Annotated in this window: 113 protein-coding genes (1 of these 113 only partly in view); 63 read left to right on the forward strand and 50 right to left on the reverse strand. The window is 61.6% G+C overall.

The window, feature by feature from the left end; all coding sequences use genetic code 11:
- The first annotated feature begins 76 nt into the window (after positions 1-76).
- Genes FEZ60_RS27635 through FEZ60_RS27650 form a run of 4 tightly spaced genes read left to right on the forward strand, consistent with a single transcriptional unit; the run spans position 77 to position 3,579 of the window.
- Positions 77-1,288, forward strand: coding sequence for an amidohydrolase family protein (locus FEZ60_RS27635; RefSeq protein ID WP_033236973.1), 1,212 nt, complete (start codon positions 77-79; stop codon positions 1,286-1,288).
- Complete coding sequence (locus tag FEZ60_RS27640; protein WP_045064773.1) at positions 1,275-1,694, forward strand: nuclear transport factor 2 family protein; 420 nt, start codon at positions 1,275-1,277, stop codon at positions 1,692-1,694. The genes FEZ60_RS27635 and FEZ60_RS27640 overlap by 14 nt, the downstream gene beginning before the upstream one ends.
- Positions 1,691-2,785, forward strand: a complete 1,095-nt coding sequence (locus FEZ60_RS27645) for an acyl-CoA dehydrogenase family protein (RefSeq protein WP_172937600.1) — start codon at positions 1,691-1,693, stop codon at positions 2,783-2,785. The genes FEZ60_RS27640 and FEZ60_RS27645 overlap by 4 nt, the downstream gene beginning before the upstream one ends.
- Positions 2,782-3,579, forward strand: coding sequence for an acyl-CoA dehydrogenase family protein (locus FEZ60_RS27650; RefSeq protein WP_202026603.1), 798 nt, complete (start codon positions 2,782-2,784; stop codon positions 3,577-3,579). Before FEZ60_RS27645 ends, FEZ60_RS27650 begins: the two co-directional genes overlap by 4 nt.
- 11 nt (positions 3,580-3,590) lie before the next feature.
- On the opposite strand, the gene FEZ60_RS27655 is transcribed toward FEZ60_RS27650, so the two are convergent.
- The 3 genes from FEZ60_RS27655 to FEZ60_RS27665 are packed head-to-tail and all read right to left on the reverse strand — an operon-like array spanning position 3,591 to position 5,705.
- Positions 3,591-4,154 (reverse strand): PaaI family thioesterase, encoded by a 564-nt coding sequence (locus FEZ60_RS27655; RefSeq protein ID WP_141485099.1) that lies wholly within the window; start codon positions 4,152-4,154, stop codon positions 3,591-3,593.
- Positions 4,132-4,761 (reverse strand): PaaI family thioesterase, encoded by a 630-nt coding sequence (locus tag FEZ60_RS27660; protein ID WP_051730780.1) that lies wholly within the window; start codon positions 4,759-4,761, stop codon positions 4,132-4,134. Before FEZ60_RS27660 ends, FEZ60_RS27655 begins: the two co-directional genes overlap by 23 nt.
- Before the next feature lie 17 nt (positions 4,762-4,778).
- On the reverse strand, positions 4,779-5,705 hold the full coding sequence (locus FEZ60_RS27665; RefSeq protein WP_033236977.1) for a TIGR03564 family F420-dependent LLM class oxidoreductase: 927 nt from the start codon (positions 5,703-5,705) through the stop codon (positions 4,779-4,781).
- A 198-nt stretch (positions 5,706-5,903) separates the two neighbouring features.
- On the opposite strand from FEZ60_RS27665, the gene FEZ60_RS27670 reads away from it, so the two are divergent.
- Complete coding sequence (locus FEZ60_RS27670) at positions 5,904-6,485, forward strand: nuclear transport factor 2 family protein (RefSeq protein ID WP_045064780.1); 582 nt, start codon at positions 5,904-5,906, stop codon at positions 6,483-6,485.
- A gap of 57 nt (positions 6,486-6,542) precedes the next feature.
- On the opposite strand, the gene FEZ60_RS27675 is transcribed toward FEZ60_RS27670, so the two are convergent.
- From FEZ60_RS27675 to FEZ60_RS27685, 3 genes are read right to left on the reverse strand one after another with little or no spacing between them, the layout of a single operon-like run.
- Positions 6,543-7,325, reverse strand: coding sequence for an enoyl-CoA hydratase (locus FEZ60_RS27675; RefSeq protein WP_033236979.1), 783 nt, complete (start codon positions 7,323-7,325; stop codon positions 6,543-6,545).
- Between the two features lie 10 nt (positions 7,326-7,335).
- Positions 7,336-8,511, reverse strand: coding sequence for an acyl-CoA dehydrogenase family protein (locus tag FEZ60_RS27680; RefSeq protein ID WP_033236980.1), 1,176 nt, complete (start codon positions 8,509-8,511; stop codon positions 7,336-7,338).
- Positions 8,495-9,493, reverse strand: coding sequence for an acyl-CoA dehydrogenase family protein (locus tag FEZ60_RS27685; protein ID WP_172937602.1), 999 nt, complete (start codon positions 9,491-9,493; stop codon positions 8,495-8,497). The genes FEZ60_RS27680 and FEZ60_RS27685 overlap by 17 nt, the downstream gene beginning before the upstream one ends.
- A gap of 176 nt (positions 9,494-9,669) precedes the next feature.
- On the opposite strand from FEZ60_RS27685, the gene FEZ60_RS27690 reads away from it, so the two are divergent.
- From FEZ60_RS27690 to FEZ60_RS27700, 3 genes are read left to right on the forward strand one after another with little or no spacing between them, the layout of a single operon-like run.
- Positions 9,670-10,326 (forward strand): TetR/AcrR family transcriptional regulator, encoded by a 657-nt coding sequence (locus FEZ60_RS27690; RefSeq protein ID WP_230590427.1) that lies wholly within the window; start codon positions 9,670-9,672, stop codon positions 10,324-10,326.
- A gap of 56 nt (positions 10,327-10,382) precedes the next feature.
- A complete protein-coding gene (locus tag FEZ60_RS27695) occupies positions 10,383-11,207 on the forward strand; it encodes an acyl-CoA thioesterase domain-containing protein (RefSeq protein WP_172937603.1) in 825 nt (274 codons plus the stop codon).
- A 42-nt stretch (positions 11,208-11,249) separates the two neighbouring features.
- Entirely contained in the window at positions 11,250-12,329 is a 1,080-nt protein-coding gene (locus FEZ60_RS27700) for a dihydrodipicolinate reductase (RefSeq protein WP_172937604.1), read from the forward strand.
- Positions 12,330-12,338: 9 nt separating this feature from the next.
- Here FEZ60_RS27700 and FEZ60_RS27705 read toward each other — a convergent pair whose 3' ends face one another.
- From FEZ60_RS27705 to FEZ60_RS27715, 3 genes are read right to left on the reverse strand one after another with little or no spacing between them, the layout of a single operon-like run.
- A complete protein-coding gene (locus FEZ60_RS27705) occupies positions 12,339-13,217 on the reverse strand; it encodes an AAA family ATPase (RefSeq protein WP_045064784.1) in 879 nt (292 codons plus the stop codon).
- Between the two features lie 58 nt (positions 13,218-13,275).
- Positions 13,276-14,415 (reverse strand): thiolase family protein, encoded by a 1,140-nt coding sequence (locus tag FEZ60_RS27710; protein ID WP_033236985.1) that lies wholly within the window; start codon positions 14,413-14,415, stop codon positions 13,276-13,278.
- A complete protein-coding gene (locus FEZ60_RS27715) occupies positions 14,408-15,871 on the reverse strand; it encodes a fatty acid--CoA ligase family protein (protein ID WP_045064786.1) in 1,464 nt (487 codons plus the stop codon). Before FEZ60_RS27715 ends, FEZ60_RS27710 begins: the two co-directional genes overlap by 8 nt.
- A gap of 52 nt (positions 15,872-15,923) precedes the next feature.
- Between FEZ60_RS27715 and FEZ60_RS27720 the strand changes: the two genes are divergently transcribed.
- Together FEZ60_RS27720 and FEZ60_RS27725 are read left to right on the forward strand one after the other, a co-directional pair.
- The gene (locus FEZ60_RS27720; RefSeq protein WP_033236987.1) at positions 15,924-16,685 is read left to right on the forward strand and encodes an SDR family NAD(P)-dependent oxidoreductase; all 762 of its coding nucleotides are present in this window, start codon (positions 15,924-15,926) and stop codon (positions 16,683-16,685) included.
- A 194-nt stretch (positions 16,686-16,879) separates the two neighbouring features.
- Positions 16,880-17,773 (forward strand): TIGR03619 family F420-dependent LLM class oxidoreductase, encoded by an 894-nt coding sequence (locus FEZ60_RS27725; protein WP_045064789.1) that lies wholly within the window; start codon positions 16,880-16,882, stop codon positions 17,771-17,773.
- Between the two features lie 61 nt (positions 17,774-17,834).
- On the opposite strand, the gene FEZ60_RS27730 is transcribed toward FEZ60_RS27725, so the two are convergent.
- Genes FEZ60_RS27730 through FEZ60_RS27745 form a run of 4 tightly spaced genes read right to left on the reverse strand, consistent with a single transcriptional unit; the run spans position 17,835 to position 21,971 of the window.
- Positions 17,835-18,602, reverse strand: a complete 768-nt coding sequence (locus tag FEZ60_RS27730; protein WP_033236989.1) for an enoyl-CoA hydratase/isomerase family protein — start codon at positions 18,600-18,602, stop codon at positions 17,835-17,837.
- Between the two features lies 1 nt (position 18,603).
- Entirely contained in the window at positions 18,604-19,692 is a 1,089-nt protein-coding gene (locus FEZ60_RS27735; protein ID WP_045064792.1) for an acyl-CoA dehydrogenase family protein, read from the reverse strand.
- A complete protein-coding gene (locus tag FEZ60_RS27740) occupies positions 19,679-20,584 on the reverse strand; it encodes an acyl-CoA dehydrogenase family protein (RefSeq protein WP_033236991.1) in 906 nt (301 codons plus the stop codon). The genes FEZ60_RS27735 and FEZ60_RS27740 overlap by 14 nt, the downstream gene beginning before the upstream one ends.
- Complete coding sequence (locus FEZ60_RS27745; protein ID WP_045064796.1) at positions 20,565-21,971, reverse strand: AMP-binding protein; 1,407 nt, start codon at positions 21,969-21,971, stop codon at positions 20,565-20,567. The genes FEZ60_RS27740 and FEZ60_RS27745 overlap by 20 nt, the downstream gene beginning before the upstream one ends.
- Before the next feature lie 139 nt (positions 21,972-22,110).
- Between FEZ60_RS27745 and FEZ60_RS27750 the strand changes: the two genes are divergently transcribed.
- From FEZ60_RS27750 to FEZ60_RS27795, 10 genes are all read left to right on the forward strand, one after another.
- The gene (locus FEZ60_RS27750; protein WP_045064797.1) at positions 22,111-23,157 is read left to right on the forward strand and encodes a ferredoxin--NADP reductase; all 1,047 of its coding nucleotides are present in this window, start codon (positions 22,111-22,113) and stop codon (positions 23,155-23,157) included.
- A gap of 366 nt (positions 23,158-23,523) precedes the next feature.
- Complete coding sequence (locus FEZ60_RS27755) at positions 23,524-24,477, forward strand: ABC transporter permease (RefSeq protein ID WP_033236994.1); 954 nt, start codon at positions 23,524-23,526, stop codon at positions 24,475-24,477.
- Positions 24,474-25,376, forward strand: coding sequence for an ABC transporter permease (locus FEZ60_RS27760; RefSeq protein WP_033236995.1), 903 nt, complete (start codon positions 24,474-24,476; stop codon positions 25,374-25,376). The genes FEZ60_RS27755 and FEZ60_RS27760 overlap by 4 nt, the downstream gene beginning before the upstream one ends.
- Positions 25,377-25,466: 90 nt before the next feature.
- Positions 25,467-27,035, forward strand: coding sequence for an ABC transporter substrate-binding protein (locus FEZ60_RS27765; protein WP_033236996.1), 1,569 nt, complete (start codon positions 25,467-25,469; stop codon positions 27,033-27,035).
- Between the two features lie 52 nt (positions 27,036-27,087).
- Positions 27,088-28,086: an ABC transporter ATP-binding protein gene (locus tag FEZ60_RS27770; protein ID WP_033236997.1), complete on the forward strand. Its 999-nt coding sequence runs from the start codon at positions 27,088-27,090 to the stop codon at positions 28,084-28,086.
- An 8-nt stretch (positions 28,087-28,094) separates the two neighbouring features.
- Positions 28,095-29,114, forward strand: a complete 1,020-nt coding sequence (locus FEZ60_RS27775; RefSeq protein ID WP_033236998.1) for an ABC transporter ATP-binding protein — start codon at positions 28,095-28,097, stop codon at positions 29,112-29,114.
- Positions 29,115-29,153: 39 nt separating this feature from the next.
- Positions 29,154-30,728, forward strand: coding sequence for an ABC transporter substrate-binding protein (locus FEZ60_RS27780; RefSeq protein WP_172937605.1), 1,575 nt, complete (start codon positions 29,154-29,156; stop codon positions 30,726-30,728).
- Positions 30,729-31,113: 385 nt separating this feature from the next.
- Entirely contained in the window at positions 31,114-32,562 is a 1,449-nt protein-coding gene (locus tag FEZ60_RS27785; RefSeq protein ID WP_346343422.1) for an ABC transporter substrate-binding protein, read from the forward strand.
- A gap of 32 nt (positions 32,563-32,594) precedes the next feature.
- Positions 32,595-34,832 carry an arylsulfatase gene (locus FEZ60_RS27790; RefSeq protein WP_072782747.1) on the forward strand — a complete coding sequence of 746 codons (2,238 nt, stop codon included), beginning with the start codon at positions 32,595-32,597 and terminating at the stop codon, positions 34,830-34,832.
- Between the two features lie 55 nt (positions 34,833-34,887).
- The gene (locus tag FEZ60_RS27795; RefSeq protein WP_033237001.1) at positions 34,888-35,805 is read left to right on the forward strand and encodes a LysR family transcriptional regulator; all 918 of its coding nucleotides are present in this window, start codon (positions 34,888-34,890) and stop codon (positions 35,803-35,805) included.
- A gap of 2 nt (positions 35,806-35,807) precedes the next feature.
- Here the strand turns inward: FEZ60_RS27795 and FEZ60_RS27800 are convergent, their stop codons facing one another.
- Genes FEZ60_RS27800 through FEZ60_RS27815 form a run of 4 tightly spaced genes read right to left on the reverse strand, consistent with a single transcriptional unit; the run spans position 35,808 to position 39,803 of the window.
- Complete coding sequence (locus tag FEZ60_RS27800; protein ID WP_033237002.1) at positions 35,808-36,860, reverse strand: CoA transferase; 1,053 nt, start codon at positions 36,858-36,860, stop codon at positions 35,808-35,810.
- The gene (locus FEZ60_RS27805) at positions 36,857-37,813 is read right to left on the reverse strand and encodes an LLM class F420-dependent oxidoreductase (RefSeq protein ID WP_033237003.1); all 957 of its coding nucleotides are present in this window, start codon (positions 37,811-37,813) and stop codon (positions 36,857-36,859) included. The genes FEZ60_RS27800 and FEZ60_RS27805 overlap by 4 nt, the downstream gene beginning before the upstream one ends.
- Positions 37,798-38,226: a cobalamin B12-binding domain-containing protein gene (locus tag FEZ60_RS27810; RefSeq protein ID WP_033237028.1), complete on the reverse strand. Its 429-nt coding sequence runs from the start codon at positions 38,224-38,226 to the stop codon at positions 37,798-37,800. The genes FEZ60_RS27805 and FEZ60_RS27810 overlap by 16 nt, the downstream gene beginning before the upstream one ends.
- Positions 38,226-39,803 carry a methylmalonyl-CoA mutase family protein gene (locus tag FEZ60_RS27815; protein WP_033237029.1) on the reverse strand — a complete coding sequence of 526 codons (1,578 nt, stop codon included), beginning with the start codon at positions 39,801-39,803 and terminating at the stop codon, positions 38,226-38,228. Before FEZ60_RS27815 ends, FEZ60_RS27810 begins: the two co-directional genes overlap by 1 nt.
- Before the next feature lie 70 nt (positions 39,804-39,873).
- Here FEZ60_RS27815 and FEZ60_RS27820 point away from each other — a divergent pair, with 70 nt between their 5' ends.
- Both FEZ60_RS27820 and FEZ60_RS27825 read left to right on the forward strand, forming a co-directional pair.
- The gene (locus FEZ60_RS27820) at positions 39,874-40,701 is read left to right on the forward strand and encodes an NAD(P)-dependent oxidoreductase (RefSeq protein WP_045064808.1); all 828 of its coding nucleotides are present in this window, start codon (positions 39,874-39,876) and stop codon (positions 40,699-40,701) included.
- Between the two features lie 89 nt (positions 40,702-40,790).
- Positions 40,791-41,849, forward strand: coding sequence for an alpha/beta fold hydrolase (locus tag FEZ60_RS27825; protein ID WP_172937607.1), 1,059 nt, complete (start codon positions 40,791-40,793; stop codon positions 41,847-41,849).
- Between the two features lie 8 nt (positions 41,850-41,857).
- Here FEZ60_RS27825 and FEZ60_RS27830 read toward each other — a convergent pair whose 3' ends face one another.
- Complete coding sequence (locus tag FEZ60_RS27830; protein WP_172937608.1) at positions 41,858-42,970, reverse strand: hypothetical protein; 1,113 nt, start codon at positions 42,968-42,970, stop codon at positions 41,858-41,860.
- On the reverse strand, positions 42,955-44,079 hold the full coding sequence (locus tag FEZ60_RS27835; protein ID WP_346343423.1) for a phosphotransferase family protein: 1,125 nt from the start codon (positions 44,077-44,079) through the stop codon (positions 42,955-42,957). Before FEZ60_RS27835 ends, FEZ60_RS27830 begins: the two co-directional genes overlap by 16 nt.
- 161 nt (positions 44,080-44,240) lie before the next feature.
- Here FEZ60_RS27835 and FEZ60_RS27840 point away from each other — a divergent pair, with 161 nt between their 5' ends.
- The gene (locus tag FEZ60_RS27840) at positions 44,241-44,864 is read left to right on the forward strand and encodes a TetR/AcrR family transcriptional regulator (protein ID WP_172937610.1); all 624 of its coding nucleotides are present in this window, start codon (positions 44,241-44,243) and stop codon (positions 44,862-44,864) included.
- Here FEZ60_RS27840 and FEZ60_RS27845 read toward each other — a convergent pair.
- On the reverse strand, positions 44,854-46,116 hold the full coding sequence (locus FEZ60_RS27845) for a VWA domain-containing protein (protein WP_172937611.1): 1,263 nt from the start codon (positions 46,114-46,116) through the stop codon (positions 44,854-44,856). The two genes, FEZ60_RS27840 and FEZ60_RS27845, sit on opposite strands and share 11 nt — an antisense overlap.
- 118 nt (positions 46,117-46,234) lie before the next feature.
- On the opposite strand from FEZ60_RS27845, the gene FEZ60_RS27850 reads away from it, so the two are divergent.
- The 4 genes from FEZ60_RS27850 to FEZ60_RS27865 all read left to right on the forward strand — a co-directional run bounded on the left by FEZ60_RS27850 (position 46,235) and on the right by FEZ60_RS27865 (position 48,827).
- A complete protein-coding gene (locus tag FEZ60_RS27850; RefSeq protein ID WP_172937613.1) occupies positions 46,235-46,738 on the forward strand; it encodes a MarR family transcriptional regulator in 504 nt (167 codons plus the stop codon).
- A gap of 11 nt (positions 46,739-46,749) precedes the next feature.
- Positions 46,750-47,820, forward strand: coding sequence for an LLM class flavin-dependent oxidoreductase (locus tag FEZ60_RS27855; protein ID WP_172937616.1), 1,071 nt, complete (start codon positions 46,750-46,752; stop codon positions 47,818-47,820).
- Complete coding sequence (msuE, locus tag FEZ60_RS27860; protein ID WP_172937617.1) at positions 47,817-48,380, forward strand: FMN reductase; 564 nt, start codon at positions 47,817-47,819, stop codon at positions 48,378-48,380. Before FEZ60_RS27855 ends, msuE begins: the two co-directional genes overlap by 4 nt.
- 72 nt (positions 48,381-48,452) lie before the next feature.
- Entirely contained in the window at positions 48,453-48,827 is a 375-nt protein-coding gene (locus FEZ60_RS27865) for a CD225/dispanin family protein (protein WP_095887071.1), read from the forward strand.
- On the opposite strand, the gene FEZ60_RS27870 is transcribed toward FEZ60_RS27865, so the two are convergent.
- A complete protein-coding gene (locus FEZ60_RS27870) occupies positions 48,824-49,957 on the reverse strand; it encodes a lipase family protein (protein ID WP_141485113.1) in 1,134 nt (377 codons plus the stop codon). The genes FEZ60_RS27865 and FEZ60_RS27870 overlap by 4 nt on opposite strands.
- A gap of 184 nt (positions 49,958-50,141) precedes the next feature.
- Between FEZ60_RS27870 and FEZ60_RS27875 the strand changes: the two genes are divergently transcribed.
- Complete coding sequence (locus tag FEZ60_RS27875; protein ID WP_045064827.1) at positions 50,142-51,605, forward strand: NAD(P)/FAD-dependent oxidoreductase; 1,464 nt, start codon at positions 50,142-50,144, stop codon at positions 51,603-51,605.
- On the opposite strand, the gene FEZ60_RS27880 is transcribed toward FEZ60_RS27875, so the two are convergent.
- On the reverse strand, positions 51,518-51,766 hold the full coding sequence (locus FEZ60_RS27880) for a hypothetical protein (RefSeq protein ID WP_133637934.1): 249 nt from the start codon (positions 51,764-51,766) through the stop codon (positions 51,518-51,520). The two genes, FEZ60_RS27875 and FEZ60_RS27880, sit on opposite strands and share 88 nt — an antisense overlap.
- A gap of 184 nt (positions 51,767-51,950) precedes the next feature.
- Between FEZ60_RS27880 and FEZ60_RS27885 the strand changes: the two genes are divergently transcribed.
- The gene (locus FEZ60_RS27885) at positions 51,951-52,622 is read left to right on the forward strand and encodes an NAD(P)H-binding protein (protein WP_172937624.1); all 672 of its coding nucleotides are present in this window, start codon (positions 51,951-51,953) and stop codon (positions 52,620-52,622) included.
- On the opposite strand, the gene FEZ60_RS27890 is transcribed toward FEZ60_RS27885, so the two are convergent.
- Positions 52,600-53,370 (reverse strand): ABC transporter permease, encoded by a 771-nt coding sequence (locus tag FEZ60_RS27890; RefSeq protein WP_033237016.1) that lies wholly within the window; start codon positions 53,368-53,370, stop codon positions 52,600-52,602. The genes FEZ60_RS27885 and FEZ60_RS27890 overlap by 23 nt on opposite strands.
- Before the next feature lie 35 nt (positions 53,371-53,405).
- The gene (locus tag FEZ60_RS27895) at positions 53,406-53,843 is read right to left on the reverse strand and encodes a GtrA family protein (protein ID WP_045066699.1); all 438 of its coding nucleotides are present in this window, start codon (positions 53,841-53,843) and stop codon (positions 53,406-53,408) included.
- A 142-nt stretch (positions 53,844-53,985) separates the two neighbouring features.
- On the opposite strand from FEZ60_RS27895, the gene FEZ60_RS27900 reads away from it, so the two are divergent.
- Complete coding sequence (locus FEZ60_RS27900) at positions 53,986-54,690, forward strand: TetR/AcrR family transcriptional regulator (RefSeq protein WP_045064834.1); 705 nt, start codon at positions 53,986-53,988, stop codon at positions 54,688-54,690.
- 61 nt (positions 54,691-54,751) lie between these two features.
- Here FEZ60_RS27900 and FEZ60_RS27905 read toward each other — a convergent pair whose 3' ends face one another.
- Positions 54,752-56,251, reverse strand: coding sequence for an MFS transporter (locus FEZ60_RS27905; protein WP_033237018.1), 1,500 nt, complete (start codon positions 56,249-56,251; stop codon positions 54,752-54,754).
- Positions 56,252-56,351: 100 nt separating this feature from the next.
- On the opposite strand from FEZ60_RS27905, the gene FEZ60_RS27910 reads away from it, so the two are divergent.
- A complete protein-coding gene (locus tag FEZ60_RS27910; RefSeq protein WP_230590437.1) occupies positions 56,352-57,011 on the forward strand; it encodes a TetR/AcrR family transcriptional regulator in 660 nt (219 codons plus the stop codon).
- Positions 57,012-57,020: 9 nt separating this feature from the next.
- Here FEZ60_RS27910 and FEZ60_RS27915 read toward each other — a convergent pair whose 3' ends face one another.
- Positions 57,021-57,224, reverse strand: a complete 204-nt coding sequence (locus FEZ60_RS27915) for a PspC domain-containing protein (protein ID WP_172937625.1) — start codon at positions 57,222-57,224, stop codon at positions 57,021-57,023.
- A gap of 201 nt (positions 57,225-57,425) precedes the next feature.
- Between FEZ60_RS27915 and FEZ60_RS27920 the strand changes: the two genes are divergently transcribed.
- Positions 57,426-58,277, forward strand: a complete 852-nt coding sequence (locus FEZ60_RS27920; protein WP_172937626.1) for an alpha/beta fold hydrolase — start codon at positions 57,426-57,428, stop codon at positions 58,275-58,277.
- A gap of 14 nt (positions 58,278-58,291) precedes the next feature.
- Here the strand turns inward: FEZ60_RS27920 and FEZ60_RS27925 are convergent, their stop codons facing one another.
- Entirely contained in the window at positions 58,292-59,071 is a 780-nt protein-coding gene (locus FEZ60_RS27925; protein ID WP_172937627.1) for an IclR family transcriptional regulator, read from the reverse strand.
- A gap of 169 nt (positions 59,072-59,240) precedes the next feature.
- On the opposite strand from FEZ60_RS27925, the gene FEZ60_RS27930 reads away from it, so the two are divergent.
- From FEZ60_RS27930 to FEZ60_RS27940, 3 genes are read left to right on the forward strand one after another with little or no spacing between them, the layout of a single operon-like run.
- Positions 59,241-60,008 (forward strand): CoA transferase subunit A, encoded by a 768-nt coding sequence (locus tag FEZ60_RS27930; RefSeq protein WP_172937628.1) that lies wholly within the window; start codon positions 59,241-59,243, stop codon positions 60,006-60,008.
- Positions 60,005-60,664 carry a CoA transferase subunit B gene (locus tag FEZ60_RS27935; RefSeq protein WP_172937629.1) on the forward strand — a complete coding sequence of 220 codons (660 nt, stop codon included), beginning with the start codon at positions 60,005-60,007 and terminating at the stop codon, positions 60,662-60,664. Before FEZ60_RS27930 ends, FEZ60_RS27935 begins: the two co-directional genes overlap by 4 nt.
- On the forward strand, positions 60,664-61,857 hold the full coding sequence (locus FEZ60_RS27940) for an acetyl-CoA C-acetyltransferase (RefSeq protein WP_172937630.1): 1,194 nt from the start codon (positions 60,664-60,666) through the stop codon (positions 61,855-61,857). Before FEZ60_RS27935 ends, FEZ60_RS27940 begins: the two co-directional genes overlap by 1 nt.
- 15 nt (positions 61,858-61,872) lie before the next feature.
- Here FEZ60_RS27940 and FEZ60_RS27945 read toward each other — a convergent pair whose 3' ends face one another.
- Entirely contained in the window at positions 61,873-62,697 is an 825-nt protein-coding gene (locus tag FEZ60_RS27945; RefSeq protein WP_033237355.1) for a hypothetical protein, read from the reverse strand.
- A gap of 237 nt (positions 62,698-62,934) precedes the next feature.
- Between FEZ60_RS27945 and FEZ60_RS27950 the strand changes: the two genes are divergently transcribed.
- Positions 62,935-63,351: a PPOX class F420-dependent oxidoreductase gene (locus FEZ60_RS27950; protein WP_033237354.1), complete on the forward strand. Its 417-nt coding sequence runs from the start codon at positions 62,935-62,937 to the stop codon at positions 63,349-63,351.
- 1 nt (position 63,352) lies between these two features.
- On the opposite strand, the gene FEZ60_RS27955 is transcribed toward FEZ60_RS27950, so the two are convergent.
- The gene (locus FEZ60_RS27955; protein ID WP_033237353.1) at positions 63,353-63,706 is read right to left on the reverse strand and encodes a helix-turn-helix domain-containing protein; all 354 of its coding nucleotides are present in this window, start codon (positions 63,704-63,706) and stop codon (positions 63,353-63,355) included.
- Positions 63,707-63,812: 106 nt separating this feature from the next.
- Here FEZ60_RS27955 and FEZ60_RS27960 point away from each other — a divergent pair, with 106 nt between their 5' ends.
- Positions 63,813-64,433, forward strand: coding sequence for a malonic semialdehyde reductase (locus FEZ60_RS27960; protein WP_033237352.1), 621 nt, complete (start codon positions 63,813-63,815; stop codon positions 64,431-64,433).
- On the opposite strand, the gene FEZ60_RS27965 is transcribed toward FEZ60_RS27960, so the two are convergent.
- Positions 64,420-66,066 carry an MFS transporter gene (locus FEZ60_RS27965; protein WP_172937631.1) on the reverse strand — a complete coding sequence of 549 codons (1,647 nt, stop codon included), beginning with the start codon at positions 66,064-66,066 and terminating at the stop codon, positions 64,420-64,422. The two genes, FEZ60_RS27960 and FEZ60_RS27965, sit on opposite strands and share 14 nt — an antisense overlap.
- Positions 66,067-66,259: 193 nt before the next feature.
- On the opposite strand from FEZ60_RS27965, the gene FEZ60_RS27970 reads away from it, so the two are divergent.
- From FEZ60_RS27970 to FEZ60_RS27990, 5 genes are all read left to right on the forward strand, one after another.
- Positions 66,260-66,715, forward strand: a complete 456-nt coding sequence (locus FEZ60_RS27970) for a DoxX family protein (RefSeq protein ID WP_116104777.1) — start codon at positions 66,260-66,262, stop codon at positions 66,713-66,715.
- Positions 66,716-66,983: 268 nt separating this feature from the next.
- Positions 66,984-67,631, forward strand: a complete 648-nt coding sequence (locus FEZ60_RS27975) for an ABC transporter permease (RefSeq protein ID WP_033237349.1) — start codon at positions 66,984-66,986, stop codon at positions 67,629-67,631.
- Complete coding sequence (locus tag FEZ60_RS27980; protein WP_033237348.1) at positions 67,628-68,824, forward strand: ATP-binding cassette domain-containing protein; 1,197 nt, start codon at positions 67,628-67,630, stop codon at positions 68,822-68,824. The genes FEZ60_RS27975 and FEZ60_RS27980 overlap by 4 nt, the downstream gene beginning before the upstream one ends.
- Positions 68,821-69,651 (forward strand): ABC transporter permease, encoded by an 831-nt coding sequence (locus tag FEZ60_RS27985; RefSeq protein ID WP_095887083.1) that lies wholly within the window; start codon positions 68,821-68,823, stop codon positions 69,649-69,651. Before FEZ60_RS27980 ends, FEZ60_RS27985 begins: the two co-directional genes overlap by 4 nt.
- Complete coding sequence (locus FEZ60_RS27990) at positions 69,648-70,634, forward strand: glycine betaine ABC transporter substrate-binding protein (protein ID WP_095887084.1); 987 nt, start codon at positions 69,648-69,650, stop codon at positions 70,632-70,634. The genes FEZ60_RS27985 and FEZ60_RS27990 overlap by 4 nt, the downstream gene beginning before the upstream one ends.
- On the opposite strand, the gene FEZ60_RS27995 is transcribed toward FEZ60_RS27990, so the two are convergent.
- Positions 70,631-71,413 carry a trans-aconitate 2-methyltransferase gene (locus FEZ60_RS27995; RefSeq protein WP_172937632.1) on the reverse strand — a complete coding sequence of 261 codons (783 nt, stop codon included), beginning with the start codon at positions 71,411-71,413 and terminating at the stop codon, positions 70,631-70,633. The two genes, FEZ60_RS27990 and FEZ60_RS27995, sit on opposite strands and share 4 nt — an antisense overlap.
- 46 nt (positions 71,414-71,459) lie before the next feature.
- On the reverse strand, positions 71,460-72,986 hold the full coding sequence (locus FEZ60_RS28000) for an HNH endonuclease signature motif containing protein (RefSeq protein WP_172937634.1): 1,527 nt from the start codon (positions 72,984-72,986) through the stop codon (positions 71,460-71,462).
- A 135-nt stretch (positions 72,987-73,121) separates the two neighbouring features.
- Between FEZ60_RS28000 and FEZ60_RS28005 the strand changes: the two genes are divergently transcribed.
- A complete protein-coding gene (locus FEZ60_RS28005; protein WP_045064851.1) occupies positions 73,122-74,660 on the forward strand; it encodes an AMP-binding protein in 1,539 nt (512 codons plus the stop codon).
- Here FEZ60_RS28005 and FEZ60_RS28010 read toward each other — a convergent pair.
- Complete coding sequence (locus FEZ60_RS28010) at positions 74,647-75,201, reverse strand: TetR/AcrR family transcriptional regulator (RefSeq protein ID WP_172937636.1); 555 nt, start codon at positions 75,199-75,201, stop codon at positions 74,647-74,649. The two genes, FEZ60_RS28005 and FEZ60_RS28010, sit on opposite strands and share 14 nt — an antisense overlap.
- Before the next feature lie 163 nt (positions 75,202-75,364).
- Between FEZ60_RS28010 and FEZ60_RS28015 the strand changes: the two genes are divergently transcribed.
- Positions 75,365-76,585 carry a cytochrome P450 gene (locus FEZ60_RS28015; RefSeq protein ID WP_172937637.1) on the forward strand — a complete coding sequence of 407 codons (1,221 nt, stop codon included), beginning with the start codon at positions 75,365-75,367 and terminating at the stop codon, positions 76,583-76,585.
- Here FEZ60_RS28015 and FEZ60_RS28020 read toward each other — a convergent pair.
- Positions 76,575-78,170: an amidohydrolase gene (locus tag FEZ60_RS28020; protein WP_172937638.1), complete on the reverse strand. Its 1,596-nt coding sequence runs from the start codon at positions 78,168-78,170 to the stop codon at positions 76,575-76,577. The genes FEZ60_RS28015 and FEZ60_RS28020 overlap by 11 nt on opposite strands.
- A complete protein-coding gene (locus tag FEZ60_RS28025; RefSeq protein ID WP_095887089.1) occupies positions 78,167-79,135 on the reverse strand; it encodes a DMT family transporter in 969 nt (322 codons plus the stop codon). The genes FEZ60_RS28020 and FEZ60_RS28025 overlap by 4 nt, the downstream gene beginning before the upstream one ends.
- A 53-nt stretch (positions 79,136-79,188) precedes the next feature.
- Between FEZ60_RS28025 and FEZ60_RS28030 the strand changes: the two genes are divergently transcribed.
- Positions 79,189-79,746 (forward strand): TetR/AcrR family transcriptional regulator, encoded by a 558-nt coding sequence (locus tag FEZ60_RS28030; RefSeq protein WP_172937639.1) that lies wholly within the window; start codon positions 79,189-79,191, stop codon positions 79,744-79,746.
- 22 nt (positions 79,747-79,768) lie between these two features.
- Here FEZ60_RS28030 and FEZ60_RS28035 read toward each other — a convergent pair whose 3' ends face one another.
- On the reverse strand, positions 79,769-80,656 hold the full coding sequence (locus FEZ60_RS28035; protein ID WP_141485123.1) for a carboxymuconolactone decarboxylase family protein: 888 nt from the start codon (positions 80,654-80,656) through the stop codon (positions 79,769-79,771).
- The gene (locus tag FEZ60_RS28040; RefSeq protein WP_230590377.1) at positions 80,643-81,269 is read right to left on the reverse strand and encodes a TetR/AcrR family transcriptional regulator; all 627 of its coding nucleotides are present in this window, start codon (positions 81,267-81,269) and stop codon (positions 80,643-80,645) included. Before FEZ60_RS28040 ends, FEZ60_RS28035 begins: the two co-directional genes overlap by 14 nt.
- A 268-nt stretch (positions 81,270-81,537) precedes the next feature.
- Between FEZ60_RS28040 and FEZ60_RS28045 the strand changes: the two genes are divergently transcribed.
- Genes FEZ60_RS28045 through FEZ60_RS28055 form a run of 3 tightly spaced genes read left to right on the forward strand, consistent with a single transcriptional unit; the run spans position 81,538 to position 84,995 of the window.
- Positions 81,538-82,770, forward strand: coding sequence for a cytochrome P450 (locus FEZ60_RS28045; RefSeq protein ID WP_045064860.1), 1,233 nt, complete (start codon positions 81,538-81,540; stop codon positions 82,768-82,770).
- A gap of 27 nt (positions 82,771-82,797) precedes the next feature.
- Positions 82,798-83,613 (forward strand): SDR family oxidoreductase, encoded by an 816-nt coding sequence (locus FEZ60_RS28050; protein WP_172937640.1) that lies wholly within the window; start codon positions 82,798-82,800, stop codon positions 83,611-83,613.
- A 14-nt stretch (positions 83,614-83,627) separates the two neighbouring features.
- On the forward strand, positions 83,628-84,995 hold the full coding sequence (locus FEZ60_RS28055) for an aldehyde dehydrogenase family protein (protein WP_172937642.1): 1,368 nt from the start codon (positions 83,628-83,630) through the stop codon (positions 84,993-84,995).
- Positions 84,996-85,049: 54 nt separating this feature from the next.
- Here FEZ60_RS28055 and FEZ60_RS28060 read toward each other — a convergent pair whose 3' ends face one another.
- The 5 genes from FEZ60_RS28060 to FEZ60_RS28080 form a co-directional block, all read right to left on the reverse strand.
- Positions 85,050-86,366: an MFS transporter gene (locus FEZ60_RS28060; RefSeq protein ID WP_092805062.1), complete on the reverse strand. Its 1,317-nt coding sequence runs from the start codon at positions 86,364-86,366 to the stop codon at positions 85,050-85,052.
- A gap of 62 nt (positions 86,367-86,428) precedes the next feature.
- On the reverse strand, positions 86,429-87,886 hold the full coding sequence (locus FEZ60_RS28065; protein WP_172937644.1) for an FAD-dependent oxidoreductase: 1,458 nt from the start codon (positions 87,884-87,886) through the stop codon (positions 86,429-86,431).
- Entirely contained in the window at positions 87,883-88,665 is a 783-nt protein-coding gene (locus FEZ60_RS28070; protein ID WP_033236670.1) for an SDR family oxidoreductase, read from the reverse strand. Before FEZ60_RS28070 ends, FEZ60_RS28065 begins: the two co-directional genes overlap by 4 nt.
- Positions 88,658-89,494 (reverse strand): SDR family oxidoreductase, encoded by an 837-nt coding sequence (locus FEZ60_RS28075; protein WP_092803739.1) that lies wholly within the window; start codon positions 89,492-89,494, stop codon positions 88,658-88,660. Before FEZ60_RS28075 ends, FEZ60_RS28070 begins: the two co-directional genes overlap by 8 nt.
- A 49-nt stretch (positions 89,495-89,543) precedes the next feature.
- Positions 89,544-89,984: a nuclear transport factor 2 family protein gene (locus tag FEZ60_RS28080; RefSeq protein WP_045064870.1), complete on the reverse strand. Its 441-nt coding sequence runs from the start codon at positions 89,982-89,984 to the stop codon at positions 89,544-89,546.
- 142 nt (positions 89,985-90,126) lie between these two features.
- Here FEZ60_RS28080 and FEZ60_RS28085 point away from each other — a divergent pair, with 142 nt between their 5' ends.
- The 7 genes from FEZ60_RS28085 to FEZ60_RS28115 all read left to right on the forward strand — a co-directional run bounded on the left by FEZ60_RS28085 (position 90,127) and on the right by FEZ60_RS28115 (position 97,591).
- Positions 90,127-90,849, forward strand: a complete 723-nt coding sequence (locus FEZ60_RS28085) for a helix-turn-helix domain-containing protein (RefSeq protein ID WP_172937645.1) — start codon at positions 90,127-90,129, stop codon at positions 90,847-90,849.
- Between the two features lie 100 nt (positions 90,850-90,949).
- The gene (locus FEZ60_RS28090) at positions 90,950-91,915 is read left to right on the forward strand and encodes a pirin family protein (RefSeq protein WP_033236667.1); all 966 of its coding nucleotides are present in this window, start codon (positions 90,950-90,952) and stop codon (positions 91,913-91,915) included.
- A 1-nt stretch (position 91,916) separates the two neighbouring features.
- Entirely contained in the window at positions 91,917-92,678 is a 762-nt protein-coding gene (locus FEZ60_RS28095; RefSeq protein ID WP_045064874.1) for a pirin-like bicupin family protein, read from the forward strand.
- 28 nt (positions 92,679-92,706) lie between these two features.
- A complete protein-coding gene (locus tag FEZ60_RS28100; protein WP_033236665.1) occupies positions 92,707-93,471 on the forward strand; it encodes a pirin-like bicupin family protein in 765 nt (254 codons plus the stop codon).
- A 45-nt stretch (positions 93,472-93,516) separates the two neighbouring features.
- Positions 93,517-94,437, forward strand: a complete 921-nt coding sequence (locus FEZ60_RS28105) for a PaaI family thioesterase (RefSeq protein ID WP_172937646.1) — start codon at positions 93,517-93,519, stop codon at positions 94,435-94,437.
- Between the two features lie 68 nt (positions 94,438-94,505).
- Positions 94,506-95,492 (forward strand): protocatechuate dioxygenase, encoded by a 987-nt coding sequence (locus FEZ60_RS28110; protein WP_172937647.1) that lies wholly within the window; start codon positions 94,506-94,508, stop codon positions 95,490-95,492.
- 140 nt (positions 95,493-95,632) lie between these two features.
- The gene (locus tag FEZ60_RS28115; RefSeq protein ID WP_045064883.1) at positions 95,633-97,591 is read left to right on the forward strand and encodes a M13 family metallopeptidase; all 1,959 of its coding nucleotides are present in this window, start codon (positions 95,633-95,635) and stop codon (positions 97,589-97,591) included.
- Positions 97,592-97,657: 66 nt separating this feature from the next.
- Here FEZ60_RS28115 and FEZ60_RS28120 read toward each other — a convergent pair whose 3' ends face one another.
- Complete coding sequence (locus FEZ60_RS28120; RefSeq protein WP_033236661.1) at positions 97,658-98,572, reverse strand: SDR family oxidoreductase; 915 nt, start codon at positions 98,570-98,572, stop codon at positions 97,658-97,660.
- 102 nt (positions 98,573-98,674) lie between these two features.
- Between FEZ60_RS28120 and echA20 the strand changes: the two genes are divergently transcribed.
- Genes echA20 through FEZ60_RS28140 form a run of 4 tightly spaced genes read left to right on the forward strand, consistent with a single transcriptional unit; the run spans position 98,675 to position 102,161 of the window.
- On the forward strand, positions 98,675-99,451 hold the full coding sequence (gene echA20, locus FEZ60_RS28125) for a (7aS)-7a-methyl-1,5-dioxo-2,3,5,6,7,7a-hexahydro-1H-indene-carboxyl-CoA hydrolase (RefSeq protein WP_033236660.1): 777 nt from the start codon (positions 98,675-98,677) through the stop codon (positions 99,449-99,451).
- A gap of 6 nt (positions 99,452-99,457) precedes the next feature.
- Positions 99,458-100,351, forward strand: a complete 894-nt coding sequence (gene ipdA, locus FEZ60_RS28130) for a cholesterol ring-cleaving hydrolase subunit IpdA (protein WP_033236659.1) — start codon at positions 99,458-99,460, stop codon at positions 100,349-100,351.
- The gene (locus tag FEZ60_RS28135; RefSeq protein ID WP_033236658.1) at positions 100,348-101,103 is read left to right on the forward strand and encodes a CoA-transferase; all 756 of its coding nucleotides are present in this window, start codon (positions 100,348-100,350) and stop codon (positions 101,101-101,103) included. The genes ipdA and FEZ60_RS28135 overlap by 4 nt, the downstream gene beginning before the upstream one ends.
- Entirely contained in the window at positions 101,100-102,161 is a 1,062-nt protein-coding gene (locus FEZ60_RS28140) for a nitronate monooxygenase (RefSeq protein WP_033236657.1), read from the forward strand. The genes FEZ60_RS28135 and FEZ60_RS28140 overlap by 4 nt, the downstream gene beginning before the upstream one ends.
- A gap of 50 nt (positions 102,162-102,211) precedes the next feature.
- On the opposite strand, the gene FEZ60_RS28145 is transcribed toward FEZ60_RS28140, so the two are convergent.
- A complete protein-coding gene (locus FEZ60_RS28145) occupies positions 102,212-103,444 on the reverse strand; it encodes a crosslink repair DNA glycosylase YcaQ family protein (RefSeq protein WP_045064885.1) in 1,233 nt (410 codons plus the stop codon).
- 80 nt (positions 103,445-103,524) lie between these two features.
- Here FEZ60_RS28145 and FEZ60_RS28150 point away from each other — a divergent pair, with 80 nt between their 5' ends.
- On the forward strand, positions 103,525-104,082 hold the full coding sequence (locus tag FEZ60_RS28150; protein ID WP_045064887.1) for a TIGR03086 family metal-binding protein: 558 nt from the start codon (positions 103,525-103,527) through the stop codon (positions 104,080-104,082).
- Positions 104,083-104,092: 10 nt separating this feature from the next.
- On the opposite strand, the gene FEZ60_RS28155 is transcribed toward FEZ60_RS28150, so the two are convergent.
- From FEZ60_RS28155 to FEZ60_RS28165, 3 genes are read right to left on the reverse strand one after another with little or no spacing between them, the layout of a single operon-like run.
- Positions 104,093-104,458 carry an HNH endonuclease gene (locus FEZ60_RS28155; RefSeq protein ID WP_261984487.1) on the reverse strand — a complete coding sequence of 122 codons (366 nt, stop codon included), beginning with the start codon at positions 104,456-104,458 and terminating at the stop codon, positions 104,093-104,095.
- A 22-nt stretch (positions 104,459-104,480) separates the two neighbouring features.
- A complete protein-coding gene (locus tag FEZ60_RS28160) occupies positions 104,481-105,755 on the reverse strand; it encodes an alkaline phosphatase family protein (RefSeq protein ID WP_172937650.1) in 1,275 nt (424 codons plus the stop codon).
- Positions 105,752-107,431 (reverse strand): alkaline phosphatase D family protein, encoded by a 1,680-nt coding sequence (locus FEZ60_RS28165; RefSeq protein WP_172937651.1) that lies wholly within the window; start codon positions 107,429-107,431, stop codon positions 105,752-105,754. The genes FEZ60_RS28160 and FEZ60_RS28165 overlap by 4 nt, the downstream gene beginning before the upstream one ends.
- 130 nt (positions 107,432-107,561) lie before the next feature.
- Between FEZ60_RS28165 and ilvD the strand changes: the two genes are divergently transcribed.
- Positions 107,562-109,256 carry a dihydroxy-acid dehydratase gene (gene ilvD / locus FEZ60_RS28170; RefSeq protein WP_033236651.1) on the forward strand — a complete coding sequence of 565 codons (1,695 nt, stop codon included), beginning with the start codon at positions 107,562-107,564 and terminating at the stop codon, positions 109,254-109,256.
- 41 nt (positions 109,257-109,297) lie between these two features.
- Here ilvD and FEZ60_RS28175 read toward each other — a convergent pair whose 3' ends face one another.
- Positions 109,298-109,954 (reverse strand): serine protease, encoded by a 657-nt coding sequence (locus FEZ60_RS28175; protein ID WP_045064893.1) that lies wholly within the window; start codon positions 109,952-109,954, stop codon positions 109,298-109,300.
- Between the two features lie 74 nt (positions 109,955-110,028).
- Positions 110,029-110,742, reverse strand: a complete 714-nt coding sequence (locus tag FEZ60_RS28180; RefSeq protein ID WP_033236649.1) for a DUF6319 family protein — start codon at positions 110,740-110,742, stop codon at positions 110,029-110,031.
- A gap of 226 nt (positions 110,743-110,968) precedes the next feature.
- On the opposite strand from FEZ60_RS28180, the gene FEZ60_RS28185 reads away from it, so the two are divergent.
- Complete coding sequence (locus FEZ60_RS28185) at positions 110,969-111,988, forward strand: adenylate/guanylate cyclase domain-containing protein (protein ID WP_045066705.1); 1,020 nt, start codon at positions 110,969-110,971, stop codon at positions 111,986-111,988.
- A 21-nt stretch (positions 111,989-112,009) separates the two neighbouring features.
- Here FEZ60_RS28185 and FEZ60_RS28190 read toward each other — a convergent pair whose 3' ends face one another.
- On the reverse strand, positions 112,010-112,642 hold the full coding sequence (locus FEZ60_RS28190; protein WP_172937652.1) for a TetR family transcriptional regulator: 633 nt from the start codon (positions 112,640-112,642) through the stop codon (positions 112,010-112,012).
- Positions 112,643-112,712: 70 nt separating this feature from the next.
- On the opposite strand from FEZ60_RS28190, the gene FEZ60_RS28195 reads away from it, so the two are divergent.
- Positions 112,713-114,144: the 5' portion of an MFS transporter gene (locus FEZ60_RS28195; RefSeq protein WP_172937653.1), read on the forward strand. The gene runs 140 nt beyond the window's last position; the window shows 1,432 of its 1,572 coding nt (coding positions 1-1,432); its start codon is at positions 112,713-112,715; the stop codon falls past the right edge of the window.

The raw sequence follows: 114,144 nt of genomic DNA on the forward strand, positions 1-114,144 counted from the left end.
CACCGTCGAACCCGTCGTCTGACCCGATCTACCGATCGTCTGATCTTCTGATCTTCTGATCTCAAAGGGACTGAACATGATCACACTCAAAGCAGCGGGAATGCTCGACGTCGACAGCGGCGAGATAGTCCGGCCGGCCGTCATCAAGGTCGACGAAGGCAAGATCGTCGGAATCGGCGGAACACCCGAAGGCGAAATCGTCGACCTCGGCGACCAGATTCTTCTTCCCGGACTCATGGACATGGAGGTAAACCTGCTGATGGGTGGACGCGGCGAAAAGCCGGTCTACTCAACGGTTCAGGATGATCCGCCGCTCCGGATGCTGCGTGCCGTCGGCAACTCACGTCGCACTCTGCGCGCGGGTTTCACCACTGTTCGCAACCTGGGACTGTTCGTGAAAACCGGTGGCTACCTGCTCGACGTGGCTCTCGGCAAGGCAATCGATGCGGGTTGGGTCGACGGACCGCGAATCATCCCGGCCGGCCACGCGATCACTCCCACCGGTGGCCACCTCGATCCGACGATGTTCGCGGCGTTTGCTCCCGGCGTGTTGGACCTGACTATCGAAGAGGGCATCGCCAACGGTGTCGACGAGTGCCGTAAGGCTGTTCGCTACCAGATCAAGCACGGCGCTCAGTTGATCAAGGTCTGCGTTTCGGGTGGAGTCATGTCGCATACCGGACTACCTGGTGCGCAACACTATTCAAACGAAGAACTGCGTGCGATCGTGGACGAGGCGCACCGACGCGGTCTGCGTGTCGCGTCGCACACGCATGGTGCAGAAGCAGTGAAGGCGGCAATCGAAGCCGGCATCGACTGCATCGAGCACGGCTTCCTGGTCGACGACGAGGCCATCGCAATGATGGTCGAGCACGGCACCTTCCTGGTGCCGACCACGCGCTTGGCCGACGCCATGGATACCTCCAAGGCCGCGCCGGAGCTACAGGCCAAGGCAGCCGAAATGTTCCCGCGTGCAAGACTTTCGGTCAAGGCGGCATACGACGCCGGTGTGAAGATCGCCGTAGGCACCGATGCGCCGGCAATCCCGCACGGAAAGAATGCAGACGAACTGGTTGCCCTCGTCTCTCGCGGCATGAGCAACATCGCAGTGTTGCGGGCGGCCACCACCGTCGCGGCAGATCTGATCAACGTCACCGACCGTGGCCGTCTGGCCGAAGGTCTACTCGCCGACATCATTGCGGTACCCGGAGATCCGTTGGAGGACATCACGGTTACCCAGCGAGTCGGCTTCGTCATGAAGGGCGGAAAGATTTATGTCAACAACTGACGAGATCATGGAGATCTCGCAACTTCTCGCTCGCTATGCGGTCAACATGACCAAGGGCGATGTCGACGGTGTTGTCGCTGTGTTCACTCCGGACGGCACGTACAGCGCTTTCGGCGACAAGTACCCACTCGACGAGTTTCCCGCTCTGGTTGCGGCCGCTCCCCAGGGGCTGTTCATGACGGGGACACCCGTCGTCGAATTCACCGGTGCCGACACGGCAACCGGAAGCCAGACACTGTGCTTCGTCGATCATGCAACGCACGACATGCGGATCGGCTACTACAGCGATACGTACCTGCGCACCGAAGACGGTTGGCGGCTGCAGACGCGCGCGATGACGTTCCTGCGCCGCAACGGCGATCATGATTCGGGTATTCCTCACGCTTTCGATCGTCCGGGGGCATGAACGTCCCCGAATTTCGGTCGGCCGTTCAGACCTGGCTGGCCGAAAACGATCTCTCCCCCGGATCCGATCATTCGCTCGACGGTCAGGTAGAACAGCTCGGCCGCGTTCGAGGTGCACTGTTCGACGCGGGTTGGATGCGGTACGGCTGGCCCGGGGAGGTCGGCGGGCTCGGTGGGCCCGCTGTCCTGCGTGCGGTTCTCGGCGAGGAAGTTGCCACTCGCGACCTCGCCGAGCCCGGCATCTACTCGATGATCGAAGTCCTTGCTCCCACGATGATTTCGTACGCCCGGCCGGAGTTGGCAGCGGAAATGGTTCCGCGACTTCTCAGTGGACGTGAGCAATGGTGCCAGGGCTTCTCCGAACCCGGTTCGGGTAGCGATCTCGCGTCGCTGAGCACCCGGGCAGTCCGAGACGGGGAAAACTGGGTTGTCAACGGTCAGAAAGTCTGGACGTCGCTGGCTCAGTATTCGGCGCGATGTGTCCTGCTCACCCGTACCGGGCCGGGCCACGACGGAATTACCGCCTTCTTCGTCGACATGGACACTCCAGGCATCACCGTCCGGCCGCTGCGCACCATGCACGGAGTCGACGAGTTTGCCGAGGTCTACTTCGACGACGTCGTCGTTCCGGCGGACCGCATGCTCGGCAAGCCGGGCGACGGTTGGCGAGTGGCGATGGATCTACTGCCCCATGAGCGTTCCACGTGCTTCTGGCATCGGATCGCGTACCTGTTCTCCCGTCTGGATCAGCTGCTCGCCGAATCCGACACAGACGCAACAGATGACGCCGAACTCGGCGCCGCCTACCTGGCACTGCACACCGTGCGAGCCCGGTCCCTCGCGACACAAACCCGATTGGCGGAGGGCGCAAAGATCGGCCCGGAGACATCGATCGACAAGGTTCTGCTGGCGACCTCCGAGCAGCAGTTGTTCGATACCGTGCGCGACTTGTTGCCTGGCACCATCGAACTCGACGAGACGCCATGGCGGTCGGAGTTCCTGTACTCGCGTGCAGCCACCATCTACGGCGGTACAGCTGAAATTCAGCGCAACATCATCGCGCGGCGGCTGCTGGATCTGGGGAAGGAATGAGCATGCACGACGACGAGCTGAATCTGCTCACCGAAACGCTCCGCAAGACAATGCTCAGTGTGTCCGGCAGCAAACTCGATGCCGCCATGACCGAACTCGGTTGGACCGAGATGCTCACCGAAATGCCCGATGTAGCAGTGCCTCTGGTATTTCGCCTGCTCGGCGAGACCGGCGCCCATGCACCATTGGTCAACGACGTGGTGTTAGCCGATACCGCGCTGAGTCTGCCCGTGGGCGGTACCGTCGCGCTGCCGTACTCCGGTGAGCGCTGGGTCCTGTGGGAACGGAGTGAGGGACCCGGAACAACATTGGACACCGATGTTCCGCTGCGCGTCGTGGAGGCCGGTGATGCCGTCCCGCTCGCGGCAGGTCGCCGGGCACTCGGGTGGTGGTTGGTGGGTACCAGTCGCGCAATGCTCGATCTCGCCCGCACCCATGCCTTGAACCGCATGCAGTTCGGTAAGCCGGTGGCATCGTTCCAGGCTGTTCGTCATCGGCTTGCCGAGACGCTGGTCGCCATCGAGGGCGCGGAAGCAACGTTGAATACCGCCACCGACGACCTCGGCTCGCTGCTGGCGAAGGCCGCGGCCGGCAAAGCCGCTCTGACAACGGCCCGCCACTGCCAGCAAGTACTCGGCGGGATCGGTTTCACTGCCGAACACGACCTTCACCGTCACGTCCGTCGGGCCATGCTTCTCGACGGATTGCTCGGCAGTGCACGGGAACTCACCCGTGAGGCGGGGGCAACCATCCGAACTCAGGGATTTGCTCCACGTCTGACGCAACTGAGCTGAGCTCACACAAGTCAGGTCGTCGGCGGAGGCGCGTCACGGAAGAGCGCCTCCGCCGACACCGCCAGGTACCCGTCCACGGTGATCTCACCGTGAGCGCGGACCTTCTCGTCTTCATCGCTCATCCGACGACCGGTGATCACAACGCCTTCGAAGAGTGGGAGCGGCTGGTGGTAGCGCACCACCAGTTCCTCCAGAAGGGTCGATCCCTCCGGGTGTGTCAGGCCGAGTATGTGATCGAGCATCAGCGCCGACATCCCACCATGCACAAGTCCCTGCGGTCCTTGGTAGGGCAGGCCGAGCGAGCCGGTCGCCCGGACAGTGCCGTCAGGCAATCTCTCCATATCCAGGGGCGGTGCGAGGGCATTGCCTCTCCCACTGACAGGGTCACGGAACTCCACGGGTCCAGCGTTCTGCTCGAGCGCCGCTTCGATGCGGTCGAGTTCGTCGGCTACCGCGACCAGGGCGGGATCGTTCTCGTCCACCCTCAGGAGAAGGTCAGTCAATCGCCGCAGTCCGTCCGCCGCGTCGTCGATCGGTGACGGGTTAATCACGTCAGCCCTGTCGATCCTGGCCACGAGCCCCTCCTTCGCGCGGAACGATGAACAGTCCTTCTGCACTCACGCACAGGTCGTGTTCCCACCAGATTTCTCCACGGCACCACGACTTTCGGCCGTCTACGTACACATGCCAGGCCCGTACCGTCAGGTCGCAGCACACCGGCATCGGGTGGTGGTAGCGAAGCGTCAAACCTGCTGTCATGGCGGGGACTCCTGCTGCCATGTTCGCTTCCGCGAGAGCAACGTCGAGGACCATCGCCGCAAAACCCTCATGCACTACTCCGAGGGAACCCTGATGCGCGACCGAAAAAGTGACTGTCCCCTCGTTACCGTCGCCGATGTGACGCAAGTGGAGCGGAGCTGCAAGCACATTGGCGGATCCGACTACCGGACTGTATCGGACGATCCTGCCGATAGTGTTCATCTGATTCACCCGCTCCGCGGCAGAGCAGGAGCGAGCCTCGAGATCGTCAGCGAGAGCATGTATCCGCGAGGCCACGGCAGAGAGCCCCGGCATGTCGGAGCGGGCGGCCGCTACAGCCGCTGTCAGCCGCCGCACGGACGCAACAGCTCGGGCAACCTCATCCGAATCCTGCTGTGTCACCGTGTCCACGTCGTACCTCATTCGGTTCCTCCCGGAAGTTACCCTGTTACCGGAGTTGCCATTTCGGCGAGAAGATCAGTGGTCCGGCGGACGGATTCCTTCCGGTCCGCACCGACGGGGAAGACGGCAGCCCAGATATCGGTGGCGCCGGCGTCCACCAGGGACTGCAATTGTGCGCGCACCGATCGAGCGTTGCCGACAATCGCCACATCCGCTGGGCTGCTTGCTCCGCCAGCGTCGAGAACGCGTTGATAGTTGGGCATTCCGGCATACGCGGTGGCATTTGCAGCAACAGCGGCGCGAGCTTCGTCGGCATCGTCGTGAACCGCCACCGGCAACCCGGCGACAATTCGAGGCGCTGGGCGACCCGCAGATTCCGCAGCAGTATGGAGCGCGGGAGCGATGTGGGACTCGATCACCTTGCCCGACGCCATCCATAACACCGTGCCATCGGCGTATTGTCCTGCCACCCGCAACATGCGGGGCGACATGGCGGAGAGCAGCACCGGGACGTCGTGGACGACCTTGGCCATCCGGCCGGCACTGCGCGTCGACCAATCCGCGCCGCGGAAGTCGACGTCTTCCCCGCGAAGCAGTGCGGTGACGATCTGTACATATTCTTCGGTATTGCGACCCGGGCGGTCGTAGGACAAGCCGTACACGTCCCGGACCAGCGATTCGTGCGAAGGTCCGAGCCCCAATGTGAATCCCTTGCGTCCCATGGCCTCTGCTACGGCAGCAACGCGATTCGCCTGCAGCAGTGGATGGCACGGATAGGTCTGCAGAACAGCAGTTCCGAGTTCGATCGACGTCGTGGCCCGCCCGGCTACCGCAAGTGCAGTCAGCGGATCACCGGCGACCGTGCTGGCGTACCAGAGTGAGGTAAAACCGTCTGCCTCTGCTCGTTGTGCTTGCTGGACAATTTTGTCGGTGGACGAAGCGCCGCCGGTCAATCCGATTCGCATGATTCCTCCAAAGTTGGAGTGGCTGATCCCGGCCACCGTCTGGCGCGAATAATGCTGCCAGAGAATTGGGTTGGCCTCGACGGAGACATATGACCGCCGGTCGAATCACGCCACGATTGGACTATACAACTGTATAGTCCAATGCGTCTATCGCGGCAGACTTCCCACCGACATCACATCAGCTGAAATGAGCAGAGGATGACCCTCGACAACTCCACCGAGACCCAGCAGCTCGAGACACTACAGAAAGATGTTCGCTATCTCATGGATCGCACCGCGATCCTGGACTGCATCAGCCGGCACGCCCGCGGATGCGATCGACACGACATCGATCTCATCACCGCCGCGTACCACGACAACGGCGTCGACGAACATGGGTTCGCAACCAATACGGGTCCCGAATACGGTGAATGGGCGAACACTGCCCACGCCGAAACCTCGCAGGTACACACGCACAACATCACCACGCACTCGTGCGACATCGACGGCGAGGTCGCACATGCCGAAAGCTACGTCATCGTTGTCCTCGTCGGCAATGACGGCAAGAGCGCGCAATTCATCAGTGGACGCTATCTCGATCGCCTGGAACGGCGAGAGGGGCAGTGGCGCATTGCAGTTCGGAGATCAACCGTCGAGGCAATGTTCATCGCCGACGCACGGGTGCTGCAATCGCCCTTCTTCACAGAAAAGGGCTACCTCGTCGGCACCCGCGACCGCGAGGATTTGTCATACGAACGTCCGCTGACGTTGGAGAAGCCTGCACCCGCAAGGTGGGAATAACCCTGTGCGCCTTTCCGGTAGCGCGAACTACCAGAAAGGCGCACAGGGCCGAAGGCCCTACTTGATCTTTTCCTTCATCTCGTCCAACTTCACCAGGATCGGGTAGCCCGAAACGCTGAGGGCATTGCCGTGACCGGTCTGGTGGATGTCGAACACGGACTGCACGGCAGCATAGAAGCCCTGCACGTCGAGTGTCTGGTTGACTGCGCGCTTGGCCTGACGGAGGCCGAATGACGGCATCTCGGCAATCTGCAAGGCCATGGCGCGCGCCTCGGCATCGAGCTGATCGCGCGGCACAACCTTGTTGACCATGCCGGTCTTCTCAGCCTCTTCGGCCGTCACCGGACGACCGGTGAAGAGGATTTCCTTTGCCTTACGGGCGCCGAGTTCCCACGTGTGACCGTGGTATTCGACGCCGCCGATGCCCATCAACGCAACCGGATCGGAGAACAATGCGTCCTCGGAAGCAATGATGAGGTCGCACGGCCAGCACAGCATCAAGCCACCCGCGATGATGCGCCCCTGAACCGCTGCGATCGACGGCTTGGGAGTGTTGCGCCAGCGCAACGTGTATTCCAGGTATCGACGGCTTTCGGCGCGGTAGATCCATTCCAAGGTGATTTCCTTGGGCGAGGGCCAACGATCATTGAGGTCGTGACCGGCCGAGAAGTGCTTGCCTTCGGCGCGAACTACGATCACCGCGACGTCGTCGTCCTCGGCCGCACGGGTCCAGGCTGCGTCGAGTTCGTCGAGCAACTGCATGTTCTGGACGTTCGCAACTTCGGGACGGTTGAGGGTGATGGTCGCGATCTTGTCGGCCACCTCGTAGAGAATGTACATGTCAGGCTCCTCAGCTTCGGGGAAGGCCGAGCACGCGCTCGGCGACGATAGTGCGCTGGATTTCGGAGGTTCCACCGGCGATCGTGCCGGCGAAGCTTCGTGCATAACGTTCGAACCAACTCGAACTGAAGGCCTCGTTGTCCATCGGGTTGTACGCCGACGTCAAAGCCGGATGAACCAAACCTTCGGGTCCGGCGGCGATCAAGGCTTCTTCCGAAGAGCGTTGTACAGCTTCGGAACCGAGCAGTTTGAGTATCGACAGGGCGGCCACGTCCTGTTCACCGCGAGCAGCGCGCGCCAACGCTGCCGAACCAAGCAGACGCAGCGCCTGATGGTCCATCACGAGCGTCGCGTAGTGATCCCGGTCGATGTCCGTCGCCGGATGGAAGTCCGCCATCAGATCTTGCAGGCGATCGGCAAAGCTGAGCCACAACAGGTTTCGCTCGTGTCCGAGCGAACCGGTTGCCACTGACCACCCCTTGTTCAGTTCACCGATCAGGTTCTCTGCCGGAACTTTCACATCGGTGAAAAACACTTCGTTGAAGTCGAGATCATCGTCTGCGCAGATGGATGCAAAGGGCCGGCGAACCAAGCCTGGTGAGTCGGTGGGGATCATCAGCACACTGATGCCCTGATGCTTGGGGGCGTCGGGATCGGTGCGGACGAAGGTCAGGATCACGTCGGCGTCATGCGCGCCGGATGTCCAGACCTTCTGACCGTTGACCACAAAATGGTCTCCGTCACGATCGGCACGGGTGCGCAGCGACGCAAGATCCGAACCTGCGCCTGGCTCGCTCATGCCGAGTGCAGCGGTGATCTCAGCACGCAAAATCGGTGCGGCCCACTGCTTTTTCTGCTCCTCGGTTCCGAACGAGAGCAACGACGCGGCGATGATGCCCAGTCCTTGCGGATTGAAGCTGTGATAGATCCGCCGCTTCGACAGTTCCTCCAGATGCACGTACTGCTCGAGGATCCCAGCATTGCGCCCACCGAATTCCGGCGGGTTGCCCGGTAACAGCCAACCGTTGTCGAACTGCAGACGCTGCCATTCGCGCGCCCACTGCGGAATATCCGCGCTGGATCCGGCGCGCTCCGCGGCCTGCGCCTCGCTGGGAAGATTCTCGTCCAGGAAAGCGCGGAACTCTGCCCGGAATTCCTCGACGTCGGCGTCAAAGTTGAGTTGCACGGTACTCCTCGGCGATCAGCGCCCGATGCTGTGCCGCACCGCCGAGCAGTAGCTCACCGGCTTTGGCACGCTTGAGCGCAAACTGTAGGTCGTTTTCCCAGGTGAAGCTCATCGCTCCGAACAGCTGCATTCCGTTGCGGAACACCAACGATTGGCACTCCCCGGCTGCAGCCTTGGCCATGGACGCGGCCAGCCGCCGTCTCGGGTCGTTCTCGGCAATCGTCAGCGCTGCGTAGTACGCGAGGGCACGGGCACGCTCGATTGCGAGGTGCATGTCGGCAGCTTTGTGCTGGACAGCCTGGAACGATCCGATGAGGGAACCGAACTGCTTGCGGTTCCGCACATGGTCGAGTGCAAGATCAAGGACGCGCTGACACGCTCCGACTGTCGCGAGCGCCATTCCGGTGAGCGCGAGGTCCATGGCCCGTGCCGGATCTGCGCTACTGCGCTGGTCGACGCCGACCCGCACGCCGTCGAACGACACTTCCGCAACATGAAGTACCGGATCGAAAATCGGACTGCGCGTCGCTGTGACGTCCGCGGCCGGAACAACAAAGACTCCCGCCGACGTGACGACGGCCAACTTCTCGGCGCGATCACCGTCGAGTACGCGGTGCGCCGTGCCGTCCAGACGCCACCCGTTTCCGTCACGGCTGGCACTGACGCCCTCGAATACTGCCGTTCCCGGCTGCTCAGGATCGATCGGCTCACTCGAAAGTGGAGCAAATTGTGTCATTGTCGCCAGGTAGGGAGTGGGATCCGTCGCTCGGCCCAACTCTTCCAAGACGATTGCCAATTCAACTGCGGTATCAGGATCGGTCAACTCGGTCCAACCGAGCGAAACGTAAGTTTTCCAAATTTGTATCGGGTTGGCGTCGTTGTCGACGACCTCCCGGATCAGCGACGACGGGCATTCCTTTGCCGTCACTTCGCGCACGGTGTTTTGCCATAGTCGCTGATCGGAGTCGAACTCGAAGAGCATCCCGAACTGCCTCCCTGTCGGAGCTGCGGTGCATTATTGTTTGAGAATAGCATTCTCGCTTAGCGATAGTAATAGTCTCGAAAATGTAAATAACACTTGGTCGTTCCACTGTGACACAGACATCTCCGGTACAGTGCAAACATGTTTTTGACAATCGGAAGGGGGCTGGTGCAGTGGTGACCACGCCCAGCGAAGAGCCGGCATGGAAGCAACGGTCGGTCGAGCGTTCCATCAAGACCGCAAAGCTTCGCGCAGAGCAACGCGTGCAGCGATTTCTCGATGCGGCACAGTCGATCATCACCGAAAAAGGCACCACCGACTTCACCGTGCAAGAGGTGGTCGACCGGTCCAAACTGTCCTTGCGTAGCTTCTACCTCCAATTCGACGGTAAGCACGAACTACTGTTGGCATTGTTCGAAGACGCCCTGAGCCGTAGCGCCGAACAGATCCGTGCAGCGACCGCCGGTACATCCGAACCGATGGACCAACTCAAGATCGCAGTCGAGCTCCTTTTCGAGTTCTGTCGTCCCGACCCGGCTGCTCAGCGTCCGCTGTTCACCGATTTCGCCCCCCAGTTGCTGCTGTCGCATCCGGCCGAGGTCAAGGTTGCCCACTCCTCGCTTCTCGCGTTCTTTGTCGAACTGATGGAGAAGGTGAGCGAAGCAGGACAGTTGCGCGAGGGCGTCAACCCCCGCCGAATTGCCGCCATGACCATGCAGACGGTGATGTTCATTGCGCAGTCCAGCGGCGCCCCGGACGACGCGACCGTCCATCCCATTTCCTCCGACGAGGTCTGGGCCTTCTGTTCACAGGGGTTCGCACACAAGGGCTGAAAAACAGGATTGAGAACTTCATTCTCAATTGAGAAAATTTTATATACACTCGGCCGATGTCCGAGTTATGGAACGACCTCCTAGCCTGCCTCGACCTGCAACCGCAGACCGGACGAACTGATACCGACGAGAATGCGGCCACCCTCGTTTTCGAGGGTCCCAACCTGCATTTGACGTACCACCGACTTTTCGGCGGGCAAATTCTCGGTCAGTTCGTCCGCGCGGCCGAATTGACCTGTCCGAACAAGAGCATCAAGTCGCTTCATTCCCTGTTTGCCAGGGAAGGCAGCGCCGACGAAACCGTCCGCTACGAAGTGACGCGTCAACACGAAGGCCGTTCCTTCGCAACATTGACCATCGTTGCGCGCCAATCCAAAGGCGTCATCGCCACGTCCCTGATCTCCATGCATGCTCCCGAGGACGGCCCGGATCGTCAGTCAGAGAACACAATTGCGTCGCCACTCGGCGAAGAGTTCCGGACCGACGTCGACCTGATCCCGTGGGAAATACGCACCGACGTCGACCTCAACTCCACCGACACCGGCGCGCCCGAGTTCGAAATGTGGATGCGCACCCCACCGGTCAGCCAGAACCTCGCACCCGCCATCGCCACCTACGCCACCGACCTCACGCTGATCGGCACCGCACTACGCCCGGTCGACGGATTGAGCCAACTCGGCAACGGAACCACCTTCACGTCCGCAGTCACCTCACACAATCTGTGGTTTCACCGACCCTTCACGACCGACTCGTGGCTATTGCTGCGTCAGGACAGCCCCGTGACTGCTCACGGGCGCTGCTTCGGCCGCGGCGACGTGTACTCCGAGGACGGCAACCTCGTTGCCTCGTATGCACAGGAAGCCCTGCTCCGCCTACCGTGACAACCGATTCTCGGTAGCACCGACCGATCAGTTAGGTGTGACATGAGTTCAAATACGCTGTCCGACAGCGCTGTTCAGAGAACCTCTGCCGTGAGACCCTACCGGGTGGTTCAGTGGGCGACCGGCAACATCGGCACCCGCTCGTTGCGCGGCGTCATCGAACATTCAAATCTGGAATTGGCCGGGGTATACGTGCATTCGGCTGACAAGGCCGGTCGTGACGCCGGTGAACTGTGCGGTATCGACGACGCCGGGGTGGTCGCCACCACCAGCATCGACGACGTCATCGGGCTGGCCGCGGATTGTGTGCTGTACATGCCACGCCAGTTCGACGCCGACGAAGTATGCCGCATTCTCGCGGCCGGCTCGAACATCGTCACCACTCGTGGAGAATTTCACTACCCTGCCGGCATGGACCCAGCACTGCGCGAGCGGATCGAAGCCGCGTGCCGAACCGGAGGAACGTCGATCCACAGCACCGGCAGCAGTCCCGGATTTGTGACCGAGGCACTCCCCCTGGTGTTGAGCTCGATTCAACGTCGCCTGAACCACCTCGCGATCAGTGAATTCGCCGATCTCTCCCAACGTAATTCACCCGGGATACTCTTCGATGTCATGGGATTCGGGCTCACCCCGACCGATTTCGACGAGAACCGAATCGCACACGTGAAGTCGAACTTCGGTCCGTCTCTCCAGCTGGTCGCCGAGTCGATCCTCATGCCGCTGGACTCCGTGGACGCCCACGGCGAGCTGGCCACCACCCGAACTACAGTCCAGATCGCAGCGGGAACCCTGGAGGCGGGCACCGTTGCCGCTCAACGGATCACCGTGAGCGGCAAACATGCCGGCCGAGAACTGCTGAGCTTCTGCGCAACGTGGTACTGCTCGAGCGAACTCGACGTGGATTGGAAGATTCGTGACACCGGCTGGCACATCGACGTCGACGGCGATGCGCCACTCGACATCGATCTTCGTTTCCCCATCCCCTTGGAGAGGATGAGCGAGACCGCGCCGGCCTACACGGCAAACCGGGCAGTCAACGCCATTCCTTCTGTCTGTGATGCAGCTCCGGGAATTCTTACGACACACGACCTTCCGCAGATTGTCGCAGATCTGAGCTAGCTGGCTTTCCTACGTTCCGAGCAGTCGCGCCGCAGCGGTGTACGCATCGCTGCGGCCCGCTGCGACGGCGGCGGCAAGTTCGTCGAGGTCTGCGTGGGCACGCAGCCTCGATTGCGCCAACGACAGAATCTGCACCCTTGCCCGAGCCGTTCGCCGGGCAAGGGTGTCTGCACGCTGGTGAGCGTCGATGGCATCAGCCAGTTCTTCCGCACCAACACCTTTGGACGCAATCAGCTTGAGAATGGGGACGCCGGCCTCGGCGCGCAAGTCGCGGACGGTCTGATCCGCACCCTCTCGATCCGCTTTGTTCACGACCAGGATGTCGGCAACCTCGAGCAGTCCGGCCTTGGCCGCTTGAACTGCATCCCCCGCACCGGGATTGAGAACGACCACTGCGGGATCGGCGATGGCCGAGATCTCGATTTCGGACTGCCCGACGCCCACCGATTCGAGCAGAATCAGATCGTAGTCGAGCGCCGCGAGGAGGCGGATCGCTGCGGGTACGGCAACGGCCAGACCGCCCAGGTGACCGCGAGTGGCCACCGAGCGGATGAGGACGTCGGCGTCGTCGATGTGCTCTGCCATCCTGATTCGATCGCCCAACAATGCCCCGCCGCTGTACGGCGAGGAAGGATCGACCGCAAGAACGGCAACCCGCAGTCCGCGATGACGATAGGCCCGCACGAGGACTGCGATGGTGGTCGACTTGCCTGCGCCCGGCGGACCGGTCACTCCGACCACCCGCACCGGTCGTGAGCCGACGATGTCGAGAACTTCTTCGCGCCGACTACTCTCGACCAGACTCAACAACCTGCCCGCGGCGCGCAGTGAACCTGAGCGCGCCGCGGTGACAAGATCCTCGATCGTTGCAACGGTAATTACAGTCATCGAGTACTCGAATACCTCTCGGCCCCAGTCGAAATACCAGTCGATCTCGCAGTCGACGTCACGGAGCCGGAACCTCGATGACAACCGCCGAACCCATACCGCCACCGGCGCACATGGCTGCCACACCGATTCCGCCGCCGCGGCGTCGCAGCTCGTGCACCAGGGTCACCAGCATGCGCGCACCGGTGGCTGCCACGGGATGCCCGAGAGAACATCCACTGCCGCTGACATTTACACGATCGGCATCGATTCCGAGCATCTTGATCGTCGCCACGCACATAGCTGCGAACGCCTCGTTGATCTCGAACAGATCCACGTCGGCCAGCGACATTCCCGCGCGTGCCAACGCCTTCGGAATTGCCTCGACAGGAGCCAGACCCGTGAATGCGGGATCGACCGCGACGGATGCCCACGACTTTACCGTTCCCAGTCCCGGCATCCCCAGATCGCTGCTGGCGATGGTGAGAACCGCAGCAGCATCGTTGGCGCCGCTCGCATTTCCGGCGGTGATGCTGAAGCCTTCGATCTCGGGGTGCAGCACCTTGAGCGAGCCGAGCTTCTCCAGGCTCGTCTCACGGCGCGGATGCTCGTCGACGGAGAAGAGTCCGTGCGGTGTGCTGATGGGCACGATCTCTTCTTTGAACCGCCCCTCGTCAATGGCGCTCACTGCCTTCTGGTGCGAGAGCAGAGCCCACGCGTCCATGTCCTCGCGCGAGACTCCGGCCTTCACCGCGGCATTCCAGCCCACCGTGATCGACATGTCCTTGTTCGGCGCATCGGGGCGATCCGGGTGCGTCGGGGACATCCACGGCACAAATTCGCCGTCGACGCGGAACAACGACCGCGGGCTGGTCGACGAGGAGTTGACGCCACCGGCGATGATCAGCTTGTCCATCCCGGAACGGATGGACCCTGCAGCGGCCTGCACGGCGCCCAGGCTAGCCGCACAGTGCCGGTTCAGTGCCAGGCCTGGCACCGTAGTCAGGCCCGCGGTAATTGCCGCGTGGCGGGCGATCACGCCGCCGCCGTACAGTCCCTCGGCGAGCATGACGTCGTCGATCTGACTCGCGTCGAGAGTTTCTGCTGCCGCCGCGACGACATGGTGCGCGAGGTCGTGAGCGGTGGTGTCTCGCAACGTTCCCTTACCCGCGGTACCGATGGGGGTTCGCAGAGCGGAGACGATAATTGCTTCAGGCATGGGTGTTCTCCAATTCGGCCAGCAGAACGCGGCGCAGTAGTTTTCCGGTTTCGGTCTTCGGGAGTTCGTGTCGGAACACGACGATGTCGGGAGTCTTGGACGATCGCAGTCGTTCCTTGACCCACGCCTTGATCTCTGCCTGATCGACCTCACCGACGAGAACAGCAACTATCCGCTGTCCCCATTCAGGATCCGGAACGCCGATCACAGCAGCCTCGATGATGGCGGGATGCGCAAGAAGCACGTCCTCGATTTCTGCGGGGGCGATGTTCTCACCCCCTCGGATGATGGTGTCGTCCGCGCGCCCCTCGATGAACAGGAAACCGTCGGAGTCGAGTCGGCCGAGATCACGCGTGGCGAACCAGCCGTTCTCGTCGAGGACGCTCCGATTTCCGTACTCACCGGAAATCTGCTCGCCTCGAACGAACACCAGGCCGGTAACCCCGGCACCGACCGGATCACCGTCCTCGCTGCGCACCTCGATTTCGATGCCCGGCAGCGTTTTTCCGACCGATCCGAGACGATCACGCACTGCCGGATCGGTAGAGGCAAACGCAATCCGGTGATCGTCGGGGCCGAGAACTGCCACCGACGACGCTGTCTCCGTGAGTCCGTAGGCATTGACGAATCCGGTATCCGGGAAGCTTCGCAGCGCGTGCTCGAGTACCGGCCGGGGTGTTCTCGATCCGCCGTACGCCAAACTTGCCAGCGAGGGAGTATTTGCATCGTTCTCCCCCAATTCGGCGACAACACGCGCCAGCATCGTGGGAACGAGCATTGCGTGAGTGACGCTTTGGCTCCGGACGGTGTCGAGCCACACGTTGGCGTCGAAAGCGGCCAGATAGACGATCCGACGCCCGGTGTAGAGGTTCGAGAGCAGGTTCGTCAGACCGGCGATGTGGTAGGGCGGAACAGAGACCAACGACGCGTCGCTCTCGTCGGCCGACGAGAACTCCATGGTGTTGAGCACGTAAGCAAGTAGATGCCGATGCCGGAGTATCGCGGGCTTGGGATCAGCGGTGGTTCCGCTGGTGTAGATGATTGCGGCGACGCTGTCACCGTCCCACTGTGGAGCCGGAGCATCGGATGGAGCCGGAGCTTCGGATTCGGCCGAATCCTGCTGTATCGCTTCGATGTCGATCAGTTCGTCGAGATCGTCGAGACGCAGCACCAGTGCACCGGGGTGGCGGTCGATCAGGGCAGTCAACTGCTGATCGCCCAATCGGTAGTTGAGTGGCACGAACGGAACCCCGGCCATCGCGGCGCCGAACAGCGCGACGGGGTACGCGAGGTGGTTGGTGCCGAGGTAGAGCACGGCAGGGTATTGCCGGAATCGGTCGGCGGCGCGGCGGGCAAGGGCAAGGAGTTGCGCGGCGGTCAATGACCGATTTTCGACGGTCACTACGGCCCGATCGCAACTCGATGCGGCCATTTCTGCAATCATGGTGATGTTCATGAGAACATTATTCTCTCAACAGAGATCAATACTTGCAAGAAGGGAAATCAAAATGCAGATCAACGGTTGTTCCGCCATCGTCGTCGGTGGCACCGGAGGGCTCGGCGAGGCTACGGTTCGCCGTCTCCACTCGGAGGGAGCCAAGGTCGTCGTGGCCGACGTTGCCGACGACAAGGGCAAGGAACTCGAACGCGAACTCGGCGTTCGATACGTCCGCACCGATGCCGGCGACGAAGACAGCGTTCTTGCCGCAATCGCCGAAGCCGAATCACTGGGTCCGCTGCGCATCTCGGTCGACTGCCACGGCGGCCCCGCCGGTGGCGGCCGCCTGGTCGGCAAGGACGGCAGCGCCATGAGCCTCGAGGCGTTCACGACCACGATCAATTCGTACTTGATCTCGGTGTTCAACGTGATGCGCCTGTCGGCAGCAGCGATGGGTCGTCAGGAGGCTCTCGAGAGTGGGCGCGGCGTCATCATCAATACGGCGTCCATCGCCGCGTACGAAGGCCAGATCGGCCAGCTGCCATACTCCGCAGCCAAGGGCGGAGTTGTCGGCATGACTCTTGTTGCCGCACGCGACCTCTCGCCGCTCGGCATCCGCGTCGTGACGATCGCTCCCGGCACTTTCCTGACGCCCGCCTACGGAAAGGCCGGCGATCAGCTCGAGGCGTACTGGGGACCGCAGGTTCCGCATCCCCAGCGCATGGGCCGCTCGCCGGAGTACGCCACGCTGGTCTCCTCGATCGTGGAGAACGACTACCTCAACGGCGAGGTCATCCGCCTCGACGGCGCACTGCGGTTCCCCCCGAAGTAAATTGCCGGACCGCGACGCCAGGGGGCGTCGACGCCAGTGCGACGCCCCCGACCGTTCGCGAAACACTATGAAAACCTTTGTTCTGCAATAACAATCAAAGATTCTGGTTATCCGACAACTTGAATGCCAGTCCCATACTGTGTCCGCATGACTTCCATACATTCGACAACCAGCGGCCAGCGTAGGGCAGAAGCATGAAATTCTGGACCGGCACAGCCTTCATGAACACCGCCGAGATGCCCTCCGTCGCAAAGATGCTCGACGAAAACGGCTACCACGGCGTCCTCGTATCGGACCACCTCATCTTCCCGCGTGAACTCAAAACACGTTATCCGGCAACGGAAAGCGGCGTGCCGTACTGGCAACCCGACACCGAGTGGCCCGATGCCTGGGTTCTCATCGGCGCAATGGCCGCGGTGACGGAGAACCTGCATTTCGGCAACAACGTCTACATCGCTCCCGCGCGCCCCATCCTCGAGGTCGCCAAACAGGTGGGCACCGCGGGTGCACTGTCCAACGGACGCGTGTCCATCGGACTCTCAGCCGGCTGGATGCGTGAGGAATTCGAACTACTCGGCCAGGACTTCGACAACCGTGGACCACGACTCAACGAAATGATCCAGGCACTGCGGGCCCTCTGGAAGGGCGGCTGGGTGTCGTGGAAAGGCGAGTACTACGACATCCCGGAAATGATGATCGAACCGCACCCGCCTGCCCATGTCCCGATCCTCTGCGGCGGCGAATCCGCTGCCGCGCTCAAACGCGCAGCGCGTTACTGCGACGGCTGGGTCGGGACTGCATACACGCTGGAAGAAGCCACTGTGTGGATCGACCGGATCAAGGGCTACCGCCGCGAATACGGACGCGAAAACGAGCCTTTCGAGATCATTCTCGGATTGTTCGACGAGCGGACACCTGACCTCTACAAGCGGGCAGAAGACATCGGCATCACCGGCGTGATGTGCTCACCGTGGGCCGACTGGGACCTCCAGCACAGCGGAGACCACTCGCACTTGAAGGGAAGCGCGGAGCAGTACCGAGCCCCCATCGAGAAGTTCGCCGAAGAGATCGTCTCCAAGTGCCTGTGATGTGAAAAGAAAAGGCTGGGCACAGATCCCCTGGTGCCCAGCCTCTTCCACTTTCTCCGATTCAACTCTTGACGGCGGTGAGCTTCGCGATGTTGTCCCGGAAATCCTCGCTCTGGAAAGTCAGCTCTTCTGCCGTCGTCGCAAAGTCGAGTGTCGCGAGAATCGCCCGCTCGAGGTGCATGTTCAGCAGTCGCTTGGTGCTCTCGACGGCCTGACGCGGCTGCGAGGCAATCTTTTTCGCGCATTCGATGGCGTCGGCAAGTGGATCGAGCGACACATGGTTGGCCAGGCCGAGCGTGCAGGCCTTCTCCGCTCCGATGCGCGTCCCGGTCAATGCGTATTCCTTTGCCAGCAGCAGACTGATCTGCAGCGGCCACGTCAGCGGTCCACCGTCGGCGGCAACCAGTCCGACCTGTACGTGCGGGTCGGCCAGGTAGGCGGATTCTGCGATGTAGACGATGTCGCTCAGTGCAACGAGGCTGCATCCCAGGCCGACGGCCGGGCCGTTGACAGCCGCGATCACGGGGACACGGCACCGAGCCATTCCGAGCACCAGATCACGACCGTGCGCGATTGTGCGAGCCCGCATTTCGGAGTCTTCGGCCAACTCTGCGAGGTAGGCAAAATCGCCACCCGCCGAGAAAGCCTTACCGTTGCCGGTGAGTACTGCGGCACGGGCGTCACGATCCGCGCTGAGCCGTGGCCACAACTCCGCCAAGCCGGTATGCAGACTGTCGTTGACGGCGTTGAGCGCGTCCGGTCGATTAAGAGTGATGATCCGCAGCGAGCCTTCTGCGCGGACGTCGATCTCTTCGGGCATGTCGTACATGTCAAACTCCCAATCCGAGAATGCGCGAGGCAATGATGTTCTTCTGAATTTGTGATGTCCCACCCATGACGCTCTGGGCGCGGCTGTACAGGTACGAACCGAGCATCTCGGTGTCGCGGCTACCCGCCTCCGTCAACGCTGCGTGCCCGACGGCCTGATCCACCCAGGTCATCAGGAGCTTGTCGAGCGAGCCCTCAGAACCGTGGGAGAGTCCGTCCAACTGCTCGGACAAGCGGCGACGCACGTGTAGCCGCAACATCTCCGTTTCCACTGCAGCCCAAGCTAATTCCGTCGACGGCGGTCCGTCGCTCCTGGCTGCGAGCTGGCGGACCAGTTTGCCGTAGCGCGCCGCATAGCCCAGCGTGGAGGGTTCACGTTCGTGCCCGACAACCGTCATGGCCAACGCCCAGCCTTCACCGGGAGCACCGACCATCTGATCGACCGGCACACGAGCACCGTCGAAGAGCACCTGGCCGAACTCCTTGGTGACACCGTTCATCATCTTGAGCGGACGCTGCTCGATACCGGGCTGGTCCATCGAGACGATGAATGCGGTCAGTCCGCGGTGACGCTTTGCATCGGGTTCCGTCCGCGCCAAGAGCAGGCACCAGTCGGCGACATCGCTGTAGCTTGTCCAGATCTTGTGGCCGTGTATGACGTACTCGTCGCCCTCACGGACGGCGGTGGTCGTGAGCGAGGCAAGGTCCGAACCGGCACCTGGCTCACTGAATCCCTGGCACCAGCGTTCGGTGCCGTTGATCATTCCGGGAAGGAAACGACTCCGAAGATCCTCACTGCCGTGCCTGCCGAGTCCGTGTACCAGGTATCCGAGGCTGGGCCGAGGCGGAGCACCCGCTATGGCCAGTTCCTCGTCGACGATGACGTCGTAGACGGGCGGCAGTTCCTGTCCGCCATATTCTTTGGGCCACGATGCGCCGAAGAATCCGCCGCTGTAGAGCGCCTGATGCCACTCGCCCTGCCGTGCCCAGTACTCGTCTCCCGAGCTCGGGAATGTCTTTGCCCGCTCAGCTGCCCATGACCGCAGTCGGTCTCGGAAAGTGGCTTCTTCCGGCGAATCACGAAAGTCCAAGGTCGATCTCCTCCAGCCTTACGGGAAACAGTTCGGTGGACGTCAATGCCCGCCGCAGGTACACATGCACGAGGCACTCCCACGTGTTGCCGATTCCGCCGTGCACCTGCACTGCGGTTTCACACACGGTTCGAGTTGCCCGCGCGCAGTAGATCTTTGCGATCCGCGCCGCTGCGATCGCCTCGGTCGGCGGCAGCTCGTCCACGGCCCACGCCGCGTACCGGAGCACACTCACCGATCCTTCGATCAGCGCGAGGCCTTCGGCCAGCAGATGTGCAACAGCCTGGTACGACCCGATCGCCGTGCCGTACTGCTCACGGACCTTGGCGTACTCGGTCGCAACATGGTGAGCACCCCGCGCCGTGCCGACCAGATCGGCACAGGTAGCGACGAGCGCAAGTGCCTCCCACCGCGTCACGTCGTCCGTCGATATCTCCCCGAGGGAATCCGTCGGATCGAGCAACTCGGCAAAACCTCTGGTCAGATCGGCGCCTGCAGCTACCGGTCCGACGCGGCCGGCAAATGCCTTGTTCTCACGCAAGACGAGAGCGTGGTCGAGACCGGTCGCGTCGACCGCCTCGTCACCGACAGCTATTGCCCACGTGAGCTGATCATCGGCGACATGACGACGTAGATCGTCGGCAAGCACCGGTCCGAGAAATGGAACGTCGACCAGTCCGCGGCCGAATTCCTCTGCGACGATAGCAACTTCGACGCCAGACGCTCCGTCCGAGCGGAGTGAACGCCAGCCGGTTGTGGCCACCGCCTTCTCCAGACGAGCGATGCGAGAGCCGTCCTCCAAATCGAGGACCGAACCCGGTCCCAAATCGTCGGCCAGTTTTGCGGCAGCGTCACGCAGCTGCCGCTGTTCATTAGTCAGACGTACGTCCATAGCGCTCCTTGAGTTCTCGGCGCAACACCTTGCCGGAGGGCAGGCGAGGAATTTCGGGCACGAACACCACTCGCCGCAGGCGTTTGTAGCCGGCCATCCGGCCGGCTACGAGTTCCATGAGTTCCACTTCCCCGATCGAGCCGCTTGTCGCGACAGCCGCGACGATCGCTTCGCCGTCTTTCGGGTCGGGGATTCCGAACACCGCGCAATCCGCGACGCCGGGGTGTCCGTGGAGGACTGCTTCGATCTCGGCCGGGGCTACCTGGAAGCCGCGTACCTTGATCATTTCTTTGAGGCGGTCGGTGATTCGCAGCCAACCGCCGTCGTCGAGATGTCCGACGTCACCGGTGCGGTACCAACCGCCTGCGAACGCACCGGCGGTTTCCTCGTCGGGAAGATACCCAGCCATGACCGAAGCCGACAGTGCCTGGATTTCTCCGGTCTCGCCGGTGCCGAGCACCTCGCCGGTTTCGGTGGACACGATTCGAAGGCTCACGCCCGGTGCCGCACGCCCCACGCTGTCGAGTTGTGCACCCTCGACGGGGTTGCACGCGATGACGGGCAGCTCGCTGGCACCGTACGCCGGCATCCACCCGACACCTGTTCGCCGCGTGACTTCCTCGGCAACGCTAGGTGTCACCGGCGTTGCGCCCCACATGATGTAGCGCAGCGACGAGAGATCGTACGATTCGAGTTTCGGATGCGAGGCGATTGCCAGAGCGATGGGCGCCACGGCCATTTCGACGGTAATCCGGTCTACCTCGATGTGGTGCAGCATCGTATCGAGATCGAATCGGCGGTGAAGCCGCAGCCATGCACCGGACTCGAGTGCCGTCACGATGTTGAGCAGCCCGAGTATGTGTGAAGGCGGAGTCACGATCTGCATGCGATCGCGTTCCGTCAGCTCCAGCACGTCTCGCCACTGCTCGACGGCAACGGCAAACGACGCATGAGTGTGCCGGACCGCCTTGGGTAAGCCGGTTGTTCCCGAACTGAAGACGAGAACGGCATCCGACGCGGGATCGGGCTCGCCGAACGTTTCGGTATCGGCGCTGCACGTGACCGACTCGTCAAGGCTCAGCATCGGCATCAGTTCCGCGAGCACAGGATTGTCTCCGATTGCATACACGGGGCTCGTTGTCGCCAGTGCGTGCGCAACCTCGACGCTCTTCCACGCCGGACTGATCAGCACGACAGCGGCACCCACGCGCCAGACCGCAAGTACCGCGACCACAAACTCCGGCCGATTCGACGACATGAGAGCAACGCGTTGACCAGCAGTGACACCATCCCGAACCAGCCGCGATGCAAGCGCGTCGGCTAGCGCCTCCAGCTCGTCTCGGCTGTATTTCTGTTCGTCGAACACAAGGACGCTCTGCCCGCTCATCCTTGGCTCCTCACTGGGGGATGGGGGCTAGCGCATCCCCCGTCTCGCGTGTACAAATGCTTCATTGAGAAGATCCTATCTCGTTTGAGAGAATAGTATTCTCAAACTTATAGAATCTCAATATCAGCAGGAGGTAGCCATGGCGAGACCACCGTTGTTCCAACGAGCGACCGTCACCCGGATCGTCAAAGAGAGCTCCGACGCGCGTACATTTGTTCTCGCTCCGGCAGACGGTCCGTTCACCTACAGCGCCGGGCAGTTCTGCACATTCCGCGTCGAGGTCGACGGCACCGAACTGTTCCGGTCGTACTCGATGTCGAGCTCACCGGACACCGACAACGAATTGATGACCACCGTCAAACGTGTTGCCGGAGGCAAGGTCTCGAACTGGCTACACGACAATGTCTCCGAAGGTGACGAGGTGGTCGTCACCAGGCCGGCCGGCACGTTTCGCCTTCGCGAATCCGAGGCGCCGTTGCTCGGGTTCAGCGGCGGCAGCGGCATCACCCCGATCCTGTCGCTCGCCAAGACCACTCTCGCCACCACCGATCGCGAGGTTCACCTTCTGTGCGCCGATCGTGATCACGACTCGATGATCTTCGAGCGCGTTCTCTCGGAACTCGTCGACCGCTACCCCGGTCGACTCACCGTCACACGCCACCTCGACGACAAGAACGGATTCCTCGACAAGGCCGCAGTACTCGACTTTGTCGGCAAGCACGTGGGAGCCGACAGTTACCTATGCGGCCCCGAACCCTTCATGGACCTGATCGAATCGGCCCTACCCGGACCGGGCCGCGTCTTCAGCGAACGATTCGGCAGTGCAGCCGAACCGATTGTGGCCGAACCGATTGCGGCCGAACCGGTGAGCACCGGTGAATCTGCCGCTACCGAACCAACTTCCACCGAAGTCACCGGAACAGTGACCATCGTTCTCGGGCGAAAGAAGACCTCGGTACCACGACACCCCAACGAGACTCTGCTGGAAAGTGCTCGGCGCGCTGGACTTACGCCGCCGTTCTCCTGCGAAGCCGGAAACTGCGCAACCTGCATGGCACACGTCACCTCGGGAAGCGCCGTGATGAGAATCAATGACGCACTGACCGACGAGGAGGTGTCGGACGGCTACGTTCTGACCTGCCAGGCAATACCCGACTCCGAGTCGATCACAGTGAAATACGAGTGAGACAGGAGATTCCAGGCCAAAAGTCGTTGTAAAACAACAGAATTGACGCATTCGCTCGGGGCCATCAGCTCGCCGACATGAGCAACATCGCCGCGCCCAATTTCGGCAGACACGCTGAGGGCGCTACTTTGACGACCCTCAATCCTGTTGAATTACAAGATCATTAACTGGAAATCGGCGAACGTCGAAATGCACCAACGGGAGTTCGATCCAGGTTTCTCTTGCTATTCGCAGCGATCATTGAATATATTACAACAAATCCAGGTGCGCCAAGAGTGCGCATAATCACACGCAAGCTTCGTAACAGTCCAAAATCTCTGCATACAAGGAACTTTGGCCGCGCTTGCATGATGAAAGTCGAGTTGGATGATTCTCACAATTACGAGGCGTGTAGGCCGCAGCTTGGTGGTCGTCTTGTTGGTAGCGGCAGCAGCTGTTCTGCTGTTGAGCCTGGCGCCCGGGTCTGCCGCCGAGGTGATCCTGGGTGAAAACGCTACCCCCGAGGCCGTTGCGGCGATGGAAGCAAAGATGGGACTCGACGTTCCCGTCTGGACTCAGTACTTCAATTGGCTCGGTGACGCATTCCGCGGAGACTTCGGAACCTCACCGCTCACCGGTCAGTCAGTCAGCGAGGCCATCGTCGAGCGCCTCCCTGTCACCCTGCAATTGGCCGCTATGGGCCTGATCATTGCTCTGGTTGTTGCCGTCCTGATGGCCGTCGCCTCCGCGTCGCGCCCAGGAAGCAAGCTCGACCGCGGCATCAATGTCGTTTCGGCTGTGTGCCTCTCGGTTCCCGCGTTCATCGCCGGCCCGGTCCTGATCTACTACTTCGCGATCAAATTCCAGCTCTTCCCGGTGACAGGCTGGTCGCGTATGAGCGAAGGCCTCGGTGCAAACCTCCAGAGCGCACTGCTGCCCGCGATCGCAATCGCGTTGACCGAGATCGCCGCATTCCACCGTCTGCTGCGCACCGACCTGATCGGAACCCTGCGCGAGGACTACGTGGCAGCGGCTCGGGCGAAGGGAATGCCCGGGTGGTACGTGATGTTCCGGCACGCGCTCCGACCGTCGTCGTTCTCCCTGATCACCGTTGCCGGCATCAGTCTCGGTCGACTCATCGGTGGCACCGTCATCGTCGAAACACTCTTCGGTCTACCCGGTTTGGGACAGCTCATCTCCTCGTCCATCACGTCGCGCGACGTGATCATGGTCCAGGGAATCGTGGTCTTCATCGCGATTGTGTACGTGGGTATCAACACCCTGGTCGACCTCAGCTACGGATTGATCGACCCACGGGTCAGGAAGGTTGTCGGAGCATGACGCGATCAGTAGTCGAAGACCGGACCGGCTCGCAGGACGAGCAACCGTCGGACCCGCCGGCACCCCTGGTGCCACCGGCGAAGAAGTCACGATCCATTCTGGTGTACCTCTCCTTCGGTTGGCTCGTCACTGTGCTTCTCGCAGCGGCGCTGGCAAATGTCCTGCCCATTGCCTCCTACTCCGTTCCGGTTGGCGCACCGCGTCTTTCACCGTCGTTCGAATCCCTCGATCTGCTGCTGGGGACGGACACCCTCGGGCGGTCGATGCTCTCCCGCATCATCTACGGCGCCCGTGTCTCGCTCCTTGTCGGCACTGTAGCCGGATTGATCGGATTTGTGGTGGGCTCCTTCATCGGCCTGATCGGCGGCTACTTCGGTAGGCGTCTCGATTCCGGCGTGACCCTCCTTGCCGACGCGATGCTCGCATTCCCGCCGTTGATCCTGCTGCTGGCGCTGGCGTCCGTCCTGACCCCCTCCATTCCGACCATGCTGCTCGGACTGACCTTGGTCGTCATCCCCGGATTCATCCGTCTGGCCAGAGCCAACACAATGGCGTGGAGCTCGAGGGAATTCGTCCGGGCCGCACGGAACATGGGCGCCGGCCACTGGCGAATCCTGTTCAAGGAAATCCTGCCGAACGTCCTCGCTCCCCTGGCTGCGTTCCTGCCGATCATCATGGCCGCCCTGATCGTCGCCGAAGGCTCACTGAGCTTCCTCGGCCTGGGAATCCCACCGCCACAGCCCAGTTGGGGCGGAATGATCGGCGACGGCAAGAACTACATTGCCGACTACCCATACTTGGTCTTCGTTCCTTCGTTGGCGATCTTCTTCACGGTGTTCGCCCTCAATCAGGCAGGTGACTTCCTCCGCAACAAGTTCGACCGCACTCTGCACGACTGAACCTCGAGGACTGCACGACTGAACGACCAAGACCGTTTTCCCGCTCGACACGACGTACTCATTTCCACGTTCCACCTGAGAGGGCTTTCCATGATCCGAAAAAGACGCTTACTGACAGCGGTCGCGATGGTGTGTACCGCAGCATTCGTGCTGACCGCCTGCGGCTCCGATTCCGGCAGCAGCAACGAGGGCACCACGGCTGCAGGCGATCCCGTATCCGGCGGTGCCGGCCGCGCGATCATGGCGGGCGAGCCGCGGTCCCTCGACCCGGCCACGCTGTCCAACACCTGGGCACACCAGGGCATCCTCGGCAACTCGCTGTACGGCACGTTGATGATCAACGACACCAAGACCCTTGACGTCACATACACCATGGCCGAGGACTTCTCGACCGCCGACGGTGGTGCCACGTTCAACCTGAAACTTCGCCCGAACCTGAAGTTCTCGGACGGAACACCCCTCGACGCCGAGGCGGTCAAGTTCAACTGGGAGCGTCTCAAGGACCCGGCTCTCGGTTCGACGTCCGCTCGCTACGTCGCACAGATCGCCAACTTGAGCGTCGTCGATCCGGCCAACCTCGCGGTCACGATGGTTACGCCTACCCCGCACTACTCGCAGACCCTCATCGCCAGCTCGATGAACTGGATCGCCTCACCGGCCGCACTGCAGAAGGGTCAGGCCGGATTCGACGAGAACCCCATCGGTGCCGGACCGTTCACGCTCACCAAGTGGGCGCGACAGGACTCCATCGAATTGGCAAAGAACCCCACGTATTACGACGCACCGCGCCCGTACCTGGATACCCTCACCATCCGTGTGGCCGCTGACACCAATCAGCGTTACAACACACTCTCGACCGGTGGCGCTGATCTGATCAACGAATCGAACTGGCAGACGTTGGATACCGCCGAGACCGCGGGCTTCCCGACCGAAATCGTTCCGATGGGCGGCGGCCAGTACTTGTCCATGAACTTCCGACGCGCCCCCTTCAACGACGAGCGTGCCCGTCGTGCAGTGTCACTCGCAGTTGACCTCGACGCCATGAACACCGTCGTCTACAGCGGCAAGGGCGAGGTCCCGGAGACCCTGTTCCAGGAATCCTCCCCGTTCTACGCGGACATCAAGTTGGGCGAGTACAACAAGGCCGAAGCACAGAAGCTCTTCGACGAGCTCGCCGCTGAAGGCAAGCCTGTCTCGTTCACCTTCACGTCGTACCCGACGGCCGAGAGCAAGACCGCCGGTGAGGCACTGCAGGCACAGTTGAGCGCCTACAAGAACGTCGAGGCCAAGGTCGACGTGGTCGACTACGCCGCCGCTACCGCCAAGATGGGCACCAAGGACTTCGACATGGTGATCTCCTCCGCGATCATCCAGGATCCGGATTCCATGTGGTCGACCTTCCACAACAAGTCCCCTGGCAACATCATCGGTGTCGACGATCAGGAACTGAGCGACGCACTCGATGTCGGCCGTACCTCGCAGTCGCAGGACGAGCGCAAGGCCGCGTACACGACCGTGCAGGAGCGCCTCGCCGACCTCACCGTCGGACTCTGGTACATCCGCGCAGCACCGTCGACCGTGACGGGCAAGGACGTACAGGGCGTCACCATGTACGGCTCGGGCTCGCCGCTCACCGACGCTATGTGGATCGCGAAGTAGCCGAAAGCAATTCGACGCAGTAGCCGACTACAGATCAAAGGGCCGGATCACCATGAACTCTCAGCCACTCCTCGAAGTAAGGAACCTACGTGCCCACATCGGCACACCACGCGGAATCGTGCGTGCCGTGGACGGGGTCTCCTTGACCTTGGACCGAAGTCAAGCACTGGGAATCGTCGGTGAATCCGGCTCCGGCAAGTCCGTCATGGCACGGGCCATCATGGGCCTGATGCCACCGCGTTCGGGCCGATCAGGGGAAGTCACCTTCCAAGGACGCGATCTACTGTCGCTGACGAAGAAGGAAAAGCTCGAGATCTGGGGCAACCAGATCGCCATGGTCTTCCAAGATCCGGGCAGATCACTCAACCCTGTAGTCAAAGTGGAACGACAGATGACCGAAGGGATGCGCCGCCATCTCGGAGTCAGCCGTTCCGAAGCTCACAGTCGGGCCCTCGACCTCCTCAAGGAGGTCGGGGTGCCCGACCCCGAACGACGTCTGAGCAACTACCCCCACGAAATGTCCGGCGGCATGCGCCAACGCGTCATGATCGCGATCGCACTCGCGTGCGAGCCGGATCTGTTGATCGCCGACGAGCCCACCACGGCATTGGACGTGACGATTCAGCGCCAGATCCTGGACCTGCTGCGACGCATCCAACGCGAACGTGGCACCTCGATGCTGCTGATCAGCCACGACCTGGCTGTCGTCGCCGGCCGAACCGACCGCGTCTCCGTCATGTATGCGGGAAAGATCGCCGAAATCGGCTCCACCCGAGAAGTATTCGACGAGCCACGCCACCGCTACACCCACGCCCTCCTGGGAGCAACGCCCACCATCGACCACGAACGCCACTCACCGTTGCGTTTGATCGACGGATCGCTCCCCGACCCCACATCCCCACCCGAGGGTTGCCGCTTCGAGCCACGCTGCGGTCAGGCCGTCGCAGAGTGTTCCACTCCCGGCCTGCAGTTGGAATCAGTTGGCGCAGACCATGACGTGGCGTGCCTCAACCCGGTCGCCGTTCCGGCGTCGGCAATGTCCGGAAGGTAAAGAATCTCATGGCTGGTAGTGGTAGCGCCCATCTACGGGGCGACGACGCTCTCCTGAGTGTTCAAGATCTTGTCGTGGAATACCACACAAGTTCCGGAACCGTTCAGGCCGTATCCAAGATCAGTTTCGACGTCCTGCCCGGCGAAACCCTCGGCATCGTCGGCGAATCCGGTTGCGGAAAGTCCACCACCGGACGCGCAGTTCTGCGTCTGGACCGAGTCACCGCAGGCCGAATCCGCTTCGGCGAGGACTGGATCGAAAACGCCGACGAATCGCAGATGCGTAAACTGCGCCGCGACATGCAGATGATCTTCCAAGATCCGGTAGCGTCGCTGAACCCGCGGCGTTCCGTCAAGGACATCGTCGTCGAGGGCATGGCAGTCGCCGGCGCCCCCACCGCAGAAAAAGTCACCACCTCGGCATCGGTACTCGAACAGGTCGGCCTGTCCGGTACGCGGTTCGCAGAGATGTTGCCGCGCCAACTTTCCGGCGGCCAGGCACAGCGTGTAGCGATCGCGCGCGCACTCGCACTGAGCCCACGACTGTTGATCTGCGACGAACCCGTCTCCGCACTCGACGTCTCCGTGCAGGCACAGATCCTGAACCTCATCGAGGTACTCAAGAGCGAGTTCGACCTCACCGTTGTCTTCATCGCCCACGACCTCGGTGTGGTGCGAACGGTCAGCGACAACGTCATGGTCATGTACTTGGGCAAAGTCTGCGAATTCGGCGACTCCGTCGAGGTCTATGACGACCCCGCACACCCTTACACCCGCGCACTACTCGATTCCGTACCGCTGACCGATCCGGAGAAGGGCTTTGCCGGGCCAGCGCTGGAAGGGGATGTGCCGTCGCCGCTTTCACCGCCGAGCGGATGCCGATTCCGCACCCGGTGCCCCCAAGTCGAAGAACGTTGCGTTACGGAGGAACCTGAGATGAGAGAGGTTCGTCCCGGCCAGTTCGCAGCGTGTCACTTCCCCCTGGCTCCGGCGAGCAAGAACCTTCTGGTGGACAGCGTCGCCGGGTGAACTCGACTTGCCAGCTGCATTACTTCTGAAAGGTCGACCATGATCCGAACGAGGCGCGCACTCGCCGCGACTCTGGCCGCGGTGTGTTCCGTGGCAGTTTTTGTCAGTGCGTGCGGCACCAGCCCCGCAGAAACCACCGGAACCAGCGCCGATGCCGGTGACCCGGTAGCGGGTGGGGTGGCGCGCGCCATTGTCATCGGCGAACCTCGCACTCTCGACCCGGCTGGACTGGGTAATTCGTGGACGCGGCAAAGCCTTCTCGGAAACGCGCTGTACGGGACGTTGATGATCGAGGATCCCTCGACGCTCGACATGAAGTTCACCATGGCGACAGACTTCTCCACAGTCGACGGTGGATCGACGTTCACACTGAAACTTCGCCCCGGGCTGACATTTTCCGACGAAACACCGTTGGATGCGGCTGCCGTGAAGTTCAACTGGGATCGTCTGCGTGATCCTGCGAATCCATCCGATTCGATCAGGCAGGCGTCGCAAGTGGCGTCCACCGAGGTGGTGGACGCCACGACTCTGAACGTCGTGATGGCAGCGCCCAGTCCGGTCTTCCCACAGGCGCTGGTGACCGGTGCCATGAACTGGATCGCCTCACCAACTGCATTGCAGAAGGGGCAAGCCGCCTTCGACGAAAACCCCGTCGGTGCCGGACCGTTCACGCTGACGAGGTGGACACGCCAGGACGTCATGGAGTTGAAGAAGAACCCGCGGTACTGGGATGCACCGAAGCCGTACCTGGACGGGCTGACCCTCCGAACGGTCGCTGACGCCACGCAACGCCTCAACACGATGATCGCGGGCGGCGCAGACTTTGCCATGGAAACGAACTGGGCGAGCCTGGCTCAGGCGCAGGACGCCGGTTTGTCCACCGACACAGTATCGTTCGGCGGCGGACTCTACATGGGCATGAACGTGCGGCGCGCACCGTTCGACGACGAACGCGCCCGTCGGGCAGTCTCCATGGCTGTGGATCTCGAAGCAGTCAACACCGTGATCAACGACGGCAAAGGCGTTGTCCCGCAAACACTCTTCCCGGAAACGTCACCGTTCTTCTCCGACATTCCACTGACAACTCCGAACAAGGAAACGGCTCAGAAACTCTTCGACGAGTTGGCAGCCGAGGGCAAACCCCTGTCCTTCACCTTCACCACCTATGCACTGCCGGAAAACAAGGCAACCGCCGAAACTGTGCAGGCGCAACTGAGCGCCTTCAAGAACGTTTCGATGGATATCGAGGTTGTCGACGCCGCCACCGGAAATTCCCGCAATGCCACTCACGATTTCGACATGATCATTGCATCGGCATTGTTCCAGGATCCCGATGCCGCGCTGTGGACCGCATTTCATTCCTCCTCGCAGGGAAACATCACCGGAATCAGCGACCAGCAACTCACCGGCGCCCTGGACGCCGGCCGTGTCGGGAAGACGATCGAGGAACGTCGCGCGGCGTACGAAACCGTGCAGAATCGTCTGGTAGCACTCAATCCGGGTATTTGGTACGCAAAGTCTGCACCGTCGGTCATCACTGCAAAGAATGCACATGGCGTTGTGATGTACGGCTTCGGATCACCACTGCCCGAGGAGTTCTGGATGACCAACTGATCTTCCACACAACTGAAGACACAACTATGGTCCCGCGAGTTGCGAACTCGCGGGACCATCTTCGTCGTCCGGCAAGGCCGAAGTCACAGGACACGCGGCGTCGATACATTCCAATGATTGTCTCGATACGGAATGTCTATTGGACGTACCGCCTGGCGCTGACTTGTAATAACAAGCATCCCTTGCCGATCAGGCAACTTCCCCGGCACGCGATTCCTCCGAAAGGCTGACGATGACTCGAGCGCAGCGAGTGTCTTTGAGAAAGGTTCGACCCACACGGCAAGCAAGAACGACACTAGTCTTGGCGTGTGCGGCGGTGCTCTTCCTGAGTGCTTGCGGCGGCGGAACTGCTGTCGATCAAACATCGACCACTGCAGGAGATCCGGTGGCCGGCGGCAGCGCAGCGCTCACGTACAACAGCGAGCCTCGCACCCTCGACCCTGCAGCACTGTCCAACACGTGGGCACACCAGGCGGTTCTGGGTAACGCACTGTACGGAACGTTGATCGTCAACAACGTCGATACCCTCGCGATCGAGTACAAGATGGCCACGGACTTCTCTACCACCGACGGTGGCCGGACCTTCATGTTGAAACTTCGCCCGGGGCTTCAGTTCACCGACGGCACTGCGCTCGATGCCGCTGCCGTGAAGTTCAACTGGGACCGATTACGCGACCCTGCGTTGGCATCGACGTCGCTCCGACAGGCCGCGCAGGTCGCGAGCAACGATGTGGTGGACGCAACCACACTTCGCGTCACCATGACCTCCCCTAGTCCGCACTTCCCGCAGAACCTGCTCGCCGGCGCCATGAACTGGATAGCCTCACCCACGGCACTACAGAAAGGACAGGCGGCATTCGACGCGGAACCCGTCGGAGCCGGTCCATTCACCCTGACCAAGTGGATGCGCCAAGATGTCATCGAGCTGTCGAAGAACACGGGTTACTGGGACGCGCCACGTCCATACCTCGACAGCATTTCCCTCCGCGCCGCGAGCGATAACGCTCAGCGACTCAACGCGGTCACGACGGGCGCTGTCGACGTCGCAGCAGAAACGAGTTGGGCGAACCTCGCAAAGGCAGAAGAGGCCGGATTCCCCACTCAGACGGTGCCACTCGGCGGCGGCCAGTTCATCGGAATGAATTTCCGCCGAGCACCTTTCGACGATCCCAGGGCTCGCCGGGCAGTCATTCTCGCGATCGATCCGGAATCGGTCAATGTCGCCGTGTACAACGGCAAGGGGCAAGTTCCCGCCACCCTGTTCCAGAAGAACTCCCCCTACTTCACCGATATTGCGCTGCCGAGTCCGGACAAGGCCGAAGCTCAGAAACTGTTCGACGAACTGGCAGCCGAAGGCAAGCCTGTCTCCTTTGCCTTCACCACCTACCCGACGCCGGAAGCCAAAGCAACGTCCGAGAGCGTTCAGGCCCAGTTGAGTGCATTCGAGAACGTCGAAGCCAAGATCGATGTCGTCGACTTTGCTGCCGCCACGGCGCGCACCGCGGCGCACGATTTCGATATGACCATCACGTCTGCGCTCATCCAGGATCCGGATTCCGGTCTGTGGAACGCCTTTCACTCGACCTCACGCGGAAACACGATCGGCGTCGACGATCGAGAGCTCACCGCTGCGCTGGACGCCGGCCGCGTTGCCGAAGACCCGGCTGCGCGCAAGGAAGCGTACGAAACAGTGCAGAATCGTCTGGTCGCATTGAATCCCGGGATCTGGTACGTGCGGTCGTCACCGTCCGTCATCACCGGCAAAAATGTACATGGCGCACTGATGTACGGCCTTGGATCTCCACTACCCGAGGAACTCTGGTTCCAGAACTGACCCGTCAACACACCGTTCACCGAAGGAGTGGGATGTCCGCGAATGCGCACAGCCGCAAGGCACCAGAAGGTTCACCCAACGTCGTCGTCATCGTTCTCGATGATCTGGGCTTCGGCCAATTCGGCTGCTACGGTTCGGATATCGAGACTCCGAACATCGACAAACTGGCCCAGGGTGGACTGCGCTACAACCGATTTCATGTCACCGCTCTGTGCTCGCCGACGCGTGCCGCCCTCTTGACCGGGCGCAATCACCATGCCGTTGGAATGGGGTTTCTCGCCGATATCCCGACGTCGGATCCCGGCTACACCGCCAAGATTCCGCCGGAAGCGGCAACCGTCCCCCGCATCCTGCGTGACGCTGGGTGGAACACAATGGCCGTCGGCAAGTGGCACCTACTCCCGTCCGGTGAACGCAGCAGCGCCGGACCGTACGATCGGTGGCCGTCGGGACTTGGCTTCGAGAAGTACTACGGTTTCCTGCGCGGCGACGCCAACCACTGGGCTCCCGAGTTGGTCCGCGACAACTCGTACGTAGATCCTCCGAGCGGACCCGAGGACGGCTATCACCTCACCGAAGATCTTGCAGACGAGGCTATTCGGATGGTGGTCAACCAGCAGGAGTCGGCGCCGGGCAAACCCTTCTTCCTCTATTTCGCCACCGGCGCCATGCATGCGCCGCACCATGTCGAGAGGAAATGGGCGGACGACTACGCCGGTCAATTCGACCTCGGCTGGGATCGATGGCGCCAGAACGTCTTCGAGCGGCAGGTGGCCGAAGGAATCGTCCCCGCCGATACGATACTGACGGAGCGACCGTCGTGGGTTCCGGACTGGGAGCAGCTCACCTCTGACGAGCGGCGCCTGTACTCACGTATGCACGAGGTGTACGCCGGGTTCCTGACACACACCGACGCTCAGATCGGCCGCGTCGTGGACAGTCTCGAGGAATTGGGGATCCTCGACAACACACTGATCTTCGTGATGTCAGACAACGGTGCCAGTGCTGAGGGTGGGGTCGCCGGCACATCCAACGAACACCGGTTCACGCACCGCATTCACGACAACATCGAGGAGAGTCTCGATCAACTCGAGGATTGGGGTGGAATTCACGGATACCCGCACTACGCCTGGGGTTGGGCCTGGGCCGGTAACACTCCGTTCCAACTGTGGAAGCGATACACCTGGCTCGGCGGTACTCGTGTCCCGATGATTGCGCACTGGCCCAAGGGCATCAGCTCTGGCGGCGCGGTGCGTGGGCAGTTCGCGCACGTTATCGACGTCTTCCCCACAATCTTGGAAGCCTGCGGCGTCACCGCTCCCGATACAGTCGGAGGCGTCGCACAGCAGTCGGTCGACGGGGCAAGCCTGCTGTCGACGTTCAGCGACGCATCTGCTCCCGACCCGCGGACTGTTCAGTATTTCGAGATGCTCGGTTCACGATCGATCGTGGCGGACGGGTGGAAGGCAACAACCAATCACGTGTCGATGGGTGTGATGGACGAGGAACTGCTGATGGAGGGCAGTCGCGATTTCGACAACGACCGTTGGTCGTTGTTCAACCTGGAATCCGACTTCTCCGAAGCCAACGACGTGGCCGACGAATTCCCCGACGTCGTAGCGAAACTCGAGCAGCTGTGGTTCGCCGAGGCGGAACGGAACAACGTCACACCGATCGCCGACAACCTGCGGGGCCGCACTGCAAGCATTGTGCCGCGGGACTATCCCGTCGGCTCGGACATCACGCTCTATCCGAAGGGCGGTCCGGTCTCGGACGAGGCGATTCCCCGACTTTTTGCAGGCGGGCGTATCACCGCTGACGTCGATGTGGCAGCCGAGAATCCCGAGGGCGTTCTGTTTGCTCTCGGAGATTGGACCGGTGGCTTCGCGGCGTACGTCTGCGACGGGGTCCTTACCGTCACGGTGGCGACACCGGGCGGGGAGATCCTGCTCTCGGCCGATCGGAAACTCACCAGTGGACGTCATCAGCTCGGGTGTGTTCTCAGTCCTGTACCCGAAGGCGGTGCGCGCGTGCAGATTTTCGTCGACGGCAACATTGTCGGGACCGGGCACAGCGATCATTCTCTGCCCCATGCCTGGCAACACGGCGGCACATCGATGACGCTCGGGTACGACCGCGGCCTCCCGGTCAGTAACAGCTACCGTCCGCCTTTCGCGTGGAACGGAGTGCTGCACCAGGTTCGGATCGAGGCCGGTACGCAGATCATTCCGGAGAAGGATGTCATCAGAATCGCGCTCCAGGTCGAGTAGCGGGGCACCGTTCTACCTGCCGGGACACGACATCCCGGCAGGTAGACTCGCGCGCATGGAAGTACAGCAACTCCGCTGCATCGTCGCCGTTGCCGACTACGCCCATTTCACCCGCGCCGCACAGTCTTTGCACCTCACTCAACCGGCACTGTCCAATGCCATCGCGAAGCTCGAGAAGGAACTAGAGCTCAAGATTTTCGTTCGGACCCCGCGCGGGGCGGAAGTGAGCGTGGACGGCGCCAGAGTTGTCGATTCAGCCCGGCGAGTGTTGCACAGTCTCGGCGAATTGAATTCCGTCGTCGACAGCATCAAAGGCGTCACGACGGGTGCATTGCGGATCGCCACACGCCGGACGTTCATGCGTACGACCACCGAGTTGGTGCGCCGCTTTCACGAGAAGTACCCATTGGTCTCCATCGACGTCACGGATCCGATGACCGACGAGGAGGTCTTCGACGCTGTCGATCAAGGCAAGTGCGACGTGGGGTTCTGCCGGATCGGCGGACGTTTACCCGGGCTCGACTTCCAGGTCTTGTACGAGAGCGAACTGGTGGTGCTGAGCGCCGCTACTGCCGACGACTGCCCGCCGAGAGTTCTCAGTTGGCCAGACGTCGCGGAGTTGGAGTTGATCGCACCGTCTGCGGGCAGCCCTGTGCGGGTGGGGTTGGAGCGTATCTTCATCGAACAGTCATTGCAGATGAAGGTCTGCATCGAGAGCGAGAATTTCGAGTCACGCGTGGACATGGCACGAATGGGTTTGGGTTCCACGATTGCAGACCGAGTATCGGTACTCGGCTTGCCGGGGTTTCGAATCGACTCCATCAATCCCCCGATTCCCACGAAGATCGGAGTCATCAACCGAAGTCACTCGGTTCCCCCGACCGTGCACGCATTCAAATCCCTTGCGCGAGAATATTTCACGGACAACTTTCCGCAAGTAGCGCAATTCGAGCTCGGTGCACGGCCGGCGTGACGTCAAATGCGAGCAGGAATGTCCCCGTGCTCACCGAGCAGGGGCGGCGGGCCGTACTCGGGTTCGTAACCAGCGACGCGGATCGGACTTCCGACCAGACGGTAGTCCCCGGCGGTCACTATCGCCTCCGGAAGCGCGTCGAGCGCGTCAGGTAGTGAACGCACTGCAGATGCGGGCACTCCTAATGGGCGCAGGCGAGATTCCCAGTTGGCGGCGGTGTCCGTGGCCAGCACTTCGGTAACGGCGCCCAGTACCTCGTCTCTGCGCTCAGCTCGCTCAGCCATCGTCTCGAATCCCACGATGCCGGCTTCGCCGGCAAACGAGCGCCAGAAACCGTCGTGTGTGATGAACAGTGCGAGGTGTCCGTCTGCCGTCGGAAATAGTTGAGCGGGAACATAGTACGAATGCGCGCCTGAAGGGAGTCGACGCGGCTCCACACCGTCGTTGAGGTAGGACGACGCTCGATAGTTGAGCTGCGAGAGCATGACGTCTTGCAACGACACCTCGACCTGTCCGCCGCTACCCGATACGATCTGCGCCAGAAGTCCAAGAGCCGCAGTAAGCCCGGAGGAATTGTCTGCCGAGGAGTATCCGGGAAGTGTCGGCGGACCGGACGGGTCACCGGTCAGCGAAGCTACGCCGGTTGCTGCCTGAATGACGTAGTCGAAGGCAGGATCGTCACCGGCGGCCAGCCCGAATCCGGTGAGTGCAACGCAGACGATTTGTTCGTTCCATTTACGCAGAGCCTCGTAGGTCAGGCCGTACCGGTGGATGGCCGACGGTTTCAGGTTTGCCAGCAGCGCATCGGATTCCTCCACCAATTCGCCGAGACGCGCCTGCCCGGCCTCTGTCGTGAGGTCGATGCAGATACTCCGCTTGCCGCGATTGAGACTCGCGAAGTAAGAATCGCTGACCTGGCGCGATATGTCTCCGCTCGGCGGTTCGATCTTGATGACGTCGGCTCCGAGATCAGCCAGCATCATGGTCGCGTACGGTCCGGCGAGCATGTGCCCGATCTCGAGGATCCGAATGCCCGCCAGCGGCCCGGAGGTCACCGGAACTCCGCTGCGATCTGTGCGATCACTTCGCGCGTCCGGTATTTGGAGGCGATCAACTCGTCCCGGTTGTCACCGATGGGGAGTAGTCGCATCGAAAGATCGGTAACCCCGGCGGCCTCGTAGCTGCGGAATCCCTCGAGTATCGCATTCTCGTCACCCACAACGCACAGATCACCAATGTCCTTGGCGCCACCCTTTTCCAAGAGTTTCTGATAGTTCGGCGACACCTCGGCTTCACCGAGGATCCGGTTGGCTCGCTCGCGCGCTTTGTCGACTTCGGACGGACTGCACAGACAGACCGGGATGCCCGCGATGATGCGCGGATCGGGACGGCCGGCGTCGGCTGCTGCCTTGCTGATCCGAGGAACGACGTGATCTTCGATCGCACGCTGGTCTGCCATCCACAGTATGGTTCCGTCTGCGCGCTCGCCGGCGATCTTCAGCATGACTGGTCCGAGAGCGGCAACCAGAACTGGCATCGGAGATACGGGACCGATCTCGAGCGGATTGTGCACCGTGAACGTCGAGTTCTCCACGTCTACCGGACCGGGGCCGTTGAGGGCAGCGGCAAGGACCTCGAGGTAGTCGCGGGTGAGCCCGGCCGGCTTGTCGTAGGGCAAGCCGAGCATGTCCTCGATGATCCAGTGATGCGACGGACCGACACCGAGCGCCAACCGCCCGTCGGTTGCCGCGTGAGCCGAGAGTGCTTGCCGCGCCAGTGCAATCGGATGTTGTGCCTGCAGCGGAACCACGGCTGTGCCGATTTCGATTCTCGACGTCCGCGTGCCCATCAGGGACACAGCCGTCAACGCGTCGAAGTCGCTGGGAACCTGCGGCACCCAGACACTGTCGAGACCGGCGGCCTCTGCCCACTCCACGTCCGCCATCATGCGGGCGACCTTCTTCGCGGAGTCGCCCCGCTCGGGGCCGATCATCACTCCGATGCGCACGGTTCCTCCAGATTTGCTGTTGCCGATGTTTCAGTCAATGCGCGTACTCCGCTGACCAGCTCTTCCAGTGAAGCGCCGGTGGGAAACACTGCCGAGGCACCGGCCTCGAGCAGGCGCGGCACATCCGACTGCGGGATTGTGCCTCCTACAACAACTTTGATATCTCCTGCGTCCGCAGCCCGAAGAGCCTCGACGGTTCGAGATGTGAGCGCGACGTGAGCACCGGAGAGAATACTGAGTCCGACAACAGCCACATCTTCTTGCAGCGCAATGGTGACGATGTCTTCGACCGTCCGCCTGATACCGGTATAGATAACTTCGAATCCGGCGTCGCGCAACGCTCGTGCGACGATCTTGGCACCACGGTCATGGCCGTCGAGGCCTGGCTTTGCAACAAGTACGCGGGCGCTCATCAGAACACCACCGGCTGCTGGAATTCGCCCCATACTGCCTTGAGGGACGAAACCATCTCGCCGACTGTGCAGTACGCGTTGGCGCAGTCGATCAACTTGTGCATCAGATTGTCCGTTCCTTCCGCTGCTCGGGACAGTGCCGTCAGTGACCTCGCCACCTCGTCAGGATCACGGTCCGCTTTGACCCTCGCGAGCCGTTTCAGTTGCAGCTCACGCCCTTCGGCGTTGAGCTCGTAAGTCGAAATCTCCGGCGCGGGTTCCTCGGAGACAAACCGGTTGACACCGACAACCGGCTTTACGCCCGATTCGACGTCCTTGTGGAGTTGGTAGGCCTCATCGGCGATCAGCCCCTGCAGGTAGCCGTCCTCGATCGCTCGAACCATGCCGCCGTGCGCTTCGAGATCCGCCATGATCTCGATGAGTCGCTCTTCCGTTGCATCCGTGAGAGCTTCGACGAAGTAGGACCCGCCGAGCGGGTCGGCCACCCGAGTCACTCCGGTCTCGTAGGCGAGTATCTGCTGGGTACGCAGGGCCAGCGTTGCGGACTCTTCACTGGGAAGAGCAAACGGTTCGTCCCAGGCCGCTGTGAACATGGACTGGACGCCGCCGAGTACCGACGCCATGGACTCGTACGCCACACGCACCAGGTTGTTCTGCGCCTGCGGCGCGTACAGCGACGCGCCACCGGCGACACAACCGAAGCGGAACATCGACGCCTTGTCGGTGGTGGCGCCGTAACGCTCCCGGACGATAGTGGCCCAACGACGGCGTCCGGCACGATATTTGGCGATCTCCTCGAAGAAGTCGCCGTGTGTGTAGAAGAAGAACGAAATCTGCGGCGCAAACTCGTCGATGGTCATGCGTCCACGCTCGACCACTGTGTCGCAGTAGGTGACACCGTCCGCGAGTGTGAAGGCCATCTCCTGGACAGCGGTGGCGCCGGCATCACGGAAGTGCGCTCCGGCCACCGAGATTGCATTGAACCTGGGCACCTCGGCGGCGCAGAACTCGATGGTGTCGGCAATCAACCGCAGCGACGGCTCCGGGGGCCAGATCCACGTACCTCGGGAGGCATATTCCTTCAGGATGTCGTTCTGGATTGTCCCGGTGAGCTTCTCCCGCGGAACACCCTTGCGTTCAGCAGCAGCCACATAGAACGCCAGCAGAATCGCGGCCGTTCCGTTGATGGTGAAACTGGTGCTGATCTTGTCGAGCGGGATGTCCTCGAACAGCACCTCCGCGTCGGCAAGGGTATCGACGGCTACACCGACGCGCCCGACTTCTTCGGTGACCTCTGGGTCATCGGAGTCGTAGCCGCATTGGGTGGGCAGGTCAAGGGCAACCGAGAGTCCGGTGCCGCCTTGCGCGAGGAGATAGCGATAGCGAGCGTTGGACTCTTCCGCGGTGCCGAACCCGGAGTACTGCCGAAAAGTCCACAAGCGCCCTCGATATCCCGAGGAGAAGTTGCCGCGGGTGAAGGGGTACGCGCCCGGTGCGGGCGGATCGACAGTCCTGTCCTCCGGTCCGTAGACCGGAGCGAGAGGGATGCCGGACGAGGTTTCCGTGAAGTCGTTCATCGTTGAATACGGTACTTGCAAAAAATGAGAATGCCAATACCATTCCAGAGAACGAGAACTTAGGAGAACGATGCCCAGCCAGAACGCACTCACCGATCGCACCTTGGTCATTTCCGGCGGAAGCCGTGGAATCGGCCTTGCCATCGCCACCGCAGCAGCCAAGTACGGAGCGAACGTCGTTCTGCTCGCCAAGACAGGCGAACCACACCCGAGACTTCAGGGAACCGTGCACACAGCCGTCGAAGGCATCCAAGCTGCCGGCGGAAAGGCCGTTGCCGTCGTCGGCGACGTCCGGAAAGAAGAAGACGCCAGGCGCGCTGTCGCCGTCGCGGTCGAGAATTTCGGTGGCGTCGACATCTGCGTCAACAATGCGAGTGCAATAGCCCTCGAAAGCACGGAAAACCTGCCGGCAAAGAAGTACGACCTCATGCAGGAAATCAATTCGCGAGGCACGTTCCTACTCACACAGGCCGCCCTGCCACACCTGCGCGAGTCGGAAAACGCACACATCCTCACCATCGCACCACCGGTGAACATGAACCCGTACTGGCTCGGCGCACACCCCGCATACACGCTCTCGAAGTACGGAATGAGCCTGCTCACCTTGGGCTTTGCGGCGGAATTTGCCGACGCCGGCATCGCCGCGAATTGCTTGTGGCCACAGACGTACATCGCCACTGCAGCGGTCGCCAACATGGCCGACGGAGACAGCCTGCTGTCCTCGTCACGTAGTCCGGAAATCATGGCCGACGCGGCCGTCGAGATCTTCTCCCAGCCGTCCACGAAGACCACCGGCAACTGCTTCATCGACGCCGATGTACTCATCGAGTCGGGAATCACGGACCTGTCGGTCTACGGCGGCGGCGACAATCCGCAGCTTGATCTGTTCCTGGACTGATTCGAACACACTGCAGCGGGTGTATGTGATCGTAGGTAACATACACTCGTTGTGGCCGAAGCACGGCTGCCGACTGCGAGGGGACAGCTGTGTTGGATACGAGGCGTTTGATCACGAGTGCTCGTAACGCGTGGGGTCTGTCCTTCGGCGACGGAGTCGAAGAGCGCCGGCGCACCCCGTCCACCCTGATCTCCGAAGGTCCGCACCGCGATCTGTACCGCTTCGGAGAAATCCAGGGACGACCCGTACTCCTGGTGCCCCCGTTGGCTGTCCCCGCATATTGTTACGATCTCCGGCCCGGCCAGAGTCTCGCTTCCCATCTCGTTCGAGGTGGACATACGCCGTACGCGCTCGACTACGGAACGATGCAATACACAGATCGGCACATGGGATTTGAATCCTGGATCGACGGCATCATCCCCGATGCCATACGTGCGGTCTCCGAATTGCACGACGGCACAGATGTTTCCGTCATCGGCTGGAGCCTCGGTGGAACCATGACGCTGTTGACCGCGTCGGCTCACTCCGACCTGCCGATAGCGTCGATCACAGCGATCGGCACCCCGGTCGACTACACCAAAATTCCCACAATCAGCCCACTTCGGCTGATCGGTGGATACACCGGCGATCGCCCACTCACGACGGCCACCGATCTGATCGGCGGGCTTCCTGCTCCCCTGGTGCAAGCTAGTTATCGCGTGACCGCGCCGCAACGGGAACTACTCAAGCCGTGGTTCATCGCCAAGAACCTGCACAACACCGAGACCCTTGCCCGCATGGAATCGATCGACACCTTCATGGCGGACATGCCCGGCTACCCTGGGCGGGCATTCAGGCAGATCTGTAGGCAGCTCATCCTGGGAAACGGGTTGTACAAGAACACAATCGTTCTGGGAGGCCGAAGCATCGACCTGTCCGAACTGAATGTGCCGGTACTCGCCATCGGCGGAACATCCGATGTCATCGCACCCGCCGCCTCGGTTGCGGCAATCCGGTCGGTCCTGACCGGATCACCGTCCGTTCGATTCGAGGAGGTGCCGGGAAGCCACCTCGGCATTGTGGCCGGCCCGACGTCAGAGAACTCCACCTGGGCGCACATCGACAGCTTCTTGAAAGACGTTACCCAGCAGATGGTTACGGCTCTCTAGATACACGTTCACTTCGCCATGTCGAGCCAACCCACAAAGCCGGACGGGTCGTGGCGCCCCATGACGGCGTGTTCGAACATGCCCCACCCCTCGGACCCGTTGCAGGTTGCCCGCGCGATGTGGTCGATTGTTCCGTAGGGAAGCTTGGCAACGATCGCCGGGTCGGTGAGGTCGTACACCGACGCCGAGCTCCAGTTACGGCCGCGCCATTCTCCATGCGTCCAGTCGCTGTCGCCGCCGTAACCGGCACCGACGTTGAGAGCAACAAATCCGATGGTGTCGATATCGACAACCAGAGCCTCGCCGGCCGGCGTAGTCAGGTGAATACGTGCGCTCTCGGGATGCCTGGTTCCGGGTCGGTACGCGATTTCGGTACGCGGCCAACCTAATTGCTCAACTCGCCCGTCCGGGAAGGTGCGCGTCGCGTGGCTCAGAGTGCGGTAGCCGTCGGGGCTTTCCTGCACGATGATCATCAGCGCAAAATCGTCGAATCGAAGCGGCACATACGTCCACCAGTGACCGCCGGGGGGCTCGTCGCCCATGCGGCCCGCTGGATCCGGCTCGCCGACGGGTCTGATCCCCCACGAGCGGTCACGACTTCCCGTCCAGACTGCCGGATCGACGGCAATATCGGTGCCGCGCACGCTCATCATGCCGGACCAACTGCCGACCTGCGCAAAGCGGGTGGCGTCGAGGATCGCTCGCGGACCCGACATCAAAGTGTGGTGTTCCTCGAGAACCGAATCGAAGGCACCCTCCCATGTCATGTCGAAGGAAAGGTCTTCATGTTCGCAGACAACCCGCAAGGTCTGCAGCGGCTTGATCACCTCGACCCGGTACCCACCCACTTCGGTTTTGGTCGATGCACCGTCATGCGCATCCGAAAACCGCACTGCCACTTGCGTATCACCGGTGCGGACGGTGGCAAATGCGTCGACGACGCCGAGGTTGGGGTACACCCCGAGTCCGGTCACGAGGAAGACGTCCCCGGTGCGGTCGTGGGCGTTGAAGTAGCATCGGTCGTAGAAATTGCGGTCCGTGCTGGCAACGCGCGCCATGGACAGCGGCGCCTGGTGCACTGGGTATTCGTCCAGATCGATCGGCTTCACTTCTTGTCCCATTCGTAGGTTCCATCGATGAGGTCTGCAAGCATGCGGTGATGCAGTACGTATTCGTCGGGATTCTCCGGAGCCTCTATCTCCCCGAAGTGGATTCGACGTCGAGCGATCTGTGACATGACGATTCCGTGCCGCAACGCCGCGTACACCAGATAAAAGTCGAGGTCACGAACCGTCACACCCGTCGCCTGCTCGTATTGTGCGACTACGTCTTCGCGTCGGAACATCTTCGGCAGTCCGGGCATGGAGAACTGTTCCGCCAGGTCCTGGAACTGACGGTGGAAGAATATGAACCAACCGAGATCAACTTCGCGCGGCGCCGCGGCTGCCGATTCCCAGTCGAGGACCGCGACCGGAGTGGTCCCTTGGAACATGATATTGCCAACCCGAGAGTCACCCCAGCACAACACATCTGCACTCGGCTCTTTCGGCCAGTGGGCTTCGAGCCATTCGAAAGCAGCTTCCAACAGCGGGATTCGTAGTCCGTCGTCGCGGCGGGTCCAGTCGTAGTATGCACGCTCGCCCTCGAAGTGTCGGCGCAGGCCTGACATGCCACTCAGAAAGGGCAGTTCTGCGTCGATGCCGTGAATCCGCGCCAGAATATCGATACTGCTCGACTGAACACGCGCCTGGTCTTCACTGCTCGATTCCAGAAGCCATCCACCAAATACGTAGGGCGGGTTGTCCACCGGGACTGCACCGATCACTCGGTCCATGACCAGGAACGGGGTCCCGAGGGCTTCCGACGAGGTCTCGACCCAGCGAACGTGCGGGACGGGCACATCACTTCGCTCGCGTACCGCGGTCAGGACGTCGAACTGATATTGGAGGTCGTACGTGGGGAAAACAGGAAATGCCGAGACCTCAGGTGCCAGTCGCGCCACCAACTGTGCCGACTGTGGGGCTCCTTCCTCGGTCCAGTCCAGATCGAACAGCACTGAGACACTGGACATTCCCGAATGGGCCGGCCTGCTCACGTTGTACACACGCACATCGGTGGCGGCGCCGAGCGTTCCGACAAGCCACTTTTCGAGTTGCGCAGAGACAACCTCGAGGTCGGTCTCCGTTGTGGTGATCGACGCTTCCACGTCGTCCGGCATGCTCGTTGTCACTTCAGGGAGCCTTCCTTCACTTGATTCACGTTCGCGCCGCATCTTCGACTCCGAGAAAATCGCCGGCAGCGTCAAAAGTTCCGTGATTGGGCTAAACTTTCTGTACTGCAGGCCAAATATAGACTTGAGTTTAGTTTTGTGGAAGGTTTTCGGGAGAATTGATGACCGACGAACAGATGCCGCTCTCACGCCGCGAGCGCAACAAGTACGAGACACGCCAGCGACTCCTGAGCGCAGCCCGCACATTGTTTGCCGCAAGGGGTGTAACAGGCACGACGATCGACGACCTCGCCGAGGCAGCCGATGTCTCGCGCGCGACGTTCTTCAATTACTTCCCCAGCAAGGATGCGGTGGTCTCGGCACTACACGACGGCCACATGCAGAAGCTGGGCGTTCTGATCGACGGACTGCTCGAGCGTGAAATGACGACAAATGAACGGATTCGCCTCGTCCTCGAAGACGTCACCGACGCAACGCACAGATTCAGGGAGTACCTCCGCGCCGGCGAACTCGAGCGAGACCCGGCGCGCGAACAGATCAGTCCCGAACGCACCGAACAGTTCCACGATCAAATCCGTCGACTACTCGATCGCGGAATCGTCGACGGCGAAGTGCGCACGGACTTCTCGGCCCATTTTCTCGCTCAGACCGTTGCTGCCGTGTATATCTCATCGGTTCAGTACTCGCGGCCACCGGCAGCCGACAACACGGATAACACAGGCAGCTTCGACGACGCTCTACGTTTCATCGCCGAAGCACTCGAACCGCGAGACGCTATCTCGTGATTCCGGCTGCGACGGCACTTTTGTGCCAGTCGGGGAATTCGCTCAACAACCGTGAATAGAGCTCGGAGTCGGAAACGGAATCGATGTCGTCGAGTGCAAAGAACCCGGCGTTGTCGACCACTCGCCCGTCCATGTCGTCGAGCTTCTCGAGCACTCCGTACTTGGCCTTGCCGATCCCGACGAACTGCCAGAACGCCGGTAGCGCCGACGCGTCGCGCATCAGAGCCGTAATTTCCCGACGCTCGGTGAATCCTCCGTCTGTGAAGAAGAGGACAAGCGTTGGCGCCGTACCGGAGCGCAAGCCGGAGACGATTTCCGTCATGATCGGAATTTCGCGGTTGGACGCACCGATCGCGTCGTAGTCGAATCCGCCGTGCGATCCGCGCAGGTGCAGGTATTCCTCCGACCAGGATTCGGCGTCGTGCACCGATATCTCCGGAAGTTTGTGGAAGCCAACCGCATACAGGTACGGCTCGAGCTTGCCGTCGTCGTCGAGCTGAATCGCGACGGGAACCATTCGCTCGACGACCCGGTGAACCACCTTCGACCTGTACTGCTTGCTCATGCTGCCGGTTTTGTCGATCACCAGGATCACGCGGGCGCGGATTCCGTTGCCGCCCTTGGTCAACAGCACCTTCGCGACTTCGCGTTTACGAAGGTCGAGCTTCTCGCGCTTGACCATCGACAGCTTGGCTTCGTCGGGAACGCTGCGAATACCGTCCGTCGACGCTTCTGCAGGCTCCTCGTCGACCGAGACCCCGAAAGTGGTCACCAGATCCGCCAATCCCCCGTCCCATCCGGCTGAGACGTTGCGGATCTTCCACGCCTCACCGCGGCGGTAGATCTCGACCAGCACAGCCGCCCGCTCGGTGGTCAACCCCAGCGCAGGGGCAGCGATACGTTCACCGCCTGCCTGATCGCCCCCTGCCTGATCAACCATGGCCCCCAACTGCGGCACGTCGGCAAGAGCACCGGACACATTGCCGTCGAGCGCGACCGCAACGCTGAGCATCATGATGTCGGCCGGCACGCCGGCGCTGTCGATCTCGACAACTCCTCCGTCGCTCAGGCGTACCGCACCTTCCGGCGAATTCGGCTGATTGAAAAAGATGAAATCCGCGTCGCTGCGGACCTTGTTGTTGCCGTCGAGCTGGAAAACCTTCAGGTCGACGCTGCCAGGGGCGGCACCCGTCACCGCCACTCTCAGCGTGTGTCCGTCGACCGTTGTGTTCGCTCCGCGTACCAACTCCATGCGGGAACACTATCGAGATCCGGACCTCTCAGAGCGTTCAGGAATAGATTCCGCCCTCCCAGCGTAATAGTTGAGTAAGCAATACTTGCGTAAGCAAATAAATCGAGGAGCGAGGGCGATGGACCAGGACAAACGGACGCGCGGCCGGGTGTGGCGCAATCTTGTCGTCGCGCACAGCGTCATCCTCGGAAAAATGGAGGCTGACCTGCGCGCAAGCACCGGGCTGACGCTCGGTCAGTACGACGTACTGCTGCGACTGCACGAAGCCCCCGGCAATTCACTGCGTATGGGCGACCTCGCCCAGCAAGTCCTGGTTACCACCAGTGGCGTCACCCGAGTCGCGGATCGACTAGTCAACGCCGGACTGGTAGAGCGGGTGCGCCCCGACGCCGACCGACGGGTCGTCACGGTCTCGATGACACCCGCAGGCAAGGAAACTCTGCGAGCCGCATCTGCCATTCATTCGCGCGGAATAGCGGAGTACTTCGCCGACCTGGTCGAAGCGGAAGAACTTCCGGTCCTCGATCGCTTCTTCAGCCGCCTCGCGGCTCACCACACCACAACAACTGACACCTGTGATGTCGGCGGCACGCGCCTCCCCATCACCCCCGCGACACGATAGAGAGAATCACCATGGCATTCGAACTCGGCATCTACCATTTCGGCGAACTCACGCCCGACCCCGAAACCGGCAAGACGATGAACCCCGGTGTCCACCTTCGACATTTGGTGGAGCAGGCAACCGTTGCCGACCAGGTCGGGTTGGACGTCTTCGGAGTCGGCGAGCATCATCGGACGGACTTCGCGGTCTCGTCGCCCGCTGTGGTGCTCGCCGCGATGGCGCAGGCCACCGACTCCATCAAACTCTCCAGCGCTGTCACCGTACTCAGCTCCGACGATCCGGTCCGCGTCTTCCAGCAGTTCTCGACGCTCGACCTCCTGTCCGAGGGACGAGCGGAGATCATCGCCGGACGCGGGTCCTACACCGAATCGTTCCCACTGTTCGGATACGACCTGTCCCAGTACAACGAGCTTTTTGCCGAAAAGCTCGATCTGCTCCTGAAACTGCGGGACGAGAATCCGATCACGTGGGAGGGACACCTGCGTCCCAGCCTCGTCGACGGTGACGTAACACCTCGGCCTGACCGTCAGATCCCGGTGTGGATCGCTGTCGGCGGCACCCCGGCGTCGGTAGTTCGGGCAGCCAAGCTGGGACTTCCGTTGTCGCTGGCCATCATCGGCGGTAGTTACCAGCAGTTCGAGCCCTTTGTCGACCTGTACCGCCGGGCCGCCGTGGAGTTCGGCCACGACCCGAAGAACCTGAAGGTTTCGATTGCGTCGCCAGGCTTCGTCGACACGTCGAAGCAGGCCGCTCTCGATACGTCGTACCCGTACTTCCAAGCCGGTTGGATGCAGAACCACCACCAGCGTGGCAACGGAGTTCCCATGCCGCGCAGGGCATACGAAGCGCAGGCGACAACAGCCGGAGCCTTCTTCCTCGGTGGTCCGCAAGAGATCATCGACAAGACAATGGCGCAGTACGAACTGTTTCACCACGACCGGATCATGATCCAGATGGGTTTCGGCAACGTTCCCCAGAAGGACATGCTCCGAGCCATCGAGATCCTGGGCACCGAAGTCGCTCCCGTCGTCCGCAAGGAAATCGAATCCCTGACACCAACCGAGAAGCAGGACAACTCATGACAACACCCCTGAAAGTTGTTGCCGTTGTCGGCAGCATGTCCAGGCCGTCGAAAACCCGGGCACTGGTCGACCTCGTCATCGAGACGATGGGAGACGTCGAGCAAGTCGACGCTCGGGTGATCGAGATCGTGGATCTGGTTCCCGGCTTGGCCGGCGCACTCGATCGTGACCACGTCGACGCAGCCACCGCCGACGCGCTGAACGCGGTCGAAAACGCAGACATCGTGATTGCGGCGTCGCCTGTGTTCCGCGGTTCGTACACCGGAATGTTCAAGCATTTCTTCGATCTCGTCGATCAATATGCTCTCGCGAACACGCCTGTCATTCTCGCGGCAACCGGCGGAAGTGATCGGCATGCACTGGTTCTCGACCAGGCACTGCGGCCACTCTTTGCGTTCTTCCAAGCATGGACTGCTCCTGTCGGCATCTATCTCAGCGCCGGTGATTTCGACGGGACGACCATCCTCAACCCTGAGGTATTCGAACGTATCGACATGGCCGTCAAGGACGTTCTTCCGGTAGCCAGGTTGCTCGCGGATCACACACCGGTTTCCGCCTAGTTGGGTTACTCCGATGATTCTCGAGCTGAATCGCAGTAGCGTCGAGGAGAACCCTCATGTCAGGAGCCCATCATGACAAGTTCGGAACAACCCCCTCGGTCGCAACCCACCGCTGCGCAACCCACCGCTGCGCAACCCACGTCTGCAGCCTTCCCGCGGAACCCCGACCGCCCACCGGTCAATGCCGGGTGGGCGGTGGTGTCCTTGCTCTTCTTCTGGCCGCTGGCCTTCTCGGCTTTCAACCACGCGTTCAACGTGTATCCGTTGTGGGCGGACGGCGACGCGGACGGTTCACGCTACGCATCGGACCGGGTCAAGAGGCTTGGACAGATATCACTCGTGATAGCGGGCGGGCTGCTGTTGATCTTCGTCATCCTGTACGCGATCGCGGCAATAGTGTGGTTCGCGCAGACCGGCGACAGCGATTTTCATCGCCGCATGCGCTAGCGCATTACTCGCTGCGTGAACTCGACAGTCTGATCCATCGATGCAATCACGGACTGACTGTGGGGGACTCCCTGGATTTCTTGATACTCGAATTGCGTACCTCTGGAACGTAGATCGACGAGTTGCGCCCAGGTGAACGGAATGGGAAGTGTTGTGTCGGCGGTGGACTGAACGATGCGCAACGGCCGGTCGTAACCGTCGACCGGAACCTGAAGCATCTCTCGCATCAATTCGTAAATGTGTGGCGTCCACAGCGATTGAGAAAAGAGAGCGCCCAAGGGAACCCTCTCGCTTGCAACAGTCTTACCGATATCGACCGCACACTGCGTCGCAGCCTTCTCCATCCACGAAATTCCGAGGGGCGAAAGATACTGTCGGACATTCTCTTCCGGACGCTGATCATCGATCCCACCGAGAAGGTAGAGGACATAAACCACGAGTCCGGGAATACCCAACTCCGGGAACAACGGGCCACCGAGCGGGAACAACCCCTCCAGGTGAGTAGGTCCGGCAACAACCACTGTGCCCCGGAAATCCAATTCCGGTGCGCGGGAACTTGCTTCATGGCCGGCGAAGTAGGCAGCATGCCCACCTTCCGACAGACCCGCCACCATCCAGCGTTCGTCCAGCACGTCGCCGTACACCTCGTGCGCGGCGCGAACGATGTCGATTGCGTTGGCACCCGCGGCTGGGCCGTCGAGGTAGGCCAGAGCGCCCTCGGTCCCGAGTCCCGAGTAGTCCGTCGCCACAACTGCGTAGCCCTCCGCCAACCATCGCTCGATGGGGCGTCGTTCGGTCTCGTAGAACCCGGCCACCGAAGGCGCGCAGCGATCAGCGCTGCCCACAGTTCCGTGGGCGTACGAGATCACCGGCCACCCACCCGTCGGCGGTGCCCCCTCCGGCAGGAATATCGAACCCGACGAGATTCCTTGCCGATCGGCCGTCCGAAGAGTTCGGTAGACAATCTGTTCGGAAACGGCGGCTCCAATCGGTAGCGTCGCCGCGGCGAGTGGCATATGAGAGACAACCGATCCCGCGATCGGTTCTTCCGCGCGCGCAACTGTCGCATTCAGTGACAGCGCTGTACACACAACCACCAGTGCCGCGCCGACCCTACTCGAACAGCCCATGTTTTCTTTTCTCCACAACAATGCCCATGACGTGTACTCGGACATCCCATCATCTGCCATAACAGCCGTGAATTGTGGAGCTTCGCGGCGCGAGGTTCCGATTTCGATCGCCGGCGCATCGGTCAGTAGGCTGGGTTTCGACCACCTTTTCACCGGGACGGCGCACTCGATACGGAGTACACAGATGAGCACCGAACACCTCGATGTACTGATCGTCGGTGCAGGCCTGTCGGGTATCGGTGCTGCGTATCGCCTTCAAACCGAGCTTCCCGGAAAGTCGTACGCCATTCTCGAGGCTCGCTCGAACAGTGGCGGAACCTGGGATCTGTTCAAGTATCCCGGCATTCGCTCCGACTCCGACATGTTCACGCTGGGGTATCCGTTCCGCCCGTGGACCGATGCCAAGGCAATCGCCGACGGCCCGTCGATCCTGCAATACGTCCGGGACACCGCCAGTGAGAACGGTATCGATCAGAAGATTCGGTACAACCAGAAAGTGACTGCGGCGTCCTGGTCGTCGGAAACGTCGGTCTGGACGCTCACTGTCGTGTCCGAGGATCGGGAACACACACTCACCTGCAATTTTCTCTATCTCTGCAGCGGCTACTACAGCTACGACGCCGGATACACACCCGATTTCCCAGGCTTGGAAACGTTTGGCGGAACCGTCGTGCATCCACAGTTCTGGCCGGACGATCTCGATTACACCGGCAAGAAGGTGGTTGTGATCGGAAGTGGCGCTACCGCAGTCACTTTGGTTCCTACGATGTCCAAGAGCGCCGAGCACGTCACGATGCTGCAACGGTCACCGTCGTACATTCTGACGTTGGCGTCGAAAGACAAGATCGCGGATTCCTTCCGCAAGTACCTGCCGAGCAAGGTGGCACACAGTGTGGCCCGGTGGAAAAGCGTCCTGGTCAATCTCGGCTTCTACCAACTGTGCCGTCGCAGCCCGGCACGCGCGAAGAAGCTACTGAGCATAGCCGCCAAGCGGCAACTCCCCCATGATGTTCCGATCGATCCGCACTTCACGCCCGCCTATGACCCGTGGGATCAGCGACTATGCGTCGTACCCGACGGCGATCTGTTCAAGGCGCTGAAATCCGGCAAGGCCTCCATCGAAACCGATCGCATCGAGACGTTCACCGAGTCCGGGATTCGCTTGATGTCCGGCACTGAACTCGACGCGGACATCGTGGTCACAGCAACAGGATTGAAGATGGAAGCCTGTGGCGGAATGTCCCTCGACGTAGACGGTGAGCCGGTATCCCTTGGCGATCGATACGTCTACAAAGGCATGATGATCAGCGAAGTTCCGAATCTCGCGATGTGCGTCGGGTATACCAACGCGTCGTGGACGCTGCGGGCAGACCTGACGTCGATGTACGTGTGCCGCCTGCTCGCCGAGATGGACAAGCGCGGATACTCCACCTGCGTTCCGCAGGTAACCGAGGACATGGATCAACGCCCCATTCTCGATCTCGAGTCGGGATATGTGTTGCGTGCCGTCGAACAATTCCCGAAGCAGGGATCGAAGTCGCCCTGGAACATGCGTCAGAATTACATCCTGGATCGCTTCCACTCGACGTTCGGGAGCATCAACGACCACATGTCGTTCTCGAAGAACAACTCGCGCGCAAACAGGTAGACCAGTCGAACGAGTCCCACCACCACACCGATGAGAAGGCACATCGCGGAACCTGCGACAACAGCACACAGCGCGCCGAAAACGATGATGGTCAACGCCTCCACACATCGACCGGCGGTTTCCGACCCGAGCACATGTAGCTCGTCCCCCGCTTCGTCCATGCACCCATCCTCTCCCTACCGTCCGGACGGTTTGTAGGGACTTTGGTCGCAAGTTGGATGAAAGAGACCAATCGTTGCAGGTCAAACGTTCAGTTGGCGCTCCGGCATACTCCGCCCCGACACCGCTGCGTAGTGTGTTCGCAGAATTCGACAACGCAGAATTCGACAACGGGGGGCAACACAGATGAAGGTCGTAATTTTCGGGGCAACGGGAATGGTGGGCAACAGTGTTCTGCGCGAGTGCCTGACGGATTCGCGAATCGACACGGTAGTGACCGTCGGCCGTAATCCGATCACGATCGGCGACGCAAAAATAGTCGACATCGTTCATCGCGATCTGCTCGATCTCACGAGCATCGAGGGAGACCTCATCGGCGCCGATGCCTGCTTCTTCTGCCTCGGTGCCTCGTCTGCCGGAATGAACGAAACCGACTACACCCGGATCACCCGCGACCTCACGCTCGCTGCCGCGACGACACTCGCACGGCTGAATCCGCACATGGTGTTCGTCTACGTTTCCGGCGAGAGTGCCGACTCCACCGAGACCAGCACGACCATGTGGAAGCGAGTACGTGGCGCAACCGAGAACGCACTGCTGGCACTGCCTCTGACCGTCTACATCTTCCGGCCGGGGTTTATCCGCCCGCGCCCCGGATCGCCGTCGAAGACGTGGTGGTACAAGGCGTTCTATCAACTGTCAGCGGGACTGTACCCACTGCTGCGCATTGTGCTGCCGGCAAGCGTCACAACAAGTGAGAACATCGGTACGGCAATGATCACCCTCGCGTCGAACGCCCCTGATCTGCCCGATCGGGTCCTGCGCAGCAACAAGATCAACGAACTCGCGCAGCTCTGACTCGCCTACCTCGGTAGACGCGGCCTCGCGCAACCAACTCCACGGCAACGGCTACCGCGCAGGTTTGCGCCAACAACAACCCTGCCAATACAAGGATCTGCACAGCCCCGGCCTGCACCGCGGATCCCGTCGCAAGCAGAACGCCGACAAACGCTCCGGGCAAAGTCACCAGGCCGACGGTTCGCGTCTGGTCGACTCCTGGCAGCAAAGCGTCGGCGGCGGCAGTTCTCGCCACCTCCCACCGGGCGTCGCGCTGCGAAAAACCAAGGCTGAGGGCAGCTTCGACCTCACCGTATCGGGAGTCGATGGCGTCGAGTCCACGTTTAGCGGCCATCGATGTCGCGGTCATAGCGCCGCCCATCACGATCCCGCCGATCGGCACGATCGCAACCCCCTCCAAGGGAACCACCCCTGATATGAGCATGAGTGGGAGCACAACGGCGATGCCCGCGAGCACAGCGGCACTCAGCCAAACGCCGGAGCGACCGGAGTTCGATCTACGCGCAGCCGTGAATGACGCGGCCGCAAACATCCCGATCAGCACGAGTACCGCCGACCAGAGGTGAGCGAGAGCAGCAGCCAGGATCAAGGAAATCGCTGCCAATTGGATGGCGCCACGCACCAGCGCACCGGGGACGACACGAACACTGCCGATGCGAGTGAAGCGATAAACGAGCGCCGCCAACACCGCCATCGCCAGACAGAGCAGCCCGAGACGGATACCGGAGTCGGCTATCGACATGCTCATGACTCACAGTGTTCCGCACGCTGCGTCTGGTTCGGTCAGAACACCCATCCGCGGAGGGCGACAAAGCGCAGGCCTCCGACGAGTGCGCTGACTCCGATCACGAGGCCGGCTTGTACAACGCCAGTTGCGCCGGGGAACAGGAAACCGAGTGCGCTGATGGCAGCCGAGCTGGCGAGCAGTCCGACAAGTGCCAGTCCGCCGCCTTCCCACTGCGCGGTGAACCAGTGGACGCGGTCAGCGGCGTGGAACGTGAGCCGCCGATGAAGTTCGTTGGCAAGAATAGTGCTGAGCACCGCGCCCACGGCGTTGGCGACAAGGACTCCGTCGCCATGCAGAGCAAGGAACGCGGCGAAGTAGAGGATGTTACTGATGCCGCCGACAAGAGCGAATCGGATGAGCTGGATGAACGCACCGTCACCGGAGAGAGCCCGCAGTGCGCGGCCCGAGAAGCCGATATTCCGCGTACCCATCATCGAGGTCGTTTTACTCCCGACCCAGATGTCAGACGTGCTCATAAATGGCTTCTCTCGTGAAGTTAATCGGAACCATTCGTTCCGCTTAGCAATATAACACTAGCGGAACCGTATGTTCCGCTTAGTGTCGTAGACTGTGAGGATGCCGACAAGTCACCCCGATGCACTAGTGGGATCGTCGGACATTTGCGGACAGCCACGTCTGCGTGCCGACGCCCAGGCGAACCTCGAACGCATCCTCTGTTCCGCGCGTGAAGTCTTCGGAGCCCAGGGCCTCGATGCCACGCTGGCGGATGTCGCACGTCACGCGGGCGTCGGAGTCGGCACCGTCTACCGACGATTCGCCAGCAAGGACGAATTGATCCAGGCCTTGTTCGACTCCCGCTGCGCGGAGATCGAATCCCTTGCGACAACGTCACTCGAGATTCCCGGCGCCTGGGACGGGCTTGTCCACTACCTCGAAGCGATCTCGCGTCGTATGGCAGACAGTCGCGGATTCGGCGACATTCTGATGGACGCCCGTTTCACGTCCGACGCGTTCACCCGTGCCCGTGCCAGCATCACTCGCAGTACCGCCGCCCTCGTCAACCGCGCGAAGGATGAGGGCACCTTGCGCGACGACTTCGAAATCAGCGACGTTCCACTTCTCATCCAGACCATCAAGCTGTCGCAGAATTTCACGGGCGACGATGCTCCGGAGGCATACCGCCGCGTTCTCGGCTTCATCATCGACGGCTTGCGGGCATCGCGGACCACACACCGTGAACTTCCCGTGCCGGCCCTCACGACCGAGCAACTCGACCACGTCATGCACCGTTACGGAAGTGGACCGGACGGCCCCTGCTGAGTCGAGAAGGTCGGGGCCGCCTGCTGACCAGTTCATTCAGACAGCGGCCCCGACCTTTATCTCAGTGCACCAGAACCGGTTCACCCTCAGGTGCCGTCGGGAGTAGTCCACTCCGAACAACCAATGCCGTCAGCACAGCGCCGACCGCAAAAATGGCTGCAGCCCAGTAGAACGTCGTGGTGTAACTTTCGACGGCGGCCTGCGCCTGCGTGATGGGGTTGACCTCACGACCGACGAGGTAATTCGTAGACGCGGATGCCGCGATGGTGCTCAGTAGCGCTGTCCCGATGGAACCGCCCACCTGTTGCATCGTGTTGACCGTTGCCGACGCAACTCCGGCATCTTCGTAGCGCACACCCGAGGTTGCGCCCTGCATCGACGGCGCGAAGATGCTGCCCATACCGAGGCCGGTGACGACCAGTCCGGGCAGAATGTGGACGGCGTACGTGCTGTCCACCGAAATCTGCGCCAGAATTGTCATTCCGATTGCGGCGATGACCATTCCGCTGGTGATCAGGATACGAGGACCGAATCTCGGCAGAAGTACTGCAGTGGACAGCGTTGCCGCCGTGACGATTCCGAACACCATGGGCATGAAGGCCAGACCGGTCACGATCGGCGTGTATCCGAGGATCAACTGCATGTAGTACGTCAAGAACAAGAAGACCGCGAACATGCCTGCGCCGGAAAGGAAGATAGCCAGGTACGAGCCGGCGCGGATTCGATCGGTGACCACTCGCAGCGGGAGCAGCGGATGGTCGGACTTGGTTTGCCAGTAGATGAATGCGGCCATGAATACGACGCCCGCGGTCAGCCACGCAATGGTGGTACCGGCACCCCAACCGTTCGATTCAGCCTTCGAGAATCCGAAGACGATGCTGAAGAGGCTGATCGACACCAGAACGGTTCCGGGGATGTCGAGTTTCGGCCTGGCTCCGGTAGTGACGTGGGGCGCAAACAGCAGCACGGCTCCGACCAGCGCGATTGCCGCGAAGAACAGGTTCACGTACAGGCACCAGCGCCAGTCCACCCATTCGGTAAGCGCACCGCCGAGGAGCAATCCGATAGCGCCGCCGCCGCCGGCCACTGCGCCGAAGATGCCGAAGGCCTTTGCCCGTTCTGCCGGATCCGTGAAGGTCACCGACAGTAGTGACAGTGCCGCCGGAGCAAGTAGTGCACCGAAGACGCCCTGACCTGCACGCGCGGCGACCAGCATTTCGAAATTGACCGCCGCGCCGCCGATTGCCGAGGTAACCGCAAATCCGATCAGCCCGACGATAAAGGTGCGCCTGCGGCCGAACAGGTCGCTCAACCGGCCACCGAGCAGCAGCAAGCTGCCGAAGGCCAAGGCGTACGCGGTGATGATCCACTGACGATCGGAATCACCGAATTCCAATGAACGCTGCGCTGCCGGCAGCGCGATGTTGACGATAGTGGCGTCCAAGACCACCATGAGCTGCGCAATTCCCAGAACCGCGAGAATCAGCCACCGTTTTGCGTGGTTGTCCCCTGAAGGCGCCGGGGACTTGTCGATTTCAGTCCACTCAGCAGTTTCTGACATGTTCCCTCGCCCGAGCTATGCGGAGATGGCTTCTCCGGTTAGCGAAAACGCTACACCCAAATGGAGATCATGTCTCCACTTGGCGAGTAAACTGGACATCATGAGCACCGCAATGGAGCGCCCTCTTCGCGCCGACGCCGCCCGCAACAGGCGATTGATCATCGACGCCGCGCGTGAGTTGTACGCGGAAGAAGGCATCGACGTCACACTCGACGACGTGGCTCGCCGCGCGGGTGTCGGCGTCGGCACGGTGTACCGACGGTTCGCAAACAAAGAAGAATTGATCGACGGCGTCTTCCAGCAGAACTTCGCCGACATGGCCGCTGCCACCGAGGCGTCGCTCGCCAACCCGGACCCCTGGGACGCCTTGGTGACATTTGCCGAATTCGCTTGTGGCCGAATGTCTGTCAACCGCGGACTCAAGGACGTACTCAACGGAACAGACGAGGGATGCGAGCAGGTCGCGAGTCAGCGATCCATCATCGAACCTGCCGTCGAAGAGATCTTTCGGCGAGCACGAGACGCCGGAATGCTGCGCCCCGATGCGGTGTCCACCGACCTCTTCGGACTCATCTTCATGGTGGGAGCGGTCACCGAGTTCGCCCAACCCGTCAACCCGACGGTGTGGCGCCGGTTCCTGTCGGTGATGCTCGACGGACTCCGCGCCGAGGGCAAACACCGAGACCCCTTACCTTTGCCACCCCTGACGCCGGACGAGCTGCATGAGGCAAAGCTGATACTCAAATCTCGCAAACGCTGAACAGCGCGCTCAGATCGTTTCGCGTGGAATGAAAATCCACATCACGAGGTAGATCAGAAACTGCGGTCCGGGCAGCAAGCACGACAGTACGAACAGCAACCGAACAGTCGACGCCTTCCACCCGAAGTAGCGTGCAATGCCGGCGCACACACCGCCGAACATTGCACCCGACCGTGCGCGAGTGAGCTTGCGGGTCTTCATCGATGACGTCATGGATTGACCTTTCGGTACGTGTCGCGGCGACTGCCGCGTTGACATCAACTATCCGCCGAACTGCCGCGCCGCACATCGGGCGCAGGACCCATCTTTCCGGCCACGGTTCATCCTCAGGTATCAGTGCTACCCCGAGCGACAATCAGGGTTGACCCCGACGGAAACACGCCTCAAAACTGACACCTGTTCTAGTATTGCCGAATGGATGTGAGTTACGAGGGGACCAAGAGAGAAATCGCTACCGGCAAAGGGGTATTGCGTTACCACGAGGCGGGCGACGGTCCACCGCTGATTCTGTTGCACGGATCCGGAATCGGAGTCAGTGGATGGCGAAACTACCGCGGCAACCTTGCCACCTTCGCGCAGCACTTCCATTGTTACGTACTGGAATTCCCCGGCTTCGGTATCAGCGATCCCGTCGACGGCCATCCCGTCGTCACCGCAGGTTCCTCAGTCACTCGCTTCATGAATGCTTTGGACATCGAATCCGCTGCGATGATCGGCAACTCGATGGGCGGTGTCGTCGGGTCGAACGTGGCGATGCGGCACCCCGAGCGAGTGAAGAAACTGGTCACGATCGGCGGTGTCGGCCCCAACATTTTCAGCCAGAACCCGAGCGAGGGCACTCGACTGCTTCAGGAATTTGCCGACGGTCCCACTCGGGAGAAGTTGATTCGATGGCTTCGATGCATGGTGCATGACCCCAGCATCATTACCGAAGAACGCATCGAGGAACGCTGGGAGAGCGCCAAGGATCCGGAATCCCACAAGAGTCTTGCAGCGATGTACGGGTCCAAAGCCTTTGCCGCGCAGCAGAAAATGACGTCCGAGTCGAATCGGCCACCGTACTGGTCCATGATGCACGGCGTGCAATGCCCGACATTGCTGACCTGGGGCCTCGACGACCGTCAGTGCCCGCCCGACATGCCGATGATCCCGATGCGACTCATACCGAACGCCGAGTTGCACATCTTCCCGAACTGCGGGCACTGGGTCATGGTCGAAGCGAAAGAAGCATTCGAACGAGTCACGCTCGAGTTCCTCCTCCGGTAGTGACGCGGCAAGTTCTACGGTACGGAGTGGGTTTTGAGCCGAGTCGTCAGGACATGTGCCTGCTCGAGCAGGAGTCTTCCCAGTTCGGGGATCCGGTCCGGCCGGAATCGAGTCTCGACACCGGTCAAGCTCAGGGCCCACGCCGGCCGTCCCCGTCGGTCGAAGACGGCGGCGCCCATTCCCCAACTCCCCTCGACGAGGAGAGCCGGATTGACCGCGTAGCCGGCGGCGCGGGTCAGGCTGATTCGACGGCGAACGGCTTCCTCACTGTGGTCGTCTCCCCACTCCGCGGTGAGGTCTCTACGCGCGAAATAACTGTCGACCTCACTGGCAGGCGAGTGACTCAGGATCACCAGACCAGCCGACGCGACGCCTAGTGGAAATCGTTTTCCTTCATAGAGCACATGGGATCTCAGGGGAAAGCTCCCCTCCTGCCTCACGACACACACTGTTTCGTCGCCACGCCGTGCGGACAAGAAGGCACTCTCCCCCGTCAATCGGGCCAGATCCTCGAGAACATCGCGCGCCGAGTCGGTGATGTCATATCGACTGCCCGCAGCGGTACCGAGGAGATACAACTCCGGCCCCAGAGACCAACGCCCACTCTTCGCGTCGCGGTCCACCAGACCCTCTTCCGCCAGCGACGTAAGCAGCCTGTGAGCCGTCGGACGAGCGAGATCGGCCGCCTTGCTCAGCTCAGTGGTCGTTGCGCCGTCTGGTTCCGACGCGGCGACCGCACGCAAGACCGCTGCCACCCGAGCCACCATGTGCGGCGCTTGCTCCCTCGATGCCATGTGTCCATCCTAGCGTTCACTGAATGAACGTATCAACGATAATTGGTCGCCCAGCGACCATTTTCTATCATCTTTCCCATCGTCATTGATTGCTGGATCTGCGCATAGTTGAATTCATCCAGAGAAAAACAATGCGTTCGTCAGATGAACGCAAGATGGGGAGATGACGATGGCAACGAAGGTGTACCAGTCCGCGACCGATGCGGTCGCCGACATCACCGACGCCGCGACCCTGGCCGTCGGCGGATTCGGACTGTGCGGAATCCCTGACGCCTTGATCGAAGCGATCGCGGCAACCAGCGCACGGGAACTCGAAGTGTTCTCCAACAACTGCGGCGTTGACGATCACGGACTCGGAATCCTGCTGTCTGCCGGTCGAATTCGGCGCGTGACGGCGTCGTACGTCGGAGAGAACAAGGAATTCGCGCGTCAGTACCTAGCTGGCGAACTCGAAGTGGAACTGACACCGCAAGGAACACTGGCAGAACGCCTGCGCGCCGGCGGAACCGGAATCCCGGCGTTCTTCACTCCGGCAGGTGTCGGTAGCCCTATCTCCGACGGCGGCATGCCCTGGCGCTACAACAGCGACGGTTCCATCGCAATTGCGTCCCCACCCAAGGAAACTCGCACCTTCGGAACCAAGCGATACGTGATGGAAGAAGCAATCACGGCCGATTACGCCCTGGTTCACGCCGTCATGGGTGACACCGAGGGCAACCTCGTCTTCGACAAGACGGCGATGAACTTCAACCCACTCGCTGCTATGGCGGGGCGAATCACCATCGCCCAGGTGGAACGGCTTGTCGAGCCTGGCGAGATCGACCCGGCTTCAGTTCATCTTCCCGGGGTTTTTGTCCAGCGTGTTGTCCACACCGGGCCCCAGAACAAACGAATCGAAAAGCGAACCGTCAGCGCGTCCGAAGGAGCAACACGATGACCGCATCAGCCACAGTGACCGGTTGGACCCGCAACGACATGGCGGCCCGTGCCGCGGCCGAGATGATCGACGGCGAATACGTGAACCTCGGAATCGGTCTGCCCACCTTGATCCCCGGATACCTCAGCTCGGACGTTCGGGTAGTTCTTCACTCGGAGAACGGCATCCTGGGCACCGGCCCGTACCCCACCGAGGACAACGTCGACCCGGATCTCATCAACGCGGGCAAGGAAACCGTCACCGTCAATCCCGGTGCGGCATACTTCGATTCCGCTCTTTCCTTCGGCATGATCCGCGGCGGCCACATCGACACCGCAGTTCTCGGCGGCATGCAGGTCTCGAAGACCGGCGACCTCGCCAACTGGATGGTCCCCGGCAAAATGGTCAAGGGCATGGGCGGCGCGATGGATCTTGTCCATGGTGCCCGTCGTGTCATCGTCGTCATGGAACACACCGATCGCGACGGCAACCCCAAGATTGTCGACGCATGCACCCTGCCGCTGACCGGCCAAGGCGTCGTAGATCGCATCATCACCAACCTTGCAGTCATCGACGTCACCGACGGCGGCACACTTACCTTGCGTGAATTGGCCCCCGGCGTCACTGTCGATGACGTTGTCCGTGCCACCGGCACCGAATTGAAAGTAGACCTGTGATGACCAGTTCTGTGATTGTTGCCGGAGCCCGTACCCCGATGGGTCGACTCATGGGTTCGTTGAAGGACCTGTCCGGGTCCGATCTCGGTGGCATCGCCATCAAGGGCGCCCTGGACAAGGCCGGTGTCGACCCCGAGCAGGTCGAGTACGTCATCATGGGTCAGGTTCTCACCGCAGGCGCCGGCCAGATGCCGGCCCGCCAGGCCGCCGTCGCCGCGGGCATCCCGATGAGCGTTCCCGCCCTGAGCATCAACAAGGTCTGCCTCTCCGGTGTCGACGCCATCGCCCTCGCCGATCAGCTGATCCGCGCCGGCGAATTCGACGTCGTCGTCGCCGGCGGGCAGGAATCGATGTCCCGCGCACCGCACATGCTCGAAAAAAGCCGCGAAGGGTTCAAGTACGGCGACGTCACGATGCGCGACCACATGGCGTACGACGGCCTGCACGACATCTTCACCGACCAGGCGATGGGCCTGCTCACCGAACAGGTCAATCAGCAGGACGGAACCCACATCACCCGCGCGGAGCAGGACGCGTTTGCCGCGGCCTCACACCAGAACGCCGCCCGCGCCTGGAAGGACGGCCTCTTCGACAACGAGGTCGTCCCCGTCTCGATCCCGCAGCGCAAGGGCGATCCGATCGTCTTCGCGCAGGACGAGGGCATCCGCGCCGACACCACCGTCGAATCCCTCGGCAAACTGCGTCCCGCGTTCAGCAAGGACGGCACCATCACCGCCGGCTCCGCCTCCCCGATCTCCGACGGCGCCGCCGCCGTGGTCGTGATGAGCAAGGCCAAGGCCGAAGAACTCGGTGTGGCGTGGATCGCGGAGATCGGTGCCCACGGTGTGGTCGCGGGCCCCGATTCGACCCTGCAGTCCCAGCCGGCGCGGGCCATCGCGAAGGCCTGCGCGAAGGAAGGCATCAACCCCACCGATCTCGATCTCGTCGAGATCAACGAGGCGTTCGCGGCCGTCGGTATCGCCTCCACGCGTGAGCTCGGCCTCGACCCGGCGAAGGTGAACGTCAACGGCGGCGCCATCGCCGTCGGGCACCCCCTGGGCATGTCCGGTGCCCGGATCGCGCTGCACCTCGCACTCGAGTTGGCGCGCCGCGGCGGCGGCATCGGCGCGGCCGCACTGTGCGGCGGCGGCGGGCAGGGCGACGCACTGATCGTCCGCGTACCCAAGGCCTAGAGGCCAGACGACGGTTCAGCGCGGATACAGTCGCCGCAGATGCCTGGGAACGACAAACGGATTCCAGGTATCTGCGGCCTGCGCGAGCCTGTCGGCCACTGCCCACAACGCCGAAGGATTGTGCGTCAACCCCATGTGACTGCCATGTACCGCAACACTTTCCGAACGATCCGACGGGAAGTCGCGGCACACCTGCCACGGAACCACACCGTCCCGCTTGGAGTAGAGCGCCGTTGCCGGAACGGGTAACGGGTGACCGAGTTCCCACTCGATACCGTTGACGGGTGGAAGAATCGCATGGTTGCCGGACATACGTGAGTACAGCGCACCGACACGCGTCTGCTGCAGGTTGCTCAACCCGAATGGACTTCCCAGGGTGATCACCTGTCGCACGGAGTGCGGGAGATCCCGCGCAAGTTGGCGGGCATAGATACCGCCCAAGCTCCACCCGATCACCGACACCGGTTTGTCGTAGCGATCCGCCAGACCTGCGAGGACCCCAGGCAGACCGTCGACAACCTGAGGCGTCGGCCCGGTATTGATGCCGAGGTTCCAGCCGTGGACTCGATATCCGAGAAACCGCAAGTACGCGCGCATTGCCATCGTCGACGTGTCGGACGCCAACAATCCCGGCAGGACCAGAATCGGGTGTCCGTCACCTCGCGGCGAACGGAGCAACCACGGTGCCGCGAGCACCAGCGAGGCAATGTCGGCGAGCCCTCGTGGCGGTTCCGTCAGGCACATCGCCAACGACGGCGGTCCTGGAAGAAGCTCGGGGAAAGTTTCGGGAAGCTCGGAGCACCCGAGGTCCACTACAGACGTATCCGCCGCGACAGACACCTGGACTCCTTGTCGGCCGGTGTCCGGGCGGTTCGCCCCACCTGGCCGGAGGGGACGGTTCCGTGGGCTGTGTTGTCAACCCACGGAGCCTTGTCCGTGATCGCCACCGGTAGCGAACCTGGACCGATACTGCGCACCAGTTTCCGACGCGGAAACTCGGTGTGATCCAGAACACTATTGGCGCATACGTTGCAACTACGTTGCGGACTTGTCGCGAACCTGCGGAAGGATCAATTGATGTCGTTCACAGACCAGGAAATCGAGTACATGGCGTCGCAACCTCTTGCGAGAGTTGCCACTGTGGGCCCAGACGGTCAACCGGACGTCGTGCCGTTGGCCTTCGAATACGACGGCACTCACCTATGGATAGGTGGGGTCGGCGAGGCCGTCGTCAATACCCGCAAATTCCGCAACATCCGCTCAGGGCACTACGAGGTTGCACTGGTCATCGATGACATGCCGTCGTTCGAGCCATTCGTCGCGCGCGGAATCAGGATCTACGGCATTGCCGAACCGCCGATCGACAGGGTGGGCATGGTCGGCCCCGGGGTCTACTCACGCATCACGCCGACAATCTCGTGGAGTTGGAACTTGGGCGGAGAGCCTGCTGGTGACACCTGGTACGAATCACACCGAACCGTACACACGCGGTAGTTCAGCTCGTACAACCCTCGGCCGGCAGATTCTCGGCAGCCCAGGTCGTCAATTCACTCAACGCAGGGAGCAAGGCCTGGCCAGACACCGTGAGTTGGTACTCCACGGCAATGGGCGGTCCGGCGTCGACGGTCCGTGTCACCAGCCCTGCGCTCGCCAGTTCGGTCAACCGGTCAGATAGTACGGAATCACTGATTCCCCCGACCGCACGCTTCAGTTCCGCGAATCCCGCAGGCCCACCGAGCAGCGTTGCGAGGATGACACCGTTCCAGCGTTTGCCGAGAAAGCGGAAAGCCCGTGCCAACGCCGCATCACAGACGCGGGGTTGATGATCAGTTCCACTCTTACTCTCCACTTCACCATCCTAGCGTCAGTGCTAACGTACTCATAGTCACTTTGTTTTTACTAGCAACTCGTCTTGCCGGAGATGCCTGGCAAGCCATCACGGAACGGAACCACCGATGTCAATCGACGCAGCCACCCCATTTACCGCAAAGCAGCTCGACACCGCCAGCCGCGAACTTCTCTTCACCGAAGCTCGCACGGCCAACTCTTTCTCCAACGAACCAGTGACCGACGACGAACTCACCGCGATCTGGGAACTCGCGAAGTGGGCGCCGACCGCAGCCAACACCAACCCGCTTCGCGTGCTGTTCGTACGGACAGAGGAGGGTAAAGCGCGCCTTGTAGAGCACATGGCCGACGGCAACAAAGCCAAGACTGCTTCCGCGCCGGCAGTCGCGGTCCTCGCTGTCGACACCAAGTTCTACGAGCACATTCCTGCCCTGTTCCCGATCCGCCCGGAAATGAAGGACCACTTCGCGTCCGACGAGGCTGCTGCCACGTCGACCAGTCGGTTCAACGCCGCCCTGCAGGCCGGCTACGTGATTCTCGCGATCCGCGCACAGGGCCTGGTCGCCGGCCCGATGGCCGGATTCGACGCTGCGGGCATCGACGGCGAGTTCTTCGCCGACGGCCGCTTCAAGACCACCCTCGTGGTCAACATCGGCCATCCCGGCGAGAACCCGTGGTTCGACCGCCTGCCGCGCCTGTCCAACGAAGACGCACTCAGCTGGGCCTGAGTCTGGCGCTCGCCTGCACTCGAAACGCTCCGATCAGACCCAGGACGAGGAACGCCGCCGACACGTAAAGCGAGTAGCGCGTCGCTTCCGCAAATCCGTCGGAGAGCAGACGCACGACATCTGGGCCGGCTTCGCCCAGTTGTCCGTGCGTCCCCTGCTCCCGCAGGACTCCGATAGAACTGCCTGCGGATTCTCGTGTCGCGTCGGACAGTTGGATTGCTTCGGACGACGGCACTCCCCCCGATTCGAGTGTGCCTGGCAGGTTTCTCGACAACCCGAACGCCAATACTGCGCCGACGACGGCACTTCCGATGGCCGAGCCCAGCTGTCGAACCGTGCTCTGCGTCGCTGATCCCTGACCGGATTCTTCGGTCGGTATGTCTGCCAGGGTAATTCCGGTGAGCTGCGCGGAGGCCAATCCGAGGCCGGTTCCGTAGACCACCAGAAGCAGCGCCAGAAGCCACGGCGCGACAGTCGAACTGACAAAAACAGCAACTACGACAACACCGACAACTTCCAGGAGCAATCCCAGAATCACTGTTCGGGGTGCGCCGATCAGCGCAGTGAGATGCCTTGCGAGCGAACCGGATATGAAAGCGCCACCGGCCATCGCGGCAAGCACGAAGCCTGCGCCCATCGTACTCAGGCCCAATGCGTTGACGAGATAGAGCGGCAGTACGAACAACAAGCCGAATTCGGCGATCGCGACCGTCATGGCAGTCACGTTGCCCCAGCTGAAGGTGGGCGTGAAGAACAAATTCATGTCCAGAATCGCAGATCGGTGAATTCGTCCACGATGCCTCTCCCACAACACAAATCCCAGCAGCAGGAGGATACCGATCGTGCCGATCGTCGGAACCACGGATAGTGGTGCGTCGGCGGACCACGTGATACCGAAGAGATGCAGATCCGCCTTCTGAGTCCACCAACCGAGTGTGCCGCCCTCGATAAGTGCAAAGATCAACGCACCGAAACCGAAGGCGCTCAAGAACAGTCCCAGAACATCGAGCCCCGGTTCGACGACCCCGGCTCGGGTTTCGGGAACCACCATGTATGTCGCGATCATCAGGGCGATGCCGATCGGCACGTTGATGACAAAAATCCACGGCCAGGTGAAGTACGTGGTGATCCAGCCACCGAGTAGCGGACCTATCGCAGCAACGCCGGCGATGACGGCACCCCACACGCCGAACGCCACCGCCCTGTCCTTGCCTCTGAAGATCGAGTTCATCGAGGACAGCGTGGCGGGCAGTACGCACGCACCACCGACGCCTTGAATCGCTCTGGCCACAATCAGGCTGGTTGCGCCGTCCGCGGTAGAGGCCAACAAGCTACCGACCACGAATATCGCGATACCGACGACGTACAGACGTCGGCGGCCCAATCTGTCGCCTAACCGACCTGCAGTGAGCAGAAGCGCAGCAAAGATCACCGAATAGAGACTGTTGACCCATTGCGCGTCGTCGAAATTCAACTTCAGATCGTCGACCAGAACCGGGAGCGCTACTCCGACGATGGTGCCGTCGATGACGATCATCGCCAGACCGCCGACCAGTACGATCAGGGCGGCCCACTTGTTCTTGACTGCAGACTTGTCGGGCTCGGGTGTGGTCTCCGTATTCGGCTTGTCCATGTCACACTCCCATAAGGGCGGATTGGTGGATTTACCCTAGGCCGCATTCTTTGAACTCGCAGCAAAATCTCCGACGCCCTTGCCTCAGTTACCTTGCCGCACATTTGGGATGTAAACCCACATGGAAGGACCTCGGACACCCGTCCAGTTATTAGGGTAGGCAAACCATACTCGAGTGTGTAATGCTCCTCCGGTGAAAAACATATCCAGCACGGCGGCACCATGGGGCATCGCAGCATTCCGCATCGTTGTCGGTTTCCTGTTTCTCTGCCATGGCCTGTCGACACTGACCGGATGGCCGGTAGCTCCATGGGGCGGAAACACATCGTCGTGGACGGACTGGCCCGGCGGCTGGGCAGCAACGATCGAGCTGGTGGCCGGCACGTTGATAATCATCGGACTCGGCACTCGTGCAGCAGCTTTCATTGCCTCGGGTTCCATGGCCGTTGCCTACTTCTGGAAGCATCAGCCCGACGGCTTGCTACCCATCCAGAACGAGGGAGACTCGGTTGTCCTGTTCTGCTGGTCCTTGCTCCTGCTGGTCTTCATCGGGCCGGGCGCTGCTGCTTTGGACAACCTCAGACGAGCCAAGGCCACCTCCAGCGGCGTAGCGGATGAGCCAGTTGCAGTAGGAACTTCCAGCCCGTAGTCCGTCATTTATCCAGAGCGACAAATCTGACCCGAACCTACGATTGCCGAACAGCCGGCGTCACACCGCATATACCTGCGGGTGACGCCGGCTTTTCGTCTGTTGAGCAACATCCGACACGCAGCTATCCGAAATAGTTGCAGTACTGAACTTTTTGGACGAGGGTCGACGTAAACACTTCACGACTCGAACGACGCCTGTGTATCCGAACTGCGGGACGGGTACACGTTCGAGTCAGCAACAGTCCGAAAGAGGGTCGGTTCGGAAAATGGGCGCACTGTGGGAATTTGTCGTCGAACGACGACAACAGCTATTGACCGATTCGTATCTCCATGTTTCGGCCGTCATTCAGTCGGTGATTATTGCAACCATTGCCGCGGTTGCCATCGGAATTCTCGTGTATCGCAGTCCTATTGGTTCATCAGTGGCAACAGCGCTGGCCAGCACGATCTTGACTGTTCCATCGTTCGCTCTTCTCGGACTTCTCATTCCGATTCTCGGTCTGGGTGTCGCGCCGACCATCACCGCACTGATTCTCTATGCACTACTTCCGATCATCAGAAACACCATCATCGGTCTCGACTCGGTGAATCCGGCCATCACCGATGCTGCACGCGGTGTCGGTATGAATCGACTGCGTGTACTCGGCCGCATCGAACTGCCTCTCGCGTGGCCGTCGATCCTGACCGGTATGCGGGTCAGCACTCAGATGCTCATGGGCATTCTGGCTATCGCGGCGTACGCAAAAGGCCCAGGTCTGGGCAACTTGATCTTCTCCGGACTATCTCGCGTCGGCAGCCCAACAGCTGTTCCTCAAGCACTGACCGGCACGGTACTCATCGTCATTCTGGCTCTGATACTCGACGCCATCTACGTCGTCATCGGTCGGCTCACTACCTCGAAGGGTCTCCAGTGACTGAAACCATCCCCCATGACGTCACCAGCGATCCCACGGTTTCCGGAGTCGAGATCGTTCTGGAATCCGTGACCAAGCGATACCCAGGACAGAAAGACGCGGCAGTCGACAACGTGTCCCTCACTGTTCCTGCAGGTGAGATCGTTGTCTTCGTCGGCCCGTCCGGCTGCGGCAAGACCACCACGATGCGCATGATCAATCGTCTCATCGAACCCACGTCCGGAAAGATCACCATCGACGGCAAAGATGCCTTGTCGATCGACCCGGACAAGCTGCGACGCGGCATCGGCTACTCGATCCAACAGGCCGGCCTGTTTCCACACTTCACGATTGCCAAGAACGTGGCGACGGTGCCGGGATTGATCGGCTGGGACAAGAAGCGGATTGCTGCCCGCACCGACGAGATGCTGGACCTCGTGGGGCTGGATCCGGATACGTATCGAGACCGCTATCCCCGGCAGCTGTCCGGTGGTCAGCAGCAGCGTGTCGGGGTCGCGAGGGCACTTGCCGCTGATCCCCCAGTCCTGTTGATGGACGAGCCCTTCGGTGCTGTCGACCCCATCACGCGCGGACTACTGCAGGACGAGTTGATGCGTCTGCAAACGGAACTCGGGAAGACGATCGTATTCGTCACCCACGATTTCAACGAAGCAGTCAAACTCGGCGATCGAATTGCCGTGCTGGGCAATCAATCCACGATCATGCAGTACGACACTCCAGAAGCTATCCTCGCCAATCCGGCCAATGACATGGTCGCGGGCTTCGTCGGCGCCGACGCCTCCCTCAAGCAGCTGACATTGACGCGGGTGCGGCAGATCAAACTCAAGCAATGCCTCACCGCGCGGGAGACCGACTCGGTGGACGAGCTGAGAAGTTCACTCGCAGCACGTAAGTGGAAGTGGGCCCTCATTCTCGATCAGCGCGGACGCCCACTCCGCTGGGTCTCACCGTCACATCTGGCACACGCGTCGTCGCTGCGTGGCGTTGGCAACGAGATCGGTGAGGCCGTGTCCGTTCAGTCGACCTTGCAAGATGCACTCGAAGCGCTGCTTGCCGAAAGCAATGCATCGACGGTAGTCACCGGCCGGCGCGGCGAATACGTCGGTCTCATCACCATCGACACACTGGTCAGCCATCTTTCGGAAATGCGTGAGGAACACGCACACGATCATGACGAGGATGTTCCGGAGTGAGCGCGTCGACGGAGGACCTGGCAGCGCCGCCCGCTGCTGGAGCCGCAGATCTCGATGGCGGCGCGGATCTCGGTGCCGCCGAAAATGCCGCAACACGTAGAGCAGAAAGGATCCGGCTACTGGTTCAGCCGGTTGTCGTCCTGATACTTGTAGTCGGAGTACTGGTCTGGGCCTTCAGCCGCGATCTCAACGCAACCCAGAAAGCCAGTATCAACGTCGACAACATTACGACGCTCACCTGGCAGCACATCTTGCTCACGGCCGCGGTGGTCATCATCGTCGTCGCGGTGGCCGTGCCGCTCGGCACGCTGCTGACCAGACCGAGATTCACCCGTCTGGCGCCGTTCTTCGTGGGAATAGCCAACATCGGCGCGGCTGCACCGGCCATCGGCCTACTGGTCCTGTTCTATCTCGCCACTCGCACCACCGGATTCTGGATCGGTGTATTCCCCATCGCGTTCTATTCACTGCTTCCGGTGCTGCGCAACACGATTCTCGGCTATCAGCAGGTGGACGAGACACTGATCGACGCCGGACGCGGCCAAGGCATGTCAACGTTCACCATTTTGCGACAGCTCGAATTCCCCATGGCAGTTCCGTATATCCTTGCCGGTCTTCGTACTTCGTTGGTTCTTGCCGTAGGAACAGCAACACTGTGTTTCCTGGTCAGCGCAGGTGGACTGGGGATCATGATCGACACCGGGTACAAACTGCGCGACAACGTGACACTGGTAGTAGGCGCGGTGCTTGCGGTATCGCTCGCTTTGCTCATCGACTGGTTGGGCGCACTCGCCGAACAGTTTCTCGGGCCAAAGGGATTGCGATGAATCGACGACGCACACGCGGTTGGAAAATTACCGCAGCCGCACTCGGGTTTGCCCTTGTGGCGTCGTGTGGTTTGGAATCCGGCGGCGCACTACCCCTCGCGGTCGGTCCGGGAAGTATCCAGCCTGTTCCGGAACTCGAAGGCGTGAAGATCACCGTCGGGTCCAAAGACTTCACCGAGCAGATCATCCTGGGATACATCATCGAATTCGCGATGTCTGCGGCCGGCGCCGAAGTTCGCGACCTCACCAACATCCAGGGCTCCAACAGCACCCGCGACGCGCAACTCAACGGGCAGATCGATCTTGCCTACGAGTACACGGGCACCGGATGGATCAACTACCTCGGAAACGAGACACCGCTTCCCAATTCGCAGGCTCAGTTCGAGGCAGTCCGCGATGCGGACCTGGCTGCAAACGACATGGTGTGGACCGATCCGGCGCCGATGAACAATACGTATGCCTTGGCGATGAGCAAGGAGACGGCCGAGAAGACCGGAGTCAAGACTGTCTCCGACTACGCGAAGTTGGTCGAATCCGATCCCGGTGCTGCAGTGACATGCGTCGAGACCGAGTTCAACGTCCGTCAAGACGGATACCCCGGTCTCGCAGAAAAATACGGATTCGACGCTTCGCGTGCCCAGCGCCAGATATTGCAGACCGGCATCATCTACCAGGCAACAGCCGACGGCGATCAGTGCAAGTTCGGCGAGGTGTTCACCACCGACGGACGCATCATCGCCCTCGACCTCGAACTCCTCGAGGACGATCTGTCCTTCTTCCCCAAATACAATCCAGCCCTTGTCATGCGTGCGAGCTTTGCCGAGGATCATCCGCAGGTAGCTGAGGTCATGGCGCCGATTTCGGCTCGTCTCACCGACGAGGTGATGACCGAACTGAATCGCCAAGTGGACGTCGAAGGCAAGGAACCCGCAGAAGTTGCCCGAGATTGGATGGTGTCGGAAGGGTTTGTGACAGCGGACTAGTCACTCATTTTTCGCCCCACGCAGAAGACTCTTCGGAACGGGAACAGTGTGCCTGCGGCCGTGGAGGGATAGGCCTCGCGGAGCCTTGCGGAGTACTCCTGCTCGAATTCGAGCGAGTCGGCTTCACTGAGCACATCAAGCACCGGACGCAGGCCTGTCCCCCGAACCCAGCCCAGCACAGGGTCTTCGCCAGTCAGCACATGGATGTACGTGGTTTCCCAGGCATCGACGTCGAACCCGTGAGCCTGCAGCCTGGCTGCGTAGTGCGCCGGGTCGTCAACACCCTCGGGTCCACGCAAAACTCCACCCACGCGATCTCGCCATCTCGACGACTCGGCAAGTTCACGCATCAAAGCGTGCGACGGGGCGTCGAAGTTACCGGGAACCTGCCACGCAATCCACGCTCCGGGCGCCATGGTCTCGGCCCATCCGTCGATCAGCTCACGATGGTTCGGAACCCATTGCAATGCAGCATTACTCACAATGACGTCGTAGCCGGTGGCGTCGAACTCGTTGATGTCCTGCAGCGTGATGGTGACGTTGCCGGGCAGATCGGTGGGCGCCTGTGCCACCATCTCGGGCGACGAATCAGTCCCCACCACACGAGCATCCGGCCAACGCTCACCGAGTATCCCGGTCAGTGACCCTGATCCGCATCCGAGGTCCGCGACTCGCGCCGGCGCCTGCGCCGCTATCCGCGAAGTCAAGTCGATATAGGGGCGTGAGCGTTCGTCGGCGTATCGACCGTAGATTTCGGGGTTCCACGTAACACTGCGCATGTGCCCATTGTGCCTGTCGTGGCAAATTCGTGGAGGCTGTGACACCTCAGAATGGGGGTGGGTCGTTGCCGTAGTCGACGGTTTCTCGGGGCATGGGCTTGCGGGGTGTGGAAATCGGGAAGGTTTGGCGGCGTTTCCGTTCGGCATGTTGTGCCGCCCGGTTTTGAATCTTGACGCGACGGTGTTTTCGTTCGCTTCGGATTTGGGCCACTTTGTTTTCGAGTCGTGTTCGTCGCCGGGTTCCGCCTTCCGGTGGCGGTGGTTCCTGCATTCCGGCGAGTAGTCCGGCGGCTCTGGTGCGGTAGCAATGCCCGGTCTGCGAGGTCAGGGTGATGCTCCGATCCGGGTTCGGATTGAGCTGCCACTTCCCGGAGTGCTTGAGGCGGTGATGGTTGCGGCAGAACGCGCTCAGATTCGACGCAACCGTCTTGCCACCCTGGGCGGGGTCGGTGTGGTTGAACGGGTCGTTGTGGTCGAGGTCGCAATTCCAGGCGGGGACATCGCAGTGCGGCCATTGGCAGCTGCCCGAGATGATCCGCAGCCACGTGTCGAGTGCCGCGCCGGGGCGGTACACCGATGCCGATGCCGGCTCAGGTGTCGGTTCAGGTTCAGCATCTGCCGGGACTCGCACTTCCCGAACGTCTGCGTCTTTCGCGATGTTGCGGGCATGCTCTGCGCTGATGACGCCAAAGCCGTCGAGATGTGCAGGTTCGTTCGATCCTGGGCTCAGGGTGGAATCGTGTACTACGACATGTACCAACGGCCGGCGCATGATCACCAAACCACTGCGGTCCTGCGGGCAATCACCGCGCTCGCAGTCGCACACCAACACCGTCGAACCACTCACCAAAGCGCCCAAGGCATCGGCTCGGCGCTGCTCGTACGTGCGGGAATCATGGCGGCACACCGACATCGCCAACTCCCGCAACCGGCCGTCGAACGCGCGGGCTTGCTCCGCCGGGATACTGCCGAGGATGCGGGCCATGCCGTCTTCGGCGGCACTGACCCCGACAAACCTGTCGGCGAGCACGCGGCGGCGTCGTTCCCGCATGCCTTCCGGATCGACGCGGGCGACGATCCGGTCGATCGCCGCCGTCAACCGGCGACCCGTCAACCCGGTACCGCCGTCCACGGGTGGAGCCAACACCTGCTCGAGCAGCAAGCGTTCGACCTCGTCGATCAGCTCGTCACCGACATTCGCGGTCGCGGACTCGATCAGCCCGACCCGGTAGAAGTCGAGTTCACCGCGGGCCATCGCGGCCCGCGTGCGATGCAACCGCGTCTTCAACGCAAAACCCAACCCGATGAGCTTCCCGGCAGCAGCCCGTCCCATCGTCAAGACCGCGCTGACCTCGGATTCGGCCAACTCGTGCGCCGACGACGTCCACGTGCCACCCTCGACATGCTCGGCGCTACGGCGGGTGAAAAACTCCGCCACCACGGCCAGTTTCCGCTCGACCAACATCGCCTCGCACGAATGCAATTCGGCCATCAAATCAACCAGGGCGCAATCAGTTTCGGTACCACTCAGCTGTGCCGAGATACCGAAACTCCCCACCCCCGAATCGAACATCCCCCCACTCTAATCGAAATCTTGTTCGAATAGACCAGGATTTCGAAACCAGTCGGAATAGTCCGAAAAATCGCTCGGTGGAGGCCTGATGCGATGATTTCGGAGTCGTTGATTCACTGCCGCCGGAGGACAGTCATGTTTTTGACCCAGTTCATTCATCGGTCCCTGCGCGAATCGCCGGGACGCCCCATGACTGTGTTCGGCGATCGAACCTTCAGCACCACCGAATCTGCTGATCGCGTGGCGCGACTCGCGAACGGACTGGGCACCGGTACGGGCGATTGCGTCTCACTCCTGTCGCTCAATTCGGATCGATGTCACGAGACGATCTTGGCTGGTTGGTGGTCAGGCGCAACGGTCAGCCCGCTCAACTCACGGTGGACCGCGCCGGAAATCGCCTTTGCCCTCGAGGATTCCGGATCCACGATTCTGATCGTCGACGAGAATTCCGCCCCACTGGTTCCCGAACTCCGCGAACTCTGCCCCACCCTGGACCGCGTCGTGTACGCCGGCTCGGGGGCTGTCCCCACGGGCATGATCGACTACGACCGTCTCATCGCCGAATCGGAACCTGTCCCCGACCTACGGATCGGCGACGACGCCGTTGCGCTTCTGCTCTACACAGGTGGAACGACTGGCCGTTCCAAAGGGGTGATGGTCAGCCACAAAGGCCTGATGACGTCGACGTTCGGAACGCTGGCTGCCGGCAAACCCGCCATCGCCGACGGCGTGAATCTGCTTGCGAATCCACTGTTCCACATCGCCGGCATCGCGAGCTGGATGGCGCAGAACCTCATGGGCGGCACGCAGGTATTCCTGCCGGTGTTCTCGGCCAGGGCCATGCTCGAGGCGATCGACCGACATCGTCCCACCACGGTGGGCGTCGTACCGACAATGCTTCACATGTTGGTTGCCGCAGACGATCTCGATTCCTACGACCGTTCGAGTGTGCAAGTCGTCAGGTACGGCGCCTCCCCCATTTCGCCGGCTCTGCTCGAACGCGCCATGGAGGTGTTTCCGCATAGCGGTTTCACTCAGGGTTACGGGATGACCGAAACAGCGCACATCACCGTCCTGAGCGCTGCAGATCACCTGAAAGGCGGCGAATTGCTTCGCTCTGCCGGTCGCGCACTTCCGCATTGCGAAGTGCAGATCGTCGATCCCGCCGGAAACGAGGCACCAACCGGAACCGTCGGCGAAATAGTTACTCGCGGTGACCATCTGATGCTCGGATACCGGAATCTTCCCGCCGAGACGGCCGAGGCTCTCGCCGGCGGCTGGATGCACACCGGCGACGCTGGATACCTCGACGAACGCGGTTATCTGTTCATCGTCGACCGGATCAAGGACATGATCATCACCGGAGGTGAGAACGTCTATTCCACGGAGGTGGAGAACGCGCTGGCCAGGCATTCTGCTGTCGCTGCGTGTTCTGTTGTGGGAGTGCGCGATCCGAAGTGGGGCGAGCGAGTACATGCCGTGGTGGTTCTGCATCCCGGCGTTCACGTCGAGTTCGAGGAACTTCGCGATCACGTGAAATCGCTTGTCTCCGCGTACAAGGCACCCCGCTCGATGCAGTTCGTCGACGCTCTGCCCCTCTCTGCTGCCGGTAAGGTCCTCAAGCGCGATCTACGCATCGCTGCGGAGGCAGAAGGGGCAATCACCTCCCGATAAAAGATTCGACCATGCGTCGTTCTGATTCTTCATCAGCCAACGGCCAGGCAAGTAGCGTGAGAACTATCCTGACCACCCACTGTGAGGTTTCGTCGCCGGCGCCCAGCCCCGCAAGATGCTTCGCCGACTCACCCAGCAGCGGCGACGACATGAGGTACTCGTCCATTCGCTTGCCCCGGGCAGACGCGAATCCTGCACTGACTGCAGCGTTCGCCCGGATCGCACGCACCGAAGCAAGTACGGCTTCGACTACCCGCCGCTCCCCTTCCCATGGTTCGACGGCAGCTGACACCTCGAGTGCTACCGCTTCAACCGCACGGGAGATCACTGCGTCTTGGATCGCCTTCTTCCCGCCGACGTAGCGGTACAGCGTTGCCCGCGAGCACCCCGCGCGCTCGGCCACCTCGTCGACGCTGATTCGTTGGAATCCGCGCTCGAGAATGAGTTCGGCGGCGGCCGCATAGATGCGTTCCACCGCCAACTCATGACGATTACCGCCGGCCAGCCAGTCTGCGCCTTTCGGTTCAATATGTCTCACCATGAGACAAAGATAGCCAAAGATTCTCATATGCGGACCCATTACACTGCTGTGACCAGCATCGAATGCGAGAACGACGAATCGGGTGAGAATTTATGAAACTCCCTGGTCAACTCCTATTTTTCGGTGTTGACAATGCCTGTGCGAGCGGAGAATTCTTAGGCCGATGACCGCCTCGACCGACATCAACCCATTTGCCATCACAAACATCGAAAATCCGTACCCGCTGTATGCGTCACTACGACAAAAGTGCCCGGCGTACCGGGTTCCCGGTACCAACTTCTACCTCGTCTCGAGTTGGAGACTTGTCACCGAGGCACTCACCCGGACCGAAGATTTCTCGTCCCATCTCACCGGTGTTCTGGTCCACCCGGCAGAAGGTCCACCGGTCACGTTCGACATGGACGGCAATGGGCAAGCGATTCACGTCCTTGCCACCGCTGACGATCCCAGCCATCAAAGACATCGCAAACTGGTTCTACCCACACTGGTCGCCAAACGAATCCGCACCATGGAACCTGCCATCGCCGACTACGCAGAACGGTTGTGGAACAACCACTTCGATGGACGGCACATCGAGTGGGTTTCTGCGCTCGCCGATCGACTACCACTGCAGATGGTCGCCCATCTGATCGGACTACCCGAAGCGGATGTGCCGCAACTACTGACGTGGTCTTACGACAGCACTGAGTTGCTCAGCGGATTGGTGAGCGCTGAACGCCTGCCCGAAGTCGTGAACGCAGCCACCCAACTCGCCGGGTACCTGTACAACAAACTGGAAGCCGCCCAGGCCGCACCAGGCGAGAACCTACTCGGCGATCTGGTGCGCGCCAACCCCAACGGCGATATCGATACAACCGTCGCAGTATTGATTCTCGTCCAACTTGTCGGCGCTGGAGGCGAGTCCACCGCAGGTTTGATCGCTAATTCCGCTCGGATACTGGCCGACAATCCTCTACTACAGCAAGAACTTCGAGAGAATCACGAATTGATTCCACCGTTCCTCGAAGAATCCCTACGACTCGAGTCCCCGTTCCGCGGACACCATCGCCGTGTCACCCGCGATACGACGCTAGGCGGCGTCCCACTTTCGGCGGGAAGCCATCTCATCCTCTTGTGGGGCTCCGCCAATCGCGATCCGGCCGCCTTCCCGGATCCGGACATCCTGAACATCGGACGGCCAAATCTTCGCTCGCATTTGGCTTTCGGCAAGGGAGCCCACTTCTGCGTCGGAGCCGCTCTTGCTCGACTGGAAGCAAAGATTGCACTGACAATGCTGCTCGAGAAGAGCCACTACGTGAGCCTGACAGACGGTGCGCCTCCCGAATGGGTACCGAGCCTGTTCGTGAGGCGCCATCAGAGTCTGCTCCTGACCGTCACACCGTGAAGATCGTTTCTCCGCCCACAACAGTCCGCAGTACCCGAAGTGCCGCCAGATCGACAGTGTCATCTACAAGCGGATCTCCGTCAAGGACAACAAAATCCGCCAGCAGACCTACTGCGATTCTGCCCTTGTCCACCTCTTCGCCGGTGATGCGTGCGGCGGCATGTGTGTAGCCGGACAACGCATCGCGCGTACTCACACATTGCTGCGCACCGAGAACATGACCTTCGCGTGTCAGCCGATGGACAGCGGTATTCATGGTGAAGAGCGGATTCACCGGAGTGACCGGGCAATCACAATGCAAACCGTAGGGAAGTCCGGCAGCCACCACCGACGCTACCGGGCTGATTCGTTCGCCTCGGCCGGGACCGAGAAAACGATCGCGGTGACGATCACCCCAGTAGTAGACGTGATTGACGAAAATCGATGCAACAACACCTACTTCGACCATTCGCTGAATTTGATCCTCGCGAAGCGTCTGCACGTGCTCGAGCCGGTGCACAATGTCGATGTCAGGGTACGCGGCCTTGGCGAGGGCAATGGCGTCGAGCGCATGGTCGATAGCCTTATCGCCGTTGGTGTGAATCGCTACCTGCCGTCCCGCGCCGTGATGCTCGCTCACCAGAGCATCGAGCGCGCCCGACGGGATTGCCATTCCACCACAATGACATCCACCCAAATCGTGATACGGCTCGCTCAGCGCCGCAGTGTGCAGCTGAATGGAACCGTCCGAAATCAGTTTCACGCCGCCAACCGCTACATGGCTGGTCGAATCAGCTAGTTCGCCCAACTGATCATGCACACCATGACCCAGGTACAGCCGCGCACGTAGGCGCAGTTCACCCTCGTCGTCAAGCTCGCGGTAGGCGTCGTACATCTCCGAGGTGACGTACATGTCGTGGAAGCTGGTCACGCCTACGGATGCCATCACATCTTGCGCTCGCAGTAGCGCCAGCTTGGAGGCACCCGGGTCCATTGCCGGAGCCAGATTGTGCACCAACGACATTGCCGGAATCTCGCACAGCTCACCGGTAGGTGTGCCGTCGGCATCGCGGACGATGACGCCACCCTCTGGGTCGACGGTAGCCTGCGTGATCCCAGCCATTTCCAGTGCAAGCGAGTTGACGTAGATCCCGTGAGCAGACAGGTGACGCACCAAAATCGGATGCTGCGTCGACGCGCGGTCGAGATCTACTGTCGTCAATCCCCGATCCTCGGCCACAAGACTGTCGTCGAATCCCCACGCCTGGATAGCCTCGCCAGGCGGCGTCGTCTCCGCGCGCGCGGCCAATGCAGCAACAACCGCGTCGATTGTGGGGCACGCACCCGTCGTGGCCTCGACGTCACCGAGCATCAATCCCCACATCATCGGATGCAGATGGGTTTCGATGAATCCGGGAACTACCACCGCTCCATCCAGATCCACGATCTCCACGTCAGGTCCGGCCAGCACCGTGATCTCGGCATCGGATCCGACGGCCACAAATCTGCCGTCCTTGCTTGCCATAGCCGTCGGCGCAACTGAGCCCGATCCGTCCATGGTCTTGATGTCGCCGTTGATGTAGATGCGGTCGGCCGTCACGGTCATGCTCGTGTCTCCATTCGTTCACCGACAACGGCTGTCGGTGTTTTCGCTGCAGGCTGCCGCGTCGCGACAACCACTCCGGCAAGAATCAGCGCCGCACCGACAATCTGCACGACGCTGGGGATCTGAGAAAGCAGAAAGGCACCGAACAATAACGCCGACGCCGATTGCAGCACCAAGCTGGCGGCAACGGAACCAGCTGGCAACCGCTGGCTCGCACTTGCCACCAATAGCCACCCCACCACTTGAGATACCAAGGCCAGCAGGATGAGCCACCCTTGAGCAGGTAAAGCTGGTGCAAGATCAAGAGTTCCGGTGACAATTCCGATCAGGCCGGATGTAAGTCCGGTAGCGATCGTGGAAACCAGCACCGGCAATGCAGTCCGGCCCGCAGCTCGCGTCGCCAATCCCATCAGGAAGATATACACGGCATACGCGCCGGCAGCGATCACCGCGAACGTCACACCGACAGCAGGGTTGGCCCCGGTGAGCGTCGTACTCATTCCCGCAACCAACGCCACACCCACCAGGAGAAGTGGCAGGCTCGTCACCAGTTCCTTCGTAATGCGCTGGCGTAGCACTATGTAGCCCAGGACAGCCACAAAGAGCACCTGCAGATTCAAGAGCACCGTCGACAAACCGGCGCCAATCGAGTGAATCGCCTCATGCCACAGAACGAGGTCGACGCCCAGGAACACTCCAGCAAGAACAGCCTTGACTATCCACGGCCTCGTCGAGGTCTTTCCCGGTTGGCGGCGTCGTTGAACCCAGACGAGGATCCCGAGCGGAATCAAGGCGTAGACGCACCGGAAGAACGCGCCGGTCGCGGGCGACACCCCGGACAGGTCGTACAGGATCGACGTGAGGCCGAGAATGCATGCACCAGAGACAACCACTCGCAGATCTCGACGGCGTTGCTCGTCGCCGGTCCGCGCCGAGGCGAGTCCCGAAGATACATCATCACTCATGGTGATAATGTATCACCGACAGTGAGATCTGCCCCACAAGGGAAGATGGAGCCATGAGAACCCCGGTCACCCGCGAACGTGTCATCTCGGCCGCAGCCGAACTTGTGGACAGCAAAGGCCCGGACGCACTGGTTCTCAGCCAACTCGCCGACACCCTCGACGTGCGGCAATCAGCTCTCTACAAGCACGTTGACGGCGTCGACGACGTCCAACACCAGCTCAGCCTCCTCGCCCGGAAACTGCTCGCCCAGCACCTCCGCGACGCCGCAGTCGGCCTCTCCCGCGACGACGCCGTCGTGGCACTCGCCGACGCGTGGCGAGAATTTGTTCGCATCCACCCCGGGCTGTACGCAATCACCGACCGCTACCCCACCGCTCCACACGCTGACCTCGTCGCAGCGGTCGGAGAAGTTGTCGACGTCATCAACCGCGTCATTGCCGGATACGGCCTCGGTGAAGACGACTCGGAGCAGGCAGCATGGTCGTTGCGAAGCGCACTGCACGGCTTCTGCGTGTTGGAGTCCCAAGAAGGCCACCCCGCCTGCACGGATCCCGACCGCGTTTATCGGCGCCTGGTCGAACTTCTCTGCGCCGGAATCAGTCGAATGTAGGTATGACGAAGGGTCGTCGGATCTAGGCGCGGAAGCCCAACCCGAACGTGACCTGCCCGTCCTCGTCCACCTCGTAGATTTCCACGCCTTCATCCACGTGTGGGGCGTCCGAACCGAACGCGACAGCCACTTTCGAGCTTGCGTTTCTGGTCATATCCAGAACCAGTTCCACGGCCTCAGCCGGCGAGAAATGTTCGTGCACTTCACTGATCACGTGAGCCGGGATGTAGCCGGGTTGCCACACCATCGCGTCAGCCAGCGCCAAAGCCGCCTTGTGACGATCCGACAACCCGCTGTCCTGGTAGTTGTCGACCTCGTCGAAGAGGGCTTCGTCGGCACCGGCCTCGAGCGCAGAACTCATTCGCAGGGACTTGCACAATCTGCAATTGTGTTGGCGAGCTTGGCGCAGCCGCACAAGTTCGGTGGTGACCGGATCGAGAACCCGCAACCGCGCCACGCTGCGCGAGAATTCTGCACTGTCCACCGACAGTTCTGTTTCGCGCCAGTCCTGCGGTGTCGGCCATTGCATTGTCGACGGCCTGAACAGCAGATCCAATGCATGCAGTAGCCGCGGAAACCAGTCCGCCACATACACCGCAAACACGAATTCCTTGGCCTGCGATCCCAGTTCGTTCAACAACGCGCCGCGCAGACTGCTGTCGACATTCGAGACGTCGACGCTGAACTGCTCGGCAAAATCGTGCGCTACCGATTCCCGGGCGGAGCCAGTCGTCGGCGGCAACGGCAAGGCAGGCAGGGACAAAGCCTCGGCGCAGGTCGAGCGCACCTGCGCGTCGAGCACACCGGTACTACTGAAGATCATGCGGTACAGCGATTCTGATACTTCCGGCGCGTATCGGGACAGCGCTTCTCCAGCGTCGATGCCAGTTGACTTGCTATACACGTCCATAAATCGACCCCATCCAGACCGCGCACAGTGCCTGCGTTGCCGCAGCCACATCAGCAGCCTTTTGATCACCGATCCAGTAGCGATCGCCCATGCGGGCAATGCTTTCCAACAGAACAAGCGCAAGCATCCGACTGTCGGCACCGACAGGCGCGCGGCCGGATTCCCGCTCCGAATCGATTACTGCCGCAACAGGTTCGACAAACCCTTCCAACCCACGGTTCCACAGGTCGTCCACCCCGGGGTCCGATGATCTGGCGTCGCGCATTGCCCGGAACAAATGTGGGTGGCGCATCCAGGTATCACGAACCGCACCGATCATCTGCCCGACTTGCCGCGCGGGATCATCAGTCCCGCCCGAATAGATTGCCGACGCTGCTGCAACCTCTTCGTCCACCGCTTTGCTGAGTTCGCTGACTGCCGCAGCTTTGTTGTCGAAATAGAAGTAGAAGGCCGAACGGGTTACCCCGGCAGCCTTGGAAATATCGCGGACATTCAGTTCATGGAGAGTTGTTGTCTCCAAAAGGTTTTCCAAGGCACGCAGAATCGACTCACGCCGAAGTTCACCTTTATCCGACCTTCCGGCATCAACACCGTCTCGCACAGCCGATTCCACAATCCACCTTCACGTCGATCAGTTTGTGAGCCGAACCACATCGTATGGAAGTTTTTGACACGTGTCAATAGTGCCGAGCCCAGCGCATTCAAGCACCGGACAGGCTCAGTCCCACTCACCGGGACCGGCGTTATCGCACCCACGTCAAATCCTGTTGCCTCTCCATCATTCGCAATCACAGACCTGCAATCCTGCAGTGCACCTGGTGATTTCATCCCCCACTGCCTTTCAAGTGGCGCACAAATCTCACCCAGACAAAGGATTCACCATGACGAGTACCGTCCCGTCCGTCACCGAACACCCGAGCGCGCCCTTCCCCTGGCCTCGCCCTCCGATCGACCCGCCGGCCGAGTACCAGTGGTTGCGTGAGAACGCCCCCGTCACGCGAGTCGAGATCTTCGGCGGCGAATATGCCTGGCTCGTAACCCGTTACGACGACGTACGCTCGATCCTGTCCGATCCGCGAGTCAGCGCCGACAGCCGCAATCCCGGATATCCCCGATTCGGCGCACCACCCGAACCCGAAGACCAGCGACTTTTCTTGCGGATGGACGGCGCCGAGCACGAGATCTTCCGCAACCTGCTGGCCAAGAACTTCACGCTCACCGCGATGAAGAAGATCCGTCCGGCGCTGCAAGAACTCGTCGACACCACCATCGACGCGATGCTGGCCACTCCCGAAGGCCAGACCGACTTCGTGAAGGCCGTTGCGCTCCCCATCCCCAGCACGGTTCTGAGCTGGATTCTGGGCGTGCACGCCGAGGACCGCGCATTCTTCAACAAGGCCGCCGACGAGGCTCTGATGGCCAATGACCTCACGAACCCCGACGCGATGGGCCGAGCCATTGCAGCCATGAACGATCTACGCGGATATATCCGCAAGATCGCGAACGAACGAGCAGCACTTGATGATCCGGGTGACGACATCATCGGTCAGCTCGTGGCCGCCGAACGGGCAGGCACCATCACGATGATGGACGTCGAGAACTCCGGATTCCTCCTCATCATCGCCGGGCATGACACCACCACCAACATGACCGCCCTTGGCATGTACACCCTGCTGCAGCACCCTGAGCAGTGGGCGCAGATGCAGGAGAACCCGGCGCTGGTTCGCAATGCCGTCGAAGAACTGTTGCGCTACCTGACCGTCGTCCATCTTGTCATCCTCCGATCCTCGACCGAGGACATCGAAATCGGTGGCGTCACCATTCCCGCGGGCGAAGCCATCATCCCGCTCAACCTGTCGGCCAACCGCGACGACGCCCACTTCCCCGGTGCAGACGCACTCGACATCCATCGAAAAGCACGTGACCACTTCGCTTTCGGCTACGGCGTTCATCAGTGCATCGGTCAGGCCCTGGCTCGTCTCGAACTACAGATCATCTTCGAAACCCTGGCCCGCCGGGTGCCGACGCTGAAACTGGCCGCTCCGCCCGAAGAACTGCAGTTCAAAGTGTGGTCCGGGATCAACGGAGTCTTCTCACTTCCCGTCACCTGGTAGCCACCCCTTACGTCAGGAGCATCAATCATGATCAGTTTCACCGGCAAAATCGTTGTCCTCACCGGATGTTCGTCCGGAATCGGAGCCGAGGCCGCCACCAAACTTGCCGCTCTCGGCGCCCGCGTGATCGGTGTCGACCGAGTTGCCTCGACCGACAACTCGATCGCCCAGATGATTGTCGGCGACCTCTCCACCCAGTCGGGTGTCGCTGACATCGCCGCGCAGATCGACGGCCCCGTCGATGTGCTGATCAACAACGCCGGCGTCGCGGCAACACTGCCGTGGCGAACCGTCATGTCGATCAACGCGCTCGCTCCGCGCGATCTCACTCGCCTTCTCCTGCCGAAATTTGCCGTCGACCCGGCGGTAGTCACGACCGCGTCACAGGCAGGTTTTCTGTGGCAGCAGAACTTTGCCCGGCTCAATGCCTTTCTCGCCATCGATAATTGGGACGACGCCCTCGAATCTCTCGCAGACTTCCCCGGTATCGAGGATGTCTGCTACAACCTCTCCAAGGAAGCCGCCATCATCAATGCGGGCAACCTGGCCGTCGACGGCAAGCACATCGGACTACGTTCCAACTCTGTATCCCCCGGCACAGTCGGCACGCCGCTCCTGAAGGACTTCACGGCCACCATGGGTGACGCCGCTATCTCCGGTGCCGTCACCTGGGCGGGCCGTCATGCCCAGCCAGGCGAGATCGCCGACGCCATCATCTTCCTCGCCTCCACAGACGCGGCCTGGATCAGCGGAGCAGACATCCCGATCGACGGCGGATTCAGCGCCATGATCTTCCGTTCGTACATCGCGCCGGCCATGGCCGCGATGGCGACCAGCGCCTAGTCAGGAGAACCACTATGAGCACCGACAACGAACTGATCTCGATCAATCCGGCGACTCTCGAGGAAGTGGGGCGCACCGCCGTCACCACGCCGGCCGAGCTCGACGCGAAAGCTGTTGCCGCCCAGTCCGCATTCCAGTCCTGGCGAACCTCGAGGAGCACCCGGCAGGGTCTACTCGCTGCCTGTTCCTACGAATTGATGAGGCAGTCCACGGCGATCTCCGCCCTACTCACCGCGGAACAGGGTAAGTCGCTCACCGATTCGAGCGGCGAAGTCTGGATCTCGGCCCGCTGCCTCGCACACTTCGCCCGCCTCGACTGGGCGGACGAATCGCAAGCCCCGGCATCGCCGATACGCGACGCTCGAATTCAGCACCGCCCGTTGGGCGTCGTTGCGGCTATCGTGCCGTGGAACTTCCCGATCTTCCTCATGATGGCCAAGATTGCGCCCGCACTGGCCGCAGGAAACACAGTCCTGGTCAAACCTGCCGAGTCGGTGTCGCTGGTAGTCGGTGAGGTTGTCCGCATCCTGCAAAGCATTCTTCCCGAGGGCGTACTCGACATCGTCTACGGCGGACCGGATACCGGCAAGGCGTTGATCGAACACGCTGCCGTGCGCAAGGTCTCGTTCACCGGTTCAACGGGGGTTGGCAAGGCGATCATGAAGCAGGCCGCCGAAACGATCACGCCGGTCACCCTCGAGCTTGGTGGCAACGATCCCGCGATCCTCCTCGACAGCGCAGATATCAATTACGCCGCAGGATTTTTGGCGCACTCCGCCTTCTTCAACAGCGGGCAGATGTGCATCGCCCCCAAGCGCGCGTACGTGCCCGCCGACAAGGTCGACGCCTTCTGCGCCACGTTCGAAGCGGTCATGTCGACAATGGTGGTGGGCGACGGGGCCGCAGCGGGCACCACGGTCGGTCCCCTGCACAATTCTGCGCAACTCGAGTACGTGCAGGGCCTGCTCGACAAGGCCAGAGCTGACGGCGCAGACATCACCGGCGGAAATCGAATCACCACTCTGCCCGGGTATTTCATGGAACCCGCTTTGGTGCGCGGTGTGGACGACTCCAGCGACATCGTCAAGTTCGAGCAGTTCGGTTTGGCATTCCCCGTCGTTGCCTACACCAACGTCGACGACGTTGTCTCCCTCCTGAACAGTCAGGAGTTCGGACTCGGTGCATCTGTCTGGGGAGAACAAGCCGCCGCAGTCGAGGTGGCCGAACAGATCGATGCCGGTCAGGTGTGGGTCAATACCCACAACGCCCTCGAAGTCGAACTTCCCTTCGGCGGAGTGAAGAGCAGTGGCTTCGGCCGGGAAGGTGGCGAAGCCGGTGTCCACGATTTCCTGGAGACCCGCGTGGTGAGTGTAAAGCTGTAACGCACTGTGCGCCTTTGTCAACCGCCCGCGGTTAACAAAGGCGCACAGCAGGGCTCAGTCGATCTGCAGCGCGACGCCCTTGGTTTCCTTCACGAAGAACACCGTGACAAATGTGATCAGGGCGCAGAACACGAAGTAGCCGGCCGGCGCCAGATTGTTGTCGGTCACGCTGATCAGGTACGTCGCGATGAACGGTGCGGTACCACCGAGAAGCATGTTGGTGACGTTGTTACCCAAGGCGAGGCCGCTGTATCGCACTGACGCCTTGAGCATCTCGACGTACGTCACGTACGACGCACCGTTGACTACGGAGACGCAGATGAACAGAACCGACTGACCGGCCACTGCAGCCCACGTGCCCGAACTCGCCATCAGCATGAACATCGGGACGCCCAGGACCACCGACGCGGCACTACCGGCAAACAGCACCGGACGACGTCCGTACTTGTCGGCCATGTAACCCGCGATGGGGAGTGTGATCACGCCGAGCACCAGGGCGAGCGACGTGGACAGGAATGCCACCTGCTTGGAGTGTCCGCCGGCAGTCTGGAGGTACGTCGCGGCGTACACCGAAGCGATGTAGTAGCCGCCGGTGATGAGCGCTCCGAGAAGGATGATCTTGACGACGCTGCCACCTGAACTGCGCAGCAGTTCCTTGATCGGGAGGGACTCGGTCTCACCCTTTTCCTGGAGCTCCTCGAACTGCGGGGTGTCTTCCATCTGGCTACGGATCCAGATACCGATACCACCGATCAGCAGGCTGAGCAGGAACGGCAGACGCCATGCCCATTCGAGGACCTGTTCTTCGGAGAACACCGACGTGAGGCCGAGTGCGATCAGCGAAGCCGCGAGAGAGCCCAGGTAGGTTCCGGTGTTGACCATCGACGTCTGGGTCGCACGCCACCGCGCCGGAGCGGACTCGGAGACAAATGCGTTGGCACCGCCGAGCTCACCGCCGGCTGCGAAGCCTTGAAGGCAACGAGCCAACACCAGGATCGATGTCGCCCACATGCCCAACGTGGCATAGGTCGGTAGCAGACCCATACCGGCGGTGGCGATAACCATCAGCAAGATGGTCCACGACAGCGCGTTCTTACGGCCGTACCGGTCGCCGATATGACCGAAGAAGATTCCGCCGGGAACACGGAGGAAGAAGGCCACGGCAAACGCCGCGAAAGTACCGAGCAGCGCTGCATTCGGATCGGAGGACACGAAGAACAGCGCGGCGATGGTGGTCGCCATGTATCCGTAGATACCGAAGTCGTAGTACTCGACGACGGTACCGACGATGGCCGCGCGAATCACCTTGACGGTGGACTGGCGTTCGGCTGGAGTGCCACTGTCTTCGACGCCGCCCTCGGCGCGCGCCATGGTCTCATTCTCTGACATGTTGGTCCCTACTGACTGAAGTCGTGCAGCGCAAACGATAGACGTCAGGCGTGCGCAATGGAATTGACCGGTACGCCTGCGGCGTCGGTCTTCGTGAAACTCGCCGCATTGCGTCCCGCAATACGACCCATGGTCAGAGCGTTTGCAACCGCGTTGCCACCGCCCACGTAGCGCAGTCCCAGAATGCCGGCACCGGCCTCGCCGGCGGCGTAAAGTCCCTCGATCGGAACACCGGTTTTTCCGAGAACTGCTGCACTGCTGTTGATTTCCAGACCGGCGTGTGTGCACACCAGTTCGGCGGGAAGGATCTTTGCCGCGTAGAACGGTGCGGTGCCGATCCGGTCCGGATTGCCGACCGCACCTTTGTTTCGCAACGTGCGGTGACGCAGGAAGTCGTCGTCGTATCCGTTGGGCAATTGCACGTTCCAACGATCTACCGTTGCCGTCAATGTCTGCGCCGGAACGCCGATCAGTTCGGCGAGTTCCTCGACCGTATCGGCTCGAAGTGTGCGACCGGCAGCAGCTTCTTCGGCGACGCGCTCGGGGTTCCAGTCTGCATAACCGGGAGTCTGATTCACTCGGGCGTCCTCGTCGAAGATCATCCAGCCGTAGCCGCCCTGCTGGTCGATGATGCCCGTCGAGACCGCGTACGACGCGTCCTCGTCCATAAAACGCCGACCGTTCTGATTGACGTTGACGCGGGACTTCGGCGGAAACCCTGACTGCCAGTGATGGAACCGCTGGAAGTAGACGGTCGGCATGATGAGGCCCCAGCCGTCACCGGCAACCGACGCGCCGAGATCCTGAGCGAACCGCAGGTGGTCGCCGCGGCTGCCGTCGGCAGCAACGACGAACAACGATTCTTCAGCTTTGTTGGCGTCGGGGAAATAGCGATCGACCAGAGCCGGATCCTGAGCGAAACCACCGGAAGCAACGACGACGGCACCTGCAGGAACCTCGATGTCGTCGGCAACTACGCCGACAACCCGACCGTCTTCCTCGATCAGCTTCTGCACCCGCGTGCCGAAGATAACTTCGATGCCGTGCTTGCGCCGAGCCTTGTCCAGTACCTGAATCAGACCGTATCCCTGGTCTTTCGGAACGTGGCCACGCCAGACATCTTCGACTCCGGCCTGTGCCAGCCCCGGCTGATGGGCGTTACCCGAGATCGCGGCCGGGATCTCGACGCCGAGGCCGATGAGCCACTCGAGCGTCGGGGCGGCGTTCTCGCAGAACGCACGAATCAATCCGGGTGCAAGCACCCACTGGTTGAGATCCATGTAGTGCTGGAAGAACTTCTCCGCGGTGTCGTCGATACCCAGGCCTGACTGCACGCTGGTGCCAGCGGCCGTGAAGATGCCGGCGGAAAGTGCTGTGGAGCCGCCAAGTTCGGTCTCGGATTCGAACAGCAGCACGGAAGCGCCCTCTTCGGCTGCCGATACCGCAGCTGCGAGTCCCGCTCCGCCGCCGCCGATGACAACAACATCCCAGTGATCACTCACGAAAGTTCTCCAGTCTCCGCAATGATGCGGTGGTACAAGCCGTTCGAGACCAGTCCGCCGTCCACAGTGATTTCGGTTCCACTCGTGTAGGTCGATTTGTCGGACAGCAGGAACAGAACGGCCTCGGTGATCTCGTCCAGAGTTGCCATGCGCCCGAAGGGAACCGACTTCAGTGACGCGGCAACAAAATCGCTTGCTCCACCGAGCAGGTCCGTACCGACCAGACCCGGGTGCACCGAGTTGACACGAATTCCCCACTGCGCAAAGTTGCCTGCCGCTGATTTCGACAGCCCGGTCAGGCCCCATTTGCTCGAGGAGTAGGCCGGTGAGAAGTATCCGACCTGACCGGCGATGGACGAGATGTTGACGATGGATCCGCCTCCGCTCTCCTGCATCAACGGAGCCACCGCCTTCATGCCGTAAAACGGCCCGAAGAGGTTGATCTTCATGGTCAGTTCCCAGATGTCATCAGGGGTGTCCATGAATTCGAGCCGCCGAGAGATACCGGCATTATTGATCAGCCCGCCCAGTTCACCGTGCGCAGAGCGGATTTCGTCGACAACTCGCGCCCACGCGGAGGGGTCGGTGACATCGAGCGAATGCGCGGACGCCGAACCTCCGCCTGAGATGATCTCCTCGACCAGAGCGGAGGAATCCGCCACATCCGCGATGCACACGTGGGAACCACGAGCCGCCAGCGTGCGCGAGTGGTGTGCTCCCATACCCCCGGCACCACCCGTAACCAGAACGACACCAGGATAATTCGTGCGATCAGACATGTCGCGAACCGCCGTCGACGGCAATGCTGTGACCGGTGACGTAACGCGCGCTGTCCGAGAGCAGGAACAGCACCGGGCCGAAGACCTCTTCCGGGGAACCCAACCGGTGCAGCGGAACAGCGTCGAGAGCCTTGGCCAGTGCGGCCGGATCTTCCTGGACCCATTTGGTCATGGCGGTGTCGATGTACCCGGGCGCTATGGAGTTGACACGAAGTCCCTTGTCGCCGAATTCGACTGCGAGAGATTCGGTGAGGTGCGCGACGGCTGCCTTCGACGTGCAATACGCACCACGGCCCTTACGGACGCGCAGAGCGGACACCGAGGACATGTTCACGATGGCACCACCGGGCTTCATGTGGCGAGCGGCGGCCTGAGCGCCGTACAGGACGCCTTCGACGTTGACGCTCAACGTCGCACCGATCTGCTCGGGTGTGATCTCCTCGGCCAGCGCAAACGGGAAGATACCGGCGTTGTTGATCCAGAAGTCGACCTGTCCGAACTCCGCGAGTGCCAGCTTGGCCAGCGTCTCGTGATCGTCGGGCTTGGTGACGTCGACTCGGGCACCGATCACACGGCCGGGCTTGTCCGCCAAGGAGTTTGCGCTCAGTGCAGCATTGATTGTCTGGGCAGTTTCCAGCATCTGCTCTTCGTTGATGTCTGCACCGACTACGTTGACTCCGCGTGACGCCAGACCTTCCGCGAACGTCGCACCCATTCCCTGGGCAGCGCCGGTCACTACGGCAACCTTGCCTGCCAACTCCGGGTACACCGCCGACATTTGCGTGGCAACGGTGCGGCCCGGGTTCGTCTGATCGGCGTTAAAGGTCATGATATTTGGTCTCCTACTGAATTCTGTTGTGCACAAACGTGAAAGACGGTTAGGGATTGCGTGGCGCGTCGTCGCGGGACACGATACGGCGGGCGATCTTCCACTCGTCACCGACTCGAATCACTCGATCCGTGATCGTTGTCATCCGAACCAATCGCGTGTCCCCACCGCGCTTGGTCGCGACGATCTGCAGATAGCCGCGCACCGTCAACTCGGCTTCGACTGCCGTTTCCACCAACAAGTTGGTGATCACGTGCCGATGAACCTCGTCCGCCGCTTCGGCTCCGGAGTAGAACCGGCCGGCAAAAGCTTCGAGATCCGAAGAACCGACTACCGGTTCCGGATAGCTGGGCGAATGGAACTCACCGTCAGTCGTAAATGTTGCCGCCCAATCCCGTTGACGCCCGGAGTCGATGAGATGACTCTGCAATGCATACAACTGGTGGATTGCGGCAACGTCGCCGGCCGCCACTCCGCGGTAGTCAGTCATGAGGATGTTCTCTCCGGAAAACACTGCGCTGGACTCCCCTGAAGGGTTGCCCACCTGTCGAATGTGTGCGATAATCGCACAGGCCGTGCGATATGAACAAAGCGTAGGTGGCCCACCTCACAAACGTCAAGGAGCGAACTCGATGCGCGAACTCAGTGATGACCATCGACCCCAAATAAGTCCAGTTCAAGTGGACTCCGGCATGTCGAAAACTCTCCATCACGGACTCGAGATTCTGGAGCTCCTCACCTCCTATCCGCACGGGTTGTCGGTCACAGACATTGCCGACGGCATCGGAGTTCACCGGACGGTCGCGCACCGACTCATCCGGACTCTCGAGGCACATCACTTGTGCCGCAAGGACACTTTCAAACGCGTCACACTCGGCGCAGGACTGGTCACCCTCGCCGAACCGGTGGAGCAGGATTTACGAACCCTCGCCCGCCCGATCCTCGAAGAACTTGCCGACGCCACCGAAGCGACGGCCCACCTCGTGGTCCGCGAGAGCGAGACCGAAGTTCGCGCACTGATGGTCGTCGAGCCACGCAGCGCCCGAATGCACGTCGCCTTCCGTCCCGGCCAGGTCGATCCGATCGACCGCGGCTCCGCCGGCCTGTCCATGCTGGCCTCACTCCCACCCGTCGACGGTGAACGAGACGAAGTGCGTATTGCACGTGCGCGCGGTTACGCGTCGACGATCGGCGAGATCACCCCTTCCGTCCACGGCATATCGGCGGCAGTTCCCGGACGCCGCGGCGACGCCATCACCAGTATCGGAATCTCCGCTTTCCACGCCGATGACCAAGACGCACTCGGCGCGGAGGTTATCGCCGCCGCACAAAAACTGGGAAGCTTGTTGCGCTGATCGCCGCAATGTCGAGCCTCGGGAATATCGCAGGCTCGACATTGTTGAGTCAGCATGAGATAGTTGAACAATCAACTACCTGAGTGCAAGGAGTTACGACATGCCTGCTGTGACAGTCGAGAATATTTTGGCCCTGCCCCGGCTCGACGAGCCTGCAGCGTCCGCAGTCAGCCGTCCCGTCAAGAGCATCACCACCGCTCCCGTCGGCTACGAAGGCGAAGGCTTCCCCGTACACCGCGCATTCGCGGGCATCGATCTCTCAGCACTCGACCCGTTCATCCACATGGACCAGATGGGTGAGGTCAACTACGCCCCCGGAGAACCCAAGGGCACGCCCTGGCACCCGCACCGCGGCTTCGAAACCGTCACCTACATGATCGACGGCATCATGGAGCACCAGGACTCCAACGGCGGCGGCGGCATTATCGGCGGCGGTGACACCCAGTGGATGACCGCAGGTGGCGGCATCCTCCACATCGAGACTCCCCCGGAGCACCTCGTTGTCAGCGGCGGCCTCTTCCACGGCGTCCAACTGTGGGTGAACCTCCCCCGAGACAACAAGATGGCAGCGCCGCGGTACCAGGACATCACCGGAAACAAGGTCGCTCTGCTCTCGTCGCACGACGGCGGCGCATTGGTACGCGTCATCGCAGGCGAGATCGCCGGCCACGCCGGACCGGGATCGACGTACACGCCCATCGCGTTGTCCCACACGACCATCGCACCTGGCGCCAGCGTCACGTTGCCGTGGAACCCCGAGTTCAACGCCATCGCCTATGTTCTTGCCGGTGAGGGAACCGTCGGCGCAGAGCGTCGGCCGATCCGCGCAGGCCAGACCGCCGTGTACGGACGCGGCGACTCCATCACCATCGCCGCATCCGATCGTCAGGATTCCCGGACCGAATCGCTCGAGGTCTTCATCCTCGGCGGCAAGCCGATCCGCGAGCCCATCGCCATGGCCGGACCGTTTGTCATGAACACGAAGTCCGAGGTCATGCAGGCATTCGAGGACTTCCAGGCCGGACGCCTCGGTTCCATCCCGGCAGCCCACGAAACTCTGAGCTGACATGAAATCGGTGGTAGTTCAGCGTGCGCATGAACGTGCGCACCTGAACTACGGCTGGCTCACGTCGCGTCACAGCTTCCCCTTCGCCGGAAACTTCGACCACGCCGCTTACGCGCACGGATTACTTCTGGTCAACAACGACGACATCGTCGAAGCCGGCTCCGGTTTCGACACCCATCAACACCTCGACACCGAAATCGTGACGTGGGTGCTCAGCGGTTCCCTGGTCCACCAGGATTCAGCTGGGCACACCGGCGAAATTCATCGCGGCCTCGCGCAACGAATGAGCGCCGGAACCGGGATACTGCATTCCGAGCGCAACGACACCCGGCGCGCCGACGGTACCCGCCACACAGAACCGGTCCACGTCGTCCAAATGTGGATTCCGCCAGACGAATCCGGGATCACTCCGAGCTATCAGGAACTCGACGTCAATACCGAACTCGACGCCGGTGGCTTGATCACCTTGGCGTCGGGAATGCCCGCGCATCGCGATCACAGCGCGATCACGCTTCACAACAAGTTTGCGGCGCTGCACGTTGCACGCCTCGACATCGGTCAGACGATAACCCTGCCGGACGCCCCGTATGTTCACGCCTACATCCCGCAGGGCTCCGTCACAGTCGAGGGCGTCGACACTCTCTCGACCGGAGATTCGTTGCGACTCAAGGAAACCGGCGGACATCGAGTCACCGCCGCGGAACCCGCAGAAGTTCTGATCTGGGAGATGCACGCCGGACTGCGGCCCCATCTCGTACGCTGAAAGCATTCGGCCCCAAAGGAGGAACGCCATGTCGGCGCTCACAACCCCGCACATCGACGTCCACCGCAGCGGTGATCGCCTGAAATCCCGCATCTCCTGGCTTGATTCGAAGCATTCGTTCTCGTTCGGGCAGCACTACGACCCCGACAACACCCACCACGGCCTGCTCCTCGTCAACAACGACGACACCGTGCTCGCGGGTACCGGATTCGACACCCATCCGCACAAGGACATGGAAATCGTTACCTGGGTGCTGCGCGGTTCGCTCGTTCACCAAGACTCCATCGGGCACTCCGGTGTCATCTATCCCGGACTCGCGCAACGGATGAGCGCAGGCACCGGGATCATGCACAGCGAGAAGAACGACTCGTGGCGTCTGGGCGGCCAACAGCACTCCGATCCGGTGCACTTCATCCAGATGTGGGTTGCGCCCGACGAGGGTGGACTGACTCCCGGATACGAACAACTCGAAATCGACGACGAACTCCTACGCGGCGGACTCATACCCGTCGCCTCCGGAATGGATCGCTACAAAGATCATTCGGCCATCCGCATCAACAACAAGTACGCGGCACTGCATGTGGCGCGGATTCTCCCCGGCACAAGTGTGACCCTGCCGAACGCCCCGTTCCTCCACGTTTTCGTGGCCGAAGGAACCGCAGACATGGAGGGCACCGGCACCCTCTACGAAGGTGATGCCGTCCGCATGAGCGACTCCGGCGGACAACTCGTCACCTCCGAAACCGGTGCCGAAGTGCTGGTCTGGGAAATGCACGCACGTATCGGTGGCTGAGACCCGGCGACCGGTCCCATCTCCGGTACGGGCGATACTCGATACATGAGCATCGACAACTCCGCGCCCACCGTCAAACTTGATCCCCTCAACACCTTGATGGATGTACGCGCAGTAGCGATCACTCCTGGCGATCTCAGCTTCGCGCAGACAATCGGGGACCGCTTCCACGACCACCGCGGACGCACAGTGCTCGGATCGCTCGGCGTCATGATCGACGGCGCCATGGGTGGGGCTGTGTACTCGGGGCTCACTTCGGGTCACCAATCGGTGCTCGCACAGGTCACGGTCAGTGCGGCCGCCGATATCCCGTCGACGGGAACAGTTGGAGCCACCGGTGCACTCGTGCACCTCGACGACGGAGTCGGACTGGCGTCGGGACAACTACGCGGTGACGACAGCACACTTCTGGCAGTGATGGCCGGGCGCGCCATGATTGTCTCGCGGCCACCCGTCGTTGCACCCGACGACTACATCGCCGGCCCTGCCCTCGATGTGCCGGTTCCCGAAGAAGTCAGTGACCTGAGTGGACTGAGCGGATCCGACGTCGTCGAAGGAATCCTGGCCGGAACTATCAAGCGTGGACCGCTCGCCGGACTCCTCGACCTCACGCTGTCCGAGGTGACGCCAGGCGCTGTCGTCGGCGAACTTGCGCCGGTCGAATGGATGGCCAACCCGCTCGGCGCAGTACAGGGTGGTGTACTCATCTCCGCCACCGACGCCATCACCGGGCTCGCCGCGCAAACCCTGACCACCGCCGAACAGGACTACCGCGTCCTCGACCACAAGATCGACTTCCTGCGCTCACCCGCCATCGGTGGTCCCGTCATGCGCGCCGAAGCCAGCGTGATCCGCGCCGGACGTAGGCTCGCACTCATCGAATCGCGCATCGTGGACAACACCGGTCAGGTCTACATCCGCGCCACCTCGAGCGTCCAGATGATCTCCCAGCAAGTTCACAGCTGATAACCAGCCCCGCGCCAGACCGCTCGGCCACCATTGATTCAACAGCCCAGATCAATGGAGGTAGACGCGTGAACAAAGACATCGAAGCCAGTCGGCAACGAGTGAGTCGCAGACGAGCACTGGCGCTCGGCGGCACCATCAGCCTCGGCGGACTCATCGCCGCATGTTCCGGCAACAGCGGCAGCTCGACCACGACGTCCACCGCTGCGGCCTCCACGACCACCGCCGGCACCGGCGCCGCTGCTGCCTCGGCTACCTCCGGCGACGCTGTCACCGCGCTGCTCGCCAAGGCACCACAGTGCGTCATGAGCGAGGAAGAAACTCAGGGCCCGTACTGGTTCGACGTCGACTCCATCCGCAGTGATATCCGCGAAGATCGACCAGGCACCACCCTCCAGGTCGCACTGCGGGTGCAGGACAACAGCATCTGCAACGCCGACGGCACGGTCGGCGCCGTCAGCAACGCCGTTGTCGAAATCTGGCACTGCGACGCGGGCGGCGTGTACTCCGGCTTCGAGTCCGGTTCACTGAGCGCAAACGGTGGCGGCGGTGGAACTCCTCCGTCCGGTGGCATGGGCGAACCCCCGTCAGGCGGAATGGGTCAGCCGCCGTCGGGCGCACCCGGCGGCGGCATGGGCGGCGACATGGGTTCTATGGGCGGCTCCGGCGAAACTTCCGACGGCTCGTACAGCGTCGGTGACAGCGAAGCCACCACCACCGACGACGGCACCTACCTGCGTGGCGCCCAGACCACGGACGCAAACGGCATCGCGCAGTTCACCACCATTTTCCCGGGCTGGTACATGGGCCGCACCACGCACATCCATGTCAAGGTTCACATCGACAAGAAGACTGTCCTCACCACGCAGACCTTCTTCGAGGAGACCCTTCTCGACGAGGTGTATTCCGTCAGCCCGTACAGCGAGCACACGGGCCGTGAGAACAACACCAACAATTCCAACGACAACATCTTCTCCGACACCGGCATGATGACCGTCGAAAAGCAGTCGGACGGGTCATACCTCGCCGTCATCAATCTGGGTATCGACGCCTGACCCCGATCACCGGAAGCGGGCGGTTCAGTTGGCATCAACTGACGCTCACACCCGAACTTGTGGTGACGCAGATCGCTCGGGCACTGAACGGCTCACGATAACGACTGAGCGGATTGTGGTGATCGTGTAAGGATGGAGAAATGACCACGGCTCATCGCTCAGGCATCGACCTCACCCACCTAGACAGCGAGACCCGCGCGCAGGACGACCTGTTCGTCCATGTCAACGGGAAATGGCTCGCCGAATACGAGATTCCCGCAGACCGCGCAGTCGACGGCGCTTTCCGCACGCTGTACGACAAGGCCGAGGAAGATGTGCAGACCATCATCACCGAGGCTTCCGCGTCGTCACCGGAGTCCGGTACCGATGCCCAACGCATCGGCGATCTGTACTCGAGTTTCATGGATGCCGACGCTATCGAGGCTGCCGGTCTCACCCCGATCGACGACGAACTCGACGCAATTGCGGACGCGGCCGATCGTTCTTCGCTGGCTACCGTGATCGGACGCCATCAGCGCACGGGTGTCGGCGGCGCCATCGCGCACTACGTCGACACCGACGCCAAGAACTCCGAGCGCTACCTCATTCACTTCAGTCAGTCGGGTATCAGCCTTCCCGACGAGTCGTACTACCGCGAAGACAACTACGCCGAAATTCGCGACAAGTTCGTCGCCCACGTCGAGAAGATGTTCAACCTCGCCGGACTCGGCTACGAGGCGCAGCGGGTATTCGACCTGGAGAAGAAGATCGCGGCCGGGCACTGGGACGTCGTGAAGCGTCGTGACGCCGAGTTGAGCTACAACCTCGTCGAATTCGAGGAGCTCACCGAGCAGAACCCCGGATTGGATTGGGCTGCTTGGCTGTCCGGCTTGGGAACGACGTCCGAGAAGTTCTCGGAAATCGTGGTTCGCCAGCCCGGATTCCTGCACACCTTCACCGCACTGTGGGCGTCGGAAGAACTCGACGACTGGAAGGCATGGGCTGCCTGGAAAGTCATCCATGCGCGCGCTCCGTACCTGCATTCCTCGTTGGTGGACGAGAACTTCGCGTTCTACGGCACCGCGCTCTCGGGCACCGAGGAGAACCGTGAGCGCTGGAAGCGTGGCGTCGGCCTGGTCCAAGACCTGCTCGGCGAGGCCGTCGGCAAGCTGTACGTGGAGCGTCATTTCCCGGCCGAGGCCAAGGTTCGCATGCTGGAGTTGGTCGGCAATCTGCAGGAAGCCTACCGCCGCAACATCTCCGAACTCGAGTGGATGAGTCCGGATACCCGCAAGGCCGCACTGGCCAAGCTGGACAAGTTCACTCCCAAGATCGGCTACCCCGACAAGTGGCGTGACTACTCGGGTCTCGAGATCTCGGCTACGGACGTCGTCGGCAACTACCGCCGCGGATACGCCGCGGAATACGACCGCGATCTCGCAAAGCTGGGCGGCCCCGTCGACCGCGACGAGTGGTTCATGACCCCTCAGACGGTTAACGCGTACTACAACCCGGGTATGAACGAAATCGTGTTCCCCGCAGCAATTTTGCAGCCGCCGTTCTTCGACGCCGCCGCTGACGACGCCGCCAACTACGGCGGAATCGGTGCTGTTATCGGTCACGAGATCGGGCACGGTTTCGACGATCAGGGCGCCAAGTACGACGGCGACGGCAACATGGTCGACTGGTGGACCGACGACGATCGCACCGAATTCGGCAAGCGCACGAAAGCTTTGATCGAGCAGTACAACGAATTCGAACCCAAGGAACTGCCGGGTCATCATGTCAACGGCGAGTTCACGATCGGCGAGAACATCGGTGATCTGGGTGGGCTGTCCATCGCGATCGCGGCATACAAGATCGCGACCGAAGGCACCGAACCGCCCGTTATCGACGGTCTCACCGGTTTGCAGCGCGTGTTCTTCGGCTGGGCTCAGGTGTGGCGGACCAAGGCGCGCGAGGCCGAGGCATTGCGTCGACTCGCCGTCGACCCGCATTCACCGCCGGAGTTCCGCTGCAACGGCGTCGTCCGCAACCTCGATGTCTTTCACGAGGAGTTCGACGTCAAGCCCGGTGATGCACTGTATTTGGAGCCCGAAAAGCGCGTAAAGATCTGGTAGGGGCAAAGCCCCTGTGCGCCTTTTTGGTAGTTCGCACTACCAAAAAGGCGCACGGGGCCGAAGGCCCTAAGCTCCGTACACCGGCGTCGGGGTCTCGGCCTTCTCCAACAGCGATGCCACAACGGGTCCGATTTCCTTCGGATCCCAGCGATCACCCTTGTCTTCGCTCGGTCCGTGACGCCATCCTTCTGCGACGGTGATCTTGCCGCCCTCGATCTCGAAGACGCGTCCCGTGACATCCTTGGACTCTGCGCTACCGAGCCACACGACGAGCGGTGAGACGTTCTCCGGAGCCATGGCGTCGAAGCCCTCTTCCGGAGCTGCCATCATCTCGGCCATGGCGCCGCCGGCACCGACCGTCATGCGGGTACGCGCGGACGGCGCGATTGCGTTGACGCTGACGCCGTAATTCTTGAACTCTGCTGCTGCCTGGATGGTCATCTCGGCGATGCCGGCCTTGGCTGCGGCGTAGTTGCCCTGGCCGATGGAGCCCTGCAGTCCGGCGCCCGAGCTGGTGTTGATGATGCGTGCGTCGATCGGGTTGCCTGCCTTGGCCTCGGCGCGCCAGTAGGCAGCGGCGTGGCGCAGGGGCGCGAAGTGACCCTTGAGGTGGACGCGGGTGACGGCGTCCCATTCGGCTTCGCTCATGCCGACGAGCATGCGGTCACGCAGGAAGCCGGCGTTGTTGACGAGCACGTCGAGGCGACCGAAGTTGTCGATGGCGGTCTTGATGAGGTTTTCCGCACCCGCCCAGTCTGCGACGTCGTCACCGTTGACGACGGCCTCGCCGCCGGCTGCGATGATTTCGGCGACTACCTGCTCGGCTGGGCTCTCGCCGGTTGCGGAGCCGTCCGCGCCTGCGCCGATGTCGTTGACGACAACCTTGGCGCCCTCTGCCGCGAATGCCAGTGCGTGCGCGCGTCCGATACCGCGACCTGCCCCGGTGATGATGACTACTCGTCCATCGACCAATCCACTCATTTTTATCTCCTATTGCACTCTGCTCGGGCTTGTCGGCTCCGCTTGTGTGCTAACTTACCAAGCAATCGCTTGGTTTGGTACACAGACGTAAGGAAACCCGCTATGGGCATCAGCACCTCCTCCGACGGGACCGGCATCACCACGGTCACCATCGACTACGCACCGGTCAATGCAATCCCGTCGCAGGGATGGTTCGATCTCGCCGACGCGATCCTTGCCGCAGGTAAGGACCTCAATACCCACGTCGTGATCCTGCGAGCCGAAGGCCGTGGTTTCAACGCCGGCGTCGACATCAAGGAGATGCAGGCCACCGACGGCTACGACGCTCTGGTTGCTGCCAACCGCGGTTGCGCTGCTGCTTTTGCCGCGGTCTACGACTGCGCCGTTCCGGTTGTCGTGGCAGTCAACGGCTTCTGCGTCGGCGGCGGCATCGGCCTGGTCGGCAACGCTGACGTCATCGTCGCGTCCGACGACGCGATCTTCTCCCTCCCTGAGGTCGACCGCGGTGCACTCGGCGCAGCCACCCACCTCGCTCGCCTGGTACCGCAGCACATGATGCGCACGCTGTACTACACGGCGCAGAGCGTCGACGCCCACACACTCAAGCAGTTCGGCAGCGTCTACGACGTCGTCCCGCGCGAGAAGCTCGACGATTGCGCCCGCGAGATCGCCGCCAAGATCGCCGCCAAGGACACCCGCATCATCCGGTGCGCGAAGGAAGCCATCAACGGCATCGACCCCGTCGACGTCAAGAGCAGCTACCGCCTCGAGCAGGGATACACCTTCGAGCTCAACCTGCTCGGTGTGTCCGACGAGCATCGCGACGAGTTCGTCGCAACCGGCAAGCCGCGTGAGAACGCAACCCAGAAGGAAGGCTGAGACATCATGGCTAGCAAGCGTGACAAGACAATGTCGCTCGACGAGGTTGTCGGCGAGCTTCGCTCCGGAATGACCATCGGATTGGGCGGCTGGGGATCTCGCCGCAAGCCGATGGCTTTCGTGCGCGCGATCCTGCGTTCGGACATCAAGGACCTGACCGTCGTCACGTACGGTGGACCGGATCTCGGCCTGCTGTGCTCGGCCGGCAAGGTCAAGAAGGCGTACTACGGCTTCGTGTCCCTGGACTCGGCTCCGTTCTACGACCCGTGGTTTGCAAAGGCACGCACCAACGGTGAGATCGAGTCCCGCGAAATGGACGAGGGAATGGTCAAGTGCGGCCTCGAAGCTGCAGCTGCCCGCCTCCCCTTCCTGCCGATCCGCGCAGGTCTGGGATCCGATGTCCGTAACTTCTGGGGCGACGAACTCAAGACCGTCACCTCCCCGTACCCCGAGGCCGACGGCCGCTCCGAGACTCTGATCGCGATGCCCGCGCTCAACCTCGACGCGTCGTTCGTTCACCTCAACCTCGGTGACAAGCACGGCAATGCCGCGTACAACGGCGTCGACCCGTACTTCGACGACCTGTACTGCATGGCAGCGGAGAAGCGTTACGTCTCGGTGGAACGCATCGTCGAAACCGAGGAACTGGTCAAATCCGTTCCGCTGCAGAATCTTCTGATCAACCGCATGATGGTCGACGGCGTCGTCGAGGCCCCGAACGGCGCGCACTTCACCCTCGCCGGCGAGAGCTACGGCCGCGACGAGAAGTTCCAGCGTCACTACGCCGAAGCCGCAAAGACCCCCGAGTCGTGGCAGGCATTTGTCGACACCTTCCTCTCCGGCAGCGAAGAGGACTACCAGGCCGCAGTAAAGAAGTTTGCAGAGGAGCAGGCGTCATGAGCGAATCCACCGTCACCCGCGCAGAGTACGTAGTCCTGGCTTGCGCCGAAATCTTCTCCGGCGCAGGTGAAATCATGGCCAGCCCGATGTCGACGTCATCGACCATCGGCGCTCGCCTTGCCCGCCTGACCACCGAACCCGATCTCCTGATCACCGACGGCGAAGCCCTCATCCTCGAGGACACCCCGGCAGTGGGAACGAAGGGCCCCATCGAAGGATGGATGCCGTTCCGCAAGGTGTTCGACGTGGTCGCTTCCGGTCGTCGCCACGTGGTCATGGGCGCAAACCAGCTCGACCGCCACGGTAACCAGAACCTCTCCGCTTTCGGCCCGCTTCAGCAGCCGTCGCGTCAGATGTTCGGTGTGCGCGGCGCTCCGGGTAACACGATCAACCACGCCACGAGCTACTTCGTCCCCAAGCACTCCAAGCGAGTGTTCGTCGACAAGGTCGACGTGGTGTGCGGCGTCGGCTACGACCAGATCGATCCCGAGAACCCGGCATACAAGTACCTCAACATCCCCCGCGTTGTCACCAATCTCGGTGTCTTCGACTTCGGCGGACCGGGAAACACCTTCCGCGCGTTGAGCCTTCACCCCGGCGTCACGGCCGAAGAGGTTGCCGAGAACACCTCGTTCGAGGTTGCCGGACTCGCCGAGGCAGGCGTCACCCGCGAACCCACAGTAGAAGAGCTCCACCTCATTCGCGAGACGCTCGACCCGCGCAACCTGCGGGACCGTGAGGTCTCGGCATGACCCCCACCCTCAAGACTGCGCTGACCGAACTGGTCGGCGTGGACTACCCGATCGTGCAGACAGGCATGGGCTGGGTTTCCGGTCCCGCTCTCACGTCGGCGACGGCTAACGCCGGTGGTCTGGGCATCCTGGCTTCGGCCACGATGACGTACGACGAGCTCGAGCACGCGATCAAGAAGACGAAGCAGCTCACGAACAAGCCCTTCGGCGTCAACATGCGCGCCGACGCCACCGACGCGAAGCAGCGTATCGATCTGCTCATCCGCGAAGGTGTCAAGGTTGCCTCTTTTGCCTTGGCTCCCAAGAAGGATCTGATCTCCAAGCTCAAGGACAACGGCATCGTTGTCGTTCCGTCCATCGGTGCGGCGAAGCACGCCGTGAAGGTTGCATCCTGGGGCGCGGACGCCGTCGTCGTCCAGGGCGGCGAGGGTGGCGGTCACACCGGCGGTGTGGCAACAACCCTTCTGCTCCCCTCGGTCCTCGACGCCGTCGACATTCCGGTTATCGCCGGTGGCGGTTTCTTCGACGGCCGCGGCCTGACGGCTGCACTCGCGTACGGTGCTGCCGGCGTCGCAATGGGCACGCGTTTCCTGCTCACGAGCGATTCCTCGGTACCGGATTCCGTCAAGCAGGAATATCTCAAGCGCGGACTGACGGATACGACCGTTTCACGGAAGGTCGACGGCATGCCGCACCGCGTGCTCAACACCGACCTGGTCAACAGCCTCGAAGGTTCCAGCTACGCAACCGGTTTGATCGCTGCCGCCAAGAACGCCATGAAGTTCAAGGCAATGACCGGCATGAAGTGGTCAACGCTCGCCAAGGACGGAATCGCGATGAAGCGATCCGGCGACCGCACCATCATGCAGATCATCATGGCTGCCAACACCCCGATGTTGCTCAAAGCCGGTCTGGTGGAAGGTAACACCGAAGCCGGTGTGCTGGCGTCGGGTCAGGTTGTCGGCATGATCAACGATCTACCCAGCTGCAAGGAACTGATCGACAGCATCATGGAAGACGCCGTCAAGCGCATCGACGCGCTGGCCGCTCTTCGCTGAACACGTAGCAATCACCGAGTGCGTCTCCCCCGATATCAGGGGAGGCGCACTCAGTGCGTTAAGGCTGCGTCCGGCACAGCTCTCATCGCGTCCGCCAACTCCGCCGCCATCGTTCCCTTGTTCTCCACCACGACGGTCTCGCAGCCCTGCCAGAGTGCGGTTCGTCGGAGCAGCGCCGCCAGGCGCGGTGCAGTATCTGCGTCGGCGTCGGGTTCTGCCCAGGCGGAGCGCACGAGCAGTTGACGGTTCTGACGGTCATTCTTGAGATCGACTCGCGCACAGATCTTGTCGTCGATCAGCACCGGCAGGACATAGTAACCGTGGACCCGCTTGTGGGCGGGCGTGTAGATCTCGATCCGGTAGTGAAAGTCGAAGAGCCGCAACGCTCGATCACGCGCCCATACGACCGGATCGAAGGGAGACAACAGAGCGTCGGCCCGAATTGCCCTTGGCCGTTTAGCCTGAGGATCGATCCATACCTCTCGCGGCTTTCCTCGACGCTCCCAACCTTCGACGGAGGCAGGGCGCACGCTGCCGGCGTCTTCGAGCTCTCGCAGTGCAACTCTTGTCTCGGCGCTGGGGAGTCGAAAGTAGTCGGCGATATCGTCGAGAGTGCCCAGTCCGTGTGCCCGCACTCCGCGCAGCACAAGCTCACGGATCGCGTCCGGCCGCTCCACCCCGGCGTCGAGTATCGCCGGCGGCAGTATGTTCTCGGCGAGTGCGTAGCGACGTTCGAACCCCGTTCGACCTGCCGATACCACCTCGCCCCATCGGAACAGGGTCTCCAGGCCGACCTTCACGTCGGACCACCCCCACCAGGGTCCGCGCCGCGTGTTCGCGTCGTGCTCGACCTCGCTCGCCGCCATCGGCCCGTTGTCGCGCAATTCGCTGCGCAGCCACTCGAGGAAGTCGAGACGCTCGGACGCCCATCCGTCCTTGTCTGCGAGGGCCTTTTCCCGAAACTGATCCATTCGCCAACGGAACAGCGGCCACATGTCGACGGGCAGGAATGTCGCCTCGTGGCCCCAGTATTCGAGGTATCCCGATCCTGGTGCAAAGGCGAGCTGGTCGAGTCTCGACTTGTCGTACGCACCCATTCGCGCATAGATCGGCAGATAATGACTGCGCTCGAATACGTTGACCGAATCGATCTGGAGCACCTGCAATCGGTCCATTACCCCGATCAAATTGCGTCGTGTCACGGCTGCAGGATGCGCTTTTCCAAACCCCTGCGCTGCAAGCGCGATGCGACGCGCCGCGGCCGGAGACACTACTTCGCTCATACTCGTGAAGACTAGCCATCACCTCCGACAGCAAAAACGAAAACACGATTGAGCCCGCCAAGATCGGGTTACCCTCCAGTGTGGAATTTGACTGGCTCGAACTCGTGCTCACTGCCCACCGCGAATTCGGTTCACGACTCGCTCAGGTCGAGGACTGGAATGCGCCTACCCCGGATTCCGACTGGCAGGTGGAACACCTGGTTCGTCATGTGATCGAGGAACAACAGTGGGTGCCACCTCTACTGTCCGGGCTGACCGTGGGCGAAGCGACGCCGGACATCGTTCCGGTGGGCGACGATCTGTGGACCGAATGGCAGAAGTACTCCGAGGCCGCGATCAATGCCTGGAAATCGACCAATCTCGATACGCAGGTTCATCTGTCCTACGGGACGGTGGACATGGAGCCGTATCTGCGTCAGCAGACCTCTGACGTCACGATTCACGCGTGGGATCTGGCGCGAGCCGTCGGTGCGGACGATCGACTGGATCAGACGCTCGTCGAAGCCGTCTGGTCCGATCTCGACGGTCAACGCGACATGCTGGCCGAAAGCGGTTTGTTTGCCGCCCCGGTCGAGATTCCCGAGGACTCGCCTCTGCAGGACAAGTTGATGGCACTGACCGGCCGTGATCCGCGCTGAAGGAGACGCGCTAAAGGAGTTCTGCCTCCGAGAAACGCCCTCTCAAATCGATACCGATCTCGGCGTGACGGAGTAAGAACGACTTCTCGTCGTACCCTTTGCGACGCAACCAGAGTGTGACTTCGCTGTTGCATTTGCTGGCGTTGCACGACGCGCAGGCCGGCGCAATGTTGTCGAGGGTGTAACGGCCTCCCCGCGAGATCGCGAGAACACAATCACGTTGCAGCGGTACGTCTTGCGCGCCGCAGTAGGCGCACCCACCCCACGAGGATCTGAGCGCGGCCCACTGCTCGGTGCTGAGGTCGTGTGTCGTGCTGTCCATCCGGCGCTTGCGTTTGCGCGCGTATCGGGCTTTGCGACTGCGGTTGATCGTCACCTCGTCATGCTACTGACCGCCGCTAGACACCTACCGCGACACCCGCCGTGCGAGCGGCACCGTCCCACCCGCCAGTCGGTGCCGGAAGACCCAGGAGTGCCGCCACTGTCGGCGCCACGTCGATCGTGCGCACGGGGGTGTCGACGCGGCGGCCGCCGTCGAGGCCAGGATGCCCACCACTGAGGAAGAACGGAATCGGCAGTGTCACGGAGTGGCCGTGATTGCCAGGGATCGGGTTGGACAGCGGTGTCGGATCACTGAACCGCCACCCCTGTGCGCAGAACGCAACAACATCGCCGGCATTGTCACCGAGATTGAATTCCGCCGGCAGATGGCTCGATTCGACACCGTCGACGGCGGAGACAATTTCCTGAGTACGTCGAACAGCCTCGGCCCGTTCCTGATCCGGTCCTACGAAGTAGATCAGATCGGCGCCACCGTTCTGCGCGATGCGGATCTTCCCTGCCAACAACGGATCTGCGTTGAGCGGACGATCCAGCCCGATAAGGCGCGTTGGCTCCGACCAGTCCATCGAGTGATCGGCCAGCACAATGAGGACGCTCCGATTCCACCGTCCGGTGCTGTGAAGGAAATCGACAAAGCGTCGTACCTGATTGTCGGTGTTCTGCAGTGCGGCGGTCCGCGCGATCCGAATCGACGGTCCCGAAAGATCAAGGTGACCAACACGGTCCACGTCGCCGAGGTTGGTGAACGACAACCGCGGTGAGTTCTCGCCGACGATCCGGATCAACGCGTCGATCGTGAAGTTGTCCGGGGCGTGCTCGGTGCCGGGAAGCAGCGGTTGCGGATCCCAGACGACGGATGCGCGATCACCGAACAGCCCGTGCAGGTATTGCTTGGACAGCACACTCGCTGTGGTCAATCCGAGTTCGGTGCGCACGCGGTCGAGGACCGTCGACGTCCGCAGGTCCGATGCCTGATCGAGGTCGCGCTTCTTGCCGATCGCCGGGTCGTAGACGGAATTGGCCGGCACACCTGAACGCGCGGGGTACACACCCGTCATCATCGCCGTGTGGTTGGGAAGCGTCTCGGCGATGTTGATCGCGCTGGCATTCGGGTAGTGGACACCGCCCGCGGCCAGGCCGGTCAGCATCGGAGTGAGATCTGCTCGCAGTTCGTCCGGGCGCATACCGTCGACAACGACGACGTAGACGTCGACATCTGGCAGACCGCCACCGGTAGGCACACCCGCGTGCGCGGGCGCACCGAGCAAAGCTGTTCCGGCAAGCACACTTCCGCCGATCAAGACGTTGCGGCGGGAGAGTTCGAGGCTCACTGGTTGACTCCTGGTCGGTACGAGTTCGGGTCGAGCGGACTGAAGGACGGAGCTACCCTGGCACCGGCACCGGCAGGTAGGCGGTAGCTGGTTGCGTAGTGGGCGTGGCTCTGTGGATCGGTGACGTTGTCGACGAAGTACCAATCCATCTGGGTACCGTCGCGGGCGATGTCGAATACGCCGTATCCGTGCGAATCCAATTCGACGTACCGAACGTGGCGATTGACCGCCTTGAACGCTTCTTCTGCCGCAACGGATGCGGTGCGCGGCGGCACTTTCAACATGTCGTCGATGTTGGGAGAGGTCACCGACGGAACAACGAACTCGGCTCCGACGGTCGGTCCACCCGGATAGTTGGCGGCGTTAGTGGGCAGGTCACACGCCCACGACGTGTGAATGTCACCGGTGATAAAGACTGTGTTGTCAACGTTGTTCGACGTGATGGCGTCGAACAGTCGTGTGCGGTCGGCCGTGTAGCCGTCCCACTGATCGGTGTTGTACGGGAACCCGGCCTGCGGGATTCCCACCAGTTCGGTCAGCGCCGCGGTAGTAGCCGGTTCGAGCGGCGGAAACACACATGGGGTGATCATGACGGGATTGCCGACGATCTTCCATTGCGCCGGCGAGCTGACGATGCCGCTGGTGAGCCAATCCATTTGCGCGCGTCCGGTAATGGTGCGATTCGGGTCGTCGACCTGACGCAATGTGGGCTGCTCGTCGCGGTACGTGCGCAAATCCAGCATCGAGATTTCTGCCAGGTTCCCGAAGCGGAACCGCCGGTACAGTTGAACGCTCGAACCACTGCCAGAGGGCCGAACCGGCATCCACTCGAAATAGGCCTTGGCCGAGTTGGCCTTTCGATCCGCCCAATCGCCTTCGACACCGGGAGTGTGGTTTTCGGCGCCGTCCCGGAACGCATTGTCCGCCGATTCGTGATCGTCCCACGTGGTGATGAACGGCAGTTTCAGATGCAGAGCCGCAAGGTCCGGGTCGGTCTTGTACTGCGCGTGCCGGATTCGGTAGTCGGCCAGGGAAATGATCTCGTGTGCCGGTTCGTGCAGCCGTACCGATCCGTTTCTCGCGCCGTATTCCCCCTGACCGTATTCGTAGATGTAATCGCCCAAGTGGATGATCGCATCGAGATCCTCCCGGAACCCGAGATGGCGGTAGGCACCGAAATACCCGGCCTCCCAGTTGGAGCAGGAGACAACACCGAAGCGCATCCGTTCGAGATCTGCCGAATTCGACGGAGCGGTGCGTGTGCGGCCGACGGGCGAAACTACCGAACCGGTGGTGAATCGGTACCAGTACGTAGTGGAGGAATCGAGTCCCGTCACATCAACTTTGGCAGTGTGATCCGAACCTGCCGAAGCCACAACACTTCCCGACGCCACAACAGTCGCAAACCCCTCATCGGTCGCGACGTGCCAGTTCAGCGTCACTGCCGGCCCGATCCCCGAACCCGGGGTCGCGTCAGCCGTCGGCGTGATGCGCGTCCAGATGATGACGGCGTCCGGCAGTGGGTCGCCGGACGCAACTCCGTGGTTGAAGCCGACGGGCACCGCAGCACTCGCACGGTTCGCCGAGGCGACACCGAGGCCCACTGCACCGGCAAGTGCTGCCGAGCTCTGCAGGAGGCCACGTCTGGTTATTCGATCAAAGGCATTCGTGTGCACGCTAGGAGTGAATCTGCATCTGAACAGATGTTCAAGAGAGCTTCGGAATGTTCACCCAGGCTTCGCCTGTGCGCCTTTTCGGTAGTGCCGGCTACCAGAAAGGCGCACAGGTGGAGCCTATGCTTGGCAAATGACCGAACCCGACATCAAGCCCAGAAGTCGTGACGTCACCGACGGACTGGAAAAGACCGCAGCGCGAGGCATGTTGCGAGCAGTAGGAATGGGTGACGACGACTGGGTCAAGTCCCAGATCGGCGTCGCGTCCTCCTGGAACGAGATCACCCCGTGCAACCTGTCCCTCGACCGCCTTGCCAAAGCCGTCAAGGAAGGTGTCCGGGAGGGCGGTGGGTTCCCCCTCGAATTCGGCACAATCTCCGTGTCCGACGGCATTTCGATGGGTCACGAGGGTATGCACTTCTCCCTCGTCTCCCGTGAAGTCATCGCGGACAGCGTGGAAACGGTCATGCAGGCCGAGCGCCTCGACGGTTCCGTCCTCCTTGCCGGCTGCGACAAATCACTGCCCGGCATGTTGATGGCGGCTGCTCGCCTCGACCTCGCCAGCGTGTTCCTCTACGCCGGTTCCACGTTGCCTGGCGTCGCAAAGCTGTCCGACGGCACTGAACGCGAAGTCACCGTCATCGACGCCTTCGAAGCCGTAGGAGCGTGTGCCCGCGGGCTGATGAGCCGCGAAGACGTCGACACCATCGAGCGCGCCATCTGCCCCGGCGAGGGTGCGTGCGGCGGTATGTACACGGCAAACACCATGGCCAGTGCTGCGGAGGCCATGGGTATGTCCCTTCCTGGTAGCGCGTCGCCGCCTGCGCCCGACCGTCGACGCGACGGATTCGCGCGCGAGAGCGGCAAAGCCGTCGTCGAACTCCTTCGTCGGGGAATCACCACCCGCGACATCCTCACCAAGGAAGCATTCGAGAACGCGATAGCGGTTGTCATGGCATTTGGTGGTTCCACCAATGCGGTGCTCCATCTCCTCGCGATCGCTCACGAAGCGTATGTCCCTCTGACACTCGACGATTTTGCTCGCGTCGGAGCCAAGGTTCCGCACCTCGCCGACGTGAAGCCTTTCGGAAAACACGTCATGACCGACGTCGACCGCATCGGCGGAGTTCCTGTCATCATGAAGGCGTTGCTCGACGCCGGTCTCATGCACGGCGATTGCCTGACCGTTACCGGCAAGACCGTGGCGGAGAATCTGGCGCACATCACCCCGCCCGATCCGGACGGCAAGGTTCTACGGGCGATGAACAAGCCCATTCACCCGACCGGCGGCATCACGATCCTCAAGGGCTCGTTGGCTCCCGGCGGCGCAGTCGTGAAGTCAGCCGGTTTCGAATCCGACGTATTCACCGGTACTGCACGAGTTTTCGAACGCGAACGCGCCGCTATGGACGCTCTCGAGGACGGCACGATCACTGCCGGCGATGTTGTGGTGATCCGATACGAAGGACCCAAGGGCGGCCCCGGAATGCGCGAGATGCTGGCCATTACGGGCGCCATCAAGGGCGCAGGCCTGGGCAAAGACGTCCTGCTGCTGACCGACGGACGATTCTCCGGCGGAACGACCGGCCTGTGCGTCGGGCACGTCGCGCCCGAGGCGGTGGACGGCGGTCCCATCGCGTTTGTTCGTGACGGCGATCAGATCCGGCTCGATGTCAGTACCGGACTGTTGGAACTGCTTGTCGACGACTCGGAACTGCTTGCCCGCAAAGAAGGTTGGGAGCCACTTCCGCCGCGCTACACACGCGGTGTGCTGGCGAAGTACACCAAGCTGGTGGGATCAGCGTCAGGTGGAGCAGTGTGCGGCTGAACCCGAACAGGTAGCGCGCTGATGCCAGACAGCGCACCGATCTAGATCGGCTGGAACCCGGCACCGACGCCTCCATCGGAATTGATATCCGCGATGATCGAGGACATGTTGGTGCCGAGTTCCGGCCCCAGACACGGCACGTACAGGTAGGCGTTCACCATCGCCACCAATGTGGTTCCGACGGTGACAGGGGCTCCGGAATCGCCGTGGTCAACACACACCTGCGTCCAGGTTTGGGCGTCGGCGCTCAGATTTCCCCACACGACGCCGCACGTCTGCCCCGTTGTCCGACCTTCTTTGCAGGCGATGGCCGGGAAGCTCGCCGGCTGGCCGATTGACGTGATGGTGGCACTGTCAACGGTCCGCACGGGCGTCACTTTTGCCGGATTGAACTCGATGATGGCGTAGTCGAGCTCCGAATTGGACTCGACGAAGGTGCCGACGACCCCGGCTCCTTCGTCATCCTCCGGAACAACCGTCGAACCAGGTCCGCCACAGTGACCTGCAGTGATCCCCACCAGCCGACCGCCGTTGTCACGCCCGATCGTTGTCAACGTACATATCGTCTCGTCGCTGATGATGATGCCGCTGCCCCCGCCGAGGGGTGTTGCCGCGGCAACGGCCGTCCCTGTGACCACCAACCCGAGTCCCAGTGCAATTACGACCGCCGCCAAAACGGAAATGATTCTCTGCAACATCACACACTCCCCGCCGAGATAGTCCCCGCTGCACAAATCGCATACCCCGGATACTCGGCACCTACGCAGGAGAGTTACTCGTTGGTCCCCAGCGCTTCGAGCATCTTGCGTGCTTCTTCGAGTTGACGGCTGAGCTCGTCCACCCTCGCGGCCGCTGCGTCGCGCGCCTCCACGATGATCGATTCGACAGCTTCGATGGCCGTCGGCTCACCCAGTTCGCGGATTGCGCGCTCAACTGCATCGGGTGCCACCGGAACCGCTTTGCCCGGCCGCTTGGCTCCCAAAGTGACGGTGACGCTCCAGTCGTTGTCGGCGCCGGCATGGATGGTGACGCTGACTCCTGGCGGCAGTTTCTTGGCACGCTTGACCGCCGGACGAGGCGCGGGAGCCGCAACGGGCGCAGGGGCCGGAGCGGCTGCTGCCGGTACGGTTCGGGGCTTCGGCCGAGTTTCGACGAGTGGTTCCATGAGCGGTTCGGACTCCACAACTGGTTTAGGGCGGGGCGCCGGCTTGGGGGGCGTCGATGCCACGCGGTTGATGCGCAATTCCTCTGCCTCGAAGGGCAATTCGTCATTGACGCCCTTGGGGCGGATCAGCACGGTATTTCCGTCCACCGACACCACCTTCGCGGAAGTGCCTGCGTCGATGCCGAGGCTGGGAGTTGCCTCGCGCAGGTATACGGTGGCGCGTTTGCCTTCGGCGACTGCCGTGGCGAGAGCTGCCAAATTTTCCGCAGTGAGGTGATCCGGCGTTGATGCGGTAGCGCCGGAACGTCTACGGGGTGGCATGCGCAAATCCTTTCGAGAGTGTCGGTAGAGCTTTTCTCGGGGCAACTCTTGCACAGGGCACCGACGTGTTCCCGCGCAGCGCCGCTCAGGTTCGCCGAATTCAGTACTGTTCGGCAGGCAGCACGTGAAAGATAGTGTCGACAACACCGCAACATGGGACGCAAGGAGCACAGTGAGCAGTTCGGAGTCAGCACCGATCGACGAGGGCACCGAACCATCCGCGTCACTGTCGCGAAGTGGGTTCGACGCCCCTACCTTCAGTCGCATTCAGTCCGACGTCGAAGAGTTCCTCCTCGGCGGTCCTCGTTGTTACACGCAGTCTCAGATCGCCGAATTCGCGGGTGTTTCCCGCGAGCGCGCAGATCGCCTGTGGGTCGCGATGGGATTTGCCGTCGACGACGACCCGGACGCCGTCATGTTCACCCAACAGGACGCCGATGCGTTGCAGGGCATCATCACCATGGTCGATCGTGGAATCATCTCGCGCAGTAGCGAAGTCGCTGCGGCACGCGCGCTTGGCCAATCGATGTCGCGTCTCGCCGAATGGCAGGTGTCGATCATCGGTACTCACATCGTCGATCAATTGACGGAGTCCGCGGATGACGATCCCGAGGCGATCCGCAAGCAAATTCTGCGACTCGGCGCCGAGATCATCCCCGCTGTCGAGTCGCTCCAGACCTACGTATGGAAGAGGCACATCGCTTCGTCGACGGGACGGAACGTCGGAAACCCCGGAGAAGAATTCTCCAGCCGGATCTTGATCGTCGGTTTTGCCGACATCGTCGGATACACCTCACTGACTCGGGGACTGGATCCCACCGAGCTGAACGATTTGCTCGAACGCTTCGAATCCGCGTCAACCGAAATCATCGGCCGAAACTTCGGGTGGGTCGTCAAAACTGTCGGTGACGAGGTGATGTTCGCTGTGGAAAGCCCCCGTCACGCTGCCGAAATCGCCTTGCAGATTCAAAGCGCCGTGCTCGCCGACCACGACGATCCACAACTGCGCGTGGGTCTTGCCATGGGTCCGACGCTCGTGCGTTTCGGCGATCTGTACGGGTCGGTGGTCAACAAAGCTGCCCGTCTCACCAGTTCCGCGCGTCCCGGCACGGTCCTGATCGATTCGGAATTGGCTGCCGCAGTGAGCGACGATGCCAATTTCAAGCTCCGCCACCTCCGGCCGCGTCGCGTGCGTGGCATCGACCGCCTCGAACAGTACGTACTACGACGAAATCTCGAACCCTAAAGATCTCGAACCGCAGCTATCTCACGCTCGCCTTGCCGCGAGGAAGTCGTCGACTATCTGCGCACACGCCGATTCCCCCAACGGGGTGAGGGTTGCCAACTTCGTGAGCACCAACGGACCGACCAACTGCGCGAGCGCAACGTCGTAGTCGTACTCCCCCAATTCCTCGATGGCCTCGGGCGTACGCAAGACCCGGTCGAACGCGTCCCGGTACTGCTCGATGATCATCTGCCGCAGCGACCGCATCTCCGGTTGGCGCTCGGTCAACGCGGCCGCGCTCGAGTAGCCCGTCAGATCCGGCCCCAATCCGAGCCAGCACATTGCTGTGACCTGCACGGGGGCGCTCTCGATGGCCTTGGCTTGATTGGTGAGAAGCTCGAGCAGCTGTGCTCGCAGATCGCCCTCTCCCGATAGTGCCGGTACGGACGGCAGTAGCCGCGCAAAGGCAGCAGCCACCAGCTCGGTGCCGCTGTCGAAGTGCCGATACAACGTCGCGCGAGCAACATTCGCGAGCTTGGTGACGGCATCGATCGTCACCGCGTCGACTCCGCCTTCGGCAAGAAGTGTTGTTGCAGCATCGAGCAATCGAGTCCGGGATCGCAGTTTGCGCGGATCCTCGTCTGCTGCCTGCCGATCAGCGCGAACCGTTGTCACAACCACAGTTATACCCAACCTGGGGTTGTGGAACTAGCATTCTCCCAACGATACTGATGGTCTCGTTTCTATGGGAGGCTTCGTGACCAGTAAGACGGAGATCGAACAGAGCACCTGGACGCCGCGGCAGATCTGGATGCTGACCGTCTCGTGCTGCGCGGTGGCATTGGTGGTCGCAGCCATGGCCGCACTCAACACCGCACTCCCCGACATAGCCCGCGACACCGGCGCCACCCAAACTCAGCTCACCTGGATCGTCGACGGCTACACACTCGTGCTCGCCTGCCTGCTGCTGGCCGCCGGAGCACTCGGTGACCGCTACGGCCGACGCGAACTGCTGATGTTCGGGTTGGTCGTCTTTGCAGCAGGCAGCGCGATCCCCGTCTTCATCGACGAACCGTCGTGGATCATCGCCTCCCGCGTCGTCTCGGGAGTGGGTGCCGCATTTGTCATGCCTGCGACACTCTCACTGCTCACGGCCGGTTTTCCGGCTACCCAACGCAGTCGAGCCGTCGGCGTGTGGTCCGGCGTGGCCGGCTCGGGCGCCATCGCCGGACTTGTCATATCCGGTTTCCTGATCGAAAAGTGGTCGTGGCATTCGATATTCATCAGCCTCGCCGTCGTCTCGGGACTGATCCTGCTGGCCTCGTTCACCATCGCGTCCTCGAAGGACGAGGAGACAACTCCGCTGGATTTCCTGGGCACTGCACTGATTGCCACGGCGATCGGCCTTTTTGTCCTCGGCATGATCGAAGCACCCGTCCGCGGGTGGCTGAACCCTGTGGTTCTTGCGCTTCTGATCGGCGGAATCGCCACGGGAGTTGTATTCAGCTTCGTGGAATTGCGTTCGGCCCATCCACTTCTCGATGTCGGACTGTTTGCCAACCGCGCATTCGGCAGTAGCGCAACATCACTCGTACTTCAGTTCCTCGCCACATTCGGAATGTTCTTCATGCTTGTGCAGTACCTGCAACTCGTGCTCGATTACTCGCCACTTCAATCAGCACTCGCACTTCTTCCGATGGCCGTCCCCGTCATGGCGCTGTCGGTCGTGTCGCCGCTGCTGATCCCGCTCGTCGGACTCCGAATTCTCACCTCGGTGGGAATTGCGCTTCTCGGCACAGGAATCGCACTCGTGACCCGGTTGGAGTTGGGATCGAGCTACGTCGACGTGTGCATTCCCCTGATCGTCGCGGCCATCGGGTTGGGACTGTGCACCACACCCGCTACCGCTGCAATCGTGTCCAATACACCGGATGCCAAACAGGGCGTCGCGTCGGCGATCAACGACGTCACCCGTGAAATCGGTTCTGCGATAGGCGTTGCGCTTGCGGGCAGCATCCTGGCCACGACGTACGCTCGGCATGTTCAACCTGCTGTGGATATGCTGCCCGAGCCGGCCAAGGAACCGGTCTCGGGTTCCTTGGCCGCGGCCCTGCACATCGCGGAAAGCGCGGGCTCACAAGGCGATCAACTGGCGGACTTCGCCCGTGAAGCCTTCA

Source organism: Rhodococcus sp. MS16, from assembly GCF_013277795.1.
Lineage (GTDB): Bacteria > Actinomycetota > Actinomycetes > Mycobacteriales > Mycobacteriaceae > Rhodococcus_F > Rhodococcus_F globerula.

Coding starts and splice junctions, on each gene's coding strand:
- FEZ60_RS27755 (WP_033236994.1), top strand. CDS start 23,524: ATGATTCTCACAATTACGAGGCGTGTAGGCCGCAGCTTGGTGGTCGTC.
- FEZ60_RS27915 (WP_172937625.1), bottom strand. CDS start 57,224: ATGACGTCATCGATGAAGACCCGCAAGCTCACTCGCGCACGGTCGGGT.
- FEZ60_RS27940 (WP_172937630.1), top strand. CDS start 60,664: ATGACCAGTTCTGTGATTGTTGCCGGAGCCCGTACCCCGATGGGTCGA.
- FEZ60_RS27810 (WP_033237028.1), bottom strand. CDS start 38,226: ATGAGCGCCCGCGTACTTGTTGCAAAGCCAGGCCTCGACGGCCATGAC.
- FEZ60_RS27850 (WP_172937613.1), top strand. CDS start 46,235: ATGGACCAGGACAAACGGACGCGCGGCCGGGTGTGGCGCAATCTTGTC.
- FEZ60_RS28075 (WP_092803739.1), bottom strand. CDS start 89,494: ATGACCTTTAACGCCGATCAGACGAACCCGGGCCGCACCGTTGCCACG.
- FEZ60_RS27760 (WP_033236995.1), top strand. CDS start 24,474: ATGACGCGATCAGTAGTCGAAGACCGGACCGGCTCGCAGGACGAGCAA.
- FEZ60_RS28030 (WP_172937639.1), top strand. CDS start 79,189: ATGAGAACCCCGGTCACCCGCGAACGTGTCATCTCGGCCGCAGCCGAA.
- FEZ60_RS27695 (WP_172937603.1), top strand. CDS start 10,383: ATGTCCGAGTTATGGAACGACCTCCTAGCCTGCCTCGACCTGCAACCG.
- FEZ60_RS27815 (WP_033237029.1), bottom strand. CDS start 39,803: ATGAACGACTTCACGGAAACCTCGTCCGGCATCCCTCTCGCTCCGGTC.
- FEZ60_RS27905 (WP_033237018.1), bottom strand. CDS start 56,251: ATGTCAGAAACTGCTGAGTGGACTGAAATCGACAAGTCCCCGGCGCCT.
- FEZ60_RS28060 (WP_092805062.1), bottom strand. CDS start 86,366: ATGGCGCGCGCCGAGGGCGGCGTCGAAGACAGTGGCACTCCAGCCGAA.
- FEZ60_RS28080 (WP_045064870.1), bottom strand. CDS start 89,984: ATGACTGACTACCGCGGAGTGGCGGCCGGCGACGTTGCCGCAATCCAC.
- FEZ60_RS27725 (WP_045064789.1), top strand. CDS start 16,880: ATGAAATTCTGGACCGGCACAGCCTTCATGAACACCGCCGAGATGCCC.
- FEZ60_RS28145 (WP_045064885.1), bottom strand. CDS start 103,444: ATGAGCGAAGTAGTGTCTCCGGCCGCGGCGCGTCGCATCGCGCTTGCA.
- FEZ60_RS27930 (WP_172937628.1), top strand. CDS start 59,241: ATGGCAACGAAGGTGTACCAGTCCGCGACCGATGCGGTCGCCGACATC.
- FEZ60_RS27720 (WP_033236987.1), top strand. CDS start 15,924: ATGCAGATCAACGGTTGTTCCGCCATCGTCGTCGGTGGCACCGGAGGG.
- FEZ60_RS28175 (WP_045064893.1), bottom strand. CDS start 109,954: ATGTTGCAGAGAATCATTTCCGTTTTGGCGGCGGTCGTAATTGCACTG.
- FEZ60_RS28085 (WP_172937645.1), top strand. CDS start 90,127: ATGCGCGAACTCAGTGATGACCATCGACCCCAAATAAGTCCAGTTCAA.
- FEZ60_RS27935 (WP_172937629.1), top strand. CDS start 60,005: ATGACCGCATCAGCCACAGTGACCGGTTGGACCCGCAACGACATGGCG.
- ilvD (WP_033236651.1), top strand. CDS start 107,562: ATGACCGAACCCGACATCAAGCCCAGAAGTCGTGACGTCACCGACGGA.
- FEZ60_RS28025 (WP_095887089.1), bottom strand. CDS start 79,135: ATGAGTGATGATGTATCTTCGGGACTCGCCTCGGCGCGGACCGGCGAC.
- FEZ60_RS27750 (WP_045064797.1), top strand. CDS start 22,111: ATGGCGAGACCACCGTTGTTCCAACGAGCGACCGTCACCCGGATCGTC.
- FEZ60_RS27820 (WP_045064808.1), top strand. CDS start 39,874: ATGCCCAGCCAGAACGCACTCACCGATCGCACCTTGGTCATTTCCGGC.
- FEZ60_RS27910 (WP_230590437.1), top strand. CDS start 56,352: ATGAGCACCGCAATGGAGCGCCCTCTTCGCGCCGACGCCGCCCGCAAC.
- FEZ60_RS27705 (WP_045064784.1), bottom strand. CDS start 13,217: ATGACTGTAATTACCGTTGCAACGATCGAGGATCTTGTCACCGCGGCG.
- FEZ60_RS27650 (WP_202026603.1), top strand. CDS start 2,782: ATGAGCATGCACGACGACGAGCTGAATCTGCTCACCGAAACGCTCCGC.
- FEZ60_RS27740 (WP_033236991.1), bottom strand. CDS start 20,584: ATGGACGTACGTCTGACTAATGAACAGCGGCAGCTGCGTGACGCTGCC.
- FEZ60_RS27775 (WP_033236998.1), top strand. CDS start 28,095: ATGGCTGGTAGTGGTAGCGCCCATCTACGGGGCGACGACGCTCTCCTG.
- FEZ60_RS27920 (WP_172937626.1), top strand. CDS start 57,426: ATGGATGTGAGTTACGAGGGGACCAAGAGAGAAATCGCTACCGGCAAA.
- FEZ60_RS27975 (WP_033237349.1), top strand. CDS start 66,984: ATGGGCGCACTGTGGGAATTTGTCGTCGAACGACGACAACAGCTATTG.
- FEZ60_RS27665 (WP_033236977.1), bottom strand. CDS start 5,705: ATGCGAATCGGATTGACCGGCGGCGCTTCGTCCACCGACAAAATTGTC.
- FEZ60_RS27645 (WP_172937600.1), top strand. CDS start 1,691: ATGAACGTCCCCGAATTTCGGTCGGCCGTTCAGACCTGGCTGGCCGAA.
- FEZ60_RS28035 (WP_141485123.1), bottom strand. CDS start 80,656: ATGGACGTGTATAGCAAGTCAACTGGCATCGACGCTGGAGAAGCGCTG.
- FEZ60_RS27790 (WP_072782747.1), top strand. CDS start 32,595: ATGTCCGCGAATGCGCACAGCCGCAAGGCACCAGAAGGTTCACCCAAC.
- ipdA (WP_033236659.1), top strand. CDS start 99,458: ATGGCTAGCAAGCGTGACAAGACAATGTCGCTCGACGAGGTTGTCGGC.
- FEZ60_RS28050 (WP_172937640.1), top strand. CDS start 82,798: ATGATCAGTTTCACCGGCAAAATCGTTGTCCTCACCGGATGTTCGTCC.
- FEZ60_RS27885 (WP_172937624.1), top strand. CDS start 51,951: ATGAAGGTCGTAATTTTCGGGGCAACGGGAATGGTGGGCAACAGTGTT.
- FEZ60_RS27995 (WP_172937632.1), bottom strand. CDS start 71,413: ATGCGCAGTGTTACGTGGAACCCCGAAATCTACGGTCGATACGCCGAC.
- FEZ60_RS27660 (WP_051730780.1), bottom strand. CDS start 4,761: ATGAGGTACGACGTGGACACGGTGACACAGCAGGATTCGGATGAGGTT.
- FEZ60_RS28000 (WP_172937634.1), bottom strand. CDS start 72,986: ATGTTCGATTCGGGGGTGGGGAGTTTCGGTATCTCGGCACAGCTGAGT.
- FEZ60_RS27855 (WP_172937616.1), top strand. CDS start 46,750: ATGGCATTCGAACTCGGCATCTACCATTTCGGCGAACTCACGCCCGAC.
- FEZ60_RS27990 (WP_095887084.1), top strand. CDS start 69,648: ATGAATCGACGACGCACACGCGGTTGGAAAATTACCGCAGCCGCACTC.
- FEZ60_RS28100 (WP_033236665.1), top strand. CDS start 92,707: ATGTCGGCGCTCACAACCCCGCACATCGACGTCCACCGCAGCGGTGAT.
- FEZ60_RS27770 (WP_033236997.1), top strand. CDS start 27,088: ATGAACTCTCAGCCACTCCTCGAAGTAAGGAACCTACGTGCCCACATC.
- FEZ60_RS28070 (WP_033236670.1), bottom strand. CDS start 88,665: ATGTCTGATCGCACGAATTATCCTGGTGTCGTTCTGGTTACGGGTGGT.
- FEZ60_RS27715 (WP_045064786.1), bottom strand. CDS start 15,871: ATGAACATCACCATGATTGCAGAAATGGCCGCATCGAGTTGCGATCGG.
- FEZ60_RS28140 (WP_033236657.1), top strand. CDS start 101,100: ATGACCCCCACCCTCAAGACTGCGCTGACCGAACTGGTCGGCGTGGAC.
- FEZ60_RS27870 (WP_141485113.1), bottom strand. CDS start 49,957: ATGGGCTGTTCGAGTAGGGTCGGCGCGGCACTGGTGGTTGTGTGTACA.
- FEZ60_RS28115 (WP_045064883.1), top strand. CDS start 95,633: ATGACCACGGCTCATCGCTCAGGCATCGACCTCACCCACCTAGACAGC.
- FEZ60_RS28020 (WP_172937638.1), bottom strand. CDS start 78,170: ATGACCGTGACGGCCGACCGCATCTACATCAACGGCGACATCAAGACC.
- FEZ60_RS28105 (WP_172937646.1), top strand. CDS start 93,517: ATGAGCATCGACAACTCCGCGCCCACCGTCAAACTTGATCCCCTCAAC.
- FEZ60_RS27710 (WP_033236985.1), bottom strand. CDS start 14,415: ATGCCTGAAGCAATTATCGTCTCCGCTCTGCGAACCCCCATCGGTACC.
- FEZ60_RS27865 (WP_095887071.1), top strand. CDS start 48,453: ATGACAAGTTCGGAACAACCCCCTCGGTCGCAACCCACCGCTGCGCAA.
- FEZ60_RS27635 (WP_033236973.1), top strand. CDS start 77: ATGATCACACTCAAAGCAGCGGGAATGCTCGACGTCGACAGCGGCGAG.
- FEZ60_RS27925 (WP_172937627.1), bottom strand. CDS start 59,071: ATGGCATCGAGGGAGCAAGCGCCGCACATGGTGGCTCGGGTGGCAGCG.
- FEZ60_RS27900 (WP_045064834.1), top strand. CDS start 53,986: ATGCCGACAAGTCACCCCGATGCACTAGTGGGATCGTCGGACATTTGC.
- FEZ60_RS28120 (WP_033236661.1), bottom strand. CDS start 98,572: ATGAGTGGATTGGTCGATGGACGAGTAGTCATCATCACCGGGGCAGGT.
- echA20 (WP_033236660.1), top strand. CDS start 98,675: ATGGGCATCAGCACCTCCTCCGACGGGACCGGCATCACCACGGTCACC.
- FEZ60_RS28135 (WP_033236658.1), top strand. CDS start 100,348: ATGAGCGAATCCACCGTCACCCGCGCAGAGTACGTAGTCCTGGCTTGC.
- FEZ60_RS27780 (WP_172937605.1), top strand. CDS start 29,154: ATGATCCGAACGAGGCGCGCACTCGCCGCGACTCTGGCCGCGGTGTGT.
- FEZ60_RS27845 (WP_172937611.1), bottom strand. CDS start 46,116: ATGGAGTTGGTACGCGGAGCGAACACAACGGTCGACGGACACACGCTG.
- FEZ60_RS27745 (WP_045064796.1), bottom strand. CDS start 21,971: ATGAGCGGGCAGAGCGTCCTTGTGTTCGACGAACAGAAATACAGCCGA.
- FEZ60_RS27670 (WP_045064780.1), top strand. CDS start 5,904: ATGACCCTCGACAACTCCACCGAGACCCAGCAGCTCGAGACACTACAG.
- FEZ60_RS27730 (WP_033236989.1), bottom strand. CDS start 18,602: ATGTACGACATGCCCGAAGAGATCGACGTCCGCGCAGAAGGCTCGCTG.
- FEZ60_RS27795 (WP_033237001.1), top strand. CDS start 34,888: ATGGAAGTACAGCAACTCCGCTGCATCGTCGCCGTTGCCGACTACGCC.
- FEZ60_RS27950 (WP_033237354.1), top strand. CDS start 62,935: ATGTCGTTCACAGACCAGGAAATCGAGTACATGGCGTCGCAACCTCTT.
- FEZ60_RS27895 (WP_045066699.1), bottom strand. CDS start 53,843: ATGATGGGTACGCGGAATATCGGCTTCTCGGGCCGCGCACTGCGGGCT.
- FEZ60_RS28055 (WP_172937642.1), top strand. CDS start 83,628: ATGAGCACCGACAACGAACTGATCTCGATCAATCCGGCGACTCTCGAG.
- FEZ60_RS27890 (WP_033237016.1), bottom strand. CDS start 53,370: ATGAGCATGTCGATAGCCGACTCCGGTATCCGTCTCGGGCTGCTCTGT.
- FEZ60_RS28180 (WP_033236649.1), bottom strand. CDS start 110,742: ATGCCACCCCGTAGACGTTCCGGCGCTACCGCATCAACGCCGGATCAC.
- FEZ60_RS27640 (WP_045064773.1), top strand. CDS start 1,275: ATGTCAACAACTGACGAGATCATGGAGATCTCGCAACTTCTCGCTCGC.
- FEZ60_RS27960 (WP_033237352.1), top strand. CDS start 63,813: ATGTCAATCGACGCAGCCACCCCATTTACCGCAAAGCAGCTCGACACC.
- FEZ60_RS28045 (WP_045064860.1), top strand. CDS start 81,538: ATGACGAGTACCGTCCCGTCCGTCACCGAACACCCGAGCGCGCCCTTC.
- FEZ60_RS27675 (WP_033236979.1), bottom strand. CDS start 7,325: ATGTACATTCTCTACGAGGTGGCCGACAAGATCGCGACCATCACCCTC.
- FEZ60_RS28005 (WP_045064851.1), top strand. CDS start 73,122: ATGTTTTTGACCCAGTTCATTCATCGGTCCCTGCGCGAATCGCCGGGA.
- FEZ60_RS28090 (WP_033236667.1), top strand. CDS start 90,950: ATGCCTGCTGTGACAGTCGAGAATATTTTGGCCCTGCCCCGGCTCGAC.
- FEZ60_RS27765 (WP_033236996.1), top strand. CDS start 25,467: ATGATCCGAAAAAGACGCTTACTGACAGCGGTCGCGATGGTGTGTACC.
- FEZ60_RS27685 (WP_172937602.1), bottom strand. CDS start 9,493: ATGCTCTTCGAGTTCGACTCCGATCAGCGACTATGGCAAAACACCGTG.
- msuE (WP_172937617.1), top strand. CDS start 47,817: ATGACAACACCCCTGAAAGTTGTTGCCGTTGTCGGCAGCATGTCCAGG.
- FEZ60_RS27840 (WP_172937610.1), top strand. CDS start 44,241: ATGACCGACGAACAGATGCCGCTCTCACGCCGCGAGCGCAACAAGTAC.
- FEZ60_RS27830 (WP_172937608.1), bottom strand. CDS start 42,970: ATGGGACAAGAAGTGAAGCCGATCGATCTGGACGAATACCCAGTGCAC.
- FEZ60_RS27700 (WP_172937604.1), top strand. CDS start 11,250: ATGAGTTCAAATACGCTGTCCGACAGCGCTGTTCAGAGAACCTCTGCC.
- FEZ60_RS28095 (WP_045064874.1), top strand. CDS start 91,917: ATGAAATCGGTGGTAGTTCAGCGTGCGCATGAACGTGCGCACCTGAAC.
- FEZ60_RS28010 (WP_172937636.1), bottom strand. CDS start 75,201: ATGGTGAGACATATTGAACCGAAAGGCGCAGACTGGCTGGCCGGCGGT.
- FEZ60_RS27965 (WP_172937631.1), bottom strand. CDS start 66,066: ATGGACAAGCCGAATACGGAGACCACACCCGAGCCCGACAAGTCTGCA.
- FEZ60_RS28015 (WP_172937637.1), top strand. CDS start 75,365: ATGACCGCCTCGACCGACATCAACCCATTTGCCATCACAAACATCGAA.
- FEZ60_RS27875 (WP_045064827.1), top strand. CDS start 50,142: ATGAGCACCGAACACCTCGATGTACTGATCGTCGGTGCAGGCCTGTCG.
- FEZ60_RS27880 (WP_133637934.1), bottom strand. CDS start 51,766: ATGGACGAAGCGGGGGACGAGCTACATGTGCTCGGGTCGGAAACCGCC.